Origin of the sequence: Parasphingorhabdus sp., from assembly GCF_048267785.1 — a bacterium.
GTDB lineage: Bacteria > Pseudomonadota > Alphaproteobacteria > Sphingomonadales > Sphingomonadaceae > Parasphingorhabdus.
Genome location: NZ_JBLWWU010000004.1, coordinates 115343 through 206706 on the forward strand (window position 1 = coordinate 115343; position 91364 = coordinate 206706).

The following is a 91364-nucleotide window of genomic DNA, read 5'->3' on the forward strand; positions in this document are numbered from 1 at the left end:
CATCACCCGTAGCCACATTCAGCGCGGCATTTTTCTATACCGACGTCGATGATTTCCAGGAAACCTCTTTCTCTGGCGCCTCGTTTGACACGATCAATTCCCAGGTAAATGTCATCGGTGCGGAAGCCAGCCTGTTTTGGAAGCTTTCGGACAATTTCACGTTGGATACCGCATGGACCTACGCCGATGCGACAATAGACGCCGGTACCTTTCTTATCGGCGGCGTGCCGACAGCCTTTCCTGATCGGTCGCCGGCACAGTCACCCAAATGGACCGGACATTTCGGCATGTTGACGGACTGGCAACTCACCGACGATTGGGATTTTACCGGCTCTGCCTATTTCCGGCATCGCAGCTCGATGATCCATCAGTTTGTCGAGACGTTCCGATCAGATTCGCTGAGCACATTGGATATCACGATCGGTGTAGCCAATCCCGCAAACGGGCTTGCTTTCAGCATCATCGGAACAAATCTCACAAACGAGATATCCGCTGATTTCAGTGGCCCGCCAGCAAGCGCGGGCATTGTCCCTCCAGACGTCAGAGCGGACTCACCAGGCCGCTTTCGCACTGTCTTGCTACAGGCTCGCTTGAATTTTTAGGGAGGCGCCGTTTTATATCGCTGGAATATCATGTGGCAAAGCAACACCCATGGGCGGCATTCGACGATATTTTGGTATCTGATACAGAATGCGCGTTGCACATGACGTTCATGGCCAATGGATCAGTTACATTGGGGCTCGTACCAGCATTGAACTGGGTTGAGAGCGGTCTCGATAGAAACGAGCCCCGTCGTAAGTGCCACTGGATTGTCAGCCTTGTCCGTCGTCAGATAATTGGAACAAATTGTTGTGATAGCCAATTGGATGGCACGGCGACTTCTCTACCGCTGCTCGAAACTATCTGCGTGCGATCGAAAAGCGCAGTCCGATGCGGCCGACAAAATCGTCAAAATCCCGAACCGGCACATTTGACGCATTGCTGACATATCCGGCTTCGCCGAATATCGAAACCTGATCCCATATCTGATAATCGAGCGCTGCGGTTGCCCTTATATGCGTGTCGGCACGACGCACCGGGTAAAGGAGCGAAAAATCATCTTCGTAATCGCGCTGCACAACGGAAAGCCGGGCGAAACCGGTAAGTCTGTCAGCGAGCGGTGCACTACCCACGAAACGAACGCCATAACCGATATAGCTGAAGCGATTCTCATCGGCATCATGCTTCATTCCCAGTAGTGACATATTGATCGAGGCGGGACCGCCATTGGGACGCCAATTGTGACGCAACTCGGCAAGCCATTCGGATTGATCGAAGCCGGTGAAGCGGTCCTCCGACTGATTGCGAAAGCCATAGCGCAACCGGCCCGTGGTTATATGGTCTTTCGAGTGGCGATGGATCAGCTGTGCATCCACCCGCGGCCGGTCAAATACACGACCGTCTTCACCGACAACATATTGATATTCGGCACCCAGCCGCAATCGCGTCGCCCCCTCTCCCGGCAAGGGGAAATCACCGCGAATAGACGGTCCCAATGCATAGCGATTGTAGCGGCTGTCTTCCGGATAAATCTCCATATCTGCACCGAAATCAACGAGCACTGATCCCAGATCATAGCCCAGCCGAATGTCGGTTTGGACCGAACTGGCAATGCGGTCCTGATCAACCCCGTTTTCAATGATGTCGGCTGGCACGACGTCTCGCCCTGCCGAAAGTTCCGCGGAGGCAAAAAAGCCGTCATCTTTTGCCAAAGCCGTACTGCTTGCGGGCGCCGCAATTGCGAACGTCAATATCAAAACCGGTTTCTTCATGGGCTGGTGTCGCTTTGTGTCGTGAGGGCGGAGGTGCGAAAAGATTTGGCCGTCCGGTTTATCGGAATCGTCAAAACCGATTCCAGAGTGAACCAGGCGCGCATGGCGCGGAACAGGATATATTCCGGTATCGCCAATAATGCATCGGGCCTGCGGTTGATCAGTACAGCCGCGACAGCGACCAATGCCGGCGCGCCGATCAGGACCGCTGCAATGGCCTGCCAGACCAGCGGACTGGTCGGATCGGTATCGGTGAAAAACTGGAATATGCCGAACAGAAGTATGGGAACCATCATCGCGCGACGTGCAGAATTCAACAACATATAGGGCAGGATCAACTTGCCGCAAATGGTCATGGACGAGGATGTGATGATGTCCCGACAGCGTGAGGAGACATGATAAACGGAACGGAACCAGCGGAGACGCTGCTCGCGCAGATGGGCGAGGCTGGTGGGCACTTCCGAGACATAATGAATGCGATGGTCAACGATCGCCCGATAGCCCATCTCACCGATCCGCAATGACATGTCGGTGTCCTCGCCGTTCATACCCGATGCAAATGCACCAACGCTTTTCAAGGGAGCCGTCCGGTAAACCGCGAACATGCCGGGTACGCCCACAAGACCCCACAGGGAGCTTAGAGCCGGAGAATAATAGCCATGTTTCACCAACACCTCGACAAGACGGGAACGGTCGAAAACGGCACCGCCAGGGGGCAAGGGTATGCCCCCCACCACCCCGATTTCCTCATTGGAGAAATTCTGTACGGCAAGGGTAATATTATCTTCGGCGACAAGCGTGTCGGCATCGATACGGATCGTCAGCGGATGACGCGCTTCCTGAATTCCACGGTTGAGAGCATGTGCCTTGCCGCTTTGCGCGACATGAATGATCCGCCCCTGCAAGGCTTTCGCTTCTGATATCGCCTGCTGTGCGACCGCTGCCGTATCATCGGTCGAAGCATTGTCCAGCACGATCATTTCGACGATTTCGCCATAATGCTGTGCGGCCCGATCGATGTGGCGAATTGTTTCTGCAATGATATAGGTCTCGTTAAAGGCCGGCACGATTATGCTGACTGGCGTCCGATAATCATCCTTTGCATCCAGTTTCCGCTCGATCACGCTGATCAAATATAGTTGCAGAAAAAGCAGTGGCAGAAACAGAAGAACCCCCGGACCGATCCCGCCCAGCAAGCTGATATCCCGCAAATCTTCGATCAGAGCGAAGTCGGAATAGCTGGCAAACCCTGAAAGTGCCGCTGCAATCACCGCCGTCGCAGCGAGACGCAAGACCGGACGAAGGTTTTCGCTTTCCCCGATTTTCATATCTACTTTTTCCGGCATGGATCCGCGTTCCAGCAGCATCAGCGAGAATAAGCCGAAGCCGATCAGGCCGGCGGTAATCTGGACGACGGCCAGAGCATATGGATCGCCAAACAAGGACAGGAAGAGGGTATTTGTCAGATCCAGCAGGCAACAGATCAGCAGAAATCGCAGCACCAAATCAAAGCCGAACAACAGCCGTGCCAAGGCTGAGCCACTGCCATAACAGGCAAAGGCGATATAAAAGGATATAATATAGGTGCGGATGGCGATCGAATGCTGTCCGGTGTAGGGCGCAAATATATAGTCGCGTTGAGGAAACAGCCAATCGATCTGCCCGGTTCCAAATATCCAGAGCTGAAACAATGCCAAAAGACAGAATGTCAGCAACATCGCCGGCACACGGAGCGGTGAAACCGAAGCAGCCAGGCCCTGCGGGCGACTGTCGACCGATCCAAATTGTGCCTCTCGTCTGGAATCATTGGCGGGAGGGTTGGTCACCCCGCATTGCCCGACATATTATTGTCTGTGCCATTGTCCGATAGAGAAACCAGCAAGGCTACCGCGGGCGCGTTCAAAGTATCAATTTCTCTCACGCGTTGAACCACGATCCCGATATTGCGATCGAGTGACCTGTAGATAATCCAGTCAGTCGGCCGGGCTCTCTTTTCCACAATGGCGGCGGCAATATCTCCCGCAAGGATGCGGATATTGGTGGGCATTTTACCTTTTACAAAAGACAATCCACGCGGATCAAGCAGGCCGAGCAATTGCGCGATCGCCTGCGCATCAACAGCAGTATCGGTTTCACCAAGCAGCGCAACCGTATCGGCCGCATGCAGTTGTGTCCGCACAAAAGACAGATTGTCGGAGATTTTCTCCCCTCCGCCGCGCAGCACGGTTTCCGGCAATAGCTCGGCGACGGACGGGGTTTCCGCCCCGCAGAGATTAAGATTGGCGTCGGTCGTCGCCAGCGATATTTCCATCTTGTTGTCGGATTGATGGAAGCCTGCCGGAAGCGCGATCGACTGGTTGATCCGTTCCGTCTGGGCGGAAAGCCGCCGTGAGAACAGGATATGATCATTGAGTGTGACCGTGAGGTCATAGCGAGCATCATTGCCAGTCGGCCCGACCGCCATGCGCATATCCAACGCGGAGGGCAAAGTCTGACCGGGCAAATTTTTGACATTATAATGATAGCGCCAACTAGTCTGGTGATCGAATTTGCGTATACCGCTGTTGATGTTTCTGCCGGTAATCGGAATCGGATAGGCTGCAGTGACATAAGATCCGGCGTTATTTTTGGCTTCGCCGGACAATGTGCTCAGGGCGGCGCTATCGAGGCCGTTTTTCCCGAAATGAAGCGAATACCCTTTTTGTACGAGTCGGGCAGCGTGGACGATTTTTGTCAAATCATCTGCATTGCGCTTTTTTTCATTCCACAGGACGGGAACCCGATCACCCCAGAGAGCGAGCCTGTCTCTCGTGCTATTGACCGGTTTGGCAAGCGAAAGCCGCAACCCGCTTTCCGGCTTGATCTCCACGACGGCAGCAATAGAATCAGCGATGGAACATTGAGCAATCGGTCCCCGACCCTGCAAGCTCAGGCTGACATCAAGAACAGGGGACGACAGCTCCGTGGGGGTAAGCTCAATTTCGACTTTTTGCTCAACCTTGCTCTGATTCAGCAGAATATCTGCGCGCTTCATACCATTGATCGAGACGCGCAACACGCCTTCCACACCCTCCGAAACGCGACTTGAAAAAACCAGTCCATAGCGTCCGCTGGTTGGACGGGAGTCGATGGGCAGCCGAAACAATTGACCAGTGTAGGAAGGCATGCCGCTGAGGATGAGAGGCGTATCCGAATATTGTCCTGGGGAGAAAACATTGGTCCCGCTGGTATCAGAGCCTCGTTCTTCCGCGCCTTGATAATCGGAAAACTGCTGTTTTTCAGCGCCCGTCACCTTGTTCCAGCCAGCTCTAAAGGCACCGCCTTGCCCCAGTAAAACAAGAACTCCGGCCAGCAAGAAAGCCAGCAACCCTACGCCAATTAATCTCATAATATTCTTCTGTTCGTTCCAAGGTTATGCGGCTCTCTGGCTCGGGCAATTTTCATCCGGATGGGTGGATCCGTTTTTGACGCCAGCGCTGTCGTCATTACCCAGCGCATGCGAGCGGTCTTCATTCCAGGCCGTCCGTGCGGGTATTTTGGCGAGATTGATCCGGTCTTTGTAACGCGACGATATTTCTAGCGTATCATCAAGCAGTCCGGCGGCGAGCAATATCGGATCGAGGCCCAATGCCCGTAAATGCCTGTTGCTGACATTCAGATCATTTGCCTCCGCTTCTCGGCGTGGATTGGGAACATAAGCGATCTCTGCACCGGTGAGGGTAGAAACCAGTTGTGCGAGTTCCTTGACTTCCAGGGTTTCGGCTACCTGATTAAGAATCTTGACCGGACTGCCTGCCTCGGGCGGGTTGTTCACGGCGAGTTCGACGCAGCGAACAGTATCCTGAATATTGATAAACGCGCGCGTTTGGCCCCCGGTGCCATGCACTGTCAGCGGATGGCCGACGGCGGATTCAACCAGAAAACGGTTCAATACCGTGCCATATTCACCGTCATAATCAAACCGGTTGACCAGCGCAGGATGACGCCGGGTTTCCCTGGTCTGCGTGCCCCATACAATGCCCTGATGCAGATCGGTGATGCGCATCTTGTCGTTGTTGGCGTAAAATTGAAACAGCAACTGATCCAGCGATTTGGTAAGGTGATAAACACTGCCGGGATTTGTGGGATAGAGAATATCGCGCTTGTGCCGCTGGCCTTCGTCATCGGTCACTTCCACCGGAAGATAGCCTTCCGGCAGTTCGAAGCCAGCACCGGAATATCCGTACACGCCCATTGTGCCGAGATGTACCAGATGGCTATCCAGCCCGAGTTCGGTCAGAGCCACCAGCACATTATGCGTTGCCGCCATATTGTTATCGACGGTATAGCGTTTTTCCTTCGCGCCACGCATTGAATATGGAGCCGCGCGTTGCTCGGCAAAATGCACGATCGTATCCGGACGGAGTTCTTCGAGAAAATCGGCGAATTCCTGGTAGTCGCGGGCAATATCGATGACGGCGTAATCAATTCGTTTTCCGGAGACTTCTTCCCAGGCTTCTACCCGGACGTCGATTGGCTCAATCGGCGTCAGACTGCGAATACCGAGTTCGAGGTCGATCCGCCGACGTGACAGATTATCGAGGATGGTGACGTCATGACCGATAGACGAAAGATGCAGGGCCGTCGGCCAACCACAAAATCCGTCTCCGCCGAGCACGAGTATTTTTTTGCCGATCATAAGATAGGGCCCTATTCTTTAAATATTATTGTTCAATCGGGCTAAAATCCCGACCAGTTACTACTGGAGCGCTACAAACTCTTGACGCACAGTTGTTGTGAAGATTTGGGTTCTCGACAACAAGGGTGAATTACATTCTGTTAGACTTGTTTACATTTCCACATTGCAGCATGAGATGGGTAAATTCGCCGATATTCTGGATAAATCTTGGAACGTTCTTGGAAATTCTGGCGAATCAATAGCCGTTGACTTTTCGCGGTCAAATCAGCTTAACCTCAAACAAATGCGACAAAGTCACAAATTGACGCGGGACACCTTCACCCGCAGAGATATGGTACGCGCTACGATTGGTGCAGGATTCGCGCTTGGCAACCCGCTTCCGGCTCTGGCGTCTGCCAGACCGGACAGATCGCTAGCGGCTGTTGCTGCGACCCGCGGTATTTCATTCGGGAGCGCGGTATCGGCAAAATGGCTGGACAATGAACATTTCACCCGCCTTGTTTCCCGTGAGTGCGATACCATCACGACCGAAAATGGTCTCAAATGGAAATATCTGGAACCGGAAAAGGATATTCGAGACGGCGCGCCGGCAATGGCTTTGGCGAAATTCGCTGGGCGCAGCAGGCTGGCCATGCGCGGTCACTGCTTCATATGGAACCATGACCAACGTATGCCCGCATGGCTTGTTGAAATGACCAACAAATTGCCCCGTGGGCGGAAGCAGTCATTGTCCCGGCGGATGTGGCGGCACGCCGCTTACCTTGGTCGAACCTTTCCGGCAATCAGATCATGGGATGTCGTGAACGAGGCAATCGACCCGCGCAACGGGCAGATCCGGCATTCCGCCATGCACCGGCTAATGGGGGAGCGCTTTATCGATCTGGCATTCGACATCATGAAAGCGAAAGCACCGAAGGCACAGCTCGTTTACAATGATACGATGGATTGGAGAGCATCACCATTGCATCGCAATGCGACATTGCATTTGCTGGACCGATTGCTGTCTCGCAATGTCCCGATTGATGCCCTGGGTATCCAGAGCCATATCGGCAACACGCTGGGCAAGCCACGGGACGAAACCGGCTGGCGACTATTTCTGGATGAAGTCGCCGGCATGGGTATCGATATCATATTGACCGAACTGGATTGCAGCGATCGCAACATTGACGATCCGGATCCGCTCCGTCGCGACGCAGAAACGGCGGCCTTCACGAAAGGCTATCTTGATCTGACGCTGGACTTCCCCAATGTGAAACAAATCATATTATGGTCTCTGACGGACCGGGTAAGCTACATGAACCGACCGGGCTATCCGGACTATAAACGCAGACCGGACGGTCTGCCATTGCGAGGCCATCCCTATGACGAGCATTGGCGACCCACAAAAATGCGCTCAGCGATCGCCGATGCATTACTGGCGGCGCCACAGCGTCTGTAATTTTCCGCCCCGCCCCCTGTGCCACCGCGGAAAGGTTGAAACGAACTGGATTTCAATCGGCGAAGTTCAGAAAGCTGCCGAGACGGAGCAGGGCTAGGGGCGGCCCATGGGCAACCGAATGATAAGGATTGGCTTCGGGTTCCTGTTCATCGAACGTCTCTACAATCCGCTTAACGCCCTCTTCGCTGCTCCAGGGCAGCTCGAAAACGGTAAATCGAAGACGGCGGTAACAGGAGAATTCCAAAATGCCGGCGCGCCCGTTCCGCCTGTTGAAGAGCCATGGGAAGAGGAACCCGATGATCCTTCGCCACCCCACGACTGGGTGAGTCTCTGGTAATATTTCGGAACTGCTGATGGTGGTTCCCCCAGCCCAAAGTGACGCGACGGATGGCACAGAGGAGAAACAGGATGAATATATATCGGATTATCGTCCCAGCACTGTCGCTTGCAGTGCTCGTTTTCGGAACCGGTCAGCCGCAGATGGCCAGTGCTCAGGCGCTGAACCAAACTATCAGGCTTGCTGTACAAGCTTGGCGGGCTGCCCGGCAAGGGCCGCCGCGAAGCGCCGAAATCCGGCGACATACTGGACCTGACCCGAGCTATGGCCTCCCGCTTTGCCGCGCTCGACAAGAACGATGAACTGGCCCGTCTCCGCAGCTGCGCCAACAGCCCGAAAATGAAGGCACAGATGATCGCTGCGATGCAGAAAAGGTCTGCTGGTTCCACCAATATGATCTTGCGGGAATGCAATATCAGCGTGCCCAAGCTGCAACAGGTTGCTGATACAGTATTGGGGGACAACAGCCGAGACGCAAGTGCCATTAACTATCGATCGGATCGGGCCAATCCGCCGGATGTCGGGCCCCCGGTCGAGGATGACAGCGATCAGCGCCGGCTATCTTGCGGTCGATATCGACAAACTGGGCGCGGGCGATTGGTTCGATACCGGCGGATAAATGTTGGCGTCGTCAAATGCGCGGGTGAATAATCCCGGTAGCTTGCATTGCGCCGGTCCGCGGCGCGCAAGATTCCTTCGCGTTCGTAATAGCGGATAGTGTCCACCTTCATATTCGTAGCCTTTGCGAATTTCCCAATAAGCATATCTTGACCCTGTAGCAGCTACAGGGTGCATATGCCGCTGCGAATCGAAACGACAAGAGACGCATTTGATGACCTATTTCCCACCGCATTGGCGGTTGATCGCCGCTGCCGTGCCTATCTTTATAACTGCTCCGGCATTTGCTCAGGAGACTCCCGCTGCTGATCACCTCGAGGCGGAGCATGCGAATGATCATCACGGAGAGGAAGCCGAACAGGCGATCATTGTGCAGGGAACCCGCAACCGTCGTCGCGTCCAGGACGAACCGATCCGCGTCGAAGTGATTGGGGGAGAAGAAATCGAAGAAAAAGCGATAATGCGTCCCGGTAATATTGCCATGCTGGTTGCGGAAACCGGCGGGGTCCGTGTGCAAACCACTGCCCCAGCATTGGGCGCTGCGAATATCCGGATTCAGGGTCTGGAGGGGCGATACACGCAGCTACTGGCCGATGGGCTCCCGCTCTACGGCGGGCAAGCCTCGTCGCTCGGCTTGTTGCAGATACCACCCACTGACCTCGGCCAGGTCGAAATTATCAAGGGAGCGGCTTCCGCTTTATACGGTCCATCCGCTCTGGGAGGCGTCATCAACCTGATCTCCAAACGGCCCGGCGATGCGTTCGAAGCGGAACTACTGGCCAACGCAACCACGCGTGACGGGCAGGATCTGACCGGATATATCTCTACCCCTTTAAACGACAATCTGGGCGTTTCGCTCACCGCTGGCGCGCATCGCCAAACCGGGCAGGATATCGATGGCGACGGGTGGTATGACCTATCCTCTTATGATCGCCTGACCGCCCGGCCTCGTTTGCAGTGGGATGACGGCAGCAGCAGCTCCCTTTATCTTACGCTTGGCGCCATGACGGAAGAGCGGGTTGGCGGAACGTTGCCGGGCCAAACTGTGCCCGACGGCACATCCTTCCCGCAAACTCAAGATACGGAGCGCTTCGATGCAGGACTGGTCGGCGAAACGCCAATAGGGGACAAGATGACGTTGCACCTCCGCGCGTCCGCCATGCGGCAAGACCATTTGCACCGTTTCGGCACCGTTGCAGAAGATGATCGGCATCAAAGCCTGTTCGCCGAAGCATCTGTCTCGGGTGGCAGCGGGGCGACCTCCTGGGTTGGCGGCATCGCCTTCCAGTCCGATGCTTTCCGTTCAGAAACCTTTCCAGCGTTCGATTACAGCTACGACGTGCCGGGCTTTTTCGCACAGGTAGAACACGAGGCAACGGCTGACCTCACGCTGGCCGGTAGCGGACGAGTGGATTTCCACGATGAATTCGGGACCCAGTTCAGCCCGCGCCTGTCGGCGCTTTACCGGCCCGGTAACTGGACGATCCGGGGATCGCTCGGTGGCGGCTTCTTTGCGCCCAATCCGTTTGTCGATGAAATCGAGGCCGCGGGGCTTTCACGGCTCGAACCGCTCGGCGAACTGGAGGCCGAAACCGCGACAACGGCATCGCTCGATGTCGGTTATGCTAGCGGTCCATTTGAAGCCAGCGTGACATTGTTCGGTGCCGATATCCAAAACGCAACGCGGTTACAGGAAATTGCGCCAGACCGGGTAAGCCTTGTCAATGTCGACGGAACGACCAAGGTGCGCGGATCGGAACTGCTTGTCCGCTATAAGCAAAACGGTTTTACGGTGACGGGCAGCTACGTCTATGTCGACGCCAGTGAGCCCGATGCTTCCGGCTTAGGGCGGCGCGAAGTTCCACTGACACCCCGGCATACCGCAGGGCTGGTCGGCATGTGGGAAGAACATGGCAAGGGACGCATCGGGGTCGAGGCCTATTACACCGGCGCGCAGTCGCTTGAAGGCAACCCCTTTCGCGCGCGCAGTCGCCCCTATGTGCATCTGGGTATTCTGGGTGAGATCGTCCTCGGCCGGATCAGCCTGTTTGCGAATGCCGAAAACCTGCTCAATGTGCGGCAAACAGACTATGATCCCCTATTATTGCCGCAACGCGATACAAGCGGACAATGGACGGTTGATGCCTGGGCACCACTCGACGGGTTTACGCTTAATGGAGGCATCAGGCTCCGTTTCGGGGGGGAAGAATGACTGCCATTTCCGATCTTTATGAGCAGCCGGGCGCGAAGGGGGCATCCAGCGGGATCATGTGATATCTGGCGCATTGTCAGGACATAAAATCGTCCTGTGCAACAATAGAGCAGATATTCAGGCGTAACGGTGTGAACAGGTTCCCTCTCGGGACGCGCCAAGACAGAGACCTTAGCTCAGACTGAATGTTACCGGCACCAGAACAATGGCTTCGACCGGCTGCCCAGCCTGCTTGGCTGGTATGAATCGCCACTTTTTTACCGCTTTCAGCGCGGCTTTATCAAGCCGGTCATATCCACTGCTGCGCGCGACCGAAAGGACTTTCGCACCACCCGATGCGCTCACGGTAACACGCAAAAGCACGACACCCTGTTCGCGCGCTTTGCGCGATAAATACGGGTAGGCAGGGCCGGGATTGTTTAACTGTGCAGCATTGAAATCCGGCGGCGTGATAGGGACAGGATCGGTCGGGGCCTCCTTGACCGGTGCCGTTGCCACAGCCGTGACCATTTCAGGTTCTGGCGCAGCTACTACTCTTGCAACTGTGGGCAGCTTTACGATAGCCTCCGGCGTGACAAGGTCAGCCACCGGTTTTTGTGAGACCGCAAGCGGTTCCGGGTGCGGTGGCGAGGGTGGCGTCGGCTCGGGCGGAGGCGGCTGGCTTAATGTAACGACTTCAAGCTTATTCGACTGCGGCCGTTTAACAACGGCATAGCCGGCACCTAATAATGCAACGGCCGCAACAACATGGATTATTATCGTAACAGCGAGGGCGGCCCAGCTCCGTCTCGCCCCATAGCCTTCCAGCGAGGGTGTATAAATTGGATTGATCAGTGCTGCTCCTGCTACCGGTGTATCGGCGGCGCAGTGACAAGGCCCTGTTTGAACCAATTCTGGCGTACAGCCGCAGGTCGCAATATTGGCTGATTCGCGTAAATTTTTGGGTACAATGCTGTTTGCTTCATTCGTCACAGCGACATCTAGAGACGCGCCGGTCTGCCCCGGCGCGTCATCTTGCTTCGAATCGCGCGGAATAAAGTCTGTCATATTGAACGATCTTATTCCTTTTTGCGATTAATGTTGCAAGTCATTATCAATTTGCGGTTTGGGCGCCCGCTTGCCTGTCATCCTAATAACGCACTGCTACCGTCAGCAACGCCTGGCGGCCTGCACCGGGAACCGCAAAATGCGGATTGCGTGGTTTGACGATATAGCGTTCATCGGTCAGATTCTGGATATTGGCACGGATCGAAACATTATCGGTTGCCTGAAAAGCTGCGGTCGCATCAAAACGCCAGTAGTCGGGTACAGGGATGAGGTTGGCAGTATCCGCATAACGTTTGCCGGTATAATATGCGCCCCCGCCAATGCTGAAGCGATCAGTAACGGTGACGTTAGACCACAGGCTCAGATTATGTTTGGCGGTGTTGGGGAAGCGGTTTCCTGCATCGGCATCTCCGCGGATTTCACTGTCAAGATAGACATAACCGCCCGAGAGAGAGACCGGGCCGATCTGGCCTGCGATGCCGAGTTCAAAACCATCGACGCGCCGTGTGCCCGGGATGATTTCGATTTCGCCGACGCCAGTGTCATTGCGGACATTGTCGGTATCGGTGCGGAACAAGGCAGCCGTCAGGCTGAGTGCGCCGTTCAACGCGTCGTATTTTCCTCCGATCTCATAGTTGCGCGTGATCTGCGGATCGTATGTTGCGCTGGTTCCGTTGATGGATTGAGACCCCTCGCCAACATCCGAGCCGGGAGGCGTCGCGCTGTCGGCAAAGCTGGCATAAATGCTGGCATTTTCTACTGGTTTGAAGATGAGGCCGGCTTGATAGCTCCAACTATTGGTTTTATTCGCGGCGCTATAAGGCACGCCCCGACTGGTCCCTTTGGCTGTTACATCAAATTGTTCCCAGCGAAGGCCCAGATTTACGAGCAGTTTCGGAGTGATGGTGATTGTGTCAAATCCATAAAAACCGATGCTGTCGGCGCGCGTGATGGATGGTGTAGTGGCGTTGGTTATCGAGCCATTCCATGGGTCGTAGGGATCGGGACTGTAAAGGGTGGTGCAGTTGTAATTGGGAGACCCGATTTCAGACGCAGGACATGTGCGGTCACCCGTGTCAACGCTATAGGCCAGATTGGTTGTTTTTGCGGTGCTTACTTCTCCGCCAAAGGCAATGCTGTGTGAAATGCCGCCGGTGTCAAACTGTCCTGATACCCCCAAATTGCTGACGAGTGCATCATTCACCGAATTGCGGCTCTTTACCGCACGCCACACCAGATCATTGGCCACATTACCCGCGCTGTCGTCCGGATTGGTTACGATATAATTGTCGCGCGAATGGGACCATCGGCTGATATTGGTAATTGCCCAGCCGGAATCAAACGTGTGGGAGAACTGGAAACTTACCGAATCGACATCTGTTTCCTGGAAGTCGCGGGAAACCAGTCCATAGAAATTATCGTAATCGACATCGGCGATCACGCGGGTGCCATCGGGGACGCCTGTTCCGTCAAGCTGTTGCCGAGATGTATAGGGAATGCCGTAATCGGGGATGCCCTTCGTTTCATAATGGTAATAGGACAATGTTGCGACGGTATTCGTCCCGAGTCCCATGGAAATCGATGGCGCTATTCCCCACCTGTCATCAAAAATAGCATCACGACCCGCTACATCGGCATCGTGCCACAGGCCGTTTACCCGGATGCCGACGGTATCGCCAATCATCTGGTTAACATCCACGGTCACGCGTTTCAGATTATCGGTTCCTATCGTGGCCTGACCAGCGATAAAGCTTTCTGCCTGTGGTAATTTGCTCACGATATTGATCGTGCCGGCAGCACCGCCGCGCCCGCCAAATGCGCTATTGGGGCCTTTAAAGACTTCCAGACGCTCTACAGCAAAGGTTTCACGGGTTTGCGATCCTACGTCGCGTGCGCCATCGACATAGGTATCGCTTGTCGCATCGCCACCACGGATGAAGGGAATATCGGCCGAAGCGGTGCCGCCTTCGCCGGCGCCAAGGGTTATGCCGGGCACATTGCGAAGCGCATCCTGAAAAGAGAATGACGCGCTGTTTTCGATAACGTCACGGGTGACGACGCTGACGGTGCGCGGGGTATCAATGAGCGCAGCGGTCGCTTTTGGTGATTTTATCGCGTCAACCTTATAGCCTTCATCAACAGAGGAGTCGGTTACGACAACGCCATCGAGCATGGTTTCCTGATCTTGGGCCGCAGCGGGAGTCGCAACACATATGGCCGCGCCGACACAGCTTAACGCAACATAGCTGGTCGATTTCCGTGGCTGATTTTTCTGATGATCTTGCGAAAGCGTCGGTTTCAAGTTGAATCTCCCTGTTGTTCTCTGATCCGAGTGACAGGGCTCTATTGCGAAAGCTTATCAACAAGTCAATAGTAATGATAATCGTTATCATTAAGGCACATGAAGTTATTTAACTGACTGATTATTTAGCATAAATATTTATGAATCTGCCCAGCGACGGAGCAAATTGTGATAAAGGTTCGTCAGATCAACGACAATCGGGTGCTCGCCACCTTTTTCAACGGTTAATTGCTGTATGCTCGTATCGAGTCGGAACAGATGTTCGCGAGCCGCATTTTCGCGAACCATGCTTTGCAGCCAGAATATGCAGGAAACACGGCTACCCTTCGTTACAGGCATCACACGGTGTAGACTCGATGCAGGATAAAGTACCATGTCACCCGCTGCGAGCTTGACCTGATGTTCACCAAAAAGGTCCTGAACAATCAACTCGCCGCCTTCATAGGTATCTGGATCGGTCAGAAAAAGGGTGCAGGACAGATCGCTGCGGATACGGACATCGGTGCCCCGCACTTGCCGTATCGCATTGTCAACATGATTGCCGAATGTTTGCCCGCCCGCATATCGGTTAAACATCGGCATATATACTTTGAGCGGTAAAGCGGCGGCAACAAATTCGGGGGTTCGGCCCAGGGCGGCCATCACCAATGCGCTTGCTTTATTGGCTGCGTCACTTCCCTGCGCAATTTGTTCATTCTTTTTGGCGAGCGCGCTTTGATGACCCGATGTTTCATTACCATCTACCCAGGGGCCTTCATCGATGATGGCGCGGCATTGATCGACCTCAGCGGCGCTCAAGACATTTTCTATTTTGAGCATCATTGGCCGGCTCCTTCTTCTGTTTCAGCTGCATAATCGCGCCACATATCGCTATAATAGGCATGGCCTTTGGCGACCAGCTTTACGGCCAGGCGGTGTCGCTGCGCAAAGGCCAGGCCCTGCTGTGGCCCCAGTACTGCGATAGCGGTTGCAAGAGCGTCGGCCTGCATGCAGCTTGGGTGCAACACCGATACAGTCGATATAGCTTCGGTCACTGGCCGACATGTCTGAGGGGACAGGCTGTGCGACCAGCTCTCGCCATCGACCGAGCGGCGGCGTAAATAATGACCGGTTGTCGCTATCGCCCACCCGCTTAGTGCGATGCGGCTCACCTGCGCATTCTTCTCATCGGGCGCATTTTCTATCTCGACCCACCATGGCTCTGCGTTGCTTTGCACCCCTATCGCTCGCAGCTCGCCGCCGATCTCAACCAACGCGTGGGCAATGCCTTGCTGCTCCAGCAGCGCAATGGTGTAATCGACCGCGAAGCCCTTTGCGATGGCGGAAAGGTCAAGTTCCAGATCGCCGGGTTGGTAGATCTTGCTGCCCGTTTCTGAAAACCGGATATCCGTCCAGCTATAAGGATGTTTTTCTATTGCAGCTGACGCTTTTGGCTTTTGGAGCGGCACCGGGCTTGCGCCAAATCCCCATAGCTCGCTCAGCCCGCCGATGGCAGGATCAAATGCGCCATCACTGGCAAGCGCTATGGCGCAGGCGCTTTTCAATACCATACGAAACTGGGGGGAAATAGCGGTCCAGCTTGTCGCTTGTGCGCGGTTGAACAGGCTGATTTCCGAGTCCGGCTCCCACTGACTCATCTGGCTGATAATGACCTCAAAACCGGCCTCAATCCGCTTTCGCAAACTAGTGAGGTCCTGCGATGCAGGACAAATTGCAGTCACCATCCAGGATGTCCCCATGGTTTCACCGGCCAATTGCACGGTTTCCCCATGGGGGTCTGCCTTCAGGCGTGTCCCGTCGATTGGCGGCGGCAGCACTATTTCGATAGTGTCATCGGCCATTCGTCGGGACCTGACAGGATTCAAAGCGGCAAGAATTCTAGAACCGCTGTATATGAAGCGCGATTGCTTTGAATTTTCGGATCGGTAACATTGTCCGAACTGCTGCTGGCTTCGAGATAGTACATGCCCGCTTCAGGGGCTACCACCTCCACCATGCCGTTGGCATCGGTTGTCAATTTGCTGGCACCAGCTGTATCGCGATAGCGCGAGCCACCCTGCACCCATTCAATTTCCAGACCAGCGGCCGGTTTGCCATCAAGCAGGAACTTGAACTGGGCAGGCTCACCGGCGACCAGATCATTGGGGTGGGTAACAGGGATGAGTTCCAAACCAATATTGGTGGGCGCGAGCGCGGTGAGTGTGGGCTCGCCCAGGGTTGCGAAGGTTTCGGTTCGGCTCGCGACTTGCGAAATTTTGACATCCGTGGCTTCTGCCGGAATGGCGGTAGCAAGATCGCTCCGCTTACCCCGCCATCTTTTGCGCTCATTGCCCAATTTATAGGAGCCCCCGAGGCCATTGCTGACCAGAGCAATACGGTAGGTTCCCTGCTGTGTGAGCGGCAGGTCAAAGCTGCTACGATATTTTCCGGATCCGATAATATCCGTCTTTGCCGGCTTTCCATCAGGACCGGTCACGGTCAGATCGTTCAGGCCAAGGGCGCGATGTTCGAAAATGAACAGTTCGTTCGATGCAGCAGCATCAACCGTTACCAGTTCGGATTCGCCCGAAAGGACGGTGGAAGACGGCAAAAGCCAGCGACGATGGGCTTCTGCGGGTGTCGCGCTCATTGCAATGAGCGGCAAGAGCAGGGCGAAGCCAGAAAGTTTGCTTTTAATCGACATAATCTTCAGTCCTTGTTTTTCAGGGAAAATACGAGATTTCAGGGTTTGATCGAGAGGTTGACAGCGCCCAGTTCCGATTTGCCTTTTGCAGAAAGGTTGAGGCTGCCTTTGCCAGTCCATGTGAAGGGTATTGTCACCATTTCCCGGCCACCCACTTCCCGCGCAGCTTCGACACGCAATTTATACGCACCGGCTTTGAGCGTTCCCAGTGGCTTATGGCCATTTTTGAGTGTTACACGATGGGTGCCGGGCGCTTGAGTGGGGCCGCTTACGCCCTGCGCCGGCATTTTCATGCTGCGGCCTGCCTTGCGCCACCAACCGCGTAAGTCGGCCAGCCATTTACGGCCATCTTCGCCCTTGAGGTCCACATCATATCGAACTTCGAGCGTTGTGACTGCTTTGCCGGCACCGTCTTCGATCCAGATCGCGGTGTAAGGCCGGTGATATTCAGCCACGGTCATGCGGGGGATCGCATAGCTGACGGTCATTTGTTGAGCCATTGCCGGACTTGTGACCGACAGGACTACGCCGCCAAGAGACAGGAATTTAAAGGGGGGAAAGCGAGTCATGATTATCCTTTAACTATGCATGAATAGTGTGATGAGCAGCAACGGAATGACCAGACCTGCGCCAACGATAGGCCATGTCGACGGGCGATGGCGCGCGTGAAGCTGCAGCAGAAAGAAGCCCGTCAGGCAAAAAATAACGCAAGCACCGGCAAAGATATCGATGAACCATGACCAAGCAGCACCGGTGTCGCGGCCTTTATGGAGATCATTGAGCCAGGAAATCCAGCCACGGTCGGTGGTTTCATATTCCGCTGTGCCATTCGCACGATCTATGGCGATCCAGCCGTCACCGCCAGGGCGCGGCAAGGGGATATAAACTTCGTCATCGCTCCACTCGGCCGGTCGGTCGGTCACAGTTTCGCCAAACTCCTGCACTATCCAGTCGGCAAGCGGCGCAGGGACGACAGTATCTGTTTCGCCATCATGGCCCCGCATAAAATCAGCGAGGTCCGGCGCCAGGGCGCGGGTCACGGTTTCGGTTTTGACTTGCCCCTCAATCGAGCCGGCATGATTAAGCGTGATGCCTGTGATCGCAAAGAGCAGCATTCCGATGAGGCATATCGCACTACTCATCCAATGCCATGTATGAAGCTGCTTTGCCCAGAATGGCGACAAGCGTTTTTTCCGTTTTGGGGTCTGGGGACGGGCAATCTTCTCGGGGGCATCGCCTGGAGAGTGGCGATGCAGATGTTGGTCTGCGACGGTCTCAGAAACGATGGTTTCAGTGCTACTCATTTACAAAGCCCCAAGGATTGGCAAAAATTGGAGGGCGCCCCTTACCCGGCGTTGAGAAACCCCGGCGGCAGTCTCACAAGCCATGCATCTGTCCCAATTGCGAATGAAAATCAATAGTAATTAAAATAGTGCATGATCTGAATGATTTTTGATCAGCTCTGCTGACCGCCGCATATGGTCCAACAGCGATCACGACTATATTCCAATGCCCCCCTGTAACAGGAACAAACGAACAGGTGCCGGACGAAGCTACCGTCCTGCCAGGCACTGGCGTGGATATGGTCTTGGGCTGCAATCAGAATGGCTCGGCGCTGCAGAAAAGAGCGGGCGACACCAGAATTATGGCCAGTGATGCTGGCGGAAAGTGGCTTTACCGTCGGCCAAAGTCCCCGGCGATTATATCACGCCATAGCGCATATCCATTGTCGGCCGTGAACGAGGGAAGTGATATGCGCGCCGCATCGACCTGCTCCGCCAGCGCTTTCGGAGAAACACCCCACAAATCGGTGATAGCCTCTTCCGTTTCGGGCAAGATCGACTGATCCTGCATACGGGCCGTACAGGCCAGCGCAACACCGGACGCCATAGCAGCAGCATGGTCGCCCGCCAGTGCTTTTGCGGTTCTAAACTCCGGGGAGCCAGCGGGCCCGGCATAGCAGATGGCAAATCCGACACCGAACCACAGATCCCTCTGGCGTTCGCTCGCCATCGACGCGATTGTTTGGGCAGCCTTGTCGACAGACGCACCGCTGATAAACCAGATACCGCGCCCGGCACCCTGATCATAAGCCCGGGATGCATAGCCTTTAAGTCCCGACGTCGGACTGGCCAGGCTTTTCTCCGGTGCAAAATACATCTTGTGATAACCGCAGCCATCATAAGCGAACCAGCGATATAGCGGGTCCAGCTCGGCCAATATTGCTTTTTCGCGCCATGGCAATTTCGACATCGTCAAACCGACACCGGCGTGCACCAACATCGGATAATGCGCTCTGAATTCGGCGAGATAACGCGGCAGCATCGGCTGGCGAAACGGAAGGCTATCCACAAGGGCGCTCCCCATTGCACCTCCCTCGATGAAAAAACCGCGAAAAAACGGAGCTTCCTGCTCCAGTGCCTGTCTGAACGCAGCAAGGGAACGGACCGATAACGTCAGATTATAGCCGCGCAAGAACGCCTTGCCGATGGCCTCCAGCCGTTCCTCATGGCTTTTTTCCGCGAGATCGAACCCGCGGACGCGAAATTCCACGCGACTGGGGTCAAGTACCAGAAATTTCCGCAGAAAAGTCGGCAATGGCTTCAGCTGATCGGTATTATCCCCCGACATGTCCTTATGGCGCATCCCGCTCATTGTTCGTTGCCCCACTTATATCGTGTCTTGTTCGCCTCCCCATAGCCCAATCGAAGATTTCCCGCAAAAATATCTTCATCGATCCGCACGGGTCAACTTCCCGATGTTAACGCTAATATTTGTCTTAACCGGCCAACCGGTCATGTCATGGTTGAATTTGTTAACCTACCTGGCGTGATATAACCTGAAATTATAGCACCAACGAGAGGGAGGGATGATGAAATCGATATTGGTCGTTGGTGCGCGCGGTATCCCAGATGTCGAAGGCGGCGTCGAAAAAAATGCAGAAAGCCTCTTTCCGCTCGTCGCCGAACAGGGCTGGAAAGTATGCGTTGCAGGATGGAAACCATATATTCAAACCAGCCATTATCGCGGCGTTTCACTGTGGGCCGCCCCAACGCCCGGGTTCGGTAAAATCGATGCACTGGTCTCCGCGCTCTTCACCTGGTTCAAAGCGGTCCGCATGCGTCCGGATATTGTCCATCTCGCAGGACTGGAGCCGGCATTATTGCTGTGGGCCTACAAGCTGATCGGCTGCAAAATTGTTGTGCGCTTGGGCACTGACTGTCACCAACGCCCATGGAGCCGGGCCGGAAAGCTGCTCATGCGATGCGCCAGATATCAATTGCGCTGGGCGGACAGTATCATTGCTGTTACGCCTGCCTTGGCAAAAAAATTGCGTACTTCGGGCATCCGGCAAGATATTCATATCGTCGGCAACGCGCTCGACCGGCCCGAAAGTCTCCCCGCACGCGCAAACACGCAAATCAGCGGGGATTATATCCTGTTTGTCGGCCAGATACCCCATCAAAAGAATATACACAGTCTGATTTCTGCCTTTCGCGTCTTCGTCAAAAGCCACCCCAAAATGCAGTTGGTAATCGTTGGCCAATGGGACAAATGTGCGCGGCGCAAACAAATCGAGGCGCTGGGCGATGACCGGATCGTGATGCTGGGCAGTTTGCCACGATCCAGTCTCGCCCCGCTTTATCGAGGGGCGCGGTTTTTTGTGAATCCGTCGATCCGCGAAGGCCATTCCAATACCCTGCTCGAAGCGATTAGCTTCGGTTGTCCAGTCCTGTTGAGCGATCTTCCGGAAAATCGCGATCTGCGGCTCAACGCGAAACATTATTTTAGTCCTGATGATATGCACAGCATGGTCAGTGCACTCAACCGGGCCCACGCCAATCCAGATGTTTTTCGGGTGAATGGCAATCGTTTTCCGCAATGGGAAAAAGTCGCGGAGCAGACGATACACATCTATGAAAAATTATTCATAGATGACGCGGCCCTCCCCGTTTCCAGGACGGAGCCCACACGGATATAGACGAGCCGGTCTGCGCGCTCAGCGGCGTCCGGACAATAGGAATGAAGGGGAATCTGGCCGCCTACGCGCGGCCTTCGAAAATTTCCAGATAGTCGATGATCTGCGCGTCAGGAACCACATCAGCATATTTTGCCTGCATATCGAAAAGATTCGCCTCGTGGGGGCCTTCATGACGGTCCCCCACGGATTGGCGGGCTATGATCGGAATGAAACCATGAGAACAGCAGTCGACACAGGTCGCGCGCACGCAGCCACTGGTTGTCAGGCCAGAGATGATCAAACTGTCATTACCATTGGCGGTCAGGGTCGATGCCAGCGAAGTACCGAAAAAGGCACTGGGATATTGTTTGGAGATGACCAGCTCATTCTCAGCCGGGACAAGCCCCTCTGGCCAGGCTCCCATCGGATGGCCGGTGACAAAATTGGCCAGCGGCGCCACTTTTTGCGCAAACCGGCCCCCGTCAATCAGTGACGGCGCATAAGCCACATTGGTGTAGACAACCAAAATCCCGGCCCCCCGCGCCGCATCGCGCAACGCGATCGCGTGCTCCAGCGTCTTCTCGACTCCAGCATATAGCGCACAACTTTTGTCAAAATAGGCTTCGACAAAATCAACCAGAATTAGCGCCGGCTTGCGGCCAAAACCGAGGCCGCCGTCAAAAACGCCGGCATAATTATCATCTGCATCATCGGTCATGACCAGTACGATATACGCCGTCGCAAGACGGCGCAATCATCAGAACTTATATCCGACCTCGACACCGAAGCGGCGCAAGCCACCGGGTGAAACGAAGGATCCGCCAAATTCAACCGCGGTAATCACGTCGTTGAGATAATGCTCGTCAAGGAGATTGTCGGCAAAGGCAGTGATGTTCCAATTATCCCCTTCCAGTCCAAAACGGAGATCCAGCACGCCAAAGGCCTTGCGCCGGGTGATCGACATATCGCCATCCCCGACAAAGGCCGGCAGCGCCAACGCCGAACCGGGCAACAGACCGCTGAACAGTGTTGGCCCGACATCTTCCTGAACCGTATGGAACCACGTCGGACCGGTGATCCGATAATCAGCGCGCATTACGAGATCAAAACTGCTCGCAACGGGGGCAACCATCTGGGTGCCCAGATTGATCGTATAGTCTGCCGTATGCGGCGACTTGTTGCCGACCGTATAGGGACGGGAAGCATTGGCCTTGATTTCGCTTTCGGTGACATTGACCGAACCGAAAATATCCCACCCCTCGACAATCTCTGCATTGGCATTGAATTCGAGCCCGTAAATGTCGACCTTGTCGATATTGGAAACAACCCTGAGCAAACCAAAGGCGCCAACGAAAAATTCGAAGAATTGCATGTCATCGACTTTGGTATAATAGCCCGCCAGATCGAAAGTTATTGCGCCATTGGCAGCCGACCCCTTGAATCCGGCCTCGAACGCGCTCGATGTTTCCTTGCGAAAAATATCGTTGATCAGCACGTTGGTGCCAAGAAACTGGTTGAAATTCTGATCAACAATAGCGGCTGATCCCTGATTGTTGAAGCCGCCGGATTTGAAACCGATACCCCAGTTGGCGTAAAAATTGAGATCGTCGGTCAGACCATAGCGCAGCGAGAGTTTCGGCTGCAGTTCCTTGAAGGTTTCCTCCTGGTCCGGGATCGCGCCAAAAGCCTGCCCCGGGTTGATCGGACCACCGGTGATCGGATCGGTCACCACTGGCACCCGGCTGGAGACCTCCCGCTGCTCGACATCATAGCGCAAAGCCAGACTGACATTGAAATTGTCGGCGACTTCATAATCAAGCGAACCAAAGGCGGCGTAGACATTGGTGTTGAAATTGTCGGAAAAGAGCTGCGAGGTCGGGTTGCTGCTGTTCGGGTCATTGTACAATTGCCTGATGACCCCCTGCCCGAGATCGGCACCGAGACTGACGCCGACATCGCGGTCAATGTTCAGATAATAGGCGCCAATCTGCCAGGCCAGCGGTCCGTCACCATTGGATGCCAGCCGAATTTCCGCGCTGATATCAGTCTGTTCGCGGATCTGATACTGGGTACCGTCGCAGGTGGTCGGGCTATATGCGCCAAGGGTAGAGCCGTTGACCGGGTCAAAGATGAACGGGATCGGATTATTGCCGACAAAGGTCGGCGCATTGAGCGGATATCCGGTCAACTGTGCGGTGGAAGCAAAGCAGCTGTTGGATGCCGCCACGGATGCCGGTGTGGCACCGGGGAAAGTGTAGCGCGCAAAATCTGCCGAGGTGCCGTCCGCAGTCAACGATTGATCAACATCGCTGTACAGGGCCCAGGCGGTCAGTGTCATGGCATCAAATTCATGCGTCAGCTTGACCGACGTCTCGAACGTGGTCTGGTCATTGGTCGGGCGGATATTTGAATAATAGCCGAACCGGTGATCGTTCACATCTTCAAAAAAGGCAGGATCGACGCCGGCAAAATTCGGGAGATGAAACGCTGTGTTGAAATTGATCGAGGCCCCAGAAAGATCGGCGTAGCGCGCTTTCACATCCACTTCTGTAGAATCGCCCAATTCAGCGATAAATCGCCCGTCGACCGACCATGTTTCCTGATCATCAACCACCTTTGCATTGTTCAGGAAGCTGTTACGGTAAAAGCCGTCGGTGGTGTTATAGGATGCCGACAGCACCAATCCGGCGCGATCGCCGACCGGTGTCGAAATATAACCGGATGCCTTGTACGTATTATCCTCTGCGGCGCTAAGCTTGATTCCGCCTTCCAGAATATCGCCGGGCTTGAGTGTCTGGATGACGATTGCGCCTGCTGCAGCGTTGCGACCGTAAAGAGCGCCTTGCGGACCTTTCAATATTTCGATCTGGCGCAACGTACCCTGATCCTGATTGAGTTGGGCGGTGTTGGTCTTGAGAATGCCATCCACCACCAGTGCAACCGAGCTTTCCGCGTCGCGCGCGCCATTGATACCGCGAATGTTTATCTGGGTATCACCTGCTTCCGCGGTACCACTGACTATCGTCACGCCTGCGGTGAGCTGAACAAATTCATCGGCCTGCTGGACGCCGGTGCGGTCGAGCATATCTTCGGTAAACACGGTGACCGATGCAGGAACCTCGGCGAGTAATTCGTCCTGTCGCCGTGCGGTCACGATGATGACATTGCTGTCCCTGCTTTCACCCGCTTGCTGTTCGGCGCCAATCTGGGCCAGCGCCGGATTGAAACCGACCAGCGCGACGAAACCGACTGAAAGTGACAGTGCCGTTTTGATATTCTGCATTTTATACCTTCCCTGAATGATATGGTTCGCAGGCCTTTTCGACCCGTCGAACAAATTTAGACGAGCACGTTGGCTCCACTCATATAAACGTAAACTTCCTGAAACTTTCCGTCCCGAATCCTCCAGAAATTGGTGTTGTTCAATAAAGTGACCCCGCCATCAGCATCGGTCAGTTCGGCGACAAAGGAAGCGGCAATACGGCCGTTGGCCTCGTCCACCGTACAGGTGAAATTGCGGTGAACGATGGTTTCATATGCACCGAAGAAATCCTCGAACATCCGACGGATTTCCGCTTTGCCGCTATGCCGCGTGAAACTGGTCTGGACGCAGAACAAGGCTTCGTCGTGGAAGCAGGCCAGAGCCGCCTCCATATTCTTGGCGTCGACATTGGCGAAATAGGTTTGTGTCGCCAGTTCGATCAGTTCCGAACGGGAAAGGCCGGGCTCATATTGCATCAGGCGTCTCCCTCTTTCAGCAGATTGTCCCCACTCATATAGACTGTGACATGCTGAAACAGCCGGTCCTTGCAGTAGAAGCGGTTGCAATTTTCGTAACGCAACTGCTCGCCGCCATTGGGCGTGATCAACACGGTGAACTGCGAACAGACCGCATTTGTTTGCGGGTCGGCACTATGCACAAAATTGCCGTGCCAGATCTGTTCAAAATCCGCGAACAGCTTTTCAAACATCGCGCGGATCGCATCACGACCGTTATGGGTCGTGTCGGATGTGGCTTCGTGCAGGATCGCATCAGGAGCGAAACAGTTGAGGACTTGCGTCATATTCTTGTTATCGACGCCGTCGAAATAGCGCTTGGTCACGATGTCGATATAAAATGGATAGGGCAGGGACACTTGGCCTGCCATGCCGGGGGTCCAGTCAGCCATCAATACCATCCCTTTCTGATATCTTCATCCTTGGGCACTTCGGGGGCAGGAAATGCTTTCTTGCTGTGCGAGAGCCCCAGTTCGATAAGGGTTTCCAGAAATTTATAGGCAATCTGGCCCGGGTTGAGCACCGGGATCGGCAGATTGTCATCAAGATATCTGGCTGACTGATGCATGGTGGTCGAACCGAGGACGATCACGTCTGCACCGTCCTCTTCCATCGCCAGCGTCGCCTCTGCCTTGAGCTTGTCGAAAATCACCTCCTCCTTGCCGGCCAGCAATTCGGTGACATCGGGACGGGTATCGATTGAACGCAGCGAGGCGACCCGGTCCCACCAGCCATATTCGGTCAGCGTCTTTTCGTAGAGCGGGAACCATTCCGGCCACATGGTCAGCACCGTGAACTTCTTGCCCAGCATCATCGCCGCCGCAAAAGCCGCTTCGCCGGGACCGATGACCGGAATATCGAGCCGCGAACGTAGCGCGCGCAGGCCGCTGTCACTGACCGTGTCGATCAGAACGCCGGAATAACCTTCTTTTTCGGCGTTGATGCCAGCCTGAAAGACGGTCCAGTCCATCAACAAAGTGTCGTGATAACTGTCTCCCAAGGCAGCGCCCCACGGGACCGCAACAAATTCCGGCTGGAAGCCGGCGCGCACAAAGTCGGCAGGAAGTTGTCCGGCACGGGCAGCAACGCCCGCCTCATCCATAGGAATCGGAACAATGACCTTTATCCGCTTCATGGCGATTCGAATTCGGGCGCAGTCATAGAAAATCTCCCTGCGCATGTTGTATTGTATACAATTATGATCCGTCAAGCAAAAACGGATGGCTCGCCTCAGCACTTGCCCAACGTCTTTTATTGCGCCAATAGCCCAAGGATGAGCCGCGCGTCTGACATCGCTTATAGAAAAATCCGCAGCTTCATTCTGTCCGGCGAAGTTAGCCCGGGTATGCAGTTGACCGAAGAAAAGCTCTCCGAGATATGCGGAGTGTCGCGCACGCCCGTGCGCGATGCGGTCCGGCGGCTGGAAAATGAGCTGCTGTTGGTACGAAGCGCCTCCAAACGACTCTCCGTTGCCGACTGGTCAGATGACGAAATCGACGAAATGTTCACGTTGCGAGCGATGCTGGAATCCCACGCTGCAGAGCGGGCCGCACAGCGAATGGACGCAGAAAGCCTTGGGCAGTTGCGAGACATTAACGAGCAGCTCACCCGGGCTGTCAGCCGGGAAACACCTGATATTGCAACCTTTCTGGATACCAACCGGCAGTTCCATGACTTGATCCTGGCGCGCGCGCAATCAGCGCGACTCAGCAAACTTTTGCCAGCACTGATAGAACAACCCGTGCTGCGCCGAACCGCCAATCAATTTTCACAAGTTGACCTTATGCAGTCCAGCTCGGATCATGAAGAACTGATAGCCGCCTTTGCCGCCAAAGACGAAAATTGGGCATGCGCGATCATGACCAGCCACATCCGCCGCGCATTTCACAGCTTTAAAAGTGCCACCGCTGCCGCAATCGACGACTGAGCCTCAGATGATACCGCGATCCTGCAGATCGGCCATTTTCGCGCTGTCCATGCCAAGCAATTCGCCATAAATCACTTCATTATGCGCCCCCAGGTCCGGGCCAACGCTGTCGATATGCCCGGGGGTTTTGGATAATTTGGGCGCGACATTCTGCATGACGAAATTCTCATACTGCGGATGATCCACTTCCACCAACGCCTCGCGCGCCTTGAAATGCGGATCCTCCAGCATTTCCGGCGCCCGATAGACATTGCCCGCCGGAACACCGTGCTCCTCGCACATATCGAGCAGTTTCTTGCTCGATATGGTCTTGCTCCATGCCGCAATCAGCTCATCAAGTTCGGCTTGATGGTCGCCGCGCGCGACATGCGTGGCATACCGCGGATCTTCGCCGAGTTCCGGACGCCCCATCATCGTCGCCATCCGTTTCCAGACGCTGTCCTGATTGCCACCGATCAACACGCTGCCATCGCTCGTCGGATAGACGTTTGACGGCGCGATTTTGGGGAGGATGGAGCCGGTGCGCTCGCGGATATGCCCCGCGACCGTATATTCCGCGACGGTAGATTCCATGTTCGCCAACACCGCTTCATAAATGGCCGAGTCGACGACCTGGCCTTCGCCGGTCTTGTGGCGGTGTTCCAGCGCCATCAGTCCGCCGAGACAGGCATAGGTTGCGGCCAGCGAATCACCAATGGAAAGCCCGGCGCGGCTCGGCGGCCGGTCGGGCTCGCCCATGATATAGCGCATCCCGCCCATCGCTTCGCCAATACCGCCATAGCCGGCGCGGTGCGAATAGGGGCCGGTCTGGCCGTAGCCCGACACGCGAATCATGATCAGCCCCTTGTTGATCGCGCTCAGGGTTTCATAATCGAGACCCCATTTTTCCATCGTACCTGCGCGAAAATTTTCCAGCAGGAAATCTGACTTCTCAACCAGTTTCTTGACAATTTCCTGGCCCTCTTTCTCGCGCAAATTGAGCGTGATCGACTTCTTGTTGCGGCCGACAACCGAGAACCAGAGCGGAATTCCCTGCCCCCAACTGCGCATCGCATCGCCAACTTTGGGTGGCTCGATCTTGATCACTTCTGCTCCATGATCGCCCATCAATTGGCCACAGAACGGCCCCGCAATCAACTGCCCCATCTCGATCAGCCGTAATCCTGCCAATGCCCCTTGCGTCATGAAAAATACTCCCGCATCATCCTTTCTTCTATACAAAGGAGTATCATAATTGTATACAAATTTAATGGCACAAAGAACTCCAGCCTTTATCAATATCCTGGAAGTTGGTCCGCGCGACGGCTTGCAGAATGAATCCGAAGTCATTTCGACGGCGGATAAGCTGGGCCTTATAACGCGCATGCTTGATGCCGGGTCGAAGCGGATCGAAGTGGCCAGCTTTGTCCATCCGGGGCGCGTCCCGCAAATGGCCGATGCTGAAGCGGTTATCGCCGGACTGCCCGACCGCGACGATGTTTCCTATATCGGCCTTTGCCTGAACAAGCGCGGCGTGCTGCGCGGCCTCGCCACGCGGGAAGGCAACAAGCGCGGAATCGACGAAGCCGGTTGTGTCGTGGTTGCAAGCGACACGTTCGGACAGAAGAATCAGGGTCAGACTATCAAACAGGGCATCAAGGAAAATCGCGAGATGATCCGCTTTGCCAAGGCAGAGGGACTCAAAGCACAGGTCACCATCTCTGCGGCCTTCGGCTGTCCCTTCGAAGGCCCGGTCAAACCGGAAACAGTAGTCCATATAGCAGAAGAAATGGCGGCCGAAGAACCGCTGGAAATTGCGCTTGCAGACACAATCGGTGTTGGCGTGCCGGCACAGGTTACCGACCTGTTCGGACGGCTTAAGGAAATATTGCCCGACCACATCACGATGCGCGCGCATTTTCATGACACCCGCAACACGGGGATCGCCAATGCCTGGGCCGCGGTTCAGGCAGGCGTACAGACGCTCGATTCCAGCCTCGGTGGCCTCGGCGGGTGCCCTTTTGCGCCAAATGCCACCGGCAATATCGCGACCGAAGATCTGGTCAATCTGCTCGACCGTTCCAGCGTCGAACATGATCTTGATCTGCGCAAGACCATTATCACCAACCAATGGTTTGAAGGCGTGCTTGGCCGTCCGCTCCCGTCTCTGGTTGCAAGGGCCGAAGCCTGAATGACAGTGTTACAACAGAAAGATTGAAATATGGGATATCGATTGGGTGTCGACGTCGGCGGAACTTTTACCGATCTGCTACTGATTGACGAAGCCTCCGGGCAAACGTTCCGGGACAAGGTGCCATCGACACCCGGCGACCCCTCACAGGCTGTGATCCATGGTGCAAGAGGGCTCTGCGAGCGTCAGAATATAACGCCGGAAGAAATCGATCTGTTCCTGCACGGCACGACGGTCGCCACCAATGCGGTGCTAGAAAAGAAAATCGCCAAGGTCGGACTGGTCGTCACCGAAGGCTATCGTCACGTCATGCAGATTGCCCGCAGCCTTGTTCCCGGCGGCTTGGCGGCGTGGATCATCTGGCCCAAGCCCGAACCGATGGCGGCCCTGGAGCGGACGATTGAAGCACCCGAGCGAATGGATGCCAAAGGGAATACCGTTCAAGAACTGAATGAGCCGGAAATGCGTGCCCGACTAGAAAAGTTGAAAGCGGACGAAGAGATCGAGGCACTCACCATCTGCCTGATGAACAGCTATGTCGATGGCCGTCATGAAAAGGCCGTCGCGGCGATTTGTGCAGAGGTTTTCCCCGACATCCCGATTTCGATCTCATCGGACATATTGCCCGAGATGCAGGAATATGAACGCACGCTCACCACCGTTGCGAACAGCGCGGTGCGTCCCGCAGTGGCCCGCTATGTCGGCAATCTGGAAAAAGAGCTGAAGGCCTGGGGCAGCAAGGCGAAACTCAACCTGCTGCGCTCCGATGGCGGATTGATGTCTGCCGAGAAAAGCGCAGAGGCACCGGTCAATCTGCTGATGTCAGGGCCGGCTGGCGGCGTTGCAGGCGCGGTGTGGGTCGCAAAAAGTGCCAGAGTCACCAATGTGCTGACCCTCGATATGGGCGGCACATCGACCGATGTCGCGCTGATCGAAAATGGCGCGGCGCGGCTGCAGCGGGAAACATCGGTCGGCGATCTGAATGTTCGCGCCTCCTCGATTGATGTCAAAACCGTGGGAGCGGGCGGCGGGTCCATCGCCTTTGTTCCCGAACTAACCAAGGCGCTACGGGTCGGGCCGGAAAGCGCTGGCGCCGAGCCTGGGCCCGTGGCTTATGGCAAGGGCGGCGAACTGCCGACGGTGACCGATGCCAATGTCGTGCTCGGCTATCTCCCCGAATCCCTGCTTGGCGGAAGCTTCAAGCTCGACCGCGAAGGCGCACAGAAAGCGGTGCAGACGATCGCGGATGCCCTCGGCATTGACCTGATGGACGCAGCAGCGGGCATCATCGACATTGTGAACGAGAATATGTTTGGTGCGCTGCGGCTGGTGTCGGTCCAGCAAGGTTATGACCCGCGCGATTTTGCCCTGATGGGCTTTGGCGGTGCGGGTCCGCTTCATGCCAATGCAATGGGCAAGCTGATGAACAGCTGGCCGGTGGTCATCCCGCCGGCACCCGGCGTCCTTTGCGCTTATGGTGATGCGACAACCCGCCAGCGGGTCGAAACCCAGCGCAGCTTCAACAAGATGGTGCAAGACACCAGCGACGGGGAACTGACCGCCTATCTCGACAGTCTCGGCGCACAGGTCAAACAAGAGCTGCAGGCCGAGGATGTCGCGCCGGAAGATATAGAACTGCTCTACGAAATCGATATCCGCTACGCCGGGCAAGCCTTTGAAATTCCCCTGTCGGTGGAACCGGAAGGTCTTTCGCTGGAAAGCCTGGTTGCGCGGTTCGACACCGAGCACGAACGATTGTTCACTTTCAATCTGGAAGAGACGCCCCATGAAATAGTCAATGTCCGTGCGGTCGCGCTTGGCAAGACGGCCGATGTCGCTCCGCCAGTGATCGACAAAGCGGGACCCGATCCCGCAGGAGCCAAAACCCGCGATCATCGGCTCTATATGGATGGCAAGATGCAAGACGCCATAATCTATGATCGCGCCCTGCTAAAGGCCGGTAATCGCGTTCCGGGGCCGGCCATTGTCACCGAAATGGATTCGACCACATTGATCCATAGCGGCTGCGAGGCACTGGTCGACGATCATGGCAATCTCATCATCAACCTGATGGAAGGAGCGTAACATGCCCGCACAGATTATCGAAACCAACGGCGCCCCGTTCAACAAAGTTGACGTTGACCCGGTCACGCTCGACATCATGGAAAATGCGCTGCGCAACGCCAGGATCGAGATGGATGCCACTCTGGTCCGTACCGCCATGTCGCCGGGCATCCGGGAACAGGGCGATGCCTTTCCGCTGATCGCTGACCGGCAGGGCAAGATGGTGGTCGGCCAGTTTGGCAGCTTTATCGACGGCTTCCTGCGCTCCTATCCGGGCACGATCGAGGAAGGCGACATGATCTTCCTTAGCGATCCGTACAGTTGCGACGGCGCGGTCAGCCATAATAATGACTGGCTGGTTTTGCTGCCGGTCTATCGCGGCGGACGGCTGGTCGCATGGACCGCCATGTTCGGTCATCAGTCAGACATTGGCGGCAAAGTTGCCGGCTCGATCCCGATCGACAGCAAGACCGTGTTCGAGGAAGGCGTCCGGATACCGCCGGTAAAAATCTACCAGAAGGGCGTTTATAACGAGGAGATGGTCAAGGTCGTCCTCCACCAGAGCCGCAAGCCGGACTGGTGCGCCGCCGACCTCAACGCGCTGATCGCTTCCTGCCGGGTCGCGGCCCGCCGGGTCGATGAAATATGCGCGCGCTTTGGCGAAGACGAATTTGCCAGCGCCACCGATCTGCTGCTGGCCCGCAACCATCGCGCGATGAAACATCTGATCGAAACCAGCATCGGCGAGGAACCGGTCAGTTTCTCCGACTATATCTGCGACGACGGCGTCGGTTTTGGACCGTATAAGATCAGTTGCAGGATGTGGCGCGAGGGCGACAAGGTCATTCTCGACTTTGAAGGAACCGATCCGCAGGCACCAAGTTCGATCAACTTTTTCCTGAACGAGAATATGTTCAAGATGTTCTTCGGCATCTATATGATCATGGTCTTCGACCCACAGATATTGTTCAACGACGGATTCTACGATCTGGTCGACGTCCGGATTCCGGAGGGGTCTTTGCTCAAGCCGAAATATCCCGCCGCGCTGGCCGGGCGGACTCACGCTTTGGGCCGGATTTTCGATATTTTGGGCGGCCTGCTCGGCCAGCGCCAGCCGGAATTCCTCAACGGCGCCGGCTTCTCGTCCAGCCCGCATTTGATGTATTCGGGTTTCGACAAGTCCGGCGAATGGTTTCAGCTGTTCCAGATCGGCTTTGGCGGCATTCCCGGGCGGCCCTTTGGCGATGGCCCAGATGGTCATTCTTTGTGGCCCGGCTTCACCAATGTGCCGAACGAGTTTCTCGAGAAATATTTCCCGCTTCGCATCGAACGCTATGAAGCCAAGCCCGACAGCGGCGGCGCCGGACTGTTCCGCGGCGGCAATGGCATCCATATGACCTACCGGTTCCTTGAACCCGGAACCGTCGCGATCCATGACGACCGCTGGTTCACCTATCCGTGGGGCGTCAACGGAGGCCAGCCGGGTGATCGGGCGACCAAGATACTGGAACGCGCCGATGGCACGAAAGAAGTGGTCGGCAACAAGCAGGACGGAATAGAGGTCCGCGAAGGCGATCTGCTCCACTTCATCACCTGGGGCGGCGGTGGCTGGGGCAATCCGCTGGAACGCGACCCTGAACTGGTCGCGCTGGAAATCCGTCAGGGGCTGGTGACCGTGGAAGGTGCGCGCGACTATGGCGTGGTCATTGCCGAAGACGGTAGTGTCGATGGTCCGGCGACAGAAAGCCTGCGTGCGGAAATGGCGGCGGATAATGTCGAGACCGACAGTCCGTTCAACTTTGGCCCCGACATCGAAACATTACGTGCCAATTGTCTGGCAGAAACCGGGCTACCGGCGCCGGTGCAACCCGGGACCGTTGCTGCCTAGCATTTTGCCGCTATCCAAAGTGCGATTTGTCGCACCTTATCCAAGCCTCTAGGCTGGTCACCGGTCCAGTCATGGGAAAGGTGCGATTATCGATAGCGAGATAGATGTTCTGATCATCGGTGCGGGAGCAGCGGGCCTGACCGCTGCACTGGCGGCGCATGAATCCGGTGCCTCGGTCCGGCTGATAGAGAAGCAGGATCGACTTGGCGGAACTGCGGCGATATCCGGCGGCGTTGTCTGGCTGCCCGATCATGAACAGATGGAGCCGCAGGGCAAGGAAGACAGCGCCGCAGAGGCTCTCGCCTATTTTCTGTCGCTCGATCATGGCGAAATGGACGAAGACGTGCTTGGCGCCTTTGTCACCGAAGCCGGCCCCATGCATTCGTTCCTGACCGAGATCGGTGCGATCAAGCTTACAATGATGCCGGATTATCCCGACTATTATGAAGACCGCCCCGGTGCAAAAGCAGGCGGGCGTTCGCTCGACAATGAGCTGTTTGATTTCACGTCGCTCGGGGAGTGGAGGGAGCGGATATTCGACCATGGGCCGGCACCGCGGATGATGCTGCGCGAGACGCCTCTCGGCGGCGGCAGCGGCGTGGTCGAGCCGGAGGAATTGCAGCGGCGTGATGCCGGTGATCTGCGCGGCTGGGGACAGGCACTGGTCGGACGGTTGCTGAAAGCCTGTCTAGAACGCGGGATCGAGCCGGCCTTGGGTTGTGGCGGTTACCGGCTTTGCGTCGAAAATGGCCGCGTGACTGGCGCAACCGTCGAACGGGGCGGCAAGCAGGAAACGATCACCGCGCGAAACGGTGTGATATTGGCAACCGGCGGATTCGAATGGAATGATGCTCTGAAACATGCCTTCCTGCGCGGACCGCTGGATGCACCAGCTTCGCCTCCCACCAATGAAGGCGATGGCCTGAAAATGGCGATGGCAGCAGGCGCAGGCCTCGGCAATATGACCAGCGCATGGTGGGTGCCGACTCTCGCGATTCCCGAAGCGCAATGGGCGAGCGGCGAAATCCGCAATATGCCGGTGCTGATAGAACGCACCCTGCCGCACGGCATCATGGTCAACCGCGAGGGCAAGAGATTCTGCAACGAAGCGGCAAACTATTCGGCACTGGCGGGTGCCTTTCACGCCTTCGATCCGGCGACTTATGCCTATCCCAATCTGCCCGCCTATCTGATCTTCGATTCGCAATATCGGGAACGCTATCCGCTAGCCTCCTTCATGCCCGGAACACCGCTGCCCGATTGGGTGGCAGTGGCCGACAGCTTCGAAGCACTGGCAGAAAAAATCGGTGTCGATGCAAAGAATTTCCCCGCTACGGTCGACCGGTTCAATGAACAGGCCGAGCAACGGGACGATCAGGACTTCGGTCGCGGCAAGACCGACTATGACCGTTTTTACGGCGACCGTTCCAGAGAAGGCGCGGAAGCAACTCTGGGGTCGGTGACCAAGCCGCCCTATTACGCGGTAGAAATCAGGATGGGCGCACTCGGTACCAATGGTGGCGCAAAAACCAACGCGCAGGCGCAGATAGTGGATGTCGATGGCGAGCCGATTGCCGGACTGTTCGGCGCCGGCAACGTGATCAGCGCGCCGACCGGCAGCGTCTATGCCGGAGCTGGCGGCACATTGGGACCTGCATTGACCTTTGGCTATATCGCCGGCCGCGCGGCGGCCAGGCTGGTCAATCAATGAACAAACCATTCAAGGGAACGAGATCATGGGCATATTGGATCAATTCAAACTCGACGGTGAGGTCGCTGTCGTAACAGGTGCCGGCAAGGGGATCGGACGGGCGATTGCACTAGGTCTGGCCGAAGCGGGCGCCGATGTCGCGGTCGCGGCGCGTTCTGCCGATGATCTGGAAAAGGTTGCCGGTGAAATCCGCGCACTGGGTCGCCGCGCCATCGCGGTGCCGACCGATGTAACCAGCCGCGCCGCGCTGGAAAATCTCGCCAATCGTGCGGTCGAGGAACTCGGCCGGCTGAGCATCTGGGTCAGCAACGCCGGCGGCTTGCCCGACGGCACACCCCGCTATCTGACGCGCACCCCCGAAGAAAGCTGGGACGCGCAGATTGAGCTCAATCTGAAAAGCGTGTGGATGGGCGCCGTCGCCGCAGCCAACCATATGGACGACATTGGTGGTGCAATTATCAACATTTCTTCGCGTGCCGCGATTGGCGGCCAGATCAAAAACGCCCCTTACGGTGCATCCAAGGCGGCGGTGAACAGCCTGACCGCAAGCCTATCGCTCGAACTGGCCCCCAAAATCCGCGTCAATGCTGTCGCTCCCGGCCCGATCCCGACCGAGAATTTTGACGAATCCATGGGTATCGATTCCGAAGAAAAACGCGCAGCCTTGCTCAAGCAGTTCCAGATTCCTCTGGCCCGCTTTGGCCGGGAAGAGGATATTGCCGCTGCTGTGGTCTACATGGCCTCGCCCGCGTCGAGCTGGGTGACCGGCCAGTGCCTCTATGTAACGGGAGGAAAGTAGCTCGCTAGGCCGGTTCGCGCTTTATCCACACCCAGACGCGCCAATAATGAAAGCCCGCCCAGAGGTTGAATAAAGCCAATACCGCAAGAGCCTGCTGGAGCGCACTGGCTTCCAGTTCCGTTGCGCCATGGGCAAAATGGTCGGACAGACTGCCGACGAAAACAGGCCCCAGTCCCAGCCCGATCAGACCGGCAATCAGCAGATAGATCGCCACCGCCATAGCCCGGGTCCGGTCGCCGGCCAAGGTCTGCACCGCCGCGAAGCTGGGGCCAAAATAGAAGGTCGCGGCAAAGGTCGGGAAACCGAGCAGCATGATCGCGGCATTGGCATTGTCAGCATAGATGGCGGCAATCATTCCCGGGGCAGCCAGAACCAGAACCAGTCCGCTGACCAATAGCGGCATGAGCGGATCACGCTTGCCGATAATATCGCCGACCTTGCCGCCAAACCAGGCCCCGAAGCCGCCGGTCAGTCCGACCATCACACCAAGTTTCCAGCCAAGCTCTCCATAGTTCATGGCATGCACCCGGACGAACAGGCTGCCATAGAAGCTGGCGAGGCCATAAGAGACAAATTGCACCATCACTCCGGCGGCAACCAGATGCCAATAGGCCGGTTTGCGCGACAGGTCGAGCAAGGCGCTGCGCAACGTCACTTCGCCCGGCACCGGTTGCAGGGCCTTTGCCAGACTGACCTTGCCGCGTGGATCGGGCACAGTGAACCATATCACCAGAGCGATGATGATCCCCGGCAGGCCAGCCAGCAGAAAGGCAGCCCGCCAGCTGAACATTTCGGTAATATAGCCGCCACCGGCATAGGCAATGAACGCACCAACCGGGACCGCTGCGCCCATGATCCCCAACGCTCCGGCGCGGCGCTCCGGCGGGAACAGGTCGGCGATCAGGCTGTGCGAAGCCGGCGACGAACCCGCTTCACCAATGCCCACCCCAATACGGGCCAGAAACAGCTGCACAAAATTGCCCGCCAGCCCGCACAAAATTGTCATCAGCGACCAGACCGCAATCGCGATGGCGATAATCCGGCTGCGGTTCCAGCGATCCGCCAAGGCAGCGAGCGGAATCGCCAATGTCGTGTAAAATACCGCGAAAGACAGACCGGTCATCAGGCCGAGTTGCGTATCACTCAACCCGAGGTCGCGCTTGATCGGTTCGGCGACAATCGAGATCACCTGCCGGTCGAGAAAATTGAGCATGGTGACAACAAACAGGACAGCAAGCGCATAATTTGCACGTCGCCGTGAGGCAGATGCAATATCTGCCTTATTCTCGATGCCCTCGTTGGGGCGGATATCCTCTGCCATCGAAAAGATATGGCAGGTTTATTTTGCCCCCGGCACCCTTTGTTTAGCTAGGACCTGTGGGCCCGCCTCTCAGAGCGACTGTCCATCATCAAGGACGATATCCGACCCGGTCACCATCCGGGAAGCGTCGGAGGCAAGATAGAGCATCATCGGATCGAGTGATTCGATATCCTGCAGCCGGCGGCGATGGAAACCGGCGATTTGCGCTTCGCCGCCTGCGGTCTGATACCAGTCACCCTGTATTTCGGTCGGAATATAACCGGGATGGATGGTGTTCACATTCACGCCTTGCCGCACCCATTCGCGCGCGAGATTGCGGCCGAGATGGGCCACGCCCGCCTTGCTGGCAGAATAGGCGCTGTCGCCGTCGCCGGTCAGTCGCGAGGTGATCGATCCGATAATCACGATCCTTCCGTTTTCTTTTTCCCGGCTACCAGAGGCAATAAGCCGCTTTGCGCCTTCTCTTGCAACAAGATAGACGCCCTTGAAATTGGTATCGATCAGCATCTGCAAACGGTCCGCCGCTACGTCCGTGGATCTGCCTGCGGCGGATACGCCCGCATTGGCGATAATCGTATCAACCGTACCAAATGCCGCTTCGGCGGCGTCATAGGCAGTGATGATCGACGCTTCATCCGTCACATCCAGCGGAACCGCCAGCGCTTTACCGCCCGCATCGCCGATTTCTGTCGCCAAAGCATCGGTCCGGTCGGTGCGCCGGGCACCCAGCACGACATTGGCACCTGCTGCTGCAAATAATTGGGCGAAGCGCGCACCAAAGCCTGAGGAGGCACCGGCGATCAGGGCGGTACGGCCTTTGAGGGAAAAAGGAATATCCATGATGTCATTGCTCCGGCTAAATTAGAGAACAGGCTCTAGACGATCGGCAATTGCTCGGCCAATAGTCAATTGCATAGGAGAAGATAATGATAGACACGTCCATGGATTTTACCGGCAAAACCGTCTGCATAATTGGCGGCTCCAGTGGAATCGGCAATGCCACCGCGCAGGCTTTCCGTGGCTGCGGCGCCGAGGTCCATGTGACCGGAACCCGCGCCAGCGAAGCAGACTATGCTGCGGACGAAGGCTCCGATCTGGAAGGCCTGACCTTTCATCAGCTCGATGCCGGAGATGATGCTGCGATCATCGCCTTGCGGCAGAAATTTACCAGGCTGGACGCGCTGGTCTGCTCGCAAGGCATGGTGATGTACAAGCGCGCCGAATTTGAACCGGAGAATTTTGCCAAGGTCGTGCAGGTCAATCTCAACAGTCTGATGACCTGCGCCGGACAATTTTATGATCTGCTCAAACAGGCAAAAGGTTCGCTGATCATCATCAGTTCGACCGCCGCCTTCCATGCGACCGTCGGCAATCCGGGCTATAATGCCTCTAAGGCAGGGGCCGCCGGATTGACCCGGACCTTGGGCAAGGCTTGGGCACCGGACGGCATTCGCGTCAATGGTGTCGCACCGGGCCTGATCGCCACCAATATGACCAAGGTCACCACCGACAATCCGAAACGGCGGGAAGCCACGATCCGGTCGATACCGCTCGGCCGCATTGGCGATCCGGATGATATGGCGGGCCTGGTCCTGTTCCTCGCGTCACCACTGGCAGGCTATATTGTCGGGCAGACAATTATCGCCGATGGCGGGCTGCTGCTTTAACTCAGGCTGGAACCGGTTCCGCGTCGACGGCCTTGGCGGTCCACCAGAATAACAGTGTCGCCATGCTCAGGCTCACCACCACGGTCGCAATAACCGCATAGCTGAGCGACATGCTGCCATAGGAATCGGCCCAATTATCGCTCATCAAGCCGATCAGTGCGGGGCCGATGCCATAGCCGAGCAGATTGATCGACAGACTGCTGATCGACGACGCCGTCCCGCGTTCGGTCGGCAACACCGCTGCCTGGACCATGGAGATCGCAGCGCCCTGCGTGGATACCAGCAGAATATAGCCGCAGATATATAATGCGAGAGTCATTTCGAGACTGGTCGACAGCAGGCAGAAGGCCCAGAATGGCAGGGTCAGCATGACCGCCAGTGCGCAATACCATGGCCGCCATTTGGGACTTTTCCTGGCGAGATAATCCGCGAGATAGCCACCCAATATCATCCCGGGAACGCCGCCCGCAAACAATACCGCACCAAGATAAAGACCGACTTCACCCTTGGAGACATCAAAATTACGGATCAGCGTCGGCGCCAGCCAGATGGCGAAGGCGAAGGACGGTATGTTGGTGAAACTATTGGCCAGCACCACCCGCACAAAGATATTGTTCGTCCACAGCGAGCGCATCGTGGTCATGAACGGTTCCTGCTTTTCGGTACCGGATTTCCTCGCTTTTTGTTTGAAATAGCGGCCGCGCCGGGGCTCGCGGACGGTCAGATAGAGGATGATACCGAGCAATATTCCCGGCAGGCCGAGAATCACAAAGGTCCACCGCCAGCCATAAGCCTCTGCCAGCAATCCCCCCGCGGCATAGCCCAGCACCGGCCCGAGAACCGCACCGGCCGCATATATGCCCATCGCCCGCGACAATTCATGCGGCGCAAAATAATCGGTGATGATCGACACCGACGGGGGGCTGCCGCCAGCCTCCCCGACACCGACACCAAGCCGCGCCAGCAGCAATGTCCAGAAACCCAGCGCCGCGCCGCACAGCGCCGACATCAGACTCCACAGGGACAGGGACAGGGCGACCATGGTCTTGCGGTTGGTGCGATCTGCCAACCGGCCGGCGGGAACCCCCAATATCAGATAGAAAACGGTGAAAGCAGTCCCGGCGAGCAGCCCGATTTGCGTGTCGCTCAGCAGGAACTCCGCCTTGATATCCTCGATCAGGATCGACATCACCAGCCGGTCGGTGATGTTGAACATGAAGGTCAGCATCAGCATGATCAGCACATAATATCGATAGACGCCGCCGGAAGTCTGCTCGGGTAACTTGCTCATCAACATCCTCTCCAACGGATGGCAATGATCTAGCGTGAAAAAGGGGACAGAGCCAGACAGGCTCTATCCCCTTAAATGATAGGATCAAAACTCATATCGACCCACGATGCCGTTCGTGCTGAGCTTGTCGAAGCACGTTGGAGGCCGCTCTGTGCCTCGTTCATCCTTCGACAGGCTCAGGACGAACGGTTTTGTTCTCCTAACCCGCAGTCAAGGCAATGTGCCGCCGCATATGATGATCGACGCTGCCAAACTCGCCTTCGATGATCGAGAGGCGCTTGAAATAGCTGCCGACCGCCAGTTCGTCGGTCATGCCCATGCCGCCGTGGGTCTGGATCGCCGACTGGCCGATGAAACGTCCCGCCTGGCCGATACGAACCTTCGCTGCAGAAACATTTTTCTTGCGCGTCACATCATCTTCATCGAGCTTGATCGTGGCAAGATAGCACATCGAAACCGACTGCTCATATTCCATCAGCATGTCTGCCATACGGTGCTGAAGCACCTGGAAGGAACCGATCGGTGTGCCGAACTGCTTGCGCTGGCGCGAATAGTCGAGCGTGGTTTCGTTGGTGACCTTCATCGCGCCCACCGCTTCGGCACAGACCGCAGCGGTCGCTTCGTCGACGACTTTCTCGATCAGTGGCAGGCCGTTGTCCGCGTCGCCGATCAGGGCATCGCCGGAGACTTTGACATTTTCGAAATAGACTTCCGAAGCGCGGCGGCCATCGACCGTTGCATAGTCGCGGGTGCTAACGCCTTGCGCTACCTTGTCGACGACAAATACGGATACGCCGTTCTTGTCGGTCTGGCCGCCCGATGTGCGCGCAGTCACGACCAGATGCGTCGCCCACGGTGCGCCAATCACAACAGCCTTGTGACCGTTGAGGATATAATCACCGCCATCGGCCTTGGCCGTGGTTTCCAGATTGGCGAGATCATAGCGGCCGCGTGGTTCGGCATAGGCAAAGGCAAAGATCATCTCGCCGGAAATGATTCCGCCGATATATTCTTCGCGCTGCGCAGCACTGCCGCCATGTTTCAGGGCACCGCCGGCGCAGACCACGGATGGAATGAACGGCTCGACCGCAAGGCCCTTGCCGAACTCTTCCATGATGATCATCGCTTCGGTGGCGCCGCCAAATCCGCCATCTTCTTCCGAAAAGGGTGCGGCCAGCATGCCGAGTTCGGCCAGCTGAGCCCAAAGCTCCGGCCGCCAGCCGGATTCGCTGGCAATCACATTGCGGCGCGTATCAAAGTCATATTCTTCACGGATCAGGCGCGAAATTCCGTCGCGCACCATATTCTGTTCGTCGGTAAAATCGAAATCCATATTGGTTCCCCTTTGTCGGTCCGGTTAAAGGCCGAGGATCATTTTGGTGATGATGTTGCGCTGGATCTCGTTGGACCCGCCGTAGATCGACGTCTTGCGCATGTTGAAATAGGTCGGTGCCGCGTGATGGGCATAGTCCGGACCAATCGGGAAGTCGTTCGACCCGTCATCCGGGAAGCTGCGGAAATCGGGTGCGCCATAATGGCCGACCGCTTCCAGCGTCAGCTCGGTGAGCCGCTGCTGGATTTCCGTACCCTTGACCTTCAGCAAAGAGCTTTCCGGTCCCGGTCCCTTGCCCGCCTGTTCGCCGGCCAGCGTCCGCAGCTCGGTGATTTCCAGCGCCGAAAGATCGATTTCCAGCTGGCTGATCTTCTGGGCAAAACCCATATCCTCGATCAGCGGTTTGCCGTCGAGCATTTCCGCCTTCGCGATTTCCTTGAGCTGTTCGACGCCGCGCTTCGACCGCGCCACGCCGGCAATGCCGGAACGTTCATGCGCCAGCAGGAACTTGGCATAGGTCCAGCCCTTGTTCTCTTCGCCGATCAGATTGGTCGCAGGCACGCGGACATCGGTAAGCCAAACTTCGTTGACTTCATAACCGCCGTCGATCAGCTTGATCGGGCGGACTTCAATGCCCGGTGTGTTCATGTCGACGAGAATGAAGCTGATGCCCATTTGCGGCTTGGGCGCGTCAGGATCGGTCCGGCACAGGAAAAAGCCCCAGTCGGCATGCTGCGCCAGCGTGGTCCAGGTTTTCTGGCCGTTGAGAATATAGTCATCACCGTCACGAACCGCAGTGGTCTTCAGCGAGGCCAGATCCGAACCGGCACCAGGCTCGGAATAGCCCTGGCACCACCACACGTCACCCGAACGGATGCCGGGAAGATGTTCGGCTTTCTGCTCTTCATTGCCGAATGTGTAGATCACTGGCCCCACCATCGAAACGCCGAAGGGCAATGGCATGACGGTGTTTTTCCGGGCATTTTCTTCGCCCCAGATATAGCGTTGCGTCGGGGTCCAGCCAGTACCGCCATATTCCGTCGGCCAGGCAGGAACCGACCAACCTTTTTTGCCAAGAATCTTGTGCCATGCGAGCATATCCTCACGGGTCATTTCATCTTGAACGCCGCGAGTCCCGATATCTTTCGGACAATTATTATCAATAAAGTCACGCACTTCTGCGCGAAAGGCTTTTTCTTCTTCTGTGAATTCCAGATTCATGGGAATGCTCCTTGGTCAGAATTTTGCCGGACTATAGGCTGAAAACCGCCGAAAACAAGCAATTAACCGTTCAATTAAGGTGACGCTACGGAACCGGCGGGTCGGCACCATGTAACCTCTCTATTCATGCGGCGAAAACTTGTCCTTGCGCCGCTTGCCAAATTTCATACTGCGTTCCAGCCGAGCGCGCAGCGCGGTATAATAAGCCTCGAGGAAAGCGCGCTCGTCGCCGCTACCCGGTTCCCATCCGATTTTCTGGCAGATCGATTCGGCAACTTTTTGCAGCGCTTCATTCTGATCGCTGCGCAGGACATTTTCCAATGTCTGCAGTTCATATTCACCGTAGACCGACAGGTCGTCATCGGAAAACTGATACCGACTGACCATTGCCGTCCCGTCGTTCGATAGATTCGCCGCCGAGGGGGCGACAATATCCCCGAGATTCTTTTTCACATTCTCGATCACCCAGGTCCCGGCAATGACGTCACCGCCACGCAGCCGGTCCCGGTTGAACAGTGGGAAGAGCAAAAACATCAGCACCCAGAGGAATCCGGCCCAGGCGGTCAGATCAGTCATTGATCCGCTGGCTTCCCCGGATGTGAGGAATACCAACGGCAGAAACAGTTCGACATCGCGCACAATGTTGCGCGCGATCACCGCTTCTGCGGTCAGCCGGCCGCCATCTCTTGCCGCCACCCGGATACCAACCGCCCGCTTTCCCCAGGTCGCGGCACGATCACCCAGTTCGAAATAGAGAAAATAGGCGTTGCGGAACAGAAAGACTGCAATGATCCAGAGGACCGCTAGCAGTTGCAGAGGTCCGCTGGCATTTTCCAGATTACCGTCAAAGGCCACGCCCAGCCCCCATAACAACGTCAGACCGGCTATCGTAACCAGAAAGATGAGTCCGAGAATGATGATGATATCCAGGGCAAGGGCACCCGCTCTTGCCCCGGCTGCGGCGACCGTAACATTGAGCGAGACGCCTTCCGGCGTCACCATGACCCGGTCGAGCTTGGGATTGGCGGATCGCCGGATCCACGGTTCGGCTGCGGTGCTGCCACTCATGTTTCCGGGCCCCGTTGTTTACGGCCGAAGCCGATGAAATAGAGCAGCCAGAGAAGCAGCATTGCGCCACCGACAGCAAAACGACCTGCGGTATTGTCAATCAACTGACGGGCGAATCCTTCGAGCAGCCCGGCGCAGATCAGCATGATGATAACGCCCGTCATCACCAGAGCGGCCCGCTTGCCCGCATCGCTGGCCGCCTTGAGATGGGAGCGCGTGCCCGGAAAGGCGATCGAGCGCCCGACATGAATCCCCGCGGCCCCCGCCAGCAATATGGCGAAAAGCTCGGTCGTGCCATGAATTGACAGCCAGCCGATAAAATCAACCGTCAGGCCACGTTGCGCGAATACCCAGAGCATCGCACCCAGCAATGCCATATTGTGGATGAGCAACAATATACTGGGTATGGCAAATGCAAATCCAAGCGCAAAAGCCAGAATCGCTACCTGTGCGTTGTTGCTGAACAGAAACGCCGCGAACATACCCAGCCCCCCTTCATTCTGGGCACCAAAAAGCGTCCCGCGCAAAGCCTCTTCAGTGGCCCCCGGCACCCGCACGTCGGCGTAGCTTCCCGGTACCAGCGCATAGAACCAGTCACTATCGCCCGCGACCAGTATATAGCCGACCCCGACACCCGCAATCATCACGAACAAGGCAATCCAGATATCGAACTGTATTGCCCGGACGGCCCGGCTCCAGTCGCCGCTGAAAAAGCGGCCAAGCCAGCGGCCAAGACTGGTCTGGGTGCCATAGACGAGAAAATAGGATCGCAGCGCCAGGCCTTCGAGATAGTCGATCAGGCCGGCGTCGAGAGAATTCTCGCGGGCGATGGACAGGCTGGATAGCAGCGTCCGGTAAAGCGTTGGCAGCGCCAGCACATCATCGTCCGACAATCTGCGGCTCTTGCCCTTCTCCATTTTGGTGACAATGTCTTCCAGTCGTAGCCAGTCCGCTTCCCGCTCCAGCCGAAAGCGGTCGCTGCGCAGGACCGCTGCGCTTATTGCCCGTTCTGTACTCACAGCGCGCCCCGTCTTTTTATCTTGAGATAGGCGTTGATCAGGCGCGTTCCGATATCCTGATGCGCGCCTTCGATCACATCGATGCCCATGTGCCGAAGCCTGGTCAAAACCAGCTTTTTCTGATCAAGCAGATTCTGGGCCGTCACCGCTCGCGCAACGTCCTCGGCGCTCTCCGGAGCCGTTTCGATAATCGAGGTCAACTCGCGGTCTTCGAGAATGACAAACAGCACCAGATGCTTTTCGATCAACCGGCCTGCGGCATCGAGCATAAGATCGGCGGCGGCCGGGTCGGTGAAATCGGTAAAAATGACGATCAGCGAACGCCGCTGAAGCCGGTTCTGCAGGCTCGAGAGGGCCAATGTGTAATTGCTCTCCTGATGGCGATAGTCGATGGTCGCTGCTTCCTGTTGCAACCGGAAGAAATTGCGGCTGCCCGACAGAAAGGGCGTCGACAATTCCGGTTTGGCGGCAAAGCTGAACAAACTGGTTCGGTCACCTGCCTTGAGCGTGATATAAGCGGTCAACAACGCCGCCGATACCGCCCGGTCGATCCGCGGGAGGCCTTCGACCGGCTCACACATGGCCGCCCCGCAATCGAGCGCGAAAACAATCTGGTTATTCCGTTCGGTATCATATTCCTTGGCCAGCAATTTACTGTGCCGCGCGGACCCCTTCCAGTCGATACTGCGCCGGTCCATGCCTGGCTGATATTCGGCGAGCGCTTCAAATTCGCTTCCCTCGCCCCGCATTTTCCGGGCGAGCAGGCCGAACAGGGAATCGCGCAGGAACATCTGAATTGTCGGACTGCGCACGGCGGAGATATTAGGCAGGATAGCCACGGTCTGCGCGCTTTGTTTCTGGATCTGGCGCCAGGCCAGACCGAGCGGCCCCTTCCATCTCAACCACAATTTACCGATCTCGCCGACTCCGCGCCGCACCGGGATGGTGGTGGCCTGACCCAGAAAGGCACCACCGTCATCAGACCCACGCATCAGGGAAAAGGCAACCGTCCCGTCATCCGCCAGCCGCTCATCCACGCCAAGACTACCGGACACATCGCGTGGTGCGATCTTTCCGGAGAAATCCGCTTCCAGCCCGAGCAGCAGCGGTGTGCCAATCTCCGTGGTTTCAACCACTGCCAGCCGCACGTCCCGTACCTTGCCGGCGACCAGACCGTCGAGCAGCAGCAGCAGCACAAGCATCAACGCCCAGCCCGCGCCGATCGCCCACAGCGATGGCATGATCGCCGCAAACACCACTGCGATCGGCGCGCCCAGCGCGATCAGCCAAATGGCCCGTCCAGTGGGGTAAAAATTCAACGCGGCGCTTCCGTCCGCTCGACCAGCCCGGTGATAATAGTATCAACCTGCCGGCCTTCGATCTCCGCTGCGGGAGAGAGCATGGTTCGGTGACGGAGCACCGATGGCGCCAGCGCCTTCACATCATCCGGGATGACATAGTCGCGGCCGGAAATCGCCGCCTTCGCCCGTGCCGCATTGGCGAGCATGACGGCCGCACGCGGACTGGCGCCATTTTCCAGATCCGCAGTTTCCCGGGTCGCCCGGATCAGACGGACAACATAATCGACCACATCCTCGACCAGCTTGACCGACTTCACCGCCTCGGTCGCCGCGGTCAGCGTTGCGCTATCCGCCTGCGTTTCGATGCCGAAACTGGCCGGTATCGGCGCGCCGGTGCGCTCGCCATATTGGGTGACAATCTTCTTCTCTTCCTCGGCGTCGGGATATTCGACGAGCAGCTTGAACAGGAACCGGTCGAGCTGGGCTTCGGGCAGCGGGTAAACACCTTGCTGCTCAATCGGATTCTGGGTGGCGACAACCATGAAGCGGGATCCCAGCGCGTGGGTCTCGCCATCGATGGTCACCGAACGCTCCTGCATCGCCTCCAGCATAGCAGCCTGCGTTTTCGGCGGCGTGCGGTTGATTTCATCGGCGAGCAGCAGGTCACAGAAAACCGGTCCCCGGGTGAGCGTAAAACTGCTCGTCTGGAAGTTGAAAAGATTGGAGCCGATTATGTCGCCCGGCATCAGGTCGGGGGTGAACTGGATGCGCCCGAAATCGAGTCCCAGAGTGGCCGAAAAACATTGGGCCAGAAATGTCTTGGCCGTCCCCGGCGGTCCTTCGAGCAGCACATGGCCGGATGAGAAGAGCGCGATCAGCAGATGATCGACAATCTCTTCCTGTCCGATGATCGCCTTGGCAACCTGACCACGGATATTGTCCGCCAAAGTCTTGAGTTCGTCGATGTTCATCCGATAAATTCCTTTTTCCAGGCGTAGAGAGCCGCCGCACCGTCTGCAATTTCTTGCGGCTTGCGGGCGCGAACGAGTTGATGAAACAGGGTCGAGAAGCGATTTCCGTCCCTTTCCCCCAGCGCATCCAGTTTCTGATGGATTTCCTGTTCATCGGCATGCGGGCTGATACCGATGGCCTCGGCCGATTGCGTGCGGATCATTTCGGCATAGGGATCGGTAACCAGATATCCGCGCTGCATCCGGCTGATGAACGCGGCGCTGTTGTTGACCAGCGCGGTTTTGCCAAAATTCAGGCTGCGCTTTTCCATGACCGGCGGCCCGAAGCGGTTGAAGGCCATCCACGCCCCGGCCAGGGCCGCTGTGATCAGACAGATGGTGGCAGACAGAAATGGCGGGACAAAGGCCAGAGTCAACAGATTCTCCGAACCGCCCAGACCGTTGAATGTGAGATCAAAAGTCACGCCTTCTTCGCTGGCCGGTGAAGCCGCCTTGACCAAGGCCAGGGCATGGCGGGCCGTCGATTTGTCGGCCACGCCCCCGTTGTTGAACAGATCGGCATCGGCAACGATCACCACCGGATAGAAGGATTCATCTATCTCGTCTTCATCGGTAATGTGCGATTCATCAAGCTGGTCCAGTTGCGCATAGACACCGCCATCATCGAGATAGGCGACCAGCGCGCCTTTGGATGTCGGCCCCCGGACAATTGCGCGGACATTATCGCCCTCGACCGTGACCGGACTGGCGGGTGCTTTCAATCCGCCGCCAACCGCCGAAACCACGGACTGTCCCGCCTGCGCCTTGTCATCGACGGAGATACTGACGTCAGCCACGTCCGTGAGCAGTTGCACGCCAGGCCCTTCGCCCCAAAGGTCTCCCCGCGACACCCAGCCTTTTTTCAAGTCCTGATTACGGGAGACCTGCCACTTCGGCAAAATGATCATTGTAGGTCCGACGTAGGCCCTTTGCTGAACCACCGCTTCAATATCTTCGGGCGGCGTGAATGGCCCGGGTGTCAAAATCAGTAGCCCCTCGTTCTCCATTCCCGCCGGAGAACGCGAATATCGCACCGGAACGCCGGTTTTTTCGAGCAGATTGCCCAACGCTTTATACCCGACAATGCTATTGGATGCACCATGAGCGTCGCCATTCTTGCCAGAGGCCAAAGGATCCCCCGTGCCCAGCCCGTAGAGCAGCGCCACGAAAGCCGCAAAACCGACCGCGAACATGATAATGATCGTGGTCCGCTGGAAAGGATTGGCCTGGGCGCTCATCCTTTCCCTGCCCTCCGCCAGGTTTCCTTGAGCGCAAATCCGGCATAGGCATCGCGCGAAACACGCCAGCCGCTTTCGTCAATCGGCAAGGCGGCAAATATGCCGCGCTCGACCTGCCCGGCAATCACCGCAAACATCGCCCGCGCGGCTTCGGGCAGTCTGTCGAAGCGCTCTATCTCCCGCGATGTGCTCGAAGGGCGCAGCAAATCCGGGTGACGTTTTTCGATATCGGCAATGCTGCGATGGAGGAGCAGGCGGACGGCCTGGTCAAACTGTCCGGCGGCGGCAAGTGTTTCGGCTTCCGCGAGCAGCTCGCGGGCGGCAGTTGGCTGCGGTTGCCATACGTCCTCTGCCGGTCGTTTGCGGCGACGCCATTGCTCGACGTAGGGCACCAGTATCACCCAAGCCAGCGTCAGCACACCGGCAGCCAGCAGGATCAGCAACAGGATTCGCAATATCGGCCAGGCCGTTGCTATGGCTTCAAACAGCGGTGACAGAAAATCGCCGAGCCAATCCAGGAAATCTTCCCACCATTGCGGAATCTCCGGCGGCTTCGGCGCAGGAGCGGGGCTAAACTGGATATCGGGATCGGCGCGTATGTCTTCCCACGCATCGTCAAAAGAAGCGCTCACTTCATTCCCCTTGCCTTGCGCTACTTTTGCCACCGCACAGGTGTTGCAGAATCCCAATGATCGGGCAAGAGCGAAGATCAAGACGGCCGTTCAACTTTACCCGCGATCAAAAATATGCCAGCCTGTCGACCACGATGATATAGGGGGATGAACAAATGACCGAAGCAACGGGTAAAATCGACATCAGCCGGGTGCTCAACAACACATTTGGCGTCATCCTCCGGCATCCCGTAATCTATCTTGGTCTGTCACTTCTGATCATCGGTATTCCCAATGCGCTGCTGCAAACCGCACAAGGGAGCTTCACCAGCAGCGAAAGCGGGTTTGCCGTTGCATCCAGCTATTCATCGCAAGGCATTGGATTGATAGCGCTGATGCTGCTTTCAATCCTGCTTCAGGCAACCCTTATCGTCGCGACGCTCAACGATCTGGGTGGCAAGCCACTCAGTTTGGCCGATTGCTTTGCCAAGGCGCTAAAAAAACTGCTGCCGCTGATCGGTCTCGGCATTCTGGTCGGTCTCGGCGTCGGGCTTGGCCTGATGCTGCTCGTCGTACCGGGTGTCATTCTGTATCTCATGTGGATTGTGGCTACTCCTGTCATGATGGCCGAAGATCGCGGAATCATCGATTCTCTCAAGCGCAGCGCCGAATTGACCTCCGGATCGAAAGGGATGATCTTTGTCCTGTTGCTGATTTTCTTTGTACTGGCGATGGTCTTCGGACTGTTTGTTGCCTTCGTCGGATCGCTCAGCACAATATTCCTCGCGATTATCACCTTGGTCAGCAATACTATCACCGGCGCGCTTCAGGGGGCCGGGGTCGCGTCAATCTACGTTGATCTGCGCACCGCAAAAGAGGGTACTGATACCAGCACACTTGCCGAAATTTTTGCTTGATCCGGACCATCAGACCGCTTCGCTGCGGGAATGCTGCCATCGCGCAAAGCCCACTTGGCTTAAGACAGGCGCCAAGCTATAAGTTGCAAATTGCCATTCAATCATCCGGGTGAAATGTCCATGATCAAGCTGAACGTCAACGGCCAGACCCGGGAGGTTGATGCCGATCCAGCGACCCCGATATTGTGGATCGTGCGCGAAAATCTGAAAATGCCCGGCACCAAATTCGGTTGCGGCATTGCCCAGTGCGGCGCGTGCACCGTGCATCTGGATGGCCAACCCATCCGCAGCTGCTCGACGCCGCTTTCTGCCGCCGAAGGCAAGACGATCACCACTATCGAGGGCATCGCCGCCGAAGATGGAACCCTGCACAGGGTCCAGCAGGCGTGGATCGAGGCGCAGGTCCCGCAATGCGGCTATTGCCAGTCCGGCCAGATCATGTCGGCGACTGCGCTGCTGGAGAAAAATCCGCGGCCGACCGACGAGCAGATCGACGAAGCCATGGCTGGCAATGTCTGCCGCTGCGGCATGTATGGCCGGATACGCAAGGCGATCAAGGCGGCGGCTGGCATCGAACAACCCGCGAAAGTGGAGGCGTAGATCATGGGCAAATGGTCAAGACGCGCGTTCATCGGAGCCGGCGTCGCAGCCGGTGGTGCTCTGATTGTCGGCGTGGCCGTCCGTCAGGGCAACCCGATCGACGAACTGGGTCCGCTGCTCACAAACGGCGAGAATGAACAGCTGCTCAACGCGTGGGTGAAGGTCGATTCCGACAATATCGTCACCGCCGTCGTTCCGCATGTCGAAATGGGGCAAGGCGTCTATACCGCGCTCGCCCAGATGCTGGCGGACGAGATGGATGCCGACTGGAACAAGGTACGGATCCTCGAAGCACCAGCCGACATGCAATATGTATCCGATTCAATCGCCCGTGATTTTCTGGCTCCCGATCTGCAGGTCCCGGCATGGTTCGAACCGACGGTCGCGGGCGGCATATTGGAACTGGCGCAGGCAATGGGCCTGCAATTTACCGGCGGCAGTTACTCGGTGCGCGCCACCGGCCAGCGCGCGATGCGTACAGCCGGCGCTGCCGCCCGTGAAATGCTGGTCGCAGCAGCGGCGAGCGAATGGCAGGTTCCGGAAAGCGAAATCAGCACGGCGGACAGCATGCTCATCCATGCCAGGAGCGGCAAGTCCGAACCCTTCGCGAAATTTGCCCTCGCGGCGGCTGAGCAAAGCCTGCCCGCCAAGCCAAAGCTGAAATCACCGGAAAATTACAAGATCATGGGTCAGCCCAAGCCCCGCCACGATATTCCGGAAAAGGTCGATGGCAGCGCGATATTCGGCATTGATGCCGATGTGCCCGGGATGAAATATGCGGCGGTCAAGGCCCCTCCGGTCATCGGCGCCACGGTTGAATCTATGGATGCGACCACCGCAAAAACCATGCCGGGCGTGCTGCAGATTCTCAACATGGGCGATTTTGTCGCCGTGGTGGCCGACGGCTATTGGCAGGCGCAACAGGCGCTAAACAGCATCGACGCCCAATATAGCAAAACAGAGGGCGACAGCCTTGATCAGGATGCGATCTTCGCCCGTTACGCCAGCTATCTGGACGAAGCCGGTGAAGACGGCGGCGATATGCAGACCGAAGAAGGCGATGCCGCCAAGGGCTTTGCCGATGCAGCAACCCAGGTGGAAGCCGAGTATAAAGTGCCGTTCCTCGCCCATGCGACGATGGAGCCGATGAACTGCACCGCTTGGGTGCGCGACGGAAAATGCGATGTCTGGTCGGGCCATCAGGCACCGGTCAACGCGCGCCAGGCAGCCGCCGATGCCGCCGGGCTCGATTTCGACGACGTGACCTATCACAACGCCTATCTCGGCGGCGGCTTCGGACGCCGGTCCGACAGCGATGCTATTATCATGGCAACGCGGATCGCCAAGGCAACCGGCTATCCGGTCAAGATGATCTGGTCGCGGGAAGAAGACACGGCGCAGGATCATTATCGCCCGTCGGCGACCAGTCGCTTTCGCGGCGGGCTCGACAAGGATGGCAAATTGATCAGCTGGGACAATATTCACACCCATCTGTTTGATCCCGCAGACGCGCCCACCATACCCCATTACAACATCACCAGTCACAAGATTCGCAAGGTCGACGTGCCGATGCATCTGCGCTTTGGCCCCTGGCGGTCGGTCGACCACAGCCAGCACGGCTTCTTCATCGAATCCTTTGTCGATGAAATGGCCCATGCCGCCGGCAAGGATGGCTATGCTTTCCGCCGCGAATTGCTGGCAGAATCGCCGCGCCATCTGAAGGTACTTGAGACAGCCGCGAAAATGTCGAACTGGGGCAGTGCGCTACCCGAAAAACATGGTCGCGGTATCGCCTTTGTCCCGTCCTTCGGGTCGATCGTCGCACAGGTTGCCGAAGTCGATATGACCGGACCAAAGCCGAAGGTGACAAAAGTCTATGTCGCCGCCGATCCCGGCTTTGTCGTCAATCCCGACGGCTTTACCGCGCAGATGGAAAGCGGCATGGTCTATGGCCTGACCGCTGCGCTTTATGGCGATATCACGATCAAGGACGGTGCGGTCCAGCAAAGCAATTTCCATGACTACAAGATGCTCCGGATCGACGAAATGCCGGAGGTCGAAGTGGAACTGATCAACGGCGATCACGAGCGTCTCGGCGGTGGCGGCGAACCCGGCCTGCCACCCATTGCACCGGCCGTTACCAACGCGATTTTTGCGGCCACCGGCACGCGGATTCGCGAGCTGCCTTTGTCCAAACACAGCTTTGCCTGATCGGAGTCTAGAGATGACCACAGCGCGAACCCTTGCCTGCCTTTCCGTTTTTCTGCTCGCCGCCTGTGGTGCCGATCCGGCACCGGGGCCGGTCGAGCAGATCATCGTCCGCGAGCCCGGTGCCGCACCAGTGGAAACCACTGCTGTAGCCACCGATGCTGCTCCGGCCAGCACGGCGCTAGCTGAAGGAAAAGCCGCTTTTGCCAATTGCTCCGCGTGCCACACGCTGGAACAGGGCGCGCCCAACGGCGCTGGTCCCAATCTCTTCGGAATTGTTGGCAAAGCGGCCGGGTCTGTTACCGGATTTTCCTATTCCGCCGCGCTAAAGGCCTCGGGCATCACCTGGACACCGACTGAATTGGACAGCTTTATCGCCGATCCTGCCGCGAAAATTCCGGGTACGACCATGGTGGCGGGTGCGATTGCGGACGAGGCAAAAAGACAGGCGGTCATCGCCTATCTTGAAAGCGCTTCCGCCAATTGAGTAAAAGCTCCGGCATCATGCTGGCGCTGCTCGCTGCCGGACAGTCCCGCAGATTTGGTGATCAGGACAAGCTGGCCGCATGGCTCGGCAGGAATATGCTCGGCCTGCACGCGGCGAAAAGCGGAGCGGGCCTGCCCTTCGCGCACAAGCTGGTGATCGGTTCGCCAGACCATCGCTGTGCGAAACAATGGCGCGAGCTGGGCTATCAGATTATTGCCAATGAAGACGCCGCCCGAGGTCAGGCAACATCGGTCCGGCTGGCCGCTGCCCAGGCCATCGACAGGGGAGCCGCGGCCTTGTGCATCATGCTTGCCGATATGCCATTTGTAACGCGCGGCCATCTCGGCAAGTTGATCGAGGCCTTCGAACAATCGGGTCGGACAAGCACGGTCGCTTCCTCCCGCGGCGGGCAGGTGATGCCGCCAGCGATTTTTCCGTCCGGCGGGCTGAAAAGGCTGATGGAACTGGAAGGGGATGCCGGCGCTCGCAGGCTGCTGACGGATGCCCGTCTGGTGGCGGGCGATGAGCACATGCTCATGGATATTGATACCGAAGAAGACCTGGCTCGGGCGAATCGGATCTTCGATAAAAACGCCTAGTTATGTTTCGAACAGCGGAGCAGGATCAGCCAGAAAGACATCCTCTCTCGCCTGCAGTCCTTCTACGATCTTATATTTATGCGCCGCACCAAACAGGACCAGGACGCGCTTTTCCTGCCCCGCGACCGCATCCAGAGCATTGTTGATATTGGCCAGATGGGCTGCGTTAATCGCGCGCCAGCCGCCCGCCCCGAGATCGTCGCCGAACAGACGCTCATAGGTTTCCTGACGGTCTTTGACCGCCGCATCATAGGTGTCGGAATGGATGAACGCCGGGTCACCCGAGCGACCCGCCACGGCTTTGCCATATTGCTGGATAACCGCCTGATATTCTGACCAGTCCTCTGCCCGCGCCGGGTCCGTTGCAAGCCGCTTTTCCACTGCGCGCCGTTCGGCGGCAATTTCTGCTGTCCAGGCAGCGACCGGAATCATCTTGAAACCCAGTTGCTTGCGCAGCGGAAAAACAACATCGGTCAATTCGGGGAAATCGTCGGCGCGGCTTTCCCGCACCTCGCCAAACTGGTCGAAATTTGCCGAGGCTATGGCAAAGCGCTCTGGCGGCAGTTCCACCATGACAATATCGGGGTCAAATCTGACAATCGCCTGTCGCAGAACATCCAGCGAATAATCCTCGCTATTGCGATGCTGTCCATGAAGGGCACCTACCACGGCAACGATGGTTGCACCGTCGGGCGAGGATGCAGGCGGCCGGGGACCACAGCCGGTCAAACCGAGCAATAGAGCGAAGAAACAGGCCGCAAGAGCCTTCATTCGCGGTCCAGTCTCCGTCCCAGTTTTACGAAAAATACGATCAGGAAAGGCACCAGCAGGAAGGACAGGACGACCTTCGCCGAACCCTGGCCGAGCAGCAATTGTCCGATCGGCCGCTCGCCGTAAAAGGCGATGGTGATGAATATAACCGTATCGACAATCTGCGACAATGCGCTGGCAACGGCGGCGCGCAAGGCCAGCATCGCGCCCTTCATATTGGCGAGACGGGAGAAGATATAGACGTTGAGGAATTGCGACACGCCATAAGCGATGATGCCGGCGAACATCAGCCGTGCGCCCTGCGACAATATGATCGGGAAAGCTTCTTTCGCCGGTTCGTACATGCCCGGATCGGTCGGCAGCGCCAATACGATCTGGATCAGGATGATCGCGGTGATCAGCGGAATGAAACCAAAGCGGACCAGCCGGTTGGCGACGTCCCGGCCATGCAATTCGGCGACCGAACTCGACAATACGACCAGCAAAAGAAACGGGAAAATCCCGGATTCGACGGCCAGCGGCCCGAGCGCCACCTGCTTAGCGCCCAGGATTCCGGCAATGCAGGTCATCCCGCCATAGAGTACGGCAAAGACAAACAGGGAGCGCGGGATAAGATTGGTTTTGGAAGTTTCGTTCATCGCGATTGCCTAGCGTGGTCGGGTGCGAAAAAAAAGAAATAGTCACAACTGTTATTTTTTCTGTAGGGAAACAAATATTGAACGCAGCAGATCGCGGCCGCTTGTGTCGCACGATCGGGGGATATTTTGCAAAGACTGGCAGTTTATTGCGGCGCCAATGCCGGACAGGACCCGGCCTATGCCGAAACGACAATATTGCTCGGCAAGGCGATGGCAGCGCGCCGGGTTGACCTCGTCTACGGCGGTGGCCGGCTTGGTCTGATGGGGATTATCGCCGACACCGTGCTCGCCGAGGGTGGCCGGGTTCATGGCGTCATTCCCGAGATGCTGAAAGATCTGGAAGTCGCGCATCAGGGTGTCACCGAGCTGCACATCGTCCAGAATATGCACGAACGCAAAGCCAAGATGACCGATCTCACCGATGCCTTTGTCGCCCTGCCAGGCGGGGTTGGCACCATGGACGAACTGTTCGAGGCTTGGAGCTGGAACGCGCTGGGCTATCACAACAAGCCCTTCGCCATATTGAATATCGGGGGCTACTGGGATTCGCTGATCGATTTTCTCGACAAGATGTCGGAACAGGGTTTTGTGTCCGCTGAACGGCGCAAACATCTGATCATCTCCGACAATATCGACGACTGCCTCGACCGTCTCGCCGCCGCCTGCAATAGCGAAACCGGGAGCTTTACGTGGTAATTCCTGTTCTTCCCGAAAACTTTACTGGAAGAGTCCAATGATACCGATCCTGACCAGCCTCGCCGGCATGGCACTGATTCTGCTGATCGCCCTCGGCCTGTCAACCGGACGGCGCAATATCCGCTTCCGTGTGGTCGGAGCGGCCTTCGCCCTGCAGGCCGGGATTGCCGTGATCGTTCTCTATATTCCGGCCGGCAAGCGGGTGATCGAGGCCATGGCCTTTGGTGTCTCCAATCTGCTCGGCTATGCATCCGCCGGCACCAATTTCATCTTCGGACCGCTTGCCGATCCGTCTATTGGCGGCAACAGTTTCGCCATAGCCGCGCTGCCGGTCATCATCTTCTTCTCGGCGCTGATCTCGATCCTCTATTATCTCGGCGTGATGCAGTTCATCATCAAATGGGTCGGCGGCGGCATCCGGAAGGTCACCGGCATCTCCAAGGTCGAATCGCTTTGTGCCGCCGCCAATATCTTTGTCGGCCAGTCGGAATCGCCGCTTGTCATCCGTCCCTATCTCTCCAGCCTGACCCAGTCGCAGCTGTTCACCGTGATGAGCGTCGGCATGGCCGGTGTCGCCGGTACCATTCTGGCTGCTTATGCGGCGATGGGTATCCGCATCGACTATCTGCTCGCTGCTGCCTTCATGTCGGCACCCGGTGGCATTTTGATGGCCAAGATCATCATGCCGGACAATCCCGATGATCCCGCTCCGGAAGAGCTGGTTGTCGCGGTCGAATATGAGGAGGAAAAGCCTGCCAATATCATCATGGCGGCGGCCATGGGCGCGCAGACCGGCGTCAAGCTGGCGGTGGCTGTCGGCGCGATGGTGCTCGCCTTTGTCGCGCTGGTTGCACTCGCCAATGGTCTGCTAGGCGGCATTGGTAGCTGGTTCGGCATGCCGGATCTCAGCTTTCAGATGATCATCGGCTATGTTTTTGCGCCGATCATGTTCCTGCTCGGCGTCCCCTGGGAAGAGGCGCTGAACGCCGGCGGCCTGTTCGGGACCAAGGTCGTGCTCAACGAATTTGTCGCCTTCATCGAACTGGGCAAGATGCAGGCGGGCATTTCTCCGCTGACCAACGCGATTGTCATTTTCGCCCTGTGCGGCTTTGCCAATTTCAGCAGCATCGCCATTCAGCTTGCCGTGACCGGCGGCCTTGCTCCCAACCAGCGTCCGGTGATTGCCAAACTTGGCCTCCGTGCTCTGGCCGCAGGATCGCTCGCCAATCTGATGAGCGCGGCGCTGGCCGGCATATTGCTGTCGCTCGGCTGATTCATCCCGATTGACAAAGAAATACGAGAGCGCATTTTAAGAGCATGACCCAGAACCCGGATATATTGGCCGCCGTTTCGCTCGCCATGGCGGACGAAGACAGCGACGCTTTTGCCGAACAGATCGGCCGCAGCTTCTCCGACTGGGGCTTTGCCGTGGTCGCCGATCACGGTATCCCGGCGGAACTGATCGAACGCGCCGAAGCCATGTCGCGCGCCTTTTTCGCGCTGCCCGAAGAGGTGAAGCGATCCTATCACATAGCCGGCGGCGGCGGCGCGCGCGGCTACACGCCCTTCGGGACGGAAAGCGCCAAGGGTAGCAATATCAGCGACCTCAAGGAATTCTGGCATATCGGCCGCGACCTGCCCGATGGCCATCCTTTCGAAGCCTTCATGCCGCCCAATATCTGGCCAGAGGAACTCGACGGATTTCGCGAAACCTATCTCGAAATGTTCGCCGCCTTCGACAAGGCCGGCGCGCGTATTCTGGAGGCGATTGCCCGCTTCCTCGGACTGGCCCCGGATTTCTTCGTTGACACGGTGCGCGATGGCAATTCGGTGATGCGGCTGATCCACTATCCTCCGGTGCCGGAGGATTCGCCCGCAGTCCGGGCCGGCGCACACGAGGATATCAACACAATCACCCTGCTGATCGGCGCCGAAGAAGCCGGTCTGGAACTGCTCGACAAGAACGGCCAGTGGCGATCCGTCACCCCCAAGGCGGGCGAACTGGCAGTGAACATCGGTGATATGCTGCAGCGGCTGACCAACAACCGCTTGCCATCGACCACCCATCGCGTGGTCAACCCGGCGCCGCAGCGGCGCGGTTTCTCGCGCTACTCCATGCCCTTTTTCCTTCATTTCCGGCCCGATTATTCCATCAAGACCTTGCCAAGCTCCGTCGACGCCGATCACCCGGATCTCTATCCGGAACCGATCACCGCGCACGACTATCTGATGCAGCGTTTACGCGAAATCGGACTGGCATGACTCCAAAAGCCATTGGCATTAGCGGCGGAAGCTGTTCCGGGAAATCGACGCTGATCCGAAAGATTTTTGACAAGCTCGGCCCCGATCAATGCGTGGTCATGCCGCAGGATGACTATTTTTTCGGCCTCGGCGACGCGCCGGAAGGCAAGGGTGGCCCCAATTTTGATCATCCTGATGCGGTCGATTTCGATCAGCTTTGCAAACACCTGGCCGAACTCAAGAATGGCCAGACAATAGACCGGCCGCTTTACGATTTCCCCACCCATATGCCGAAGACGGAAACCGAGCGAACCGAACCACGTCCGCTGATCCTGATCGACGGGATATTGATCCTGCAGCATCAGCCGTTGCGCGACCTGCTGGATTTCAGCATTTTCGTCGAATGCGATTCCGAGACGCGTTTTGCCCGGCGGCTCGATCGCGATGTCCACGAAAGGGGGCGTACGGCACAGTCGGTGCACGACCAGTTCGCCAACCAGGTCGGCCCGATGCACGATCTCTATGTCGAGCCCTCGAAAATTTACGCTGATGTCGTGATAAATTCGCAACAGTGCGAAACCGCGTTCGAAGATCTGTTCCAGACCATCAAAACGCAATTATAACCTTGCTAAACAGAGTCATGCGGCAAAAGCTTCATTCAAAAATATGCGTTTTGCGGAGCGTGGTCCCGGGAAATTAACTCACCCAAAATAATAAAAATGCTGCAATGCAATATATGTCGTTTCAATTGAGACAAAACTGTCATTATTGACCCCTAGATACCAGCGGCATTGATCTTTCTGCGCACATGATGTGCCGGCGATCAAGCTTGAAAATGGTTTTATATTGCGACGCACAATGTGTTGCGGTGCACAAACGGGGAATTCATATCATGAAGATTAAATATCTTTTGGCTGCCAGCGCTGTCAGCCTCTCGACAGCGGGCCTGATGGCCGTGCCGGCTTCGGCGCAGTCCACCGGTACGCGGGATTTTGAAAATGATGTCATCATCGTCACCGGCGGCCGGACGAGCGATGTTGGCGGGGTTGAAATCCCCAGCACGCCGAAGGCAAAACAGGTTCTCGACGAAGAAATCATTCGTCGTCAGCGCCCTGGCCAATCGGTCAATGATATCATCAACCTTGTTCCCGGCGTCAGCTTTCAGAATAACGACCCTTGGGGTTCTTCCGGCGGTTCGTTCACGATCCGCGGTTTCAGCGATGACCGCATCTCCCAGACGCTCGACGGCCTGCCGTTGAACGATTCGGGCAACTATGCGCTTTATACCAGCCAGCAGGTCGATTCGGAAATCATCGAACAGGTTAACGTCAATCTCGGCGTGACCGACGTTGATAGCCCGACCGCTTCTGCCGTCGGCGGGACGATCAACCTTCGTACACGCGAGCCCAGCGACGAGTTCAAGCTCACTGGCACGCTGTCGGCTGGTAGCACGTTCGCTCAAGGTGATAATGATAACCGCAGCCGCCTTTACATGCGCGGCTTTGGAATGATCGACACTGGCGACCTTACCGGTTTCGGCACCAAGGCTTTTGCGTCGGCCAGCTATGTGCGCTACAATAATCCGTTCAACAATTACGGGATTGTCGAAAAGCAGCAATATAACGCGCGTATCTGGCAGGATATTGGCAGCAATGGCGACTTCATCGCCGTTGCCGGCCATTATAACGAAAGCCGGAACAATTTCTTCGGTTCCTTTTCTCTGGATAGTTTCCCGGCAACAAAGGCCGATCGGTTCTACGACATCAACTATCCTTGCACGGTCGAATTGCCGGAAGCCGGTACCGCTCAAAGCGACAACAATTGCGGTGCGGAATTTGATCGCCGATACAATCCATCGAACACCGGCAACATCCGTGGTGCATCGCGCTTCACCTTGACTGACGGCCTGATCCTTTCGGTCGACCCAAGCTTCCAATATGTGAAGGCTAATGGCGGCGGTGATGAAGAACTGCTCGAGCAAACCCGCAATGTTGGCGGTGTTGAGATGACCGGCTTCATCAGCGGTCGCTATTATTTCGGTCGCGACTTGAACGGTGATGGCGACACGCTGGACGAAGTAACGGGTCACGATCCAAGCCAGACGCGCACCCGCCGTTTTGGTGTTATTTCTAACCTGTCTTACGAGATCAACCCGGACCACCGCTTGCGTCTTGCTTATACCTATGATGATGCCAACCATCGTCAAACAGGCCAGACTTCGGTTGCGCTTCTCAATGGTGAAATTGCCGATGTTTTCCCGGTCAACAATGGACTGGTGACCGTAGATGGCTTCGAACTCAACAAGCGTGACCGTCAGTCTTATGCAACCCTGCACCAGATTTCCGGTGAATATCGCGGGACATTCGGTGACCTCACCGCAGTGCTCGGTTTGCGGGCGCCGTTCTTCACGCGCAAACTGAACCAGAATTGCTACACGACATCGGCGAGCGGTTTCCTCGATTGTATAGGCGGTATAAGCGCGGCCTATGAAGCGGCGAACCCTTATGTGTACGATCCGGTAACCAATGAACCAAGCGGGTCGGCCCTGCCTACATCGCGGACCTATAAATATGACGATATTCTGCCAAACGTCGGTCTGACCTACGCTTTCGGTAGCGCGTCAGTCTTTGCAAACTATGCCAAGGGCCTTTCTGTTCCAGCAACCGATCCGCTCTATGCTTCCCTCTACTTCCCGGAAAATGCACCGGGCGTACAGCCGGTTCCTGAAACAACCGACAGCCTTGACCTGGGGGTCCGATATCAGACGGGTGATATCCAGGCTCAGTTTGCAGGCTGGTTTACACGCTATAACAACCGGCTCGCATCCGCCTATAACCCTGTTCTTGACGAAACGATCTATCGGAACCTGGGCCGCGTCGACAAATATGGCCTTGATGCCTCGGTCGCTTGGTCACCAACACCCTCGACGATGGTCTATCTTTTTGGTTCGATCAACGAGTCCGAAATCAAGGACAATGTTCAGGTCGGCACCTGCTCTGCGACACAAGTCGCAAACGGGACAAACCTTTGTACGGTTGTCGGTGATCCTGCGTTCGCGTTGACCGCTGGAAACAACGAAAGCGGAGCCCCGCTTTGGACCGTTGGCGCCCGCGTTCAGCAGCAATTGGGCGACTTCGAACTTGGTGCCCAGGTCAAGCACACGGGCAAACGCTGGGTGAATGACACCAACGAACGGTCCGTCAGCGGTTACACACTGGTCGACCTCGACCTGCGCTGGAACATCACGCAGAACCAGTTCGGAGATGATGTTGCAGTCCAGTTGAACGTGACCAACCTGTTCGACGAACTCTATGTCGGCGGCTTCGGTGGCGATCTGGATGGCAACTCGCCATTTGTCCAGATCGGTGCACCACGCGCTGCAAGCATCTCGCTCATCTTCGGTTACTGAGCAGACCGCTTGTCCGGGCCGGTGCGACAAGAGATCGCGCCGGATCCCGCATCAATCAAAAGACGGCGGTGCTGGAAAGCGCCGCCGTCTTTCTTTGTCTGCGGCCGGTCCAGACAGGATAATATCCCGCCACAGAGGTCATCCGGTTTCGCTTGCGAAATCTTTACCTGTTCGTGCTAGAGGCTCGGCGATTATCATCAACGGGAACCATCATGCCTGACACCAACAATTCGCCCATTTTTGTAACCGGAGCCGCCGGTTTCATCGGCCACGCCGTTTCGAGCCGGCTCGTGGAGCGCGGGGAAACGGTGATCGGGATCGACAATCTCAACGATTATTATGATCCGGCGCTAAAAGCCGCACGGCTCGCCAATCTCAAAGCGCTGGACGGTTTCCGCTTTGTCGAAATGGATGCGTCCGATGCCGATGACGTCAAGACGCTCGTCCAGACCAATCACGTGCAACGAATCATCCATCTCGCGGCACAGGCCGGCGTCCGCTACAGTATCGAAAATCCGTTCGCCTATCAGAAATCCAATCTACAGGGCCATTTGTCGCTGCTCGAAGCCAGCCGTCATGCCGAGAATTTCCAGCATCTGGTCTATGCTTCCTCGAGCTCGGTCTATGGCGACAAGCCGATGGGCGGGGAAGGTTTTACGGAAGAAGAACCCGCCACCGATCCGGTCTCGCTCTATGCCGCGACCAAACGCTCCGGCGAATTGATGAGCCAATCTTACGCAAAACTCTATGGTTTTCCGATGACCGGCTTGCGCTTTTTCACCGTTTATGGCCCCTGGGGCCGCCCGGATATGGCCTATTTCGGTTTCACGCAGAAGATCCTGGCGGGAGAATCGATCGAGGTTTACGGGCAGGGCAAGATGGCCCGCGACTTCACCTATATCGATGATATTGTCGACGGCATATTGGGCGCGCTCGACCATCCGCCCGAGCGGCATGGCCACCGCATCCTGAATATCGGTGACAGCCGCCCGGTCGGGCTGATGGACATGATCAAGGCGCTGGAAGACGCGCTCGGTGTGGAAGCAAAAAAGATCATGCGCCCGATGCAGCCGGGTGATGTGACGTCGACCTATGCAGATGTGTCCAAACTGCACGCGCTGACCGGCTATGCGCCGAAAGTGATGCTGGAAGACGGGTTGAAGCGTTTCGTCAGCTGGTATCGGGATTTTTACGGCAATCTGCCGCCGCAATGATGACTGCGTAACAGCAACAGGATTTACCGCGTTCAGGCGCGATGCATGACTTGCTGGGCAACCAGTTTCAGCTGCTCGTTGACACCGGCATCCGTACATATGCCGTCACCGAATATGCCCCCCGATGCGTTGATCCCGACACCAAGCGGCGTCGGCCAGCCACGCAGCGAATGGACGATCGAGCGCAACGCCGCCAGCGTGCTGCCCACCGCCTGCCAGCCGTAAGCCGTAACGATCAGGCCAATCGGCAGTCCATCGAGATAGATGCGCTCGTCAGCAGACGTCTCTTCGATATAGTCGATGGCATTTTTGACCAGCCCGGACACGGTACCGTGATAGCCGGGACTCGACAATATCAGGCCATCGGCACGGCGGACCAATTCGACGAGATCCTTGCCGGTTTGATTGAGACCTGCCGGGTCAGAGCGATAATGCGGCAACGCCATCAGCCGTTCCGATCCGAACAACTCCGTCTCTGCGCCGTCCGCAGCAGCAGCTTGCAACGCTATTGCCAGGGCCTGTTCGGTTGACGATTCCGGGTTGGTTGTGCCGCCAAGGCCTAGAATGAAGGGTTTTTTTGTTTGTTCCACCGGAACGCCATAACGATGGTAGACGGGAAAATGCAACGGACATGTTTCTTAATTGACCGATTAAATTTGGCCCATTAAGACCGGAATCAAAATGGCGGTCTGCTGAAAGACCGCTCTTCCAACAGACAGAAGGAAATCCCATGCGCAAATTTACCGAAGAACAGCATATGTTCCGTGACGCCTATCGCCGTTTTCTGGCCGATGAAGTCGCGCCGCGAATGGACGAATTCCGGGAAGCCGGGATCGTCGACCGCGAGATTTTCAAAAAGGCCGGTGACCAGGGTTTCCTGATGATCTGGCCGGACGAAAAATATGGCGGCATGGGTGACAAGGATTTCCGCTATGAGCAGATCATCATCGAGGAAACCGTGCGGGCGGGCTGCGCCGAATGGTATAATACCCTGCACAGCCGGCTGGTCGGACCCTATTTGCAGAATTTCGGCAATGAAGATCAGCGCGAGCGCTTTTTGCCGAAATGTGTGACCGGTGAAACGATATTGGCAGTAGCAATGACCGAACCCGGCGCTGGCAGTGATCTTTCGGGGATGAAAAGCACGGCCAAGGACATGGGCGACCATTGGGTCCTCAACGGATCCAAAACCTATATCTCCAACGGCATCAATGCCGACGTCGTCATCGTCGCTGCCAAGATTGAAGGTGTCGAGGACAAGCACGCAATGGTCCTGCTCATTCTCGAACGCGGCATGGAAGGCTTCGAACGCGGAAAGAATCTGGAGAAAATCGGCCTGCACGCGCAGGATACAGCCGAGCTGTTCTTCAATGACGTCAAGGTGCCAAAGGAAAATACGCTGGGCACGCCCGGCAAGGGCTTCATCCATCTGATGGAAGGGCTGGCAGAAGAACGGCTGATCGGCATGGTCGGCTATGCCGCATCGGCGCGCCGCGCTTTTGACGTGACGCGCGAATTTGTCATGGAACGGGACGTTTTCGGCAAGAAATTGTCGGATATGCAGAATACCCAGTTCAAAATGGCCGAAATGGATGCAAAAATCGACATGTTCCAAGTCTATGTCGACCATTGTATCGACATCCACAACCAGGGCGGGCTGACCGCCAATATCGCGGCCAAGGGCAAGATGCTCGGCAGTGAAATCGAATGGGAAATGGCCGATCTCGGGCTGCAGCTGCACGGCGGCGCCGGCTATATGAAGGAATATGAAATCAGCCGGATCTTCACCGACGCCCGGATGAGCCGCATCTATGCCGGCTCCAGCGAGATCATGCGCTACATCGTCGGTCGCGACGTTTTCAGCCAGAAATATCAATCAATCCTGGAGTAGTTTATAGCGGAACTGTGCCTATTAATGGGCGAGTCGCACCTTGCCATGCTTGACGTTTACGTAAACTGCTTGACTGTGCTGCGGTGCAGCATTAGCTAAGTGCTACATCCTTCCAATTCTTCCAACGAGAGGACTCTCGAATGACCGAAGCCTTTATCTATGACGCAGTGCGATCGCCGCGCGGCAAGGGCCGCAATGACGGCGCTCTGCATGAAATTACCGCTCTCGACCTCGCCGCTCAGGTCCTTGCATCGGTCAATGACCGCAATGAACTGGAAGGCCATGAAGTCGAGGATATCGCCTTCGGTTGCGTCTCTCCCGTAGGCGAGCAAGGCGCAGTAATCAGCCGGATGGCGGCACTGAAAGCTGGCTACGCCGACACGACTTCCGCCATCCAGGTCAATCGTTTCTGCGGATCCGGTCTCGAAGCGGTCAATATCGCTGCGGGCAAGATCTGTTCCGGCGAAGCCGATCTGGCCGTTGGTGGTGGCATTGAATCCATGTCACGCATTCCGATGGGCAGCGACGGTCTCGGCGGCATGGCCGATCCGACTCTCGTGTTTCAGGAATATTTCGTGCCCCAGGGCATTTCCGCCGATCTGATCGCCACGAAATATGGCTATAGCCGCGATGATGTCGACGCCTATGCGGTAGAGAGCCAGAAGCGCGCCGCCAAGGCATGGGATGAAAAACGCTTCGCCAAATCAATCCTGCCGATCCGCGATGTGATCGGCGAAGTCGTGCTTGATCGGGACGAATTGATGCGTCCCGAAACCGATATGCAGTCGCTCGGCGCGCTTGGCCCTGCGTTCAAGATGATGGGCGAACAGATGCCCGGCTTTGACGATGTCGCGATCCTCAAACATCCCGATGTCGAGAAGATCAACCATGTCCACCATGCCGGTAACAGCTCGGGCATCGTCGACGGTTCCGCAGCCGTACTCGTCGGCAATGCAGGCGCTGCCGAGAAATTCGGTCTGAAGCCGCGAGCGCGGATCGTGTCGATGGCCGCTATCGGCTCCGAACCGACGATCATGCTGACCGGTCCCGAATTTGCCGCCAAGAAGGCACTGGAACGTGCTGGAATGACAGCAAATGATATCGATCTGTGGGAATTGAACGAGGCCTTTGCTGCCGTCGTTCTGCGTTTCATGGACGCAATGAATGTCGATCATAGCGTGATGAACGTCAACGGCGGCGCGATCGCCATGGGCCATCCGCTCGGCGCGACCGGCGCAATGATCCTCGGCACGGCGCTCGACGAACTCGAACGTTCCGGCAAGTCGACCGCTCTCGCGACGCTTTGCATCGGCGGCGGCATGGGTATCGCCACGATCATCGAACGGGTGAACTAGAAACACGGATTGCAGTGCCCCTGCGCAGGCAGGGGCCATCTCCCGTTCGTGCCAGGCACAACAGTCGGAGATGGACTCCTGCCTTCGCGGGAGAACATGAAAGGAAAAAGCATGACCTACGAAACATTCACAGTCGATATTGACAGCGACGGCATTGCGCTGGTCACCATAGATCTTCCCGGCCAGTCGATGAACGTCTGGAACCAGGCCCTGATCACCGATTTCAAAGCCTTTGTCGAAGAGCTGATCAGCAAGGAAGAAATCAAGGGCGCGGTAATCACATCGGGCAAGAAGTCCGGCTTCCTCGCTGGCGCAGATCTCAACATGCTCGGCGCTAGCAAAGCCGAAAGCATGGCCGAAGCGTTTGAAAGCGCCTGGGAGCTCAACGGCATGTTGCGCCGCATGGAAACCGGCGGCAACAGCGCCAAGGATCTGCTCAAGGGCACGGCCCACGCAAAACCCGTCGCCTGCGCCCTGAACGGCCTCGCGCTGGGCGGCGGTCTCGAGCTGGCGCTGGCCTGCCATTACCGCGTGTGCGCCGACAACCCGAAAATCCAGCTTGGCCTGCCGGAAGTACAGGTCGGCCTGCTGCCCGGCGGCGGCGGAACCCAGCGCCTGCCGCGTCTCGCAGGCCTTCAAGCTGCAGGCATGGCGATCATGATGGGGCAACCTATGAATCCGCAGGCTGCCCTCGCCCAGAAAATTGTTGATGAAGTTGCCCCGGCGGCTGAAGTCGTCGCAAAGGCCAAAGAATGGGTCAAAGCGAATCCCAAGGCCTCCGCGCCATGGGACAAGAAGGGCTATAAATTCCCGGGTGGCGCCGGATCGATGGATCCGCGCGCGGTACCGCTCTATCTCGGCTCCTCCGCGATGGCGCTTAAGCAGAGCAAGGGCAATTACGAAGCGGTCAAGGCGATTCTTTCCTGCCTCTATGAAGGCTCGATGCTGCCAATCGACACAGCGTTGCGCGTCGAAAGCAAATATTTCACCAAATTGCTCTCCGGACCGCAAGCCAAGAATATGATCCGCACCCTGTTCATAAACAAACAGGCGGCGGAAAAAGGCGCAGCACGGCCGAAAGACGTTCCACCGTCCGACATCAAGACCGTCGGCGTTCTCGGCGCCGGCCTGATGGGGTCGGGCATCACCCATGTCACGGCCAAGGGCGGGATGAATGTCATCGTCCTCGACCGCAATATGGATGAGGCGCAAAAGGCCATCGATTACAGCCAGAAGATCGTCGACAAGGGCGTCAAGCGCGGCAAGATGACCCAGGAAAAGGCTGATGCCTTCATGGCCCGGATCACGCCGACCGACAATTATGACGATCTGAAAGATGTCGATCTGATCATCGAGGCGGTGTTCGAACGGCCCGATGTCAAAGCCGACGTGATCAAGAAGACCGAAGCGGTCATCGGCAAGGATGTGGTCTTTGCATCCAACACCTCGACCCTGCCGATCACCGGCCTCGCCAAGAATAGCGAACGGCCCGACCAGTTTATCGGCATGCACTTCTTCTCGCCGGTCGAGAAAATGCCGTTGCTGGAGATTATCCCTGGCGCCGAAACCGGCGACAAGGCTCTGGCTGTTGCGCTCGATTATAACGCGAAGATCCGCAAGGTTCCGATCGTCGTCAAGGACGTCCGCGGCTTTTACACCAACCGCGTCTTCCCGCCTTATGCCAATGAAGCGATGCTGATGGTTGCCGAAGGCGTGAAACCGGCGCTGATCGAAAATGCGGCCATCGCCATGGGCATGCCGATCGGCCCACTCGCCGTGGTCGATGAAACGACCCTGCAGCTGGGCTATGACATTATGACGTCAACCAAGGAAGAACTGGGCGACGCCTATGTTCCGAGCGGTACCGAGGATCTGATGGAGACCATGGTCAAAAAAATCGACCGTCGTGGTCGGCGCTTTGGCGGCGGTTTCTACGAATATGCCGAAGACGGTTCAAAGAAATTGTGGCCCGGCCTTGCCGACCATTTTCCGCTGGCCGAAGAACAGCCGGATGTCGAAGAGGTCAAGCAGCGGCTTATGTTCATCCAGCTGATCGCCACCGCGCAATGTTTCGACGAAGGTGTCGTCTCCGATCCGCAATCCGCCGATCTCGGCGCGATCTTCGGCTGGGGCTTTGCGCCCTGGACCGGCGGGCCGATGAGCCATATCGACACCATGGGCGTGGATAATTTCGTCCGCATCGCCGACAATCTCGCGCAGAAATATGGCGAACGGTTCAAACCACCGATGAGCTTCCGTGAGAAAGCGGATGCCGGAGAGAGCTTCTATAAAGCGGCCTAAGTCGGAATAACCAAAGATTAGAGAGAGCTCCTTCGGGGGCTCTTTTTTTTTGCCTGTCAGGAAAGCCGTTTCGCCAGTGCGTCGAGCTTTGCGTCGAGCTGCTCAATCTGCCGGGACATATGATCAATATTGGCGTCATCCGCCGGTTTAGCAGCGCGATCCGCTCCATAATGGGCCTCGAACAACGCCACCATCTGCTCAACCACCGGACCTTGCTGGCGTTCGGCGCGTTCTGCCCCGATGGTCATCTCGATCGACCGCGCGCTATATTCCAGGGTGCCATAGAAGATATCACGCGCCTGCCACAGCACCGCATCCCGCCGCAATTCGCCGCGATCCTGTCCGCGCCGGAACATCTGGTCGAACACAGCGACATAATCGCGCAGATGGTCGCGCGAGACGCTGACCTCGCTATTGTTGCGCCGCAGGGCAAAGCTGAGGTTGATGAAATCTGCATTCACGATCACCGTGTTCAGATGATATTCTGCCAGCGCCCGCAAACGGTCGGAGAAATCCTCGGCCGTGGTTGACGTCATGACAGCCTCGGCTTCCAGAGTCAGCCCGTCCCAGAATTTCTGCAAGACCGCGAGCATCAATTCGGCCTTGGATTCATAATAGCTGTAGATCGTGCCTTCGCCGATACCGGCGCGGCGCGCGATCTCGGACATGCGCGCGCCGTCAAAGCCGTTATCGACGAAAATGGCGCGCGCCGCGTCCAGAATCGCCTGTTCCTTGCGCTCCAGCTTGCTGCGCTGGGTTTCCAAAGTGACCACTTTAGTTGCCAAAACCTGTCCCTTATTGAGCTTGACTCGAAAATACCGAGTGCTATTCAAATAGCCATAGGAGACTGAATGTGTCAAATGACGAATATTCCGCTGTGCCATTGCCCGCAAAGGCGTCCTGAATATGCCCCAGTTCAAATCGAAAATAGCCACCGGATCGGAAAGCTTTGCGCAGAACCGCAAAGACATGCTGACGCTGATCGATCATCTCCGCAGCCTGGAGAAGCGCGCGGTTGATGCATCGGAAAAACGCCGTCCGACCTTTGAAAAACGCGGCCAGCTGACCCCGCACGAACGACTGACCCGTTTGCTCGATCCCGGCATGCCTTTCTTGCGCCTATACAATATGGCCAATTATCTGCTCGAGGACAGCAATCCCGAGACAAGCATTCCCGGTGGCAGCGTGATATTGGGTATCGGTTTCGTCAAAGGTGTGCGCTGCATGATCTGGGTCGATGACAGCGGTATCCGCGCCGGTGCAGCGACGTCCGGCGGCTGGGACGCCAGCAAGGGCGCGCAGAAAATTGCCCAGGATCTGAAACTGCCCTTCATCCATCTGGTCGAAAGCGCGGGCGCGAACCTGATGGAATATAAGGTCGAACTCTGGGCGCACGGCGGGATGCTGTTCCGTAATCTCGCATGGCTGAGCGCGGCGGGTATTCCGACGATGGTCGTACTACACGGACCGTCCACCGCTGGCGGCGCCTATATGCCGGGCATGTCGGATTATGTCATCGGTGTTCGGGACAATGGTATGGCTGCGCTGGGCGGGGCGGCGCTGGTCCATGCAGCGACCGGCGAAGTTGCCGATGACCGCGAACTCGGTGGTTCGGAGATGCACGCCTCAACCACCGGAAGCGTCGAGTATCTTGCCGATGATGACGCCCATGGCATTGCCATTGCACGCGAGACCATGGGACGTCTCGACTGGAACAAGAATACGAGTCCGATCCGCCGCAATGACTATGAAGAGCCGGTCTATGACATCGACGAAATCGCCGGTGTTGTACCGGTAGACTATACCATTCCCTATGACGTGCGCGAAGTGGCTGCCCGCATTGTCGACGGCTCAGATTTCGAAGAATTCAAGCCGCGTTACGGTCCTGGCACCGTCTGCATGCAGGCGAGCATCATGGGACATGCCGTCGGCCTGATCGGCAATAACGGCCCGTTCGATCCGGAAGCGGCGGCCAAGGCCACCCATTTCTTCCAGCTATGTGATCAGTCCGAACTGCCGATCATCTTCCTCAACAACACCACCGGCTATATTGTCGGCACCGAGTCCGAGCATAAGGGCATGATCAAGCTCGGCAGCAAGATGATCCAGGCGGTTTCCAACGTCCGGGTGCCAAAACTGGCGCTTTATATCGGTGCAAGCTTTGGCGCGGGCAATTACGGGATGAGCGGCGTCGCCTTTGAACCGGATTTCCTGTTCAGCTGGCCGAACGCAAAAACCGGTGTGATGGCAGGCGCTTCGGCCGCCAATACGATGAGCCATGTCGCCCGGGTGCAGGCCAAGCGCAAGGGCGTGGAGCCGGATGAAGAAGCGATCGCCAAACAGGAAAAGCGGATCAAGGATATTTTCGAAGCGCAGGAAAGCGCCTTCTTCACCTCCGGCCGGGTGCTCGACAATGGCGTGATCGACCCGCGCGACAGCCGCAAGGTTCTGGGTTTTGCACTGGAAACGATCTTCGAGGCGCAGAACCGGACGCTGCACCCCAATGCATTCGGAGTGGCGCGGATATGATTGGCGTTTTTAAGTCTTGCATGTTCCCCCGCGAAGGCGGGGGCCCATCTCGGAAACATCCGTCTGGCACGGAGGGTGGGGTGCAAACGCCGCCATCGTGTCTGGAGAACAGGGCAGGAGATGGATCCCTGCCTGCGCAGGGATACACGCTATGACCAACTTCCCCGAAGCAAAAACCCTCGAACTGGAACTCCAGCAGGGCTGGCTCACCATCTGGTTCAACCAGCCGGAAAACCGCAACGCCCTGAGCGATGCCCTGGTTGCGGAGCTGGGGGGAATACTGAAAAGCGTGCGCGATGACCGCAGCGTGCGCGGAATTACCCTGCGAGGGCGCGGCGGCGTCTTCTGCGCCGGTGCAGATCTCAAGAATTTCAAAGAGAATTTCCAGCAAAGCGGCGACCGCGCGGCGATCATCAAGATGTCGAGCGGTGCAGCGGAGATTTTCGACCTGGTGAACACCGCTCCGCAAGTGGTGATCGTATTGATCGAAGGCGCGGCGATGGCCGGCGGCTTCGGCTTGTCCTGTTGCGCCGATGTGGTGATCTGCGAAAGTGGCGCGCGTTTCGCGATGACCGAGACCGCCATTGGCGTGACACCGGCGCAGATATCGCCCTTTGTGATCCAGAAGCTTGGCTATGCCACCGGTCGGCGGCTGATGCTGACCGCGGCGCGCTTTGACGGCACAGAAGCCCATAAGCTGGGGTTCGCGGATTTTATCGCGGACGATGTGTCAGGCCTCGAGGCCATTGAAATGCAGCTCCGCAAACAGGTGTTGGGTGCAGCGCCGGGCGCGGTGGCTGCAACCAAAGAACTGCTTGGCCAGATCGCGGGCCAGCCGCGCGAAGAAGTGATCCGCCTCGCCGCAGAGAATTTCGCCGACCGGATGGTCAGCGACGAGGCCAAGGAAGGCGTTGCCAGCTTCTTCGAGAAGCGGAAGCCCAATTGGGTGGTGAAACCGGAATGAACATTTTGACCAAATATTGGCCGTTCGTGCTGAGCCTGTCGAAGCATGAACTTTCACCATCTGTCCTTCGACAAGCTCAGGACGAACGGCGTGAGGTACTCAACACATGACCCGAATCAACACACTCCTGGTTGCCAATCGCGGCGAAATCGCCTGCCGGGTTATGCGCACCGCCAAGGCGCAGGGCATCCGCACCGTCGCAGTCTATTCCGACGCGGACGCAAACGCACCCCATGTCAAAATGGCCGATGACGCGGTGCATATCGGTCCGGCTCCGGTCAATGAATCCTATCTGCTGATCTACAAGATCATTCAGGCCGCCAAGGACACGGGCGCCGACGCGATTCACCCCGGCTACGGGTTTCTCTCGGAAAATGCGGCCTTCTCCAAGGCTTGCGCTGACGCGAATATTATCTTCGTTGGCCCGCCGGAGAAAGCAATTGATGTGATGGGTGACAAGGCGCGGTCGAAACGCGCGATGATCGCCGCCGGCGTGCCCTGCGTGCCCGGCTATCAGGGCGATGATCAGGCGGACGATGTACTGGTCGCCGAAGCCGGCAAGATCGGGGTGCCGTTGATGGTCAAGGCAGCCGCTGGCGGCGGTGGTCGCGGCATGCGGCTGGTCCATGATCTGAAAGACGTGCCCAATGCGATCAAGCTGGCCCGGTCCGAGGCGGAGAACGCCTTTGGCAATGGCGAGCTGATCCTCGAGAAAGCCATTATCAAGCCACGCCACGTCGAAATCCAGGTCTTTGCCGACAGCCACGGCAATACCATCCATCTCGGCGAGCGCGACTGTTCGGTACAGCGCCGCCACCAGAAGGTGATAGAGGAGGCCCCTTGCCCTGTCATGACGCCAGAGTTGCGCCAACAAATGGGTGCAGCAGCGGTCGAGGCAGCAAAGGCCGTCGACTATGTCGGGGCCGGGACGGTGGAATTTTTGCTCGACCAGTCGGGCAGCTTCTATTTTCTCGAAATGAACACACGCCTGCAGGTCGAACATCCGGTGACCGAGGAAGTCACCGGCCTCGATCTGGTCGCATTGCAACTGAAAGTTGCGTCAGGCGACTTATTGGGCCTCGAACAGCAGGACATCACGCTCACCGGCCATGCTATGGAGGTCCGGCTCTATGCCGAAGATCCGGCGGATGATTTTCTGCCGAGCACCGGCCCGGTCCACTTGTGGCAGCCATCCAGCCTGTCGCGAGTCGACAGCGGCATCGAAAGCGGTGGAGAGGTGTCGCCCTTTTATGATTCGATGGTTGCCAAGATCATCACCCACGGCGCGACGCGAGACGAAGCGCGGCGGCGGATGATCAAGGCGCTCTCGGAAACTGCGCTGTTCGGTCCGAAAACCAATCGCGATTTCCTGATCGATGCGCTGGACAAACCCGACTTTGTCAAGGGCGAGGCCACCACCGCGTTTATCGCCGAAAATTATGGCGAAGGCGGGGTGGATCTCGGGGCGCATGATTTTTCCTCTTATGCCATCGCTGCGGTCATCCATCACAAGCTGCGACAGCAGGCGGCGCACAAGCTGGCGCTCAACGTCAATCCGGAAATGCTCGACTGGTCCAGCACAGGCTCGCTCGAAACCGTGGCGCAATATGCCGATGGTGAAGACGCCCAGACCATCCATGTTCATGTCGACAGGCCCGGTCAATATAGGGTCAGCTCCGGCGAACAGGGAGTGGAGGTGGATTTGATCAGCCTCACCGCCGACCGCGCGAAATTGCGGGTCGACGGACGGACCATCGAAGCGATCTATTATGATGACCATCGTACCCTCTATCTCGCGTTGCCGAAACGCTCTCTGACCGTCAGCGATCTCACCGGCCTCAGCGCAATGGAAGATGCGGGCGGCGGTGGCACCGTGGTCGCGCCGATGCACGGATTGTTGCTCGAGATACTGGTCGAAGCCGGAGCGCGGGTTGCCAGGGGCGACAAGCTCGCTGTGCTCGAGGCGATGAAGATGCAGCACGAGATACTGGCAGAGATTGACGGGACGGTTGAAAGCATCGCGGCGACGGCAGGCAAGCAGATTGCCGCGGATGATCTGATCCTGGAGATTGTGGCGAATGAGGAAAGCGACGAGGCATGATAATTGCCGTTCGCCCTGAGCCTGTCGAAGGGCAGTCCGCACGCACTCATGCTTCGACAAGCTCAGCACGAACGGAGAGACCCTCAAATGAACAATAAAATCTGCGATATGCTCGGCATCGAATTCCCGCTGGTTGCTTTCTCCCATTGCCGCGATGTCGTCGCTGCGGTCTCCAGAGCCGGAGGCATGGGGGTATTTGGCGGGGTAAACTGCTCGCCGGAGACGCTCGAGGAGGAACTCAGCTGGATCGACGCCCATGTCGACGGCAAGCCTTATGGTCTCGACATCATCGTCCCGAACAAGGTCGAGGGAAAGGGCGAACAGCTCGATCCGGAAGCCGTGCTGGCCTCGATTCCAGAAGAATATAAGCAATTTACCAATGATATATTGCAACATCATGGCGTCGACACCGGACGGATCGCCGGGGACATCGAAACGGTCCGCCGCGAGCAGGTCGCGTCCACCGACAATCTTCGTGGCGGCACAGCGGCGGCGATATTGGAAGTCGCTTTCCGTCACCCGATCAAACTGATCGCCAATGCTCTGGGTATCCCGCCGCAAGTGATGCTGGAAATGGGGCAAAGACACAATGTACCCGTCGCTGCTCTGGTCGGGACAAGAGATCACGCGATGAGTCAGGTTGCGGCCGGTGTCGATATCATCATTGCCGTGGGCGGCGAAGCTGGCGGCCACACCGGCGACATATCCACGATGGTGCTGATCCCCGAAGTCTGTAACGCGCTGGCCCAGATCGGCGATGACACGCCGGTGCTAGCAGCGGGCGGCATTGCCACCGGCGCGCAGATGGCCGCCGCCATGGCGATGGGTGCCAGCGGCGTCTGGTGCGGCTCGGTCTGGCTGACCACGGTCGAAGCGGAGACCAATCCGGTGGTGAAAGAGAAAATGCTCGCTGCCACATCACGGGACACGGTGCGGGCGCGCTCACGCACCGGCAAGCCATCACGGCAATTGCGATCACCCTGGACCGATGCATGGCAGGCTGAGGGCGCACCATCCCCGCTTCCCATGCCTTTGCAATCACTCGTTGCAGAGCCCCCTTTGCGCGTACTCGACAAGCTCAGCCAGGGTGACAATCAGGGCGCCAAGGATCTGGCCACCTATTGGGTTGGCCAGGGCGTTGGCCTGATGAACGAACAGATGACAGCAGGACAGGTCGTGCAAGGCTTCAAGGAAGATTTCCTCACCGCCTATGAGAGACTGGCCGCCAGTCTGGGCGAATGATGATTCCCTATCCATCCTGAGCTTGTCGCAGGATCAATTGCACCATATGCTCCCTCCAGACCGGCTCGAACGAAGCCGGGATTGAGGATCGCATGACAGAGATAACACCGACGCAACCACTGGCCGGAATCAGGGTCATCGAGTTTTCCACGATGGTGACCGCCTCGCTTGCAACAATGATGTTTGCCCAGCAGGGCGCGGACGTGATCAAGGTCGAGCCGCCCGGCATTGGCGATCCGATGCGCTGGCTGGGCAGTCAGAAAGCGGGTATCTCCGGCCTGTTCCACAATTGCAACCGCGCCAAACGTTCGATCACGCTCGATCTCAAAACCGCAGAGGGCGTCGCCCATGCCCGCCAGCTTTGTCTGTCGGCGGATGTGGTGATTCACAATTACCGCCCGGGGGTGATGGACCGGCTTGGACTGGGCAGCGAGGCGCTGCGCCAGGAGAAACCGGAACTCATCTATTGCGCCATCACCGGCTTTGGCCACGAAGGACCGCTGTCAGGTCGCCCGGCCTATGACCATGTGATGCAGGCGATGGCCGGCTTCATGACCCTGCAGGGCCACCCGAAGGGTTTCGCCTATGTCAAAACCCTGATCTGCGACAAGGTCACCGCTTATACGGCAGCGCAGGCGATCACCGCCGCCCTGTTCGCACGCGAGCGCATCGGCGTCGGCCAGCATATCGACCTGTCGATGCTCGAAAGCTGCATTGCCTTTCTCTGGCCGGATGGCGGTATGCATCTGACACTGCAGGGCGAGGACGTGACCCACGGCGCGCCCTTTGCCGACTATTATCAATTGCCGCTCCGGTCGACCGACGGAGCGATCGCCTATGCCGCTATGACCGACGACCATTGGTCGGCAATATTCGATATCGTCGGCCGCCCGGACCTGAAGACGGAAGAGAAATATCAGGGCAGGGCCAACCGCAGCATCCATATGGCGGAGCTTGCCTCGATCATCGCCAATGAAACACCGAACCTGACCAGCGCCGAGATGGTCGCCGGCCTCTCCGCGCGTGATGTCCCGGCCGCCCCCTGTCTGGCGCTGGAAGACCTGCCAGCCAACCAGCAGGCCATGGCTGTCGGTATATTCGAACAGACCGACCATCCGCAGCTTGGCCGCGTCCAGCATGTCATGTCACCAGCCCGTTTTGGCGGGATCAGACCGGCACCCTGCGGGCCCAGTCCGGCGCTTGGTGAACATAGAGAGGCCGTCCTCGCCGAGCTCGCCGCTCCCCTGCGTTCATAGAACGAATCAATTGATGGAGCACCTGTCATCTGGTTGCGTAACTCTGCGATCTGGCTATTCTATCTAAAAAAATAAGGAGAGAATCGCATGACCTGGCAGATGGCCGATATCTGGGAGAATATTGCTGCAGCAATTCCCGACAAGCCCGCGATCATCGATGGCGATAAGCGCTATAGCTGGGCCGAATATGAAAATCGCGCGGCGCGGGTGGCGCAAGTTCTTGCCGACCATGGATTGAAGTCCGGTGCGAAGCTCGCAATCTATTCCTATAATTCGGCGGAATATATGGAGACCCAGTTCGGCGCCTTCAAAGCACGCATCTGCCCCGTCAATGTCAATTACCGCTATCTCGAGACGGAACTGACTCATGTCATCAACAACAGCGACAGCGAAGCGCTGGTGTTCCAGGCACAATTCGCCCCGCGCGTCGCGGCGATTCGCGACCAGCTCGAACAGGTAAAACTCTTCCTCGAGATCGACGACGGATCGGGCGAGCATCTCGAGGGCGCTGTCTCCTATGAAGAAGCGTTGCAGAACACCGATCCCATGCCGGTGATCGAACGGTCGGATGACGATCTGTACATGCTCTATACCGGCGGCACGACCGGCATGCCCAAGGGCGTGATGTATGATCACAAGAGCTTTGCCACCGCGCTCCTCGCCAAAGGGTTTGAAATGCGGATGATGGCGCCGCCAACCGACTCCTCCGGCTTTGGACCGCTCGTGCAGCAGCTGCACGCTGCGGGCGCAGCGTCGCGCTCCATTCCCGCATGCCCGCTGATGCATGGGACCGGGATGTGGATCGGTGCGATGGTTCCGCACAGCCTCGGCGGCTGCGTGGTACTGAATGACAACAGCCATTTCGATCCGGTAGCGCTCTGGCAGCTGACCGAAGACGAGAAAGTCACCGATATCACCATCGTTGGCGATGTTTTTGCCAAGCCGATGCTCGCTGCGCTGGAAGAGGCCAAGACGGCAGGGAAAGTCTTTGATTTATCATCACTTCTAATGATGGGATCATCGGGCGTCATGTGGTCTACGGAGGTCAAGCGCGGTCTTTTGGAACATTTACCCCATATGGCGATCGTCGACAGCATGGGTTCGACCGAAGGCAGCATGGGGGTTTCGATCACCACCGCCGAAAATATCGATATCGACCAGACCGCCAAGTTCGAGATGAACGCGACGACCAAAGTGTTGACCGAAGACGGCAAGCCGGTTGAGCCCGGTTCCGGTGAAATGGGCCTGATCTGTAACGGCGGGATGGTGCCGCTCGGCTATTATAAGGACGAAGCGAAAAGCGCGGCGACATTCAAGACATTCGACGGTGTCCGCTATTCGATTCCCGGCGATTTCGCGACGGTCGAGGCGGATGGCTCGATCACTCTGCTCGGACGGGGTTCCGCCTGCATCAACAGCGGCGGCGAGAAGATCTTCCCCGAAGAAGTCGAAGAGGCACTCAAGACGCATGAATCGGTCTATGATTGCCTGGTCATCGGTTTGGCCGATGATCGTTTTGGCCAGAAAGTCACCGCAGTCGTTTCACTCGTGCCAGGTGCCCCGGTCGACGAAGCCACATTGAGCGACTATGTTCGCTCGAAACTGGCTGCTTACAAGGCTCCGCGCGCTATAGTTGTCGTCGATGAGGTGCCGCGCGCCGCCAATGGCAAGGCGGGATATAAGGCGGCCAGGGAGATTGCGCTGGAACGGTTGCAGGTCTCGGCCTAGATAAGACGGGTCAGGCTGCGGCAGCGCAACCATTGACGAATTGCCTCCATCGGCCGCATGAGCGGACGATGATCGTTGCCCTTATCCACAACCCGGCCTCCGGTACTTTTAATAAATTGCATCTGGATGCACTTTCCCGTGCTTTTCAAGCCTGTGGCGCACAAGTTAAACTGGGCCGGACAGAGAAAAATGGACAATTCGATATTGGCCCCGAGTGCGACCTCGTCTGTGTGTCGGGTGGCGACGGCACCTTGCGGCTGGTCATCGGATCGATGGTCCGCACTAAAATGTCCCAGCCATTATGCATATTTCCCGCCGGTACGGTCAATCTGGTCGCAAAAGAACTCGGCTATTCTTCCGATCCGGAAATATTTGCGCGCGAAATCATGGCAGGCTATCTCGACAAGGAGACCGCACGTCTGGAAGCCCCGCTGGTCACCAGCGACGGCCAGCCCTTTGTCGCCTGTATCAGTGCCGGTCCCGACGGTCAGGCCGTCGCACGACACAGTCCCGCATTGAAAAAGCGGATTGGCGGCGCAGCCTATGCATGGTCGCTGATAAAGCTGCTCGGCGATTGGCCGAAGCTGCGCTTTTCATTGGCAGTGGAGGCGCCCGACGGCACGACAGAACATCTGAACTGCAGTGCCGTCTATGTAATCAAGGCCCGATATTATGCCGGAAGCTGGGTTCTGGCACCGACAGCGGAATTGGGATCCAGGCATTTTCAGGTCATATTGCTGACCCGCGCCCGGCGCAGGGATTTTTTCCGCTTCCTGATTCAGATCGCGCGCGGTCGCAACCCCGCAGAGCTCGCTTTCGTCCAGTCCTTGCCGGCTCGTCGGCTAACGATAATCGCGAAAGACAAAATCTCCCGACTCGCCGCGTTTCAGGCGGACGGGGACATGCTGCCGGGCCAACCCCATGAGATCAGGATGGCGGGCCAGAGCGTGACATATTGTTTGCCGATACCCGAATAATTCCCGCTCTTCAGGCGGCGCGACAATGGGCGGCGATCAGATCGACCATTTTCGGCAATTTGCTGGGCGGCAGATCGTGCCCCATGCCCTCAACCAGTTCGAACCGGGCGCCTTTGACATGGGCAGCGATATCCTGACCGCAGACCGACGGGATGAGCGGATCATCGGCACCGTGAATGACCATCGTCGGCGCGGTGATCCGCTTGGCCGTCGGTCGCAAATTTCCGGTATCGATGATCGCCGCCATCTGGCGCTTTGGACCGGGCGGATAGAAGCCGCGTTCTTGCGCCAGTTTCATCATCGCCCGCCGCTCTTCCGGTCGATTCCGGCCTTCCTCGGACGCGATCAGGGACGAGAAGGCCAGTCCCAGTTCCAGCGCCTCCTCCTGCGTCCGCACTTTTGCGCGAGCGGTTTGCATCAGGACCTTGCGTACTTCGGCATTGGCTCCGGGAAGCCCAGGACCGTTGGTCGATGACATGACCGGTGTAAACGACAGCACCCGGTCAGCGTGATCGCCCGCAATCAGTTGCCCGATCATACCGCCCATGGACGCGCCGACAATATGCGCCCGGTCGATCTTGAGGGCGTCGAGAACGCCAACCGCGTCCCTCGCCATATCGCTCAGATTATAGGGTGCCATTTGCCGTTTCGGGAAAAAGCGTTTGGTGAGCATCTGCCGGATCGGATGCGGCGGCTGCACACCGTCAAATTTATAGGACAGACCGACATCGCGATTGTCAAAAGTGACGACCCGGAATCCCTCAGCCACCAGACCGTTGACGAAATCCATCGGCCAGTAGATCAGCTGGGCGGTATAGCCCATGACCAGCAATATGGCGGGATCCTCCGGGTTGCCGTGATCTTCTGCTTCGATATTGATACCATTGGCGATGACTTGCATGGACTGTTCCTGAGCTACACGAAAACAGGATAAGTAACAGAAAGCGCAAGCGTTACAAGAACCGCAGCTATCGGGGGCTAGGGCGTGTTTTCCCGGTACGGTCGGTCGATATCATTTTGCGCCATATTGGCGTTGGTACCGACCGTTATCGCGCCCAGTCGGGCCACCTGATTATCTTCGTCCACCACCGCTCGCGCGCCCAGGAACACCGGAACCTGAATCGCTTGCGCCGACAGTTTTGCAATACGGACCGTGTAAGTGCCATAGGGAACGCCATCGAACAGGAAGAAGCCATCAAATTCGGTCTGGGTCTCACGAACAACGCGACCTTCGCCGTCCACCAGCTCCATGCCGACACCGGCAATCGTACCGCCCCCCCTGCGCACCAATGTCCCCTCGACCTCGCCGGCACTGACCAGCGGCAGCTCGACGGTCACGGCAACGCCGGGCCGCGGCGTTATCACCATGCCGGGGAGAGCTGGCTGCACGAACGGATTGGACAAGCTGCTGCTGTCTATCCCGATCAATATCGGCCGGAAGGGCAGCAGATTGTCGATAATCGCCCGGCCATTGGCATCCGTGGCGGACAAGGCGACCGACTGTCCGGCGGTCAGCTCGACATTTTCCACCAACGGCTCTCCGGCCTGACGGACTCCATCCCTGTTTTCGTCCCGATAGACGATCGCCAAGGCCTGTCCGCTATTGGCCAGCTTGTTGCTCGACAACCGGAATTTTCCGCTCCGGGGATCAGGTCCCAGACTGAACGCAAGGTTCAACCCGGCCGCCACCGACCCGTCCGTCGCTGCCTCGGCGCTCGCAGTGACCGAAAAGCGGTCGAACCGCCGAACAATCCCGATGCCCGCACGCGCGCGGTCGAGACTGGCATCATAGCCCAGTTCCGCCCGCCAGTCTGACCGTTCGCCAGCCCGCCATTCGCCGGTAAAATCAACCCGTTCGAAACGTTTTTCCGGCGCAAGGCGGTACACCGCTTCGCCGCGCAACCGGACCTTGCCGATCCGTCCGGTGGCCAGCAGCCGTGCGTCGAGCTGATCCGGCGCATTAGCGCCTGAATCGCTGAACTGCTTTTCCCAGTTCAACTCGCCGGTTAAGGACAAATATTTGAAATTAAACGACATTCGTCCCGTTACATCGAGGCTGTCCCGGCCGTCCGAACGCGTTTCATATTGCGTATCGATATGAAAAGGCACCAGTTTGCTGCCGATTTTAAAACTATGATCAATCGCCAGACTATGGCGGGACTCGATATTTTCTTCGACGTGGTCCGATATGAAGCCGCCCCGTGCCCAGATTGATTCCGCGGTAATATAGCTATTGCCAAGCTGCCCAAGCAACTGGCCACGAAACGCCATCCCCTGTTCGAGATTGGAGGATGCCGATAGTTCAACCAGCGTCGGGCCCACCGCCCTTCGGACCGATCCCTCAAGATAATTGTGGCGATCGCCATCGATTTGCAGACTGAACAACGAAGCGGCGACTGAGGTTTTATTATTGAGGCCCCGTTCAACCCCAACCCCGCCGCGCCAACCGGCCTGACGGATCGGTAAAAACTCCCCGAGCCGGATCAGATCCTCGCCCGCCTCGTGAACACCCGCCCAATAATAGGTTTCCCGGGGTGGAATAGAGTCCATACCGACCGGGATTACCTGGATATCGCGTCTTATCTGTCCTTGCGGCCCGTATAACACCACTTCGATGCGATTCTGGCCATAGAGCAACGGTATGTCGAGAAATTCATAACGGCCATCGGTGCGATTTTCTGCAAAGGCCAGCAATTGGCCGTTGCGATAGAGTTCCGCATCCCAGCCGCTGGGCAATTCCCCGCGGAAACTGGTGCGATCAAAGCTATCCGGCCGCTCGACCGGACGGTTTGTCACCACGGCGCCGCGTCCAGCAACCGACTGGGACACCAGTGGAGTCGAGAATGTCGAGACATCGCCCAAAGCGAAATGGGTCGCCTTCAATGGCCCGAGAAGTTCCCCCTTCGGATCAGTCCGATAAGCCCGAACCCGCAGATTTTCCGGTACACCACTATTATCGGAGGAAAGCCGGGCGTCAAAGCTCGCTTTGCCCACTTCGCCGGAGGCATATAGCTCGTAGCGCAGGTCGAATTTCTGGCCCGCCTGCTTGTCTTTCAGTCCTCCGGCGGAAACCACGGCATCAACCGACGGCGTGCGCCAGAATTTATAGGGTTCCGATGATTGCGGCAGGCCGGACAGATCAAAACTCTTCTGCGGACGTATTTTGGCCGCCTGTTCCTTGCGTTCCAGCGCACGTTCGAAGGGCAATTGGGTGTCCGATTCCATGGTCAGCAGCGCATTGGACAGATCCGGGATAAATTTCACATCAAGCCATTCCGACAGGCTTTTCAGGTCAACGCACCAGCCCTCGGGCACGTCATATATTTGCCCGGACCGCAATTTTGCCGGCGAACCGGCCTTTTGCACCATTTCATTGTCACGATCGATGGTGAGCGTCTGGTTCTCGGTAAAGATCCAGCCAGTTGCGCGGCGCGACTTCTTGTCGAGACGGAGCGGAATATCCATCGCCATGATCATGTCGGCGAGGTCGACGCAAATTCCGCTGTCGGTGTGATAGCCTCTAACACCATCGCCCAGCCGATATTTACCCGACCGCAGGTCAAATAATAACGCATCATCGTCGCTTGCGGTCCAGTCGGCGAGCGCTTGCGCAGGCGATGCCATGAACAGCAAAGCCGCCGAAATCGCTATGATCCCCGCGGCCTTGACCAGCGCATCAAAGCCCCGGCCGACTATATCATGTCGCTGTCCCATCGTTCACATCATGGCTTGTTGACGGCGTGAAGCCGCACTAAGCCATTGTGATAACGTGATTATCTTAAAACCATGTCCGTTTTGGCGATAAGCCCGCCGCCGGAATTTGCCGGTTCGTAATATTCCACCGTTACCGGGCCTTTGAGCTGCGCTGCTACTTCGGGCGGTACCGGAAGGGTAACGCTGCGCTGGCCGACCTCCGGATAGACGGCAATGCCCCGCGCAACCATGACCGGCTCGCTTGATCCCGGTTTTGTAACCCGGATTTCGCCATATATAGACCGGTCACCCGTTCGACTGAGGTCAAAGGTCAGCGCCTGGCCATCAGCCTGCTGTTCCAGCCTGCCATTGGCAATGGCTGCGGTTGCCTGCAGATTACCCTGACGGATGATCACGGGGATGGTGACACCGTAAATTGGCGTCAGGGATATCGAGAATCCCCCTTCCGGCGCATTTTTCTCGGTAACGGCGCGAGCCTCTGGAATGGCGCGAAACAGGAGATGCGCGCGATATTCACCGTCGGGTAGACCTTCAGGGGCTCTGACGCCAAGGCGGATCGCCTGCGGCTGGTTCGGCGGCAGGGTTACCCGGCGCGGAGCATAGCGGATCATTTCCTTTGCGGCCCGCTCGATCTCATTTTCCTGTTCTTCGCTGACATCTTCAAGGCGGCCTTCGCTGGTCATTCGGCGCAGTTCTAGCGAGATGCGGTAAGTGGCCGTCTCCGAGCCGATATTGTTCAATATAACTTCGGTCCCGCGCTGCCCGTCAAGGACAACCCGGGTCGGCGCAACCAACAGGTCACCGGCCGCCTGTGCTGGCGTCGATGATAGTAATATAGCTGCCGCCAGGGCGCCCAGCCCGATGCAGCATTTCTTCAATGATTGGAATCCCTCTATAGTCATGATATTCTCCGGCTTACTGGTCATTCGGAGAGGTTGGCTTCCCACAGCCGGCCCCACCCTGCTCCTATGCCGAAATAGGGTTACCAAAGCGCTAACCATGGCTGATTGGTGACCATTATCCGATCGCGCTCAATTCAAAGAAGTTCATAGAAAAACCCGCCCGCAACCTCAGCTGCGAACGGGCTTTTGTCAGTGTTGAACGGCGGCTTTGTGCCGTCGTTTCAATTTTACTGATAGCTGACGGTTACATCGAAACTACCTACATAGGCGCCATCGGCCTGATTCGCCGCAACGCTAAGTGTTCCCCCAACGGTAAACGCGTCCGTTCCGTCAAGAACGATGCTCGTGGCGCTGGGCGTCAGCGAAGCAGACATCGTGTCGGTTGGACCGGTCAACGTCACCGTCGCATCCGTCGAGACATCAACGGTGGCACCGGATGTGCCACTAACGTTAAAACCAGCCGCGGTGGTGCTACCGGAACATACAATCGATGCGCTGCAAGATGCAGCACCGGCAGCATTCACAGCCACCGTACCAGCAGATGCCCCGCTTACGATCGTACCAAAATCGAGATCGCTACCATCGGAAGTTACGGTAACCTGCTGCAGGATATTTGCTTTTGCGTCGGCAGATGCAGTCGCAGCATTAGCTGCATGCGCGCCCATGACGGATGCCACAAGCACGGAAGAAGCCACAGCGGCTTTTATAAATTTGGTCATAGTTCTGGTCCCTATTTTCATATTGCTACCGAAAGGGCACATGCGGTGCTGTCCGGCCAAACCCACTGACCGGAATGTCGCCTGTACCAACATTCGGTCCTGCTTATCCGAGGGAAAGGATAAAGCTTTGCTCCTAGTCATGGTTAATTTTAGATTAAGTGGCTAACCAACTGATATAAATGAGATTATCTAGTCCAGACGCGCTTGGATTCTTTCGAAATTTCACCACCATGCGCGAAGCATCCGGACCTTCTTCGCCGCTCAACCCTAAATATGTTCACCGGTCAGCCGCTGACAAATCAGGTCTAGTTGATCAAGGTTCGCATATTCTATCGACATCGCACCGCCCTGCCCGTTCGACTGAATAGTCACTTTCAACCCGAGCAGATCGCCGAGATGGCTTTCCAGTGCCTTTATATCGGGATCGGTTTGGGACGTCGCGGTCCGCCTTTTTTCTGACGCCGGCTTGTCACCTGCCAGGGCCTTGCGCACCAGACGCTCAACATCACGAACCGACAGTCCCTGCTTGACAGTCTGGGCTGCCAGTTCTTCGGCATTTGGCGCGTTGATCAATGCCCGGGCATGACCCATCGACAGTTTCTCATCAATGACCAGGCTCTTTACCCGGTCAGGCAATTCGAGCAGACGCATCAGATTGGCGATATGGCTCCGCGATTTCCCGACGACCTCCGCCAAACGTGCCTGACTGTGCCCGAAATCGATACTCAGCCGCGCATAAGCTTCCGCTTCTTCAATGGCATTGAGATCCTTCCGCTGAACATTTTCGACAATCGCGATTTCCAGCGTTTCTTCATCACTGAGATCGCGTACCACAGCAGGAATCTGGTGCAAGCGGGCGCGTTGTGCAGCTCTCCAGCGCCGTTCTCCGGCAACAATCTGAAAATTCTTTCCGTGGGGACGGACAACAATCGGCTGAATGACACCGCGCTGCCGCATACTGTCGGCCAGCTCGTCAAGTGCATCGGTATTGAACGTCTGGCGCGGCTGTTCGGGATTGGGCCGAATATCGGAGACCAGTATCGAACGGAGCCCGTCTATGACCGGAGCGGAAACCTGTCCGGCAGCACTGCTGTCGGGCGTGGCCGGAGCGCTGGTAACAATGGGTTCTTCCCGCTGGATGTCACCGAACAGGCTGTTGAGTCCCCTGCCAAGTCCGGTCGCGCGTTTGGACGGTTTCTTGCTGCTGTCGGTCGTGCTCGTCTCTTCAGCCATTACGCGGCTACCTTTCTGTCCGGCAGACGAGCGATCAACTCGCGCGCGAGATCGATATAGGCAACTGATCCGGTACAACGATGATCATATATCAGTGCGGGAAGGCCATGACTGGGCGCTTCCGAAAGGCGGACATTGCGCGGGATCACGGTATCGAAAACGACATCCCCCAGACAGGCCCGGACGTCATCAGAAACCTGTTCGGTCAATTTATTGCGACGATCATACATGGTAAGGACGACACCCATAACCGAAAGCTGACGATTGAATCGCGCGCGAATCCGTTCGACCGTTTGCAACAATTGACTCAAACCCTCCAGCGCAAAAAATTCGCATTGCAAGGGCACCAGCAACGATTCAACCGCAACCATGGCGTTAAGGGTGAGCAGGCCGAGAGAAGGTGGACAATCGATCAGACAAATATCCCAACGCCCGCTCTCGGCACCATCCAAAGCCTTTTTAAGACGATGGGTGCGTTCCTCGAACCCGACCAGTTCGACCTCCGCACCGGACAGATCGACCGTGGCAGGAACAATCTCCAGCCCGGGCACTTTCGTCTGGCCGATACATTCCGCCAACGGAACCTCATTGATCAGCAAGTCATAGCTGCTGTTAACCCGGTCTCCCTGCGACAAACCGAGACCGGTGGAAGCATTGCCCTGCGGATCAAGATCAATTAGCAGTACCTTCCAGCCGCTCGCCGCGAGAGCGGTGGCCATATTAATTGCTGTTGTGGTTTTGCCCACGCCACCCTTTTGATTGGCTATTGCGATACGAACCATATTTCGTTCAACCCTAAAAAATAGGTTTCTAGCCCTTTCCCACCAATATTCCGGCGTCCGGATCGGTCAAACTATGTTCCACGTGGAACATCTTTTGCCTTTTTGGCGACAGGCCCTTCAATTCCCTTACCGCATTTTTGCCCTTTGGTAATAGCCAAACCGTATTTTCTGTGGAAAACCGGTGCGAAAGTGCGATGAGCCGATCAAGCGGCGCAAAGGCGCGGGCGCTGATTACATCCGCGGCGAAGCTCTCGATATTTTCCAGCCGGTCACCAAGGACCTGAGCATGATCGGCTATGCCGGTTTTATCGACAACTCGATTGAGAAACTCCACGCGACGCTTTCGGGATTCAACCATGCGGACATGATAAGGCGTCAGTATAGCAATTATAATGCCTGGAAAACCGGCTCCCGTTCCGAGGTCGAGCCAGATTTTTCCGGCCTCCGCTGCCGGTGCATAGCGAACGAGCTGGGCGCTATCAACGATATGGCGAGACCATAGACTGTCCGCGCTCGCCTTCGATATCAGATTTTGGCGCTGCATCTCTTCACGCAACAGTGCGTTGAAGATCTCAAGCCGCTGCCATGTTTCACGTGAAACATTATATTCTGCGCGAAACCAGCTTTGCGCTTCTTCTTCGTTCATGCCGCAATATTTCTTGAATCGCGGCGGCGAGCATGGACCAGAATGGCGGCAAGTGCGGCGGGCGTTATTCCACGGATCCGCGACGCCGCTGCCAATGTCTCGGGTCGGGCCATCGTCAATCGCTCGACCATCTCGTTGGACAGTCCAGCGATCATCGCATATTCCATATCATCCCCAAGACGGATCTGTTCATTGGCCCGCAAATCGCGCAGCTCCGATTCCTGCCTTTCGAGATAGGGTGCATAGCGCGCATCCTCTTCAATCTCCGCCATCAGATCCGTATCGCCGGTGGTCAAAGATGCTTCCAAGTCTTCCAGTTCAGCCATCGTGATATTGGGGAAACGGAGCCACTGGAACAGGCTTTGCTTGGTACCGTCGCGTCGAACGTCAATGCCGATCCTGGACAGATCTTCACATGAATAAACGGTAGCGAGTGCCGTGAATATAGCTTGCCGTGACTTCTGGCGAGCGGCGAACCAGTTACTCCGTTCTGCAGAAACACAGCCCAAAGCCATGGCGATCGGTGTCAGCCGGGTCGAGGCATTGTCGGCGCGCAGCCGCAATCGATATTCGGCGCGCGCGGTCAGCATGCGATAGGGCTCGGTCACGCCCTGCAAGACAAGATCATCAATCATCACCGCCATATAGCTAGTGCCACGATCCAGCACCGGTGCATCCTTGCCTTGCACCAGACAGGCGGCACCAATGCCGGCGATCGACCCCTGAGCGGCGGCTTCTTCATATCCCGTAGTCCCGTTAATTTGGCCGGCACAATAAAGGCCATCGAGATCGCGGACCTTCAATGAACGATCGAGAGCACGAGGATCGATATGATCATATTCCACCGCATAGCCCGGGACGACGATTTCGGCATTCTCCAGTCCGTCCATGCTGCGTACGAAGGCGAGCTGAACGTCGGCCGGCAGTGATGTGCTGATTCCGTTCGGGTAGACGAGATTGGTGTCGAGGCCTTCCGGCTCGAGAAACACCTGATGCGAATCGCGATCGGCAAAGCGGTGAATCTTGTCCTCGATCGAAGGGCAATAGCGTGGTCCCTGTGCGTCGATCGCGCCGCTGAACAATGGGGACCGGTCGAGCGACCCGCGGATGATTTCATGGGTCTCGGCATTGGTCCGGCTGACCGCACAAAATGTCTGCGCGACCGTCCGCCCTTTTGACAGCGGCGACATCGTCCAGCCGTCATCGTCGGATGGCTGCTCGGGCAAGACTGCCCAGTTGATGGTTCTGCCATCGATGCGCGGCGGCGTTCCGGTTTTCAAACGGGCGATCGGCAGACCCGCATCACGGATCTGTTGACCCAGCGAAACCGAAGCGGCCTCGCCTGTCCGTCCGCCCTCATGCCTTTCTTCACCGCGAAATAATTTCCCGTTGAGAAATGTGCCGGTTGCAAGGATCACGGCCTTGGCATTGATCGTCGATCCGTCCGCCATGACGATTCCGCTGACCCGCGAATCCGACATGATGAGACTCGCCACTTCTCCCTCGACGATGGTCAGATTTTCCTGCGCGTCGAGCATCCTGTGGATAGCCGCTTTGTAGAGTTTGCGATCTGCCTGGACCCGCGGCCCCTGCACCGCTGTGCCCTTGGACAGGTTGAGCATACGATAGTGGATCGCGGCGGCATCGGCGGCGCGACCGATCAACCCGTCAAAGGCATCGACTTCCCGCACCAGATGGCCCTTGCCGAGCCCGCCAATTGCAGGGTTACAAGACATCGCCCCGATGCTTTCGTGGGTGAAGCTGACGAGCGCAGTAGATACGCCCATACGCGCCGCAACCGCTGCGGCTTCGCAACCGGCATGGCCGCCGCCCACCACAATGATGTCAAATTTCTGGCTCATGCTGCGGCCCATAGCTCAAGCGGGTTTGCAGGTCAAAACCTACCGCAGCGGCATTGCTGTTCCACGTGGAACAATCATTTGCCGATGCAGAATTTTCCGAACAAACCATCGAGCATATCCTCGGTGCTCGCACGACCTGTAATTTCATCCAGCGCCTTGCGCGCCATGCGTAAATGCTCGGCGATGATCAGATAATCCTGCTCGCTGCCGACCGCCGCAAGACTGTCGCTAGCGGCCGTCAGGCAGCCCGCCTGACGCCTATTCACGCTGACCTGATCGCCATTGGGCAACATGTCTTTAGCCCGCGCAATGAGATAATCGACCAGCGCGTCCATCCCCTGACCGGTGACCGGTGACAAAGTGAATGCATCAGGCCCTTTGGTTTCATGATCCGGATGATCACTGCGGGAACTGATCTCGACAAGATTTTTGGAATCCGGACCCTTCCCCTCCACGCCTAGCCAAAGGATGATATCGGCCGCGGAAAATTGCTCATGCGCACGATCGATGCCGATCTTCTCAATTGCTTCCGCACCACTTTCCCGGACGCCTGCTGTATCAATGAAGAGAAACGGAATTCCACCCAGTGCAATCGGCACCTCGATCACGTCCCGGGTCGTGCCGGCTATATCAGAGACAATCGCCGCTTCCCGTTCGACCAGCGCATTGAGCAACGTCGACTTTCCACTGTTCGGCGGGCCACCCAGAACCACTCTTATCCCATCGCGCAATTTTTCGGCCCGGGGACGAAGCAGAAGATTTCCCATGTCATCTGACAATGACTTGGCCTCCTGCTGTATTATCACCAGCTGAGCGGGTGCCACATCATCTTCGTCGGAGAAATCGAGCTCGGCCTCGACCTGTGCCGACAGGCGCAATATCTGTTGCTGCCAATCCTCGATCTTTCGCGACAGTGCCCCGCCGGCATTGCGAACAGCCGCCTTGCGTTGCAATTCTGTTTCGGCAAACAGCAAATCAGACAGGCCTTCGGCCTCCGCCAGATCCATTTTGCCATGGGTGAATGCCCGGCGGGTAAACTCGCCTGGCTCCGCGCGGCGCAAACCGTTGATCCGATCCAGCGCTTGCTCAATCGCCCGTATGACCGCACGGCCACCATGACAATGAATCTCGGCAAGATCTTCTCCGGTCGCACTTTCCGGCCCGGGGAACCAGAGACATAAAGCCTGATCGAGCAATGTTCCATTCACCATATCGGTGATATTTCTTAGTGTGCCAACACGTGGATTTGGTAAATTACCCGTCAGATTCTCAAGCGCCTGCCCCGCCCGCGGACCGCTGATCCGCAGGATAGCAATCGCAGCCGGCGGTTGCCCGCTAGACAGAGCAAAAATGGTATCATCAGCGATCACAGGGGCAGAAATCAGCGGCTAATCAGACTTTTTCTTGGGCGTTGACGTTTTGCCACCGCCCGATGCAGCCCCCATTGCTCCGGTCAGGAAAGAGGAAAACATCTTCAGACCCGCCTCGCCCATTGGCGCGATGATCTTGGTGAAATTCTGCAACTGTTCTACCGAATTGGCGCCCTGCAGGAATTTTGACATTTCCTGGACGTAGCTTTCGTTGAGTTTTGCCACATCGGGCAAGCCGATCAATCGGCGCGCCTCTTCGGGCGTGCAGTCCAGTTCAACGCTGACTTTCATTATGTCTTCCTCTGTTTGGCCGTTGAAGTGAAGTCCCCTCCCCACTTAACAGGTTTATGTTCCACCTTGCCTGTACCTGATATGGGGATATTGTGACCAAAGAATCAAGTGATGAAACAAAGGAGCACCGAGATGGGCATGATCGAACAAGTGAAATCATTAAGCGGAGACGCAGAATTTCCCTGCTATATTGCCCGGCCAGATGGTAAGGCCAGTGCCGCGATTGTAGTGATTCAGGAGATTTTCGGAGTCAATAAAGGTATCCGCGCCAAATGCGATCATTGGGCCAGCAAAGGCTATCTCGCCATCGCACCGGATCTGTTCTGGCGGATCAACGAAGGAACCGATCTCGATCCCGACGTAGAATCGGAATTCCAGCAAGCTTTGACGCTGATGAACGAGTTTGACCAGGACCAGGGCATCCGCGATATCGAGGCTACCATTCACTATGCCCAGACAGAAATCGGCAGCCACAAGGTCGGCTGCGTGGGCTATTGCCTCGGCGGCCGCCTCGCCTTCATGACCGCCTGCCGCACCGATATCAGGGCGTCCGTCGGCTATTATGGTGTGGGTATCGACGGTCTGCTTGGCGAAAAGCATGCGATTGCCCATAAAGTCATGCTGCATATTCCCACCGCCGACGGCTTTGTCCCCGCCGATGCGCAGGCCGCCATGCACGCCGGGCTGGATGATCATCCGAAAGTGACACTGCACGATTATGAAGGCCTCGATCACGGTTTTGCCGCCGAGTTCGGAGAGCGCCGCGACGAAGCCGCCGCGACATTGGCGGACAGCCGCACCGAAGCCTTTTTTGCCGAGCATCTGGCATGAGCGCCCGTGACAATCTGAAGGTGTGGCACGACCATTTCGAAGATAAAGGCGGATCCGGTCTGGCCGACCAGATTGCCGACGATGCCGTGTTCCATTCGCCGGTCGTGCACACGCCGCAGTCCGGCAAGCCGATGGTCGTCGCCTATCTCAGCGCTGCTGACGTGGTGCTGGCGAATGACAGCTTCCGCTATGTCCGCGAAATTGTCGATGAATCGCAGAATATGGCGATGCTGGAATTCGAACTCGAGCTAGACGGGATCCAGGTCAACGGCGTCGATATCATCAGCTGGAATGACGACGGCAAGATTCAGGATTTCAAGGTCATGGTCCGACCGCTCAAGGCCATCAACAAGGTCTGGGAAGAAATGGGCAAGATGCTGGAAAAGA

At 57.1% G+C, this 91364-nt stretch carries 82 protein-coding genes (2 of these 82 running past the window's edge); 36 read left to right on the forward strand and 46 right to left on the reverse strand.

Going from position 1 to position 91364, the window contains the following annotated elements; translation table 11 throughout:
- Positions 1–16, reverse strand: partial view of a hypothetical protein gene (locus tag ACN0VD_RS04820; RefSeq protein ID WP_417592181.1) — the beginning only. Its footprint begins 965 nt before the window's first position; 16 of the gene's 981 nt are visible here — the first part of the coding sequence; the start codon lies at positions 14–16; its stop codon lies beyond the left edge, outside the window.
- Here ACN0VD_RS04820 and ACN0VD_RS04825 point away from each other — a divergent pair.
- Positions 1–602 carry the 3' portion of a TonB-dependent receptor domain-containing protein gene (locus ACN0VD_RS04825; protein WP_417592183.1) on the forward strand. It extends 4 nt beyond the left edge of the window, so only the last 602 of its 606 coding nucleotides appear in the window; its start codon lies beyond the left edge, outside the window; it ends in the stop codon at positions 600–602. The genes ACN0VD_RS04820 and ACN0VD_RS04825 overlap by 20 nt on opposite strands.
- A 297-nt stretch (positions 603–899) precedes the next feature.
- On the opposite strand, the gene ACN0VD_RS04830 is transcribed toward ACN0VD_RS04825, so the two are convergent.
- Genes ACN0VD_RS04830 through ACN0VD_RS04845 form a run of 4 tightly spaced genes read right to left on the reverse strand, consistent with a single transcriptional unit; the run spans position 900 to position 6489 of the window.
- The gene (locus ACN0VD_RS04830) at positions 900–1811 is read right to left on the reverse strand and encodes a hypothetical protein (RefSeq protein WP_417592185.1); all 912 of its coding nucleotides are present in this window, start codon (positions 1809–1811) and stop codon (positions 900–902) included.
- Positions 1808–3637, reverse strand: coding sequence for a glycosyltransferase (locus ACN0VD_RS04835; RefSeq protein ID WP_417592187.1), 1830 nt, complete (start codon positions 3635–3637; stop codon positions 1808–1810). Before ACN0VD_RS04835 ends, ACN0VD_RS04830 begins: the two co-directional genes overlap by 4 nt.
- Positions 3634–5199 (reverse strand): hypothetical protein, encoded by a 1566-nt coding sequence (locus ACN0VD_RS04840; RefSeq protein ID WP_417592189.1) that lies wholly within the window; start codon positions 5197–5199, stop codon positions 3634–3636. Before ACN0VD_RS04840 ends, ACN0VD_RS04835 begins: the two co-directional genes overlap by 4 nt.
- A 24-nt stretch (positions 5200–5223) precedes the next feature.
- Positions 5224–6489 (reverse strand): NAD-dependent epimerase/dehydratase family protein, encoded by a 1266-nt coding sequence (locus ACN0VD_RS04845; protein WP_417592191.1) that lies wholly within the window; start codon positions 6487–6489, stop codon positions 5224–5226.
- 331 nt (positions 6490–6820) lie between these two features.
- Between ACN0VD_RS04845 and ACN0VD_RS04850 the strand changes: the two genes are divergently transcribed.
- The 3 genes from ACN0VD_RS04850 (at position 6821) to ACN0VD_RS04860 (ending at position 8915) form a co-directional block, all read left to right on the forward strand.
- Complete coding sequence (locus tag ACN0VD_RS04850; protein ID WP_417592193.1) at positions 6821–7927, forward strand: endo-1,4-beta-xylanase; 1107 nt, start codon at positions 6821–6823, stop codon at positions 7925–7927.
- Between the two features lie 106 nt (positions 7928–8033).
- Positions 8034–8264 carry a hypothetical protein gene (locus ACN0VD_RS04855; RefSeq protein ID WP_417592195.1) on the forward strand — a complete coding sequence of 77 codons (231 nt, stop codon included), beginning with the start codon at positions 8034–8036 and terminating at the stop codon, positions 8262–8264.
- A 180-nt stretch (positions 8265–8444) separates the two neighbouring features.
- The gene (locus ACN0VD_RS04860; protein ID WP_417592345.1) at positions 8445–8915 is read left to right on the forward strand and encodes a hypothetical protein; all 471 of its coding nucleotides are present in this window, start codon (positions 8445–8447) and stop codon (positions 8913–8915) included.
- Here the strand turns inward: ACN0VD_RS04860 and ACN0VD_RS04865 are convergent.
- Entirely contained in the window at positions 8813–9028 is a 216-nt protein-coding gene (locus tag ACN0VD_RS04865; RefSeq protein WP_417592197.1) for a MerR family DNA-binding transcriptional regulator, read from the reverse strand. The two genes, ACN0VD_RS04860 and ACN0VD_RS04865, sit on opposite strands and share 103 nt — an antisense overlap.
- A gap of 68 nt (positions 9029–9096) precedes the next feature.
- On the opposite strand from ACN0VD_RS04865, the gene ACN0VD_RS04870 reads away from it, so the two are divergent.
- On the forward strand, positions 9097–11094 hold the full coding sequence (locus ACN0VD_RS04870) for a TonB-dependent receptor plug domain-containing protein (protein WP_417592199.1): 1998 nt from the start codon (positions 9097–9099) through the stop codon (positions 11092–11094).
- A gap of 171 nt (positions 11095–11265) precedes the next feature.
- Here the strand turns inward: ACN0VD_RS04870 and ACN0VD_RS04875 are convergent, their stop codons facing one another.
- The 8 genes from ACN0VD_RS04875 to ACN0VD_RS04910 form a co-directional block, all read right to left on the reverse strand.
- Positions 11266–12141, reverse strand: coding sequence for an energy transducer TonB (locus ACN0VD_RS04875; RefSeq protein WP_417592201.1), 876 nt, complete (start codon positions 12139–12141; stop codon positions 11266–11268).
- 82 nt (positions 12142–12223) lie between these two features.
- Positions 12224–14443 carry a TonB-dependent receptor gene (locus ACN0VD_RS04880; RefSeq protein ID WP_417592203.1) on the reverse strand — a complete coding sequence of 740 codons (2220 nt, stop codon included), beginning with the start codon at positions 14441–14443 and terminating at the stop codon, positions 12224–12226.
- A gap of 138 nt (positions 14444–14581) precedes the next feature.
- Positions 14582–15265, reverse strand: a complete 684-nt coding sequence (locus ACN0VD_RS04885) for a Fe2+-dependent dioxygenase (protein ID WP_417592205.1) — start codon at positions 15263–15265, stop codon at positions 14582–14584.
- Entirely contained in the window at positions 15262–16284 is a 1023-nt protein-coding gene (locus ACN0VD_RS04890; protein ID WP_417592207.1) for an FAD:protein FMN transferase, read from the reverse strand. The genes ACN0VD_RS04885 and ACN0VD_RS04890 overlap by 4 nt, the downstream gene beginning before the upstream one ends.
- 20 nt (positions 16285–16304) lie before the next feature.
- The gene (locus ACN0VD_RS04895; RefSeq protein ID WP_417592209.1) at positions 16305–17126 is read right to left on the reverse strand and encodes a DUF4198 domain-containing protein; all 822 of its coding nucleotides are present in this window, start codon (positions 17124–17126) and stop codon (positions 16305–16307) included.
- 38 nt (positions 17127–17164) lie between these two features.
- On the reverse strand, positions 17165–17695 hold the full coding sequence (locus tag ACN0VD_RS04900; protein ID WP_417592211.1) for a DUF2271 domain-containing protein: 531 nt from the start codon (positions 17693–17695) through the stop codon (positions 17165–17167).
- Between the two features lie 9 nt (positions 17696–17704).
- The gene (locus ACN0VD_RS04905; RefSeq protein WP_417592334.1) at positions 17705–18346 is read right to left on the reverse strand and encodes a PepSY-associated TM helix domain-containing protein; all 642 of its coding nucleotides are present in this window, start codon (positions 18344–18346) and stop codon (positions 17705–17707) included.
- 454 nt (positions 18347–18800) lie between these two features.
- Positions 18801–19781 carry a DUF1702 family protein gene (locus ACN0VD_RS04910; RefSeq protein ID WP_417592213.1) on the reverse strand — a complete coding sequence of 327 codons (981 nt, stop codon included), beginning with the start codon at positions 19779–19781 and terminating at the stop codon, positions 18801–18803.
- Positions 19782–19995: 214 nt separating this feature from the next.
- Here ACN0VD_RS04910 and ACN0VD_RS04915 point away from each other — a divergent pair, with 214 nt between their 5' ends.
- Positions 19996–21108 carry a glycosyltransferase family 4 protein gene (locus tag ACN0VD_RS04915; protein WP_417592215.1) on the forward strand — a complete coding sequence of 371 codons (1113 nt, stop codon included), beginning with the start codon at positions 19996–19998 and terminating at the stop codon, positions 21106–21108.
- A 61-nt stretch (positions 21109–21169) separates the two neighbouring features.
- On the opposite strand, the gene ACN0VD_RS04920 is transcribed toward ACN0VD_RS04915, so the two are convergent.
- From ACN0VD_RS04920 to ACN0VD_RS04940, 5 genes are read right to left on the reverse strand one after another with little or no spacing between them, the layout of a single operon-like run.
- Positions 21170–21805 carry an isochorismatase family protein gene (locus ACN0VD_RS04920; protein ID WP_417592217.1) on the reverse strand — a complete coding sequence of 212 codons (636 nt, stop codon included), beginning with the start codon at positions 21803–21805 and terminating at the stop codon, positions 21170–21172.
- A 39-nt stretch (positions 21806–21844) separates the two neighbouring features.
- A complete protein-coding gene (locus tag ACN0VD_RS04925; protein WP_417592219.1) occupies positions 21845–24370 on the reverse strand; it encodes a TonB-dependent receptor in 2526 nt (841 codons plus the stop codon).
- Between the two features lie 56 nt (positions 24371–24426).
- Positions 24427–24825 (reverse strand): nuclear transport factor 2 family protein, encoded by a 399-nt coding sequence (locus tag ACN0VD_RS04930; protein WP_417592221.1) that lies wholly within the window; start codon positions 24823–24825, stop codon positions 24427–24429.
- Positions 24825–25256: a nuclear transport factor 2 family protein gene (locus tag ACN0VD_RS04935; protein WP_417592223.1), complete on the reverse strand. Its 432-nt coding sequence runs from the start codon at positions 25254–25256 to the stop codon at positions 24825–24827. Before ACN0VD_RS04935 ends, ACN0VD_RS04930 begins: the two co-directional genes overlap by 1 nt.
- Positions 25256–25966 carry an aspartate/glutamate racemase family protein gene (locus ACN0VD_RS04940; protein WP_417592225.1) on the reverse strand — a complete coding sequence of 237 codons (711 nt, stop codon included), beginning with the start codon at positions 25964–25966 and terminating at the stop codon, positions 25256–25258. Before ACN0VD_RS04940 ends, ACN0VD_RS04935 begins: the two co-directional genes overlap by 1 nt.
- Between ACN0VD_RS04940 and ACN0VD_RS04945 the strand changes: the two genes are divergently transcribed.
- Positions 25931–26791, forward strand: coding sequence for a GntR family transcriptional regulator (locus ACN0VD_RS04945; RefSeq protein ID WP_417592227.1), 861 nt, complete (start codon positions 25931–25933; stop codon positions 26789–26791). The genes ACN0VD_RS04940 and ACN0VD_RS04945 overlap by 36 nt on opposite strands.
- A gap of 3 nt (positions 26792–26794) precedes the next feature.
- Here ACN0VD_RS04945 and ACN0VD_RS04950 read toward each other — a convergent pair whose 3' ends face one another.
- Complete coding sequence (locus ACN0VD_RS04950; RefSeq protein ID WP_417592229.1) at positions 26795–27976, reverse strand: CaiB/BaiF CoA transferase family protein; 1182 nt, start codon at positions 27974–27976, stop codon at positions 26795–26797.
- Positions 27977–28040: 64 nt separating this feature from the next.
- Between ACN0VD_RS04950 and ACN0VD_RS04955 the strand changes: the two genes are divergently transcribed.
- Genes ACN0VD_RS04955 through ACN0VD_RS04965 form a run of 3 tightly spaced genes read left to right on the forward strand, consistent with a single transcriptional unit; the run spans position 28041 to position 32913 of the window.
- The gene (locus ACN0VD_RS04955; protein WP_417592336.1) at positions 28041–28961 is read left to right on the forward strand and encodes a hydroxymethylglutaryl-CoA lyase; all 921 of its coding nucleotides are present in this window, start codon (positions 28041–28043) and stop codon (positions 28959–28961) included.
- Positions 28962–28991: 30 nt separating this feature from the next.
- On the forward strand, positions 28992–31046 hold the full coding sequence (locus ACN0VD_RS04960) for a hydantoinase/oxoprolinase family protein (RefSeq protein WP_417592231.1): 2055 nt from the start codon (positions 28992–28994) through the stop codon (positions 31044–31046).
- Between the two features lies 1 nt (position 31047).
- Complete coding sequence (locus ACN0VD_RS04965) at positions 31048–32913, forward strand: hydantoinase B/oxoprolinase family protein (RefSeq protein WP_417592233.1); 1866 nt, start codon at positions 31048–31050, stop codon at positions 32911–32913.
- Between the two features lie 10 nt (positions 32914–32923).
- Here the strand turns inward: ACN0VD_RS04965 and ACN0VD_RS04970 are convergent, their stop codons facing one another.
- On the reverse strand, positions 32924–33166 hold the full coding sequence (locus tag ACN0VD_RS04970) for a hypothetical protein (protein ID WP_417592235.1): 243 nt from the start codon (positions 33164–33166) through the stop codon (positions 32924–32926).
- Here ACN0VD_RS04970 and ACN0VD_RS04975 point away from each other — a divergent pair.
- A complete protein-coding gene (locus ACN0VD_RS04975) occupies positions 33062–34624 on the forward strand; it encodes an FAD-binding protein (RefSeq protein ID WP_417592339.1) in 1563 nt (520 codons plus the stop codon). The two genes, ACN0VD_RS04970 and ACN0VD_RS04975, sit on opposite strands and share 105 nt — an antisense overlap.
- A 25-nt stretch (positions 34625–34649) precedes the next feature.
- Positions 34650–35423, forward strand: a complete 774-nt coding sequence (locus ACN0VD_RS04980) for an SDR family NAD(P)-dependent oxidoreductase (RefSeq protein WP_417592237.1) — start codon at positions 34650–34652, stop codon at positions 35421–35423.
- Positions 35424–35427: 4 nt separating this feature from the next.
- On the opposite strand, the gene ACN0VD_RS04985 is transcribed toward ACN0VD_RS04980, so the two are convergent.
- Both ACN0VD_RS04985 and ACN0VD_RS04990 read right to left on the reverse strand, forming a co-directional pair.
- A complete protein-coding gene (locus tag ACN0VD_RS04985; protein ID WP_417592239.1) occupies positions 35428–36744 on the reverse strand; it encodes a spinster family MFS transporter in 1317 nt (438 codons plus the stop codon).
- Positions 36745–36813: 69 nt separating this feature from the next.
- Positions 36814–37584, reverse strand: coding sequence for an SDR family NAD(P)-dependent oxidoreductase (locus ACN0VD_RS04990; RefSeq protein WP_417592241.1), 771 nt, complete (start codon positions 37582–37584; stop codon positions 36814–36816).
- Positions 37585–37673: 89 nt separating this feature from the next.
- On the opposite strand from ACN0VD_RS04990, the gene ACN0VD_RS04995 reads away from it, so the two are divergent.
- Entirely contained in the window at positions 37674–38411 is a 738-nt protein-coding gene (locus ACN0VD_RS04995) for an SDR family NAD(P)-dependent oxidoreductase (protein ID WP_417592341.1), read from the forward strand.
- A 1-nt stretch (position 38412) separates the two neighbouring features.
- On the opposite strand, the gene ACN0VD_RS05000 is transcribed toward ACN0VD_RS04995, so the two are convergent.
- The 9 genes from ACN0VD_RS05000 to ACN0VD_RS05040 form a co-directional block, all read right to left on the reverse strand.
- A complete protein-coding gene (locus tag ACN0VD_RS05000; RefSeq protein ID WP_417592243.1) occupies positions 38413–39702 on the reverse strand; it encodes a spinster family MFS transporter in 1290 nt (429 codons plus the stop codon).
- Between the two features lie 199 nt (positions 39703–39901).
- On the reverse strand, positions 39902–41035 hold the full coding sequence (locus ACN0VD_RS05005) for an acyl-CoA dehydrogenase family protein (RefSeq protein WP_417592245.1): 1134 nt from the start codon (positions 41033–41035) through the stop codon (positions 39902–39904).
- A gap of 24 nt (positions 41036–41059) precedes the next feature.
- Positions 41060–42256 (reverse strand): acyl-CoA dehydrogenase family protein, encoded by a 1197-nt coding sequence (locus ACN0VD_RS05010; protein ID WP_417592247.1) that lies wholly within the window; start codon positions 42254–42256, stop codon positions 41060–41062.
- Positions 42257–42376: 120 nt separating this feature from the next.
- Entirely contained in the window at positions 42377–43324 is a 948-nt protein-coding gene (locus ACN0VD_RS05015; RefSeq protein ID WP_417592249.1) for an RDD family protein, read from the reverse strand.
- Entirely contained in the window at positions 43321–44343 is a 1023-nt protein-coding gene (locus ACN0VD_RS05020; RefSeq protein WP_417592251.1) for a stage II sporulation protein M, read from the reverse strand. Before ACN0VD_RS05020 ends, ACN0VD_RS05015 begins: the two co-directional genes overlap by 4 nt.
- Positions 44340–45662: a DUF58 domain-containing protein gene (locus tag ACN0VD_RS05025; RefSeq protein ID WP_417592253.1), complete on the reverse strand. Its 1323-nt coding sequence runs from the start codon at positions 45660–45662 to the stop codon at positions 44340–44342. Before ACN0VD_RS05025 ends, ACN0VD_RS05020 begins: the two co-directional genes overlap by 4 nt.
- Positions 45659–46615, reverse strand: a complete 957-nt coding sequence (locus tag ACN0VD_RS05030) for an AAA family ATPase (protein WP_417592255.1) — start codon at positions 46613–46615, stop codon at positions 45659–45661. The genes ACN0VD_RS05025 and ACN0VD_RS05030 overlap by 4 nt, the downstream gene beginning before the upstream one ends.
- Positions 46612–47892 carry a DUF4350 domain-containing protein gene (locus tag ACN0VD_RS05035; protein ID WP_417592257.1) on the reverse strand — a complete coding sequence of 427 codons (1281 nt, stop codon included), beginning with the start codon at positions 47890–47892 and terminating at the stop codon, positions 46612–46614. The genes ACN0VD_RS05030 and ACN0VD_RS05035 overlap by 4 nt, the downstream gene beginning before the upstream one ends.
- Positions 47889–48524: a hypothetical protein gene (locus ACN0VD_RS05040; protein ID WP_417592259.1), complete on the reverse strand. Its 636-nt coding sequence runs from the start codon at positions 48522–48524 to the stop codon at positions 47889–47891. The genes ACN0VD_RS05035 and ACN0VD_RS05040 overlap by 4 nt, the downstream gene beginning before the upstream one ends.
- Positions 48525–48679: 155 nt before the next feature.
- On the opposite strand from ACN0VD_RS05040, the gene ACN0VD_RS05045 reads away from it, so the two are divergent.
- The 5 genes from ACN0VD_RS05045 (at position 48680) to ACN0VD_RS05065 (ending at position 53314) form a co-directional block, all read left to right on the forward strand.
- Positions 48680–49420 carry a hypothetical protein gene (locus ACN0VD_RS05045; protein WP_417592261.1) on the forward strand — a complete coding sequence of 247 codons (741 nt, stop codon included), beginning with the start codon at positions 48680–48682 and terminating at the stop codon, positions 49418–49420.
- 120 nt (positions 49421–49540) lie between these two features.
- Positions 49541–50020 (forward strand): (2Fe-2S)-binding protein, encoded by a 480-nt coding sequence (locus ACN0VD_RS05050; RefSeq protein ID WP_417592263.1) that lies wholly within the window; start codon positions 49541–49543, stop codon positions 50018–50020.
- Between the two features lie 3 nt (positions 50021–50023).
- The gene (locus ACN0VD_RS05055) at positions 50024–52231 is read left to right on the forward strand and encodes a molybdopterin cofactor-binding domain-containing protein (RefSeq protein ID WP_417592265.1); all 2208 of its coding nucleotides are present in this window, start codon (positions 50024–50026) and stop codon (positions 52229–52231) included.
- A gap of 13 nt (positions 52232–52244) precedes the next feature.
- Entirely contained in the window at positions 52245–52715 is a 471-nt protein-coding gene (locus tag ACN0VD_RS05060; protein WP_417592267.1) for a c-type cytochrome, read from the forward strand.
- The gene (locus ACN0VD_RS05065; RefSeq protein WP_417592269.1) at positions 52712–53314 is read left to right on the forward strand and encodes a nucleotidyltransferase family protein; all 603 of its coding nucleotides are present in this window, start codon (positions 52712–52714) and stop codon (positions 53312–53314) included. Before ACN0VD_RS05060 ends, ACN0VD_RS05065 begins: the two co-directional genes overlap by 4 nt.
- On the opposite strand, the gene ACN0VD_RS05070 is transcribed toward ACN0VD_RS05065, so the two are convergent.
- Entirely contained in the window at positions 53315–54085 is a 771-nt protein-coding gene (locus tag ACN0VD_RS05070) for a hypothetical protein (protein WP_417592270.1), read from the reverse strand.
- Positions 54082–54723, reverse strand: a complete 642-nt coding sequence (locus ACN0VD_RS05075; protein ID WP_417592272.1) for a queuosine precursor transporter — start codon at positions 54721–54723, stop codon at positions 54082–54084. Before ACN0VD_RS05075 ends, ACN0VD_RS05070 begins: the two co-directional genes overlap by 4 nt.
- A gap of 126 nt (positions 54724–54849) precedes the next feature.
- Here ACN0VD_RS05075 and ACN0VD_RS05080 point away from each other — a divergent pair, with 126 nt between their 5' ends.
- The 6 genes from ACN0VD_RS05080 (at position 54850) to ACN0VD_RS05105 (ending at position 62283) form a co-directional block, all read left to right on the forward strand.
- Positions 54850–55419: a TIGR00730 family Rossman fold protein gene (locus ACN0VD_RS05080; protein WP_417592274.1), complete on the forward strand. Its 570-nt coding sequence runs from the start codon at positions 54850–54852 to the stop codon at positions 55417–55419.
- Between the two features lie 37 nt (positions 55420–55456).
- Complete coding sequence (locus ACN0VD_RS05085; RefSeq protein WP_417592276.1) at positions 55457–56692, forward strand: NupC/NupG family nucleoside CNT transporter; 1236 nt, start codon at positions 55457–55459, stop codon at positions 56690–56692.
- A gap of 44 nt (positions 56693–56736) precedes the next feature.
- Positions 56737–57681 (forward strand): isopenicillin N synthase family dioxygenase, encoded by a 945-nt coding sequence (locus tag ACN0VD_RS05090; protein ID WP_417592278.1) that lies wholly within the window; start codon positions 56737–56739, stop codon positions 57679–57681.
- On the forward strand, positions 57678–58283 hold the full coding sequence (gene udk / locus ACN0VD_RS05095) for a uridine kinase (RefSeq protein WP_417592280.1): 606 nt from the start codon (positions 57678–57680) through the stop codon (positions 58281–58283). Before ACN0VD_RS05090 ends, udk begins: the two co-directional genes overlap by 4 nt.
- 269 nt (positions 58284–58552) lie before the next feature.
- Positions 58553–61069, forward strand: a complete 2517-nt coding sequence (locus ACN0VD_RS05100) for a TonB-dependent receptor (protein WP_417592282.1) — start codon at positions 58553–58555, stop codon at positions 61067–61069.
- Between the two features lie 212 nt (positions 61070–61281).
- A complete protein-coding gene (locus ACN0VD_RS05105; RefSeq protein ID WP_417592284.1) occupies positions 61282–62283 on the forward strand; it encodes an SDR family NAD(P)-dependent oxidoreductase in 1002 nt (333 codons plus the stop codon).
- 32 nt (positions 62284–62315) lie between these two features.
- Here the strand turns inward: ACN0VD_RS05105 and ACN0VD_RS05110 are convergent, their stop codons facing one another.
- Positions 62316–62873 (reverse strand): NADPH-dependent FMN reductase, encoded by a 558-nt coding sequence (locus ACN0VD_RS05110; protein ID WP_417592286.1) that lies wholly within the window; start codon positions 62871–62873, stop codon positions 62316–62318.
- Positions 62874–63013: 140 nt separating this feature from the next.
- On the opposite strand from ACN0VD_RS05110, the gene ACN0VD_RS05115 reads away from it, so the two are divergent.
- From ACN0VD_RS05115 to ACN0VD_RS05125, 3 genes are all read left to right on the forward strand, one after another.
- A complete protein-coding gene (locus ACN0VD_RS05115) occupies positions 63014–64174 on the forward strand; it encodes an acyl-CoA dehydrogenase family protein (RefSeq protein ID WP_417592288.1) in 1161 nt (386 codons plus the stop codon).
- A gap of 140 nt (positions 64175–64314) precedes the next feature.
- Positions 64315–65529, forward strand: a complete 1215-nt coding sequence (locus tag ACN0VD_RS05120) for an acetyl-CoA C-acetyltransferase (RefSeq protein WP_417592290.1) — start codon at positions 64315–64317, stop codon at positions 65527–65529.
- 111 nt (positions 65530–65640) lie between these two features.
- Entirely contained in the window at positions 65641–67830 is a 2190-nt protein-coding gene (locus ACN0VD_RS05125; protein WP_417592292.1) for a 3-hydroxyacyl-CoA dehydrogenase NAD-binding domain-containing protein, read from the forward strand.
- Between the two features lie 56 nt (positions 67831–67886).
- Here ACN0VD_RS05125 and ACN0VD_RS05130 read toward each other — a convergent pair whose 3' ends face one another.
- Positions 67887–68615 (reverse strand): TetR/AcrR family transcriptional regulator, encoded by a 729-nt coding sequence (locus ACN0VD_RS05130; RefSeq protein WP_417592294.1) that lies wholly within the window; start codon positions 68613–68615, stop codon positions 67887–67889.
- 121 nt (positions 68616–68736) lie between these two features.
- On the opposite strand from ACN0VD_RS05130, the gene ACN0VD_RS05135 reads away from it, so the two are divergent.
- The 7 genes from ACN0VD_RS05135 (at position 68737) to ACN0VD_RS05165 (ending at position 78627) form a co-directional block, all read left to right on the forward strand.
- A complete protein-coding gene (locus ACN0VD_RS05135; protein WP_417592296.1) occupies positions 68737–70359 on the forward strand; it encodes an acyl-CoA carboxylase subunit beta in 1623 nt (540 codons plus the stop codon).
- 151 nt (positions 70360–70510) lie between these two features.
- Entirely contained in the window at positions 70511–71323 is an 813-nt protein-coding gene (locus ACN0VD_RS05140; protein ID WP_417592298.1) for an enoyl-CoA hydratase/isomerase family protein, read from the forward strand.
- A gap of 106 nt (positions 71324–71429) precedes the next feature.
- Complete coding sequence (locus ACN0VD_RS05145; RefSeq protein WP_417592300.1) at positions 71430–73424, forward strand: acetyl-CoA carboxylase biotin carboxylase subunit; 1995 nt, start codon at positions 71430–71432, stop codon at positions 73422–73424.
- Between the two features lie 87 nt (positions 73425–73511).
- A complete protein-coding gene (locus ACN0VD_RS05150) occupies positions 73512–74666 on the forward strand; it encodes an NAD(P)H-dependent flavin oxidoreductase (protein WP_417592302.1) in 1155 nt (384 codons plus the stop codon).
- Positions 74667–74758: 92 nt separating this feature from the next.
- A complete protein-coding gene (locus tag ACN0VD_RS05155) occupies positions 74759–75922 on the forward strand; it encodes a CaiB/BaiF CoA transferase family protein (RefSeq protein ID WP_417592304.1) in 1164 nt (387 codons plus the stop codon).
- 87 nt (positions 75923–76009) lie between these two features.
- The gene (locus tag ACN0VD_RS05160; RefSeq protein ID WP_417592305.1) at positions 76010–77650 is read left to right on the forward strand and encodes an acyl-CoA synthetase; all 1641 of its coding nucleotides are present in this window, start codon (positions 76010–76012) and stop codon (positions 77648–77650) included.
- A gap of 68 nt (positions 77651–77718) precedes the next feature.
- Positions 77719–78627: a diacylglycerol/lipid kinase family protein gene (locus ACN0VD_RS05165; RefSeq protein WP_417592306.1), complete on the forward strand. Its 909-nt coding sequence runs from the start codon at positions 77719–77721 to the stop codon at positions 78625–78627.
- A gap of 10 nt (positions 78628–78637) precedes the next feature.
- Here the strand turns inward: ACN0VD_RS05165 and ACN0VD_RS05170 are convergent, their stop codons facing one another.
- From ACN0VD_RS05170 to ACN0VD_RS05215, 10 genes are all read right to left on the reverse strand, one after another.
- Positions 78638–79528, reverse strand: coding sequence for an alpha/beta fold hydrolase (locus tag ACN0VD_RS05170; protein ID WP_417592308.1), 891 nt, complete (start codon positions 79526–79528; stop codon positions 78638–78640).
- Positions 79529–79605: 77 nt separating this feature from the next.
- Positions 79606–82341, reverse strand: coding sequence for an MSCRAMM family protein (locus ACN0VD_RS05175; RefSeq protein WP_417592310.1), 2736 nt, complete (start codon positions 82339–82341; stop codon positions 79606–79608).
- A 59-nt stretch (positions 82342–82400) separates the two neighbouring features.
- Positions 82401–83267: a molecular chaperone gene (locus ACN0VD_RS05180; RefSeq protein ID WP_417592312.1), complete on the reverse strand. Its 867-nt coding sequence runs from the start codon at positions 83265–83267 to the stop codon at positions 82401–82403.
- Between the two features lie 203 nt (positions 83268–83470).
- Positions 83471–83962, reverse strand: coding sequence for a DUF4402 domain-containing protein (locus ACN0VD_RS05185; protein WP_417592314.1), 492 nt, complete (start codon positions 83960–83962; stop codon positions 83471–83473).
- Between the two features lie 267 nt (positions 83963–84229).
- Positions 84230–85195: a ParB/RepB/Spo0J family partition protein gene (locus ACN0VD_RS05190; protein ID WP_417592316.1), complete on the reverse strand. Its 966-nt coding sequence runs from the start codon at positions 85193–85195 to the stop codon at positions 84230–84232.
- On the reverse strand, positions 85195–85977 hold the full coding sequence (locus ACN0VD_RS05195) for a ParA family protein (RefSeq protein ID WP_417592318.1): 783 nt from the start codon (positions 85975–85977) through the stop codon (positions 85195–85197). The genes ACN0VD_RS05190 and ACN0VD_RS05195 overlap by 1 nt, the downstream gene beginning before the upstream one ends.
- Before the next feature lie 28 nt (positions 85978–86005).
- Positions 86006–86623: a 16S rRNA (guanine(527)-N(7))-methyltransferase RsmG gene (gene rsmG / locus ACN0VD_RS05200; RefSeq protein WP_417592320.1), complete on the reverse strand. Its 618-nt coding sequence runs from the start codon at positions 86621–86623 to the stop codon at positions 86006–86008.
- On the reverse strand, positions 86620–88485 hold the full coding sequence (mnmG, locus tag ACN0VD_RS05205; protein ID WP_417592322.1) for a tRNA uridine-5-carboxymethylaminomethyl(34) synthesis enzyme MnmG: 1866 nt from the start codon (positions 88483–88485) through the stop codon (positions 86620–86622). Before mnmG ends, rsmG begins: the two co-directional genes overlap by 4 nt.
- A gap of 74 nt (positions 88486–88559) precedes the next feature.
- Complete coding sequence (gene mnmE / locus ACN0VD_RS05210; RefSeq protein WP_417592324.1) at positions 88560–89855, reverse strand: tRNA uridine-5-carboxymethylaminomethyl(34) synthesis GTPase MnmE; 1296 nt, start codon at positions 89853–89855, stop codon at positions 88560–88562.
- 18 nt (positions 89856–89873) lie between these two features.
- Entirely contained in the window at positions 89874–90146 is a 273-nt protein-coding gene (locus ACN0VD_RS05215) for a DUF6489 family protein (RefSeq protein WP_417592326.1), read from the reverse strand.
- 132 nt (positions 90147–90278) lie between these two features.
- On the opposite strand from ACN0VD_RS05215, the gene ACN0VD_RS05220 reads away from it, so the two are divergent.
- Positions 90279–90977 carry a dienelactone hydrolase family protein gene (locus tag ACN0VD_RS05220; protein ID WP_417592343.1) on the forward strand — a complete coding sequence of 233 codons (699 nt, stop codon included), beginning with the start codon at positions 90279–90281 and terminating at the stop codon, positions 90975–90977.
- The coding region (locus tag ACN0VD_RS05225; protein ID WP_417592328.1) for a nuclear transport factor 2 family protein at positions 90974–91364 on the forward strand (391 nt) is incomplete at its 3' end. The genes ACN0VD_RS05220 and ACN0VD_RS05225, both read left to right, overlap by 4 nt.

Bases quoted from the DNA above. Each gene is read 5' to 3' on its own strand.
- ACN0VD_RS04830 (WP_417592185.1), bottom strand. From the start codon at position 1,811: ATGAAGAAACCGGTTTTGATATTGACGTTCGCAATTGCGGCGCCCGCA.
- ACN0VD_RS04840 (WP_417592189.1), bottom strand. From the start codon at position 5,199: ATGAGATTAATTGGCGTAGGGTTGCTGGCTTTCTTGCTGGCCGGAGTT.
- ACN0VD_RS04845 (WP_417592191.1), bottom strand. From the start codon at position 6,489: ATGATCGGCAAAAAAATACTCGTGCTCGGCGGAGACGGATTTTGTGGT.
- ACN0VD_RS04850 (WP_417592193.1), top strand. From the start codon at position 6,821: ATGGTACGCGCTACGATTGGTGCAGGATTCGCGCTTGGCAACCCGCTT.
- ACN0VD_RS04855 (WP_417592195.1), top strand. From the start codon at position 8,034: ATGGGCAACCGAATGATAAGGATTGGCTTCGGGTTCCTGTTCATCGAA.
- ACN0VD_RS04865 (WP_417592197.1), bottom strand. From the start codon at position 9,028: ATGCTTATTGGGAAATTCGCAAAGGCTACGAATATGAAGGTGGACACT.
- ACN0VD_RS04870 (WP_417592199.1), top strand. From the start codon at position 9,097: ATGACCTATTTCCCACCGCATTGGCGGTTGATCGCCGCTGCCGTGCCT.
- ACN0VD_RS04875 (WP_417592201.1), bottom strand. From the start codon at position 12,141: ATGACAGACTTTATTCCGCGCGATTCGAAGCAAGATGACGCGCCGGGG.
- ACN0VD_RS04885 (WP_417592205.1), bottom strand. From the start codon at position 15,265: ATGATGCTCAAAATAGAAAATGTCTTGAGCGCCGCTGAGGTCGATCAA.
- ACN0VD_RS04890 (WP_417592207.1), bottom strand. From the start codon at position 16,284: ATGGCCGATGACACTATCGAAATAGTGCTGCCGCCGCCAATCGACGGG.
- ACN0VD_RS04895 (WP_417592209.1), bottom strand. From the start codon at position 17,126: ATGTCGATTAAAAGCAAACTTTCTGGCTTCGCCCTGCTCTTGCCGCTC.
- ACN0VD_RS04900 (WP_417592211.1), bottom strand. From the start codon at position 17,695: ATGACTCGCTTTCCCCCCTTTAAATTCCTGTCTCTTGGCGGCGTAGTC.
- ACN0VD_RS04910 (WP_417592213.1), bottom strand. From the start codon at position 19,781: ATGAGCGGGATGCGCCATAAGGACATGTCGGGGGATAATACCGATCAG.
- ACN0VD_RS04915 (WP_417592215.1), top strand. From the start codon at position 19,996: ATGATGAAATCGATATTGGTCGTTGGTGCGCGCGGTATCCCAGATGTC.
- ACN0VD_RS04920 (WP_417592217.1), bottom strand. From the start codon at position 21,805: ATGACCGATGATGCAGATGATAATTATGCCGGCGTTTTTGACGGCGGC.
- ACN0VD_RS04925 (WP_417592219.1), bottom strand. From the start codon at position 24,370: ATGCAGAATATCAAAACGGCACTGTCACTTTCAGTCGGTTTCGTCGCG.
- ACN0VD_RS04930 (WP_417592221.1), bottom strand. From the start codon at position 24,825: ATGCAATATGAGCCCGGCCTTTCCCGTTCGGAACTGATCGAACTGGCG.
- ACN0VD_RS04935 (WP_417592223.1), bottom strand. From the start codon at position 25,256: ATGGCTGACTGGACCCCCGGCATGGCAGGCCAAGTGTCCCTGCCCTAT.
- ACN0VD_RS04940 (WP_417592225.1), bottom strand. From the start codon at position 25,966: ATGGATGAGGCGGGCGTTGCTGCCCGTGCCGGACAACTTCCTGCCGAC.
- ACN0VD_RS04950 (WP_417592229.1), bottom strand. From the start codon at position 27,976: ATGACGCAAGGGGCATTGGCAGGATTACGGCTGATCGAGATGGGGCAG.
- ACN0VD_RS04955 (WP_417592336.1), top strand. From the start codon at position 28,041: ATGGCACAAAGAACTCCAGCCTTTATCAATATCCTGGAAGTTGGTCCG.
- ACN0VD_RS04960 (WP_417592231.1), top strand. From the start codon at position 28,992: ATGGGATATCGATTGGGTGTCGACGTCGGCGGAACTTTTACCGATCTG.
- ACN0VD_RS04965 (WP_417592233.1), top strand. From the start codon at position 31,048: ATGCCCGCACAGATTATCGAAACCAACGGCGCCCCGTTCAACAAAGTT.
- ACN0VD_RS04970 (WP_417592235.1), bottom strand. From the start codon at position 33,166: ATGATCGGGCAGCCAGACAACGCCGCCGGATATCGCCGCAGTTCCGCC.
- ACN0VD_RS04980 (WP_417592237.1), top strand. From the start codon at position 34,650: ATGGGCATATTGGATCAATTCAAACTCGACGGTGAGGTCGCTGTCGTA.
- ACN0VD_RS04985 (WP_417592239.1), bottom strand. From the start codon at position 36,744: ATGGCAGAGGATATCCGCCCCAACGAGGGCATCGAGAATAAGGCAGAT.
- ACN0VD_RS04990 (WP_417592241.1), bottom strand. From the start codon at position 37,584: ATGGATATTCCTTTTTCCCTCAAAGGCCGTACCGCCCTGATCGCCGGT.
- ACN0VD_RS05000 (WP_417592243.1), bottom strand. From the start codon at position 39,702: ATGAGCAAGTTACCCGAGCAGACTTCCGGCGGCGTCTATCGATATTAT.
- ACN0VD_RS05005 (WP_417592245.1), bottom strand. From the start codon at position 41,035: ATGGATTTCGATTTTACCGACGAACAGAATATGGTGCGCGACGGAATT.
- ACN0VD_RS05010 (WP_417592247.1), bottom strand. From the start codon at position 42,256: ATGAATCTGGAATTCACAGAAGAAGAAAAAGCCTTTCGCGCAGAAGTG.
- ACN0VD_RS05015 (WP_417592249.1), bottom strand. From the start codon at position 43,324: ATGAGTGGCAGCACCGCAGCCGAACCGTGGATCCGGCGATCCGCCAAT.
- ACN0VD_RS05030 (WP_417592255.1), bottom strand. From the start codon at position 46,615: ATGAACATCGACGAACTCAAGACTTTGGCGGACAATATCCGTGGTCAG.
- ACN0VD_RS05035 (WP_417592257.1), bottom strand. From the start codon at position 47,892: ATGAGCGCCCAGGCCAATCCTTTCCAGCGGACCACGATCATTATCATG.
- ACN0VD_RS05045 (WP_417592261.1), top strand. From the start codon at position 48,680: ATGACCGAAGCAACGGGTAAAATCGACATCAGCCGGGTGCTCAACAAC.
- ACN0VD_RS05050 (WP_417592263.1), top strand. From the start codon at position 49,541: ATGATCAAGCTGAACGTCAACGGCCAGACCCGGGAGGTTGATGCCGAT.
- ACN0VD_RS05055 (WP_417592265.1), top strand. From the start codon at position 50,024: ATGGGCAAATGGTCAAGACGCGCGTTCATCGGAGCCGGCGTCGCAGCC.
- ACN0VD_RS05060 (WP_417592267.1), top strand. From the start codon at position 52,245: ATGACCACAGCGCGAACCCTTGCCTGCCTTTCCGTTTTTCTGCTCGCC.
- ACN0VD_RS05070 (WP_417592270.1), bottom strand. From the start codon at position 54,085: ATGAAGGCTCTTGCGGCCTGTTTCTTCGCTCTATTGCTCGGTTTGACC.
- ACN0VD_RS05075 (WP_417592272.1), bottom strand. From the start codon at position 54,723: ATGAACGAAACTTCCAAAACCAATCTTATCCCGCGCTCCCTGTTTGTC.
- ACN0VD_RS05085 (WP_417592276.1), top strand. From the start codon at position 55,457: ATGATACCGATCCTGACCAGCCTCGCCGGCATGGCACTGATTCTGCTG.
- ACN0VD_RS05090 (WP_417592278.1), top strand. From the start codon at position 56,737: ATGACCCAGAACCCGGATATATTGGCCGCCGTTTCGCTCGCCATGGCG.
- udk (WP_417592280.1), top strand. From the start codon at position 57,678: ATGACTCCAAAAGCCATTGGCATTAGCGGCGGAAGCTGTTCCGGGAAA.
- ACN0VD_RS05100 (WP_417592282.1), top strand. From the start codon at position 58,553: ATGAAGATTAAATATCTTTTGGCTGCCAGCGCTGTCAGCCTCTCGACA.
- ACN0VD_RS05105 (WP_417592284.1), top strand. From the start codon at position 61,282: ATGCCTGACACCAACAATTCGCCCATTTTTGTAACCGGAGCCGCCGGT.
- ACN0VD_RS05115 (WP_417592288.1), top strand. From the start codon at position 63,014: ATGCGCAAATTTACCGAAGAACAGCATATGTTCCGTGACGCCTATCGC.
- ACN0VD_RS05120 (WP_417592290.1), top strand. From the start codon at position 64,315: ATGACCGAAGCCTTTATCTATGACGCAGTGCGATCGCCGCGCGGCAAG.
- ACN0VD_RS05125 (WP_417592292.1), top strand. From the start codon at position 65,641: ATGACCTACGAAACATTCACAGTCGATATTGACAGCGACGGCATTGCG.
- ACN0VD_RS05135 (WP_417592296.1), top strand. From the start codon at position 68,737: ATGCCCCAGTTCAAATCGAAAATAGCCACCGGATCGGAAAGCTTTGCG.
- ACN0VD_RS05140 (WP_417592298.1), top strand. From the start codon at position 70,511: ATGACCAACTTCCCCGAAGCAAAAACCCTCGAACTGGAACTCCAGCAG.
- ACN0VD_RS05145 (WP_417592300.1), top strand. From the start codon at position 71,430: ATGACCCGAATCAACACACTCCTGGTTGCCAATCGCGGCGAAATCGCC.
- ACN0VD_RS05150 (WP_417592302.1), top strand. From the start codon at position 73,512: ATGAACAATAAAATCTGCGATATGCTCGGCATCGAATTCCCGCTGGTT.
- ACN0VD_RS05155 (WP_417592304.1), top strand. From the start codon at position 74,759: ATGACAGAGATAACACCGACGCAACCACTGGCCGGAATCAGGGTCATC.
- ACN0VD_RS05160 (WP_417592305.1), top strand. From the start codon at position 76,010: ATGACCTGGCAGATGGCCGATATCTGGGAGAATATTGCTGCAGCAATT.
- ACN0VD_RS05165 (WP_417592306.1), top strand. From the start codon at position 77,719: ATGATCGTTGCCCTTATCCACAACCCGGCCTCCGGTACTTTTAATAAA.
- ACN0VD_RS05170 (WP_417592308.1), bottom strand. From the start codon at position 79,528: ATGCAAGTCATCGCCAATGGTATCAATATCGAAGCAGAAGATCACGGC.
- ACN0VD_RS05175 (WP_417592310.1), bottom strand. From the start codon at position 82,341: ATGGGACAGCGACATGATATAGTCGGCCGGGGCTTTGATGCGCTGGTC.
- ACN0VD_RS05180 (WP_417592312.1), bottom strand. From the start codon at position 83,267: ATGACCAGTAAGCCGGAGAATATCATGACTATAGAGGGATTCCAATCA.
- ACN0VD_RS05185 (WP_417592314.1), bottom strand. From the start codon at position 83,962: ATGACCAAATTTATAAAAGCCGCTGTGGCTTCTTCCGTGCTTGTGGCA.
- ACN0VD_RS05190 (WP_417592316.1), bottom strand. From the start codon at position 85,195: ATGGCTGAAGAGACGAGCACGACCGACAGCAGCAAGAAACCGTCCAAA.
- ACN0VD_RS05195 (WP_417592318.1), bottom strand. From the start codon at position 85,977: ATGGTTCGTATCGCAATAGCCAATCAAAAGGGTGGCGTGGGCAAAACC.
- rsmG (WP_417592320.1), bottom strand. From the start codon at position 86,623: ATGAACGAAGAAGAAGCGCAAAGCTGGTTTCGCGCAGAATATAATGTT.
- mnmG (WP_417592322.1), bottom strand. From the start codon at position 88,485: ATGAGCCAGAAATTTGACATCATTGTGGTGGGCGGCGGCCATGCCGGT.
- ACN0VD_RS05215 (WP_417592326.1), bottom strand. From the start codon at position 90,146: ATGAAAGTCAGCGTTGAACTGGACTGCACGCCCGAAGAGGCGCGCCGA.
- ACN0VD_RS05220 (WP_417592343.1), top strand. From the start codon at position 90,279: ATGGGCATGATCGAACAAGTGAAATCATTAAGCGGAGACGCAGAATTT.